This is a genomic window from Cupriavidus cauae (assembly GCF_026210475.1).
Lineage (GTDB): Bacteria > Pseudomonadota > Gammaproteobacteria > Burkholderiales > Burkholderiaceae > Cupriavidus > Cupriavidus cauae.
The window spans coordinates 2,326,126-2,441,468 of sequence record NZ_CP080293.1 but is presented as its reverse complement, the minus strand read 5'-3'; the positions used below and the strand labels follow the sequence as shown (position 1 = coordinate 2,441,468).

General features: G+C 66.8%; 83 protein-coding genes and 3 tRNA genes (2 of these 86 only partly in view). 36 read left to right on the top strand and 50 right to left on the bottom strand.

The window, feature by feature from the left end; translation table 11 throughout:
* The 4 genes from KZ686_RS10930 to KZ686_RS10915 form a co-directional block, all read right to left on the bottom strand.
* Window positions 1–93: the 5' portion of a branched-chain amino acid ABC transporter permease gene (locus KZ686_RS10930; protein WP_149318802.1), read on the bottom strand. The gene continues 1,221 nt to the left of window position 1, outside the view; only the first 93 of its 1,314 coding nucleotides appear in the window; the start codon lies at window positions 91–93; its stop codon lies off the left edge, out of view.
* 4 nt (window positions 94–97) lie between these two features.
* A complete protein-coding gene (locus KZ686_RS10925; protein WP_150082973.1) occupies window positions 98–1,045 on the bottom strand; it encodes a branched-chain amino acid ABC transporter permease in 948 nt (315 codons plus the stop codon).
* 169 nt (window positions 1,046–1,214) lie between these two features.
* The gene (locus tag KZ686_RS10920) at window positions 1,215–2,453 is read right to left on the bottom strand and encodes a branched-chain amino acid ABC transporter substrate-binding protein (RefSeq protein ID WP_149318803.1); all 1,239 of its coding nucleotides are present in this window, start codon (window positions 2,451–2,453) and stop codon (window positions 1,215–1,217) included.
* A gap of 158 nt (window positions 2,454–2,611) precedes the next feature.
* Window positions 2,612–4,237, bottom strand: a complete 1,626-nt coding sequence (locus KZ686_RS10915) for a 3-(methylthio)propionyl-CoA ligase (protein WP_150082975.1) — start codon at window positions 4,235–4,237, stop codon at window positions 2,612–2,614.
* A gap of 439 nt (window positions 4,238–4,676) precedes the next feature.
* Here KZ686_RS10915 and KZ686_RS10910 point away from each other — a divergent pair, with 439 nt between their 5' ends.
* The 5 genes from KZ686_RS10910 (at window position 4,677) to KZ686_RS10890 (ending at window position 8,769) form a co-directional block, all read left to right on the top strand.
* Window positions 4,677–6,344: a protein adenylyltransferase SelO gene (locus KZ686_RS10910; RefSeq protein WP_407648484.1), complete on the top strand. Its 1,668-nt coding sequence runs from the start codon at window positions 4,677–4,679 to the stop codon at window positions 6,342–6,344.
* A gap of 118 nt (window positions 6,345–6,462) precedes the next feature.
* Entirely contained in the window at window positions 6,463–6,903 is a 441-nt protein-coding gene (msrB, locus tag KZ686_RS10905) for a peptide-methionine (R)-S-oxide reductase MsrB (protein WP_149318806.1), read from the top strand.
* 86 nt (window positions 6,904–6,989) lie between these two features.
* A complete protein-coding gene (locus tag KZ686_RS10900) occupies window positions 6,990–7,553 on the top strand; it encodes a septation protein A (protein WP_265632378.1) in 564 nt (187 codons plus the stop codon).
* A 16-nt stretch (window positions 7,554–7,569) separates the two neighbouring features.
* Complete coding sequence (locus KZ686_RS10895) at window positions 7,570–7,899, top strand: BolA family protein (RefSeq protein ID WP_223819562.1); 330 nt, start codon at window positions 7,570–7,572, stop codon at window positions 7,897–7,899.
* A gap of 75 nt (window positions 7,900–7,974) precedes the next feature.
* The gene (locus KZ686_RS10890; protein WP_265632377.1) at window positions 7,975–8,769 is read left to right on the top strand and encodes a peptidylprolyl isomerase; all 795 of its coding nucleotides are present in this window, start codon (window positions 7,975–7,977) and stop codon (window positions 8,767–8,769) included.
* A 147-nt stretch (window positions 8,770–8,916) separates the two neighbouring features.
* Here the strand turns inward: KZ686_RS10890 and KZ686_RS10885 are convergent, their stop codons facing one another.
* Window positions 8,917–9,519, bottom strand: coding sequence for a DUF1439 domain-containing protein (locus KZ686_RS10885; protein WP_149318809.1), 603 nt, complete (start codon window positions 9,517–9,519; stop codon window positions 8,917–8,919).
* Between the two features lie 82 nt (window positions 9,520–9,601).
* Window positions 9,602–9,802 carry a SlyX family protein gene (locus KZ686_RS10880; protein ID WP_149318810.1) on the bottom strand — a complete coding sequence of 67 codons (201 nt, stop codon included), beginning with the start codon at window positions 9,800–9,802 and terminating at the stop codon, window positions 9,602–9,604.
* 693 nt (window positions 9,803–10,495) lie between these two features.
* Here KZ686_RS10880 and KZ686_RS10875 point away from each other — a divergent pair.
* Entirely contained in the window at window positions 10,496–11,521 is a 1,026-nt protein-coding gene (locus KZ686_RS10875; protein ID WP_265632376.1) for a DMT family transporter, read from the top strand.
* Between the two features lie 188 nt (window positions 11,522–11,709).
* On the opposite strand, the gene KZ686_RS10870 is transcribed toward KZ686_RS10875, so the two are convergent.
* From KZ686_RS10870 to KZ686_RS10860, 3 genes are all read right to left on the bottom strand, one after another.
* Complete coding sequence (locus tag KZ686_RS10870; protein ID WP_265632374.1) at window positions 11,710–12,093, bottom strand: hypothetical protein; 384 nt, start codon at window positions 12,091–12,093, stop codon at window positions 11,710–11,712.
* A 58-nt stretch (window positions 12,094–12,151) separates the two neighbouring features.
* Window positions 12,152–12,682, bottom strand: a complete 531-nt coding sequence (locus KZ686_RS10865; RefSeq protein WP_265632373.1) for a nucleoside deaminase — start codon at window positions 12,680–12,682, stop codon at window positions 12,152–12,154.
* A gap of 71 nt (window positions 12,683–12,753) precedes the next feature.
* Window positions 12,754–14,166: a nucleobase:cation symporter-2 family protein gene (locus tag KZ686_RS10860; protein ID WP_265632372.1), complete on the bottom strand. Its 1,413-nt coding sequence runs from the start codon at window positions 14,164–14,166 to the stop codon at window positions 12,754–12,756.
* A gap of 151 nt (window positions 14,167–14,317) precedes the next feature.
* Between KZ686_RS10860 and KZ686_RS10855 the strand changes: the two genes are divergently transcribed.
* On the top strand, window positions 14,318–15,232 hold the full coding sequence (locus KZ686_RS10855; RefSeq protein ID WP_265632371.1) for a LysR family transcriptional regulator: 915 nt from the start codon (window positions 14,318–14,320) through the stop codon (window positions 15,230–15,232).
* Window positions 15,233–15,393: 161 nt separating this feature from the next.
* Here the strand turns inward: KZ686_RS10855 and KZ686_RS10850 are convergent, their stop codons facing one another.
* The 13 genes from KZ686_RS10850 to KZ686_RS10790 all read right to left on the bottom strand — a co-directional run bounded on the left by KZ686_RS10850 (window position 15,394) and on the right by KZ686_RS10790 (window position 33,586).
* Window positions 15,394–16,326 (bottom strand): energy transducer TonB, encoded by a 933-nt coding sequence (locus tag KZ686_RS10850; protein ID WP_265632370.1) that lies wholly within the window; start codon window positions 16,324–16,326, stop codon window positions 15,394–15,396.
* Complete coding sequence (locus tag KZ686_RS10845; protein ID WP_265632369.1) at window positions 16,286–17,218, bottom strand: DUF6708 domain-containing protein; 933 nt, start codon at window positions 17,216–17,218, stop codon at window positions 16,286–16,288. Before KZ686_RS10845 ends, KZ686_RS10850 begins: the two co-directional genes overlap by 41 nt.
* 1 nt (window position 17,219) lies before the next feature.
* On the bottom strand, window positions 17,220–19,946 hold the full coding sequence (locus tag KZ686_RS10840) for a T6SS effector BTH_I2691 family protein (protein ID WP_265632368.1): 2,727 nt from the start codon (window positions 19,944–19,946) through the stop codon (window positions 17,220–17,222).
* Entirely contained in the window at window positions 19,943–20,818 is an 876-nt protein-coding gene (locus KZ686_RS10835; protein WP_226106470.1) for a DUF4123 domain-containing protein, read from the bottom strand. Before KZ686_RS10835 ends, KZ686_RS10840 begins: the two co-directional genes overlap by 4 nt.
* Entirely contained in the window at window positions 20,818–23,661 is a 2,844-nt protein-coding gene (locus tag KZ686_RS10830) for a type VI secretion system Vgr family protein (RefSeq protein ID WP_265632366.1), read from the bottom strand. The genes KZ686_RS10835 and KZ686_RS10830 overlap by 1 nt, the downstream gene beginning before the upstream one ends.
* Window positions 23,662–23,707: 46 nt before the next feature.
* Window positions 23,708–26,476, bottom strand: a complete 2,769-nt coding sequence (tssH, locus tag KZ686_RS10825) for a type VI secretion system ATPase TssH (protein ID WP_265632365.1) — start codon at window positions 26,474–26,476, stop codon at window positions 23,708–23,710.
* Window positions 26,477–26,496: 20 nt separating this feature from the next.
* Window positions 26,497–27,735, bottom strand: coding sequence for a type VI secretion system baseplate subunit TssG (gene tssG, locus KZ686_RS10820; protein ID WP_265632364.1), 1,239 nt, complete (start codon window positions 27,733–27,735; stop codon window positions 26,497–26,499).
* On the bottom strand, window positions 27,699–29,552 hold the full coding sequence (gene tssF, locus KZ686_RS10815; RefSeq protein ID WP_265632363.1) for a type VI secretion system baseplate subunit TssF: 1,854 nt from the start codon (window positions 29,550–29,552) through the stop codon (window positions 27,699–27,701). Before tssF ends, tssG begins: the two co-directional genes overlap by 37 nt.
* A 128-nt stretch (window positions 29,553–29,680) precedes the next feature.
* Entirely contained in the window at window positions 29,681–30,154 is a 474-nt protein-coding gene (gene tssE / locus KZ686_RS10810; protein ID WP_149318824.1) for a type VI secretion system baseplate subunit TssE, read from the bottom strand.
* Window positions 30,155–30,252: 98 nt separating this feature from the next.
* Window positions 30,253–30,756, bottom strand: coding sequence for an Hcp family type VI secretion system effector (locus tag KZ686_RS10805; RefSeq protein ID WP_006577978.1), 504 nt, complete (start codon window positions 30,754–30,756; stop codon window positions 30,253–30,255).
* 99 nt (window positions 30,757–30,855) lie between these two features.
* Window positions 30,856–32,343, bottom strand: coding sequence for a type VI secretion system contractile sheath large subunit (gene tssC / locus KZ686_RS10800; protein ID WP_149318825.1), 1,488 nt, complete (start codon window positions 32,341–32,343; stop codon window positions 30,856–30,858).
* Window positions 32,336–32,857, bottom strand: coding sequence for a type VI secretion system contractile sheath small subunit (gene tssB, locus KZ686_RS10795; protein ID WP_149318826.1), 522 nt, complete (start codon window positions 32,855–32,857; stop codon window positions 32,336–32,338). The genes tssC and tssB overlap by 8 nt, the downstream gene beginning before the upstream one ends.
* Window positions 32,858–32,944: 87 nt before the next feature.
* Window positions 32,945–33,586, bottom strand: a complete 642-nt coding sequence (locus tag KZ686_RS10790) for an outer membrane protein assembly factor BamD (RefSeq protein ID WP_265633456.1) — start codon at window positions 33,584–33,586, stop codon at window positions 32,945–32,947.
* A gap of 300 nt (window positions 33,587–33,886) precedes the next feature.
* On the opposite strand from KZ686_RS10790, the gene tssJ reads away from it, so the two are divergent.
* The 7 genes from tssJ (at window position 33,887) to KZ686_RS10755 (ending at window position 43,353) form a co-directional block, all read left to right on the top strand.
* The gene (gene tssJ / locus KZ686_RS10785) at window positions 33,887–34,516 is read left to right on the top strand and encodes a type VI secretion system lipoprotein TssJ (RefSeq protein ID WP_149318942.1); all 630 of its coding nucleotides are present in this window, start codon (window positions 33,887–33,889) and stop codon (window positions 34,514–34,516) included.
* Window positions 34,517–34,588: 72 nt separating this feature from the next.
* Complete coding sequence (gene tssK, locus KZ686_RS10780; RefSeq protein WP_265632362.1) at window positions 34,589–35,935, top strand: type VI secretion system baseplate subunit TssK; 1,347 nt, start codon at window positions 34,589–34,591, stop codon at window positions 35,933–35,935.
* On the top strand, window positions 35,932–36,723 hold the full coding sequence (gene icmH, locus KZ686_RS10775; protein ID WP_150083005.1) for a type IVB secretion system protein IcmH/DotU: 792 nt from the start codon (window positions 35,932–35,934) through the stop codon (window positions 36,721–36,723). Before tssK ends, icmH begins: the two co-directional genes overlap by 4 nt.
* 89 nt (window positions 36,724–36,812) lie before the next feature.
* Window positions 36,813–39,635: a type VI secretion system Vgr family protein gene (locus KZ686_RS10770; RefSeq protein WP_265632361.1), complete on the top strand. Its 2,823-nt coding sequence runs from the start codon at window positions 36,813–36,815 to the stop codon at window positions 39,633–39,635.
* Between the two features lie 9 nt (window positions 39,636–39,644).
* Window positions 39,645–41,186 (top strand): hypothetical protein, encoded by a 1,542-nt coding sequence (locus KZ686_RS10765; RefSeq protein WP_265632360.1) that lies wholly within the window; start codon window positions 39,645–39,647, stop codon window positions 41,184–41,186.
* Window positions 41,183–42,271, top strand: coding sequence for an Imm71 family immunity protein (locus KZ686_RS10760; protein WP_226106479.1), 1,089 nt, complete (start codon window positions 41,183–41,185; stop codon window positions 42,269–42,271). Before KZ686_RS10765 ends, KZ686_RS10760 begins: the two co-directional genes overlap by 4 nt.
* 266 nt (window positions 42,272–42,537) lie before the next feature.
* Window positions 42,538–43,353, top strand: coding sequence for a hypothetical protein (locus tag KZ686_RS10755; RefSeq protein ID WP_226106480.1), 816 nt, complete (start codon window positions 42,538–42,540; stop codon window positions 43,351–43,353).
* Between the two features lie 395 nt (window positions 43,354–43,748).
* On the opposite strand, the gene KZ686_RS10750 is transcribed toward KZ686_RS10755, so the two are convergent.
* The 7 genes from KZ686_RS10750 to KZ686_RS10720 all read right to left on the bottom strand — a co-directional run bounded on the left by KZ686_RS10750 (window position 43,749) and on the right by KZ686_RS10720 (window position 57,572).
* Window positions 43,749–44,339 carry a hypothetical protein gene (locus KZ686_RS10750; RefSeq protein ID WP_226106481.1) on the bottom strand — a complete coding sequence of 197 codons (591 nt, stop codon included), beginning with the start codon at window positions 44,337–44,339 and terminating at the stop codon, window positions 43,749–43,751.
* Window positions 44,336–46,516, bottom strand: coding sequence for a hydroxyethylthiazole kinase (locus KZ686_RS10745; RefSeq protein WP_265632359.1), 2,181 nt, complete (start codon window positions 46,514–46,516; stop codon window positions 44,336–44,338). Before KZ686_RS10745 ends, KZ686_RS10750 begins: the two co-directional genes overlap by 4 nt.
* Before the next feature lie 24 nt (window positions 46,517–46,540).
* Window positions 46,541–49,381 (bottom strand): type VI secretion system Vgr family protein, encoded by a 2,841-nt coding sequence (locus KZ686_RS10740; RefSeq protein ID WP_265632358.1) that lies wholly within the window; start codon window positions 49,379–49,381, stop codon window positions 46,541–46,543.
* A gap of 250 nt (window positions 49,382–49,631) precedes the next feature.
* Window positions 49,632–50,627 carry a T6SS immunity protein Tli4 family protein gene (locus KZ686_RS10735; RefSeq protein WP_265632357.1) on the bottom strand — a complete coding sequence of 332 codons (996 nt, stop codon included), beginning with the start codon at window positions 50,625–50,627 and terminating at the stop codon, window positions 49,632–49,634.
* Window positions 50,628–50,740: 113 nt separating this feature from the next.
* Complete coding sequence (locus KZ686_RS10730) at window positions 50,741–53,230, bottom strand: phospholipase D-like domain-containing protein (RefSeq protein WP_226109658.1); 2,490 nt, start codon at window positions 53,228–53,230, stop codon at window positions 50,741–50,743.
* A gap of 2 nt (window positions 53,231–53,232) precedes the next feature.
* Window positions 53,233–56,496 (bottom strand): type VI secretion system Vgr family protein, encoded by a 3,264-nt coding sequence (locus KZ686_RS10725; protein ID WP_265632354.1) that lies wholly within the window; start codon window positions 56,494–56,496, stop codon window positions 53,233–53,235.
* A gap of 140 nt (window positions 56,497–56,636) precedes the next feature.
* A complete protein-coding gene (locus KZ686_RS10720; RefSeq protein ID WP_265632353.1) occupies window positions 56,637–57,572 on the bottom strand; it encodes a hypothetical protein in 936 nt (311 codons plus the stop codon).
* Between the two features lie 328 nt (window positions 57,573–57,900).
* Between KZ686_RS10720 and KZ686_RS10715 the strand changes: the two genes are divergently transcribed.
* From KZ686_RS10715 to KZ686_RS10690, 6 genes are all read left to right on the top strand, one after another.
* Window positions 57,901–58,746, top strand: coding sequence for a M15 family metallopeptidase (locus KZ686_RS10715; protein ID WP_226106485.1), 846 nt, complete (start codon window positions 57,901–57,903; stop codon window positions 58,744–58,746).
* Between the two features lie 104 nt (window positions 58,747–58,850).
* Complete coding sequence (locus KZ686_RS10710; protein ID WP_149318842.1) at window positions 58,851–59,117, top strand: PAAR domain-containing protein; 267 nt, start codon at window positions 58,851–58,853, stop codon at window positions 59,115–59,117.
* Between the two features lie 58 nt (window positions 59,118–59,175).
* Window positions 59,176–60,678, top strand: a complete 1,503-nt coding sequence (locus KZ686_RS10705; protein WP_265632352.1) for a hypothetical protein — start codon at window positions 59,176–59,178, stop codon at window positions 60,676–60,678.
* A 159-nt stretch (window positions 60,679–60,837) separates the two neighbouring features.
* Window positions 60,838–64,854, top strand: a complete 4,017-nt coding sequence (gene tssM / locus KZ686_RS10700) for a type VI secretion system membrane subunit TssM (RefSeq protein ID WP_265632350.1) — start codon at window positions 60,838–60,840, stop codon at window positions 64,852–64,854.
* Entirely contained in the window at window positions 64,851–65,876 is a 1,026-nt protein-coding gene (gene tagF / locus KZ686_RS10695; RefSeq protein ID WP_149318845.1) for a type VI secretion system-associated protein TagF, read from the top strand. The genes tssM and tagF overlap by 4 nt, the downstream gene beginning before the upstream one ends.
* 2 nt (window positions 65,877–65,878) lie before the next feature.
* A complete protein-coding gene (locus tag KZ686_RS10690; RefSeq protein WP_265632348.1) occupies window positions 65,879–66,679 on the top strand; it encodes an OmpA family protein in 801 nt (266 codons plus the stop codon).
* A gap of 158 nt (window positions 66,680–66,837) precedes the next feature.
* Here KZ686_RS10690 and tssA read toward each other — a convergent pair whose 3' ends face one another.
* From tssA to KZ686_RS10660, 6 genes are all read right to left on the bottom strand, one after another.
* On the bottom strand, window positions 66,838–67,935 hold the full coding sequence (gene tssA, locus KZ686_RS10685; RefSeq protein WP_149318846.1) for a type VI secretion system protein TssA: 1,098 nt from the start codon (window positions 67,933–67,935) through the stop codon (window positions 66,838–66,840).
* Between the two features lie 102 nt (window positions 67,936–68,037).
* Entirely contained in the window at window positions 68,038–68,415 is a 378-nt protein-coding gene (locus tag KZ686_RS10680; protein ID WP_150083032.1) for a helix-turn-helix domain-containing protein, read from the bottom strand.
* Window positions 68,412–68,669, bottom strand: coding sequence for a type II toxin-antitoxin system RelE family toxin (locus KZ686_RS10675; RefSeq protein ID WP_149318848.1), 258 nt, complete (start codon window positions 68,667–68,669; stop codon window positions 68,412–68,414). Before KZ686_RS10675 ends, KZ686_RS10680 begins: the two co-directional genes overlap by 4 nt.
* Before the next feature lie 177 nt (window positions 68,670–68,846).
* The gene (purL, locus tag KZ686_RS10670) at window positions 68,847–72,893 is read right to left on the bottom strand and encodes a phosphoribosylformylglycinamidine synthase (protein ID WP_265632347.1); all 4,047 of its coding nucleotides are present in this window, start codon (window positions 72,891–72,893) and stop codon (window positions 68,847–68,849) included.
* A 334-nt stretch (window positions 72,894–73,227) separates the two neighbouring features.
* Complete coding sequence (locus KZ686_RS10665) at window positions 73,228–76,815, bottom strand: hydantoinase B/oxoprolinase family protein (protein ID WP_265633455.1); 3,588 nt, start codon at window positions 76,813–76,815, stop codon at window positions 73,228–73,230.
* A 223-nt stretch (window positions 76,816–77,038) separates the two neighbouring features.
* Window positions 77,039–77,647 carry a winged helix DNA-binding protein gene (locus KZ686_RS10660; RefSeq protein ID WP_407648483.1) on the bottom strand — a complete coding sequence of 203 codons (609 nt, stop codon included), beginning with the start codon at window positions 77,645–77,647 and terminating at the stop codon, window positions 77,039–77,041.
* Between the two features lie 468 nt (window positions 77,648–78,115).
* Here KZ686_RS10660 and KZ686_RS10655 point away from each other — a divergent pair, with 468 nt between their 5' ends.
* From KZ686_RS10655 to pgi, 8 genes are all read left to right on the top strand, one after another.
* Entirely contained in the window at window positions 78,116–79,477 is a 1,362-nt protein-coding gene (locus KZ686_RS10655; RefSeq protein WP_265632346.1) for an amidase, read from the top strand.
* Between the two features lie 209 nt (window positions 79,478–79,686).
* Complete coding sequence (locus tag KZ686_RS10650) at window positions 79,687–80,676, top strand: TRAP transporter substrate-binding protein (protein ID WP_149318946.1); 990 nt, start codon at window positions 79,687–79,689, stop codon at window positions 80,674–80,676.
* A gap of 167 nt (window positions 80,677–80,843) precedes the next feature.
* On the top strand, window positions 80,844–81,356 hold the full coding sequence (locus KZ686_RS10645; RefSeq protein ID WP_149318852.1) for a TRAP transporter small permease: 513 nt from the start codon (window positions 80,844–80,846) through the stop codon (window positions 81,354–81,356).
* A gap of 43 nt (window positions 81,357–81,399) precedes the next feature.
* Window positions 81,400–82,698, top strand: coding sequence for a TRAP transporter large permease (locus KZ686_RS10640; protein WP_149318853.1), 1,299 nt, complete (start codon window positions 81,400–81,402; stop codon window positions 82,696–82,698).
* A gap of 5 nt (window positions 82,699–82,703) precedes the next feature.
* The gene (locus KZ686_RS10635) at window positions 82,704–83,978 is read left to right on the top strand and encodes a D-amino acid dehydrogenase (protein ID WP_265632345.1); all 1,275 of its coding nucleotides are present in this window, start codon (window positions 82,704–82,706) and stop codon (window positions 83,976–83,978) included.
* Window positions 83,979–84,077: 99 nt separating this feature from the next.
* Window positions 84,078–85,691 carry an NAD(P)H-hydrate dehydratase gene (locus KZ686_RS10630; RefSeq protein ID WP_407648482.1) on the top strand — a complete coding sequence of 538 codons (1,614 nt, stop codon included), beginning with the start codon at window positions 84,078–84,080 and terminating at the stop codon, window positions 85,689–85,691.
* Window positions 85,688–86,632, top strand: coding sequence for a DMT family transporter (locus KZ686_RS10625; RefSeq protein ID WP_149318856.1), 945 nt, complete (start codon window positions 85,688–85,690; stop codon window positions 86,630–86,632). Before KZ686_RS10630 ends, KZ686_RS10625 begins: the two co-directional genes overlap by 4 nt.
* Before the next feature lie 160 nt (window positions 86,633–86,792).
* On the top strand, window positions 86,793–88,445 hold the full coding sequence (gene pgi, locus KZ686_RS10620; protein WP_265632343.1) for a glucose-6-phosphate isomerase: 1,653 nt from the start codon (window positions 86,793–86,795) through the stop codon (window positions 88,443–88,445).
* 21 nt (window positions 88,446–88,466) lie between these two features.
* Here the strand turns inward: pgi and KZ686_RS10615 are convergent, their stop codons facing one another.
* Window positions 88,467–89,165 (bottom strand): ABC transporter ATP-binding protein, encoded by a 699-nt coding sequence (locus KZ686_RS10615; protein ID WP_265632342.1) that lies wholly within the window; start codon window positions 89,163–89,165, stop codon window positions 88,467–88,469.
* Here KZ686_RS10615 and KZ686_RS10610 point away from each other — a divergent pair.
* On the top strand, window positions 89,164–89,871 hold the full coding sequence (locus KZ686_RS10610; protein WP_265632341.1) for an arylesterase: 708 nt from the start codon (window positions 89,164–89,166) through the stop codon (window positions 89,869–89,871). The two genes, KZ686_RS10615 and KZ686_RS10610, sit on opposite strands and share 2 nt — an antisense overlap.
* 184 nt (window positions 89,872–90,055) lie before the next feature.
* Here the strand turns inward: KZ686_RS10610 and KZ686_RS10605 are convergent, their stop codons facing one another.
* The 8 genes from KZ686_RS10605 to mnmC form a co-directional block, all read right to left on the bottom strand.
* Window positions 90,056–91,990 (bottom strand): SurA N-terminal domain-containing protein, encoded by a 1,935-nt coding sequence (locus KZ686_RS10605; protein WP_149318859.1) that lies wholly within the window; start codon window positions 91,988–91,990, stop codon window positions 90,056–90,058.
* Between the two features lie 196 nt (window positions 91,991–92,186).
* Window positions 92,187–92,263 (bottom strand) — tRNA-Asp (locus tag KZ686_RS10600).
* A gap of 68 nt (window positions 92,264–92,331) precedes the next feature.
* Window positions 92,332–92,407 (bottom strand) — tRNA-Val (locus KZ686_RS10595).
* A 228-nt stretch (window positions 92,408–92,635) separates the two neighbouring features.
* Window positions 92,636–95,050, bottom strand: a complete 2,415-nt coding sequence (lon, locus tag KZ686_RS10590; RefSeq protein WP_149318860.1) for an endopeptidase La — start codon at window positions 95,048–95,050, stop codon at window positions 92,636–92,638.
* A gap of 243 nt (window positions 95,051–95,293) precedes the next feature.
* Window positions 95,294–96,568: an ATP-dependent Clp protease ATP-binding subunit ClpX gene (gene clpX, locus KZ686_RS10585; protein ID WP_149318861.1), complete on the bottom strand. Its 1,275-nt coding sequence runs from the start codon at window positions 96,566–96,568 to the stop codon at window positions 95,294–95,296.
* Between the two features lie 215 nt (window positions 96,569–96,783).
* Entirely contained in the window at window positions 96,784–97,434 is a 651-nt protein-coding gene (gene clpP, locus KZ686_RS10580; RefSeq protein WP_006575957.1) for an ATP-dependent Clp endopeptidase proteolytic subunit ClpP, read from the bottom strand.
* A gap of 83 nt (window positions 97,435–97,517) precedes the next feature.
* A complete protein-coding gene (gene tig / locus KZ686_RS10575; protein WP_265632340.1) occupies window positions 97,518–98,876 on the bottom strand; it encodes a trigger factor in 1,359 nt (452 codons plus the stop codon).
* 229 nt (window positions 98,877–99,105) lie between these two features.
* Complete coding sequence (gene mnmC / locus KZ686_RS10570; RefSeq protein WP_265632339.1) at window positions 99,106–101,169, bottom strand: bifunctional tRNA (5-methylaminomethyl-2-thiouridine)(34)-methyltransferase MnmD/FAD-dependent 5-carboxymethylaminomethyl-2-thiouridine(34) oxidoreductase MnmC; 2,064 nt, start codon at window positions 101,167–101,169, stop codon at window positions 99,106–99,108.
* Window positions 101,170–101,375: 206 nt separating this feature from the next.
* Here mnmC and KZ686_RS10565 point away from each other — a divergent pair, with 206 nt between their 5' ends.
* Window positions 101,376–102,233, top strand: coding sequence for a 23S rRNA (adenine(2030)-N(6))-methyltransferase RlmJ (locus tag KZ686_RS10565; protein ID WP_265632338.1), 858 nt, complete (start codon window positions 101,376–101,378; stop codon window positions 102,231–102,233).
* Between the two features lie 86 nt (window positions 102,234–102,319).
* Here the strand turns inward: KZ686_RS10565 and KZ686_RS10560 are convergent, their stop codons facing one another.
* From KZ686_RS10560 to KZ686_RS10540, 5 genes are all read right to left on the bottom strand, one after another.
* Window positions 102,320–102,793, bottom strand: a complete 474-nt coding sequence (locus tag KZ686_RS10560; RefSeq protein WP_149318865.1) for an aminoacyl-tRNA deacylase — start codon at window positions 102,791–102,793, stop codon at window positions 102,320–102,322.
* Between the two features lie 251 nt (window positions 102,794–103,044).
* Window positions 103,045–103,386 carry a PXPV repeat protein gene (locus tag KZ686_RS10555; RefSeq protein WP_223819567.1) on the bottom strand — a complete coding sequence of 114 codons (342 nt, stop codon included), beginning with the start codon at window positions 103,384–103,386 and terminating at the stop codon, window positions 103,045–103,047.
* 166 nt (window positions 103,387–103,552) lie between these two features.
* A tRNA-Leu gene (locus KZ686_RS10550) sits at window positions 103,553–103,639 on the bottom strand.
* 230 nt (window positions 103,640–103,869) lie between these two features.
* The gene (locus tag KZ686_RS10545; protein ID WP_265632337.1) at window positions 103,870–106,977 is read right to left on the bottom strand and encodes an efflux RND transporter permease subunit; all 3,108 of its coding nucleotides are present in this window, start codon (window positions 106,975–106,977) and stop codon (window positions 103,870–103,872) included.
* Between the two features lie 10 nt (window positions 106,978–106,987).
* The gene (locus KZ686_RS10540; protein WP_226106503.1) at window positions 106,988–108,331 is read right to left on the bottom strand and encodes an efflux RND transporter periplasmic adaptor subunit; all 1,344 of its coding nucleotides are present in this window, start codon (window positions 108,329–108,331) and stop codon (window positions 106,988–106,990) included.
* 415 nt (window positions 108,332–108,746) lie between these two features.
* Here KZ686_RS10540 and hpnC point away from each other — a divergent pair, with 415 nt between their 5' ends.
* The 4 genes from hpnC (at window position 108,747) to KZ686_RS10520 (ending at window position 113,724) form a co-directional block, all read left to right on the top strand.
* On the top strand, window positions 108,747–109,640 hold the full coding sequence (gene hpnC, locus KZ686_RS10535) for a squalene synthase HpnC (RefSeq protein ID WP_226107036.1): 894 nt from the start codon (window positions 108,747–108,749) through the stop codon (window positions 109,638–109,640).
* Between the two features lie 99 nt (window positions 109,641–109,739).
* Entirely contained in the window at window positions 109,740–110,576 is an 837-nt protein-coding gene (gene hpnD, locus KZ686_RS10530; protein ID WP_149318868.1) for a presqualene diphosphate synthase HpnD, read from the top strand.
* A gap of 233 nt (window positions 110,577–110,809) precedes the next feature.
* Window positions 110,810–112,426 (top strand): hydroxysqualene dehydroxylase, encoded by a 1,617-nt coding sequence (locus tag KZ686_RS10525; protein WP_265632336.1) that lies wholly within the window; start codon window positions 110,810–110,812, stop codon window positions 112,424–112,426.
* A gap of 35 nt (window positions 112,427–112,461) precedes the next feature.
* Window positions 112,462–113,724 carry a Zn-dependent hydrolase gene (locus tag KZ686_RS10520; RefSeq protein ID WP_149318949.1) on the top strand — a complete coding sequence of 421 codons (1,263 nt, stop codon included), beginning with the start codon at window positions 112,462–112,464 and terminating at the stop codon, window positions 113,722–113,724.
* A 97-nt stretch (window positions 113,725–113,821) separates the two neighbouring features.
* Here the strand turns inward: KZ686_RS10520 and KZ686_RS10515 are convergent, their stop codons facing one another.
* Window positions 113,822–114,202 (bottom strand): hypothetical protein, encoded by a 381-nt coding sequence (locus tag KZ686_RS10515; RefSeq protein ID WP_150083054.1) that lies wholly within the window; start codon window positions 114,200–114,202, stop codon window positions 113,822–113,824.
* A gap of 206 nt (window positions 114,203–114,408) precedes the next feature.
* Here KZ686_RS10515 and ompR point away from each other — a divergent pair, with 206 nt between their 5' ends.
* Window positions 114,409–115,131 (top strand): osmolarity response regulator transcription factor OmpR, encoded by a 723-nt coding sequence (gene ompR / locus KZ686_RS10510; protein ID WP_006576352.1) that lies wholly within the window; start codon window positions 114,409–114,411, stop codon window positions 115,129–115,131.
* A 15-nt stretch (window positions 115,132–115,146) separates the two neighbouring features.
* Window positions 115,147–115,343: the 5' end (the start) of an ATP-binding protein gene (locus KZ686_RS10505; RefSeq protein ID WP_265632335.1), read on the top strand. It continues 1,153 nt past the right edge of the window; 197 of the gene's 1,350 nt are visible here — the first part of the coding sequence; the start codon lies at window positions 115,147–115,149; its stop codon lies beyond the right edge, outside the window.

The window sequence follows — 115,343 nt, the reverse complement described above, 5'->3', positions numbered from 1 at the left end:
CCACAGCACCCAGCGGCCCAGGTTCAGCGGCCGGTAGCGCATCGTGCCGCCGCTCAGCGCGGTGTCTTGCGTGCGTTGCATCGTCGATTCCATCGCCTCAGCTCTCCCGGGTTCCCATCAGGCCGCGCGGGCGGAAGATCAGCATCACGACCAGCAGCAGATACGGCAGCACCGGCGCGACCTGCGCCACCGTCAGCCGCCACAGCGAATAGAACGGCGTTTCGCTGGTCACGTTCAGCCCCAGCGAATTGAACATGCCGGCCAGCGACGCGTCGATGGTGACCGCGAACGTCTGCAGCAGCCCGATCAGGATCGACGCGATGAACGCCCCGACCAGCGAGCCCATGCCGCCGACCACCGCCACCACGAACACGATCGAGCCGACCGCCGCCGCCATCGACGGCTCGGTGACGAAGGCATTGCCGCCGATCACGCCGGCCAGCCCCGCCAGCGCGGCGCCGCCGCCGAACACCAGCATGAAGACGCGCGGCACGTTGTGGCCCAGCGCCTCGACCATCTCGGGATGCGTCAGCGCGGCCTGGATCACCAGCCCGATGCGCGTGCGCGTCAGCACCAGGTAGATCGCCACCAGCATCGCCAGCGACACCAGCATCATGAAGGCGCGGTACTTGGGGAAGGCCGAGGTGAAGACCGTGAACAGCGGGCCGTCGAGCTCGGCCGGGATCCGGTACGGCACCGCCGCCAAACCCCACACCAGCTTGACGCCCTCCTCGATCAGGTAGGCCAGGCCGAAGGTGAACAGCAGCTCGGCGACGTGGCCGTACTTGTGCACCGCCCGCAAGCCGAAGCGCTCGACCAGCGCGCCCGCCACCGCCACCAGCAGCGGCGCGACGATCAGCGCCGGCCAGAAGCCGATCGTGGTCGAGATCGAATAGGCGAAATAGGCGCCGAGCATGTAGAAGCTCGCATGCGCGAAGTTCAGCACGCCCATCATGCTGAAGATCAGCGTCAGGCCCGACGACAGCATGAACAGCAGCAGCCCGTAGCTGATGCCGTTCAACAGCGAGATGATGAAGAATTCCACAGCCAGTCCTTCCATCTGGCGCCGGGCTGGCGGCATGCGCCGCTGGCCGGCGAAGGCGAAGCGAGGGCGGGCGCGGCGGCCGTATCTGTGCCCCCAGGGGCCGGCAGCATACCACCGGCACTGGCGGGCATCGACTCCACGGGCGCGCCGCGCGTGGCGCGTCCGGAAATCAGCCTGGACGCTTCATCTGGCAGGAGGTGGGTTGGGCGGCGACATGCGCGTCCAGCACCGCGTTGGTCTTCCAGCCGTAGCCGGTGTTTTCCTGGTCGTACTTGACTTCCTTGCCGTCGACCTTGGTCCAGGTGGCGATGGTCAGCGGCTGCTGGGCCTGGTGGTCGGTCGCGCGCATCTCGACGGTGCCGTTCATGCTCTCGACCTTGATGCCCTCGAGCGCCTTGGCGACCTTGACCGGGTCGGTCGACTTGGCGGTCTGGAACGCCTTGCTGAGCATCGCGATGCCGGTGTACGAGGCCATCACGTAGAAGTCGTCGTTGTACTTCTTCTCGTAGCCTTCGATGACCTCCGAGCCGCGGAAGCCCTTGTTGTTCGGGTTGTAGTAGCCGACATAGCGCACGCGCTCGGCCCCGGCCGCGCCCATCGCGGTCGGCACGCCGGTGGTGGCCGCGTAGTAGGTGTAGAAGTTGGCGTTCAGCCCGGCGTCCTTGGCGGCCTTGATCAGCAGCGCGAGGTCGCTGCCCCAGTTGCCGGTGATCACGGTATCGGCGCCGGCCGCCTTGATCTTCGCCACGTAGGGCGAGAAGTCCTTGACCTGCGCCAGCGGGTGCAGGTCCTCGCCGACGACCTGGATGTCGGGACGCTTGCGCTTCAGATATTCCTTGGCGGCGCGCGCGACCTGGTGGCCGAACGAGTAGTTCTGGTTGATCAGGTAGACCTTCTTGACGTTCTGGTCCTGCGCCAGGTAGGTCGTCAGCGCCTCCATCTTCATGTCGGAGTTGGCGTCCAGACGGAAATGCCAGTAGTTGCATTTCGAGTTGGTCATGTCCGGATCGACTGCCGCATAGTTCAGGTAGATGATTTCCTTGCCGGGATTGCGCTCGTTATGCTTGGCCACCGCGTCCTGCAGCGCCAGGCCGACCGACGAGCCGTTGCCCTGCACCACGTAGCGGATCCCCTGGTCGACCGCCTGCTTCAGGATCGTCAGGCTCTCCTGCGGCGACAGCTTGTTGTCGAATCCCACGACCTCGAACTTGTGCCCGCCGGCCCAGTTCTTCTGATTGGCCAGCTCGGCGACGTACTGCCAGCTCTTGAGCTGGTTCTGGCCGACCGGCGCCATCAGGCCCGACAGCGGATCGATGAACGCGATCTTCACCGTATCCGCCGCGGCGGCCCCCGGGCCCAGCGCAGCGAGCAATGCCACACCGGCGACGAGCGGACGCAATCTGATCATGGTTTGTCTCCTTCTCTCTTTCTCTCGTTGGCTATCGTGATGAGCGGGCGACCGGGGCTGCCGCTTGTCGCGCGGCTTTTCCCATGGGCCCGTTTGCTTCTACGGTGGCGCCACCGAGGGCGCCGCCGCTGCTGCACGTGCTCTGCGACGGCCCTGCCTCAGGCCGTCGGCAGCCGATAGTCCTTGAACTGCTCGCGCAGCTTGAGCTTCTGCATCTTGCCGGTGGCCGTCAGCGGGATCTCGTCGACGAAGGCCACATCGTCCGGGATCCACCATTTGGCGACCTTGCCCTCGAAGAAGGCCAGCAGCTCCTCGCGCGTCAGCTCGGTGCCGGGCTTCTTCATCACCACCAGCAGCGGCCGCTCGTCCCACTTGGGATGGTGGACCGAGATGCAGGCGGCCATATGCACCGCCGGATGCGCCGCGGCCACGTTCTCCACGTCGATCGACGAAATCCATTCGCCGCCGGACTTGATCACGTCCTTGCTGCGATCGGTGATCTGCATGTAGCCGTCGGCATCGATGGTGGCGACGTCGCCGGTCGGGAACCAGCCGTCGACCAGCGGCGAGCTGTCGCTGCGGTAATAGCGGTCGATGATCCACGGACCGCGCACCATCAGGTCGCCGAAGGCCTTGCCGTCCCACGGCAGCTCGCGGCCCTCGCCGTCGACGATCTTCATGTCGACGCCGTAGATGACGCGTCCCTGCTTCTCCAGGATGGCCTGCTGCTGCTCGGGCGGCAGCGCCAGATGCTTGTTCAGCAGCTTGCACGTGGTGCCCAGCGGCGACATCTCGGTCATGCCCCAGGCATGGATCACCTCGACGTCGAGCGCGTTCAGCGCCTTGATCATCGCCGGCGGCGCGGCCGAGCCGCCGATCACCGTGCGCTTGAAGCTGGAGAAGCGCAGCTTGTTGGCCTGCACGTGCTGCAGCAGGCCGAGCCAGACCGTCGGCACGCCGGCCGAGAAGGTGACCTGCTCCTGCTCGAACAGCTCGTACAGCGAGGCGCCGTCGAGCTTGGCGCCGGGGAACACCAGCTTGGCGCCGACCAGCGGCACCGAGTACGGCAGGCCCCAGGCATTGACGTGGAACATCGGCACGACCGGCAGGATCACGTCCTTGGCCGAGCAGCCGAGCGCGTCTGGCAGCGCCGACGCATACGAATGCAGCACCGTGGAGCGATGCGAATAGAGCGCGCCCTTCGGATTGCCGGTGGTGCCGGAGGTGTAGCAAAGGCTGGACGCGGTGTTCTCGTCGAAGCTCGGCCAGCTGTAGTCGCCGTCCTGGCTCTCGAGCAGATCCTCGTAGCACAGCAGCGGCAGCTTCGATTCGGCCGGCAGATGCGCCCGGTCACTCATCAGCACCCAGCCCTTGACCTGCGGGCAATGCGGCGCGAGGCCTTCGACCAGCGGCAGGAAGGTCAGGTCGAAGAAGACGTAGCGGTCCTCGGCGTGATTGACGATATAGGCCAGCTGCTCGGGGAACAGCCGCGGGTTGATCGTGTGGCAGACCGAGCCCATCCCCGACACGGCGTAATAGATCTCGAGATGGCGGTAGCCGTTCCACGCCAGCGTGCCGACCCGCTCGCCGGGCTGCACGCCCAGCTTGCCCAGCGCTTGCGCCAGCTTGCGCGCGCGCAGCTCGCAATCGCGGTAGGTATAGCGGTGGAGATCCCCTTCGGTGCGCCGCGAAACGATTTCGGTGCTGCCGTAATGGCGGGCGGCGTGGGTGATGATGGAGGAAATGAGCAGCGGCGCGCCCATCATTTGTCCCATCAATGCCATGGGAATGGTCTCCTGTATCGGTTGCCATGTCCGCCGCGGCGAGGCCGAGAAGCGAACAATCGTTCTTTTTTTAGGCCGACAAAAACCTTCCAGCGGAAGGCGTCGACAATCACGCTCGCGCTGCCCGTTCATGCACTACCCCGGTGCACTGCGGGCGTGCCAGCGGGCGACATGACGGGAAGACTGCCGGTGATGGCCGCGCCGCGATGGGAACCAGCGGGAATAAGCGGGTACAAGCGGGAACACCGGCCGCGGCGCCGCGGTCAGACCAGGGAAAATGCGGCGTGCAAGTACAATACTGCCAGCCATGTTGCACCTCAACATGTCGTTTTCCCTAGCCTGCAAGCGCACTTCCAGGCAGGCCACCGATTGCAGGCTGTTGCACCGCGCCGGTCCCAGCCCCTGCCCGCCCGGCGCGTGATGCCAAGGCCCTGATCTCATGTCCTCTCGTCCGTCTTCCGCTTTGCCTCCGTCGGGATCCACTCCGACGTCCGACGATTCCCTCGTTTTCACCGGACTCGACGCTTCGGCCGGGACGAGCGCGAATCCCGCCCCGAGCGAACCTCCCTTCTCCGTGGCGCCCGGTTTTGCCGCGCTCGGCGAGCGTTTCTTCACGCGCCTGCAGCCGACCCCGCTGCCCTCGCCCTACCTGGTCGCCGTGGCCCCGGCCGCGGCGGAACTGCTCGGCTGGCAAGCGGGCGACGCGACCAGTCCCGACCAGGCGCCACCGCTGCAGGACTTCGCCGAGATCTTCATCGGCAACCGCGTGCCCGGCTGGGCCGATCCGCTGGCGACGGTCTACTCGGGCCATCAGTTCGGCGTCTGGGCGGGCCAGCTCGGCGACGGGCGCGCGATCCGGCTGGCCGAGGCGCAGACCGCGAACGGTCCGTGGGAGATCCAGCTGAAGGGCTCGGGAAAGACGCCGTATTCGCGCATGGGCGATGGCCGCGCGGTGCTGCGCTCGTCGATCCGCGAATACCTGTGCTCCGAGGCGATGGCCGCGCTGGGCACTCCGACCACGCGCGCACTGTGCATCGTCGGCTCCGACGCGCCGGTGCGCCGCGAGACCATCGAGACCGCCGCGGTGGTCACGCGCCTGGCGCCGACCTTCATCCGCTTCGGCCACTTCGAGCATTTCGCCGCGCACGACGACGTGGCCGCGCTGCGCCAGCTGGCCGACTTCGTCATCGACCGTTTCATGCCGGAATGCCGCGACCGCGTCGGCGGCGAGACCGTCAGCCCCTACCAGGCGCTGCTGCGCGAGGTGTCGCTGCGCACCGCCGACCTGATGGCCCAGTGGCAGGCCGTGGGCTTCTGTCACGGCGTGATGAACACCGACAATATGTCGATCCTCGGCCTGACCATCGACTACGGCCCGTTCGGCTTTCTCGACGCCTTCGACGCCAACCATATCTGCAACCACTCGGACAACCAGGGCCGCTATGCCTACAGCCAGCAGCCGCAGGTCGGCTTCTGGAACCTGCATTGCCTGGCGCAGGCGCTGCTGCCGCTGTGGCTCGAGCGCGAGGACGGGCAGGCGCCCACCGAGGCCGCCAAGGAGGCCGCGATCGAGGCCGCGCATGCCGGGCTTGATCCCTTCCGCGACCGCTATGCGCTGCGCTTCTTCCAGCTCTATCGCGCCAAGCTGGGCCTGGCCAGCACCGGCATCGACGACAGCGCGGACGAGGCGCTGCTGACCGACCTGTTCCGCCTGCTGCATACCCAGCGGGTCGACTACACCTTGTTCTGGCGCAACCTCGCCCGCATCTGCTCGGCGGACGGCAGCCGCGACGCGCCCGTGCGCGACCTGTTCATGGACCGCGCCGGCTGGGACGCCTGGGCCGAGCGCTACCGTGCCCGCCTGCGCGCCGAGAACTCGGACGACGCGGCCCGCGCGGTGTCGATGCTGGCCGTCAATCCGAAGTACGTGCTGCGCAACCATCTGGCCGAGGTGGCGATCCAGCGCGCCAAGGAGAAGGACTTCAGCGAGGTGCAGCGGCTGCTGGCGGTACTGTCGCGGCCGTTCGACGAGCAACCCGAGGCCGAGTCGTATGCCGCGCTGCCGCCCGACTGGGCGTCCGGTATCGAGGTAAGCTGTTCGTCCTGATCGACCTGATCGACCTGATCGCCCCGATCGTCCTGGCATCGCCCGATATTGGCCGATATAGACGGAAATCGCCCCCAAACACCGACCGTCCGATCGTCCCCCAACGAGGATCCGCATCATGCCCGTCAACAAGACCGAAGCCGAATGGCGCGCGCAACTGTCCGACATCGAATACCGGGTCACGCGCGAGGCCGCCACCGAACGCGCCTTCACCGGCCGCTACTGGGACCACTGGGAGCCCGGCATCTACCGCTGCGTGGGCTGCGGCACGCCGCTGTTCGAGTCCACCACCAAGTTCGACGCCGGCTGCGGCTGGCCCAGCTATTTCCGGCCCATCAACGGTGAGGTGATCGACGAGCAGGTCGACCGCAGCCACGGCATGGTCCGCATCGAGGTGCGCTGCAAGGAATGCGGCAGCCACCTGGGCCATGTCTTCGAGGATGGCCCCGCGCCGACCGGCCTGCGCTATTGCATCAATTCGGCTGCGCTAAAATTCGACGACCGCGAGCCCGAACCGGGCGACGCCGACGACGCCGGCAAATCCGGCAACCCTGGCTGACCCGCGGCGCCGACCCTGCGGCCAGGCCCCACGATAACGATTCCGCGATGCCGCCCGCCGACATCGCCTTCCCCTGACGGACCCGCATGAAATTTCTGTTCGACCTGTTCCCGGTCATCCTGTTTTTCGTCACCTTCAAGCTGGCGGGCATCTTCGCCGCCACGGCGGTCGCCATCGCGGCGACGATCGTGCAGATCGGCTGGGTCTGGCTGCGCCACCGCAAGGTCGAACCGATGCAGTGGATCAGCCTGCTGATCATCGTGGTGTTCGGCGGCGCCACCCTGCTGCTGCACAACGAGACCTTCATCAAGTGGAAGCCGACCGTGCTGTACTGGCTGTTCGCGGTCGCGCTGCTGGCGTCCGCCACGATCTGGCGCAAGAACCTGATCCGCGCCATGATGGAAAAGTCCGTCAAGCTGCCCGATCCGGTCTGGGGCCGCCTCAATACCGCCTGGGCCGGCTTCTTCGCCGTGATGGGCGTGCTGAACCTGTGGGTGGCCTACCAGTTCTCGACCGACATCTGGGTCAATTTCAAGCTGTTCGGCAGCATGGGCCTGATGCTGGTCTTCATCGTCGCGCAAAGCCTCTGGCTGTCGCGGCATATGCACGAAAACGCGCCGGAAAAAGCGCAGGAAAGCGCCCGCGATTGAGCGAGGCCATCGCACCATGAACGACGTCTCTTCTTCGTTGCCTGCCGAAGGTACCCCCCACAGCGCCGCCGGCGACACCGCCGCGCAGATCGATGCCCTGCTGCGCGCCGAACTCGCCCCCTCGCAACTGACGGTGCGCGACGACAGCGCGCTGCACGCCGGCCATCCGGGCGCCGCCTCGGGCGGCGGCCACTATCATGTCACCATCGTCAGCGAACGCTTCGCCGGCGCGAGCCGGGTTGCCCGGCATCGCATGGTGTATGATGCGCTGCGCAGTCTCTTCCCCATGCGGATCCATGCCCTGGCAGTGTCCGCATTCACCGAGCAAGAGTATTCCGCGCAATGACCATCATCCGCGCGGTGTCTGCACAAGCCTCTGCATAATCGTCCAGCCTTCCCCAGACTTCCCAACACTGATTCCATGAAGACCACTGTCCTCTCGTTCAGCCTGGCGGCTGTGCTTGCCGCTGGCAGCTTGCCCGCACTCGCCCAGAATGCCGCCGTCGTCAATGGCAAGGGCATTCCGTCGGCCAAGCTCGACAAGCTGATCGCCGGCACCGGCCAGCCGGATTCCCCGGAGCTGCGGGATCGCGCGCGCAACATGCTGATCGATCGCGAACTGCTGGTGCAGGAAGCGACCAAGCGTGGCGTGACGCAAAACCCGGACGTGCAGGAGCAGCTGGAACAGGCCCGCCTGAACGTGCTGGCCGGCGCGGTGTTCGAGGACTATGTTCGCACCCACGGCACCAGCGATGCCGAGCTGCGCAAGCAGTACGACAAGATCAAGGCTCAGTTCGGCAACGGCAAGGAATACCGCGCCCGCCATATCCTGGTCGAGAAGGAAGCGGAAGCGCAGGCCATCATCGCCAAGATCAAGGGCGGCGCCAAGTTCGCCGACGTGGCCAAGGCCTCGTCGAAGGACCCGGGCTCGGCCGCCAACGGTGGCGATCTGGACTGGGCCAGCAGCAACAGCTATGTGCCCGAGTTCTCGGCCGCGATGGCCGGTCTGAAGAAGGGCCAGATGACCGAGACCCCGGTCAAGACGCAATTCGGCTGGCACGTGATCCTGCTCGAGGACGAGCGCGAGACCAAGATCCCGACCTTCGAGGAAGCCAAGCCGCAGCTGCAGCAGATGCTGATGAGCGACCAGAACTGGCAGCGCGAGCAGTTCCAGTCGATGATGAAGTCGCTGCGGGACAAGGCCAAGATCCAGTAAGGCGGCTTGCCCTGGCGCCCCGGTCAAGGCCGGGCGTCGACGAGAAAACCGGCGCTTCATGCGCCGGTTTTTCTTTGGGGCCTTTGGCCTTTGGCCTTGGGCCCTTGCCGCCCAATGCGGGCATTCGCCCCGCGCGATCTCCGCCCCCTACTTCGTCTCGATCTTCACCGCGATACCGTCCTCCGTCACGGTGATCGCGCCGGGCTCGACCTGCTTGCCGTTGACCTGCAGTTCCTCGGGCTTGAAGGTGTGCAGCGGATAGTCCTTCAGCAGTTCCTGCGCCACCAGATTGCCCACCGCATTGAGCTGCGCGCTGTATTGGCCCGGCACGCCGTCGACCTGGACCTGCTCGACGGTCGGGTTGTCGAGCAGCACGGCACGCTTGACGGGGTCGTAGCGCAAGCCGCTGTTCAGGGCCAGCGTGCCATTGACCGGCGGCGCCGGCAGTAGGCTGTTGGTCAGTTGCGCGTCGACCTGCGTGGTGATCCGGTTGCCCACCGCATCGAGCGTCAGCCGCGGCCGGGTCAGCCGGACGTCGAGCACCTGGGCATAGCGCAGCGTCGCCGGAAAGCGGCCTTCGACGGCGCGCTGCAGCTCCTGCCTGGTGAAGGTGTATTCGCCGGTCCAGATGTTGTAGCCGGCAAGGGCCGCGCCGGACAGGACGCCAAGGCCCAGTGCCGCGGCGGCGGCCGTGGCCGCCAGGGGTCGCCGGATGCCCCGGCGGCGGCCATGCGAAGAGATCGAAGACATGCGCGATGCTGGAGTGGTCACCTCGGTCAGACCCGGGCGGCGTCCCGGCGTTCCACCATCGGCAAATCAGCCCCGTGGGCGCTCAGTAATGCGGCGGGATTTCCTGCACCGATCCGTCGGCGGCGGTGCCGGTGGCCGCGGGCAACTGCTGGTAGAGCGCCTGCATCTGCTCCTGCAGCAATTCGATCTGCCGCTGCTGCCTGGCGACGGTCAGGTTCAGCGTTTCCAGCAGGTCTTCCTGGAAGGCCAGCTTGACCTCCAGCTCGGTGATTCGCGATTCCATGAGGTCCTCCAATGCCAGATGTCAGACATGCGCGCAGGCATGTGCCCGCGGGGCGCGCATTGTACCGGACCGGCGCACCGGTCCGGGCGCAAGCGCGGGCGGGTTGTCAGCACATCATAGAGCGTGTACGCTAGCGCGAGTCGTGCCGCGGACGGCATTCGATGTTCATCGACGGTTCGTCGATTGATAGTCGATTGATAGTCGATGCTACCCGCCGCCGGCGCACCGGCCGTCCCATGACGGTCGTGTGACGGTTTTCCACCCCCTTCGGTTCCATTTGGGTTCCATGACGCCTGTACGCCGCGCTTCCTCGATTGCCGATCCGGTCTTTCTGGCCGGTGGCACGCGCGCGTCGGCACCTCCCCCTGTTTCTCCTGTCTGGTCGCCGCCGGCCGCTGTCGGGTCGCCGCCCGCTGCCGTCGTGGCTGGCGTAGCACCGCCGCGCGCTGTCGTGGCCGGTGTTGCACCGCCGCCGCGCGCCGTCGTCGCAGCGGCAGCGCCGCCGCCCGCGGCCGTCCTCGGCTGATCTCAGCCGACCCCCAGTCTTCCGTCTGACCGTGCGCGCCCGGCGCGCGCGAACGCCTTTGCTGCCTGCTCGATGCCGCGCATCTCGACGATGCCCGGCTCGCATTCGCCGCCGGCGTTCGCCCACGGTCGACCGAAGCCCGTCACACCCAATGACAGGTGAAACCGATGAATTTCCAAAGATTCGCGCACGCGGCGCGATCGACCTTGTCCCTGCTGTCCTTGTCGGCGCTGTCGTCGGCGCTCTCGTCCCGACTGAGCTCGTCCCGACCGAGCTCGTCGCGGCTGACCTCCTCCCGACCCTCCTCCTCCCGACCGTCGCTGCGCTCGCGCGTCAGGCTGCCGGATGCCTGGGCCGCCCACGGCTCCACCGCGCTATTCGTGCTGCTGTGGAGCAGCGGCGCGATCGTCGCCAAATGGGGCCTGGCCTATGCCTCGGCCTTTGCCTTCCTGACGCTGCGCTTCGTGCTGGCCTTCGGCGTGCTGCTGGCGATCGCCGCATGGCGGCGCCGCTGGCTGCCCGAGCCCGGGCAGCGCGCGCGGGTCGCGATGGTCGGGCTGCTGCTGACCGGCTGCTATTCGATCTGCTATCTGCTGGCGCTGGACCGCGGCGTCACGCCCGGCATGCTCGCCACGCTGCTCGGCGCCCAACCCATCCTGACGCTGCTGCTGACCGAGCGCCGCTTCTCGCCGCTGCGGCTGGTCGGGCTGATGCTGGCGCTGGCGGGGCTGGTGATGGTGGTCTACCAGGGCATCGGCATCGCCGGCACGCCCGTGGCCGGCATGCTCTATGCGCTGACCGCGCTGGCCACGATGACGGCCGGCACCATCGTGCAGAAAGGCATCCGGCAGGCGCCGATCGACGTGATGCCGTTGCAATACGGCATCGCGCTGCTGATGTGCCTGGCGCTGCTGCCGTTCGAGCCGATCCACGTCTCGCTGACGCCCGCGCTGCTGCTGCCGCTCGGCTGGATGGCGCTGGTGATCTCGATCGGCGCGACGCTGCTGCTGTACCGGATGATCCAGGGCGGCAATCTGGTCAATGTGACCAGCCTGTTCTACCTGGTGCCGGCCGGCACCGCGGTGCTCGACTATCTGATCCTGGGCAACCGGCTGGCGCCGCTGGCGCTGGGCGGCATGGTCACGATCCTGCTCGGGCTGGCGCTGGTGTTTCGCAACAGGCCGGGGGGCTGATTCGTGCCCTGCGCCGTCTCCGTCGCCGTCTGAACGACGCCTGCATGACCTCTGAACGATGTCTGAACGGCGCTTGAACGCCGTCCCAACTGGCACCCAAGACGCCGTCCCAGCGCCGTCCCAGCGCCGTCCCCAGCGCCGGCTCAGGGCGGTGGGCGGCACGGCTCAGCGCGGTGACCGGCGCCGGCTTACGGCGGCGGCCGGCGCCGGCGCGACAGCACGGCGCCGAGCACCACGCCGATGACGAGGGCGGTCACGATCCATAGCCATGACGCCGCTGTCGGCGGCACGATGGCCGGTGTCCCAGGCGCACCGGGGGCGCCCGGGGCGGCGGTGGGCGTCACGCCGGCCATCGTGGCGGTCAGCGCCTGCCAGTCGGCCTTCGTGATCTGCGTCATGCGGGCCGCATCGGGCAGCCCGAACACGCAGATCTCGCCGCCGGGCAGCTGGCAGAAGCGCTCGGCCGGACAGCTTTTCAGGATCTGTGGAGTCTCGCCCGTGCCGCAGCGCGCGCCGGCGCTGCGCAACACCTGCAAGGTGACGTCCGGATGCTTGGTCAGTTGTTCCGGCATGGTGCCTCCCGCCGACTACGGTGACAAACAGTCGCAAGCGCGAGGCCCCTGCCCCGCCTTACTTCCAGAACCCAGTATGGGAGCGCGCGGCCTCCTCTTCCAGCATCGGTCCGTGCACCTCGATATGGCGCTGCCCCCGCACGAACACCTCGCGGCATGGCAGCGAGAAGGTCGGATTCTCCGGATGGTCGCCGGTCAGCCCCAACAGCGTGTGCTCCGACAGCGCATAGACGACGCGGCCGATATTGCACCAGTAGATCGCGCCGGCGCACATGCAGCAGGGCTCGGCGCTGGTGTACAGCGTGCAGCGGGCCAGTTGTTCGGGGCTCAGGCGCCTGGCGGCCAGCGCCGCCGCGGCCAGCTCCGCATGCTGGGTCGGATCGCCCTGCGGCGGCATCGAGTTGTTGCCCGCCGAGGCGACGATATTGCCGTGCTCGTCCGCCACGATGGCCGCGAAGGGATGGCGGCCGTTCTGCTTCGATTCCTCGGCCAGCGCGATCGACTGGCGCAGCAGCCGAAGATCGAGCTCGGTCAGCTTGTCCGTGGTGATGTGGCCATGGGTGTGGGTCTGGGTGTCGATGGCTGGCATCGGACGATTCTCCTGCGAAGTGGGCGCCCTGGTGGCGCGATGCGATGGCGGCCGGCATGGCCGCGTTGGGATCAAGGCTGGGTGGTGGCGACGGCGTCGGCATGCTCGCTGTCGAGTGCCGCCGCTTGCGAAGTCCCGCGATTGAGCAGCAGGTTCAGCAGCACGGCCGTGATCGCCCCGAGGAAGATGCCACTGTCGAGCACCAACTTCAGCGGCCCTTCGACGCGCTCGAACAGCGCCGGCAGCGACATCGGCAGCACGCCCACGCTGACGGATACCGCGACGATGATCGCGTTGCGCGTGCCGTCGAACTTCACGCGCGACAGCTCCTGGATGCCGGCCACCGTCGTCATGCCGAACATCACGATCGCGCAGCCGCCCAGCACCGGCCGCGGTACCGAAGCAATCAGCGCGCCAAGCTTCGGGAACAGGCCCATCAGCACCATGATGGCGCCCGCCGATGCCACCACATAGCGGCTCTTGACGTTCGAAAGCGCGATCAGCCCCGTGTTCTGCGTGAACGCGTTATAGGGAAAGCTGTTGAAGACGCCGCCCAGCATGGTCGACAGCCCATCGGCGCGGAAGGCATCGCCCAGCGTGCACTGGGTCGAGGGACGGCCGACGATGGTGCCGATCGCCAGCACATTGCCGGTGGTCTCGGCCATGATCACGAGCATCGCCAGCAGCATCACCAGCGTCGGCATCGGGGCGAACGACGGGGCGCCGAACGCGAACGGCGGACTGATTTCGAACCAGGCGGCGCGCCCGACCGCGTCGAAGCTCGTCATGCCGCAGGCCATCGCGATCGCGGTGCCCGCCAGCAGGCCGATCAGCACCGACAGATTGCCGATAAAGCCGGAGAAGCGCGCGTAGACGAACAGCGTGATGGCGATCGTCGCCAGGCCCAGCAACAGATTCGGCGTCGCGCCGAAGTCCGGCGCATCGGGATTGCCGCCTCCCAGCCAGATCGCCGCGGCAGGCATCAGCGTGACACCGATGATCACGATCAGGCTGCCGATTACCACCGGCGGAAACCAGCGCAGCAGCCGGCTGAACAGCGGCGCAATCGCGATGGTCAGCGCGCCGGCGGCGATCACCGCGCCGAACACGTGGCTGAGCCCGTATTGCTGGCCGATCAGAATCATCGGCGCGATCGCGATAAAGGAACAACCCTGGATCAGCGGCAGGCGCGCGCCAAAGCGCCAGAAGCCCAGCGTCTGGATCAGCGTCGCAATGCCCGAGGTCAGCAGATTGGCGTTGATCAGCGTGACCATCTGCTGCTGGGTCAGGCCGAGCGCGCTGCCGAGGATCAAAGGCACCGCGACGGCGCCCGCGTACATCACCAGCACGTGCTGCAGGCCGAAGCTGGCCAGCTGGCGCAATGGCAATCGTTGATCGACCGGGTGGACGGCCGGCTCCTTGGCCGGGTGCGCGGCGGGGTTCTGCTGCATCGGGTCCGAGTGCGCCTGCTGCTGCGAATTCATCGTGGTCTCCTCCGTCTGGTCTGTGGTCCCGCGCTTTTTGCGCCGGCCGGATCGGTGCGCCATAATCCGGCGGGTTTGCGCGGCGGGCCAAATCGGCAGCCATCGATTTTTTTGATAGGCAGTTTTCTGACAGGCAGGAGTCCAGGCCGCGATGCGCTATTCGCTCGATCAGCTGGAAATGTTCACCCTGGTGGCCAGCACCGGCTCGTTCTCGGCCGCGGCCCGGCAGTTGCGCAAGACGCAGTCCGCGGTCAGCACCGCGATCGCCAATCTGGAGGCCGACCTCGGCCTGGTACTGTTCGAACGCGGCGGCAAGGCGTCGACGCTGACAGCGGCCGGAGAAAAGCTGCGCAACGAAGCCGAACTGGTGCTGGAGCGCTGCCTGCAGCTGGAGGCGCATGCCAACGAGCTGGGCGAACGCGTCGAACCGGCGCTGACGCTGGCGATCGAGGTCCCCTACTCGACCTTGATGCCGCCGCTACGGGACTTCGCCGAACGCTTTCCGCACGTCGACCTGCAGATTCGCCATCCGCTGCATGGCGACGTGGCCGAACTGCTCGCGCGCGGCGAAGCGGACCTGGGCATCGCGTTCTCGCAGCCCGCCTATCCGCGCGATCTGGGCTTCACGCAGATGGGCAAAGTGATCCTGTCGCACGTCGCGCACCGCGACCATCCTCTTTCGAAGCTGAAGCGTGTCGACTTCGCCGACCTGCGCGCGCACCGGCGCCTGGTGTTCAGCGGCCACAACCACAAGCTGCCCAGCAGCGAATACCTCGACGCGACGCGCTGCTGGCAGGCGGAAAGCTACGCGGCGCTGCTCGAACTCGCGCGCACGGGCCTGGGCTGGACCACGCTGCCGCGGCAACTGATCCTTTCGGAACTGGGATCAGGTGAATTGGTGGAGCTGCCGCTGACCGCCTATCCGTACACCGACTGGCTGGTCGGCGTGGATCTGATCTGGGCCAAGGCGCACGTACTGGGCAAGGCCGGGCTGTGGCTGAAGCGCCGGCTGGGCGAGCACAAGGTGTTCGAGGTGGACCGGGAGGGGAAGAGGACAACGTTGTAGTCGGCGCCGTCATTGGTAGTGCGACGCGCGCTTGCGCGCCGTATTGGCGCTACTCCTGATCCGCGCTGCCCACCGTATCCGCGCTACCCCTGACCCGCGCTGCCCGCCGTATTTGCGCTACCCCTGACCCGCGCTGCCTTCCATGCCCGGCCTACCCGCCGTTACCCGCCAGCGCGAACTACAAACGACTGCGTCGTCGTAAACGGCACCAAGGTCCCGCTACCCCGAGCCGAACAACGCATGCCGTTCATCGCCCGGCGCGCCGCGTTGTCGACCGGCCGAAAGCCCGACGGTTTTTCGAGCGCGGTGCGGGCGACCGAGCCATCCTCGCCGATCCAGACCCGCACGGTCACGGAGACCGGTTTGTCGGGCAGCTCGCTGACCAGGCTCAGGCGCGGCTGGGAACAGCCAACATTGGGGGGCAGCCCTTCCCGGTAGCTAACCGGCGCGGACGCCGCGGGACGCGGTGAGGTTTCTTCATTGCGGCAGATCGCCTGCTGTTCCTCGAACACCTTGCGCACCGCCTGCAGCGTCTTCGGTTGCGTGGCGGCGCCGGCGGACCACTTCGCCGCCAGCGGCGCCGGCAAGGCCTTGCCGACCGCCGCGGACTCCTCCGGCGTCAGCCGGAACACGAGATTGCCCGATGCCAGCCGCTCGGCACGCGCCTGCTGGATGCGCTTGCCTTCCGGGGTATCGAGGAAGCGCGTCAGGGCAAGGAATTCCTCCCTGGAGAAATCCTCCGCGAGCGGATAGCCGATCCGGTTGGCGACCGTGCGCGGCTCCATCGCCGAAAGGCAGGCGGCGCGTTGCGGCGCGACCTTGTCGCCTTGCTGCTTCAGCGTGCCCCTTGCGGCGGCGATCACTTCGCCGGTGGCGACGGCTTCGGAGACGCGCTTGGCGGCCAGTTCCAGCGCTGCGCTATCGGTACCCGCGGCACCCGCGGCGTCCGCCGCGCCCGCCACACGTGCAACGACCATCAGGGCCACCGCAGCCGTCAGCGAGGCCTTCCATCCGGCGCGCCGCGACGCCCCGAAATCGCCCGCGACCCGGCGATCAGCGCAGATGGCGCGGATTGATGCTTGCATCCTTGACATAGGGATCGTCCTTCGAGACCGGCGCGGCCTCTTCGATGTTCTTGGGCCAGACCGGCACTCGGCAAGTCGCCATCACCAGCGCGCGGCTGCACGCCAGCAGAAGATTGAACGGCCACATCAGCCAATAGATCGGCGCGGAACCGGCGTCGTTGGCGAAGACACGTTCCAGGCCGACGCGAAAGCGCTCGCGCCGCCCGTCGATCGGCACACAGTACCGGATCCGCTCGATCACGTCCTTCGGCCCCTCTTCCATATACCGCCGCAGGAATTCCCAGTGCGCCTTCAAGCGCTGCGGATCGACTTCCCACAACGAGAACGCGAACTGCTCGCGCACCGTGACGCCGTCGCGATCCAGCACCAGGCCGCGGATATCGCGCACGGGCTGAACCGAGCCGGAACAGCGCCCCAGCGTGAAGAACACATCGTCCCAGCGCACGCTCAGGATGCTGCCATCCAGCCGGAACACATGCAGCATCCGATTGCGCCGATCCAGCCGGATCGGATAGTGCGTGTAGCGCCCGAGTTCCCGGCGCGCCATCCATACCGACAGCGCCACGATCGGTGCCATCACGAAGGCCACGAACGCGAGGAAGGCGGCGACGGTACCCGGCGTGTACAGGCCCAGCGCCAGCGGCCGCTGCGCGGCCAGGCTCATCGCGACGAAACCGCCGACGCAGACGGCGATCACGACCAGCGCCATCAGCGTCAGCGCACCGCGGGAATCGTAGTAGCGGTCGACCGAATCCAGATAGCTCGAATTGATCTTGATCACGCAGAGCTGATCGTGCGGTTCGACCTGCAGACGCTGCTCCTGGCGCAGGCGGTGAGCGCGCTCGTCGTCGTCGACTGGCCGGTTGACGCGATACTTGCGCACCAGTCCCGTGAAATCCATATCAGTCCTTCGTGGCCAGCTTCAGCTCTTCCATCTCCTCTTCGACGTCCCCGTAGCGCTCGTCGCTGAGGCTGCCCCAGTAGCAGCGTTCCAGCCAGTCCTGGATCTTGTCGTCGGCAAGCCAGGCGATCAGCCCCGCGATCACGAACATCACAATGGCAATCACGATGCCCCAGCCGGTCATGCCGACATAAACGGCCCAGACCATCAGCAAGCCCACCGCCGCCGACAGTACGTAGAGACCGCCGACGACGACATTGCCCTCCGAGAATTCGAGCCGTGCCTGGTTCAGGTCGAGCACGGCGATGATGACGCCGCCGACCGCGGTCGCACGGCGCCCCAGGCTTTCCAGCATCTTGGCCAGCGACGCGTCCAGTGCGCGGCCGAACTGCAGGCCGAATGTGACGCGCGCCTTGGCGACCTTCGACACCAACTCGATGATGCCGCCCGCCACGCCGACGACCCCGCCGAGGATGCGCCCCCAGGTATCGGCGACCTTGTGGTTCATCGAATCGTCGCTGTCGCTCCACAGCTTGATCAGCAGGACGATATCGAGAACGGATGAGGCCGCGCCGACGCGCACATCGGTATTGATGACGCCCTTCCAGGCGCCGGGCAGGCGCATCAGCGCATACTGGTTCGGCAGCCGCAACGAGCGCGCCAGCCATGCCGTACGCTGCGCCTTGGTCAGACCGGAAGGCATGCTCTTCAGATGACCGGGATCGACCAGCACCAGGAACGATTTGCTTGTCGTGCCCTCCATCGGCAGCCCGTGCACCTCGAGGCGCCGCAGTTCCAGCTCGACCGGGTCGTACAAGGCCCGGCGCGACGGCACATCGTGCCCCGCCTCGGCGCTCAGGTTGCGGATCTTGCGGATCAGCTCGCGGCGGAACGTCCGGTAGTCGCCCTGGACCTGCAGCGGCACCATCGCCTTCCTGGACAGCATGCCGAACAGAACGGCGATGCCCTTGATGGGACCATCGGCGGTCGCCTTGCTCAGCGCCCACGCCAACGGGCCGTTGATGCCAAGGATGAAATTGGCGATCAGGCACGAAGCCGTGCCCGGGTTCGACACGCGCTGGAAGGCAAAGTCGTAGACCTTGATCAGCGAAGGCCAGGACAGGTTCCACGGATCCACGCCGCTCGACGACGCCTTGGCGGCCGCCGCGAGCACGTCCTGCTGATTGAAGCCAAGCGCGCGCAGCATCAGGTTCTTCTGGTCGTCGGGACTGCCCTCGAGCCATTTCTTGTACAGCTCGAAGCAGACCGGCTTGTCCTGCGTGTTCCCGATGCAAAGCATGACCGCGCCGGTATAGGCCTCGCCGCTACGCATATTCGTCTCGTCGTAGTTGCAGGCGAACACGTTGGCCATGGACTCGCTCTCCAGCCAGGCACGGTGCGCCCTAGCGAGCGGATCGATCGTCTTCTTGTTGAACCCGTCCAGTGCCCGGTCGAATGCCTTCTGGAAATCGTCGCGCGCCTTCTCGTCATAGCGCTTCGCGCCGGTCACCATGCGCGTCTCGTACTTGGTCCACGAGTTGCTGCGCGCCTGGTGCAGGCGTGCCTTGGGCACGTCGCGGTAGGCCTCAGCGATACTGCGATTGCGCGCCTTCTCGGGTTCCCCGAGCAGCCATTCGGCCAGCATCTTGCCGGCCGCCATGGTCTCCGGACCTGCACCGCCCGGAATCGGCATCGCGTGCGGATCCGCGGTTCCGTAGATCTCGACGTTCTGGGCGCTCTCCTCGGCTGTACGCATGACCTCGAGTTCGGCATGATTGCCGATCGACTCGCGTATCGACATGATCGCCTGCGACACGGCCAGCTTGCGCGCGCGGTCGGGGTCTTCGTACAGGAAGTCCTCGTAGCACTGGTGCATCAGCGGGTCGAGTTCGGAGGCGATGCCGACCGGGTCCCACAATGCCGCCAGGGCCGGCCGATAGGGCTTGGCAGCCGCCTCGGCCCATTTGAGCAGATCGGCTTCCTGCTCCTTGCAGGCGTTGAAGTCGTGCGGCGAGAAGCTGAAGGCAGGATAGGCCTTGACCACGATGGTCGGCAGCGTGATCGCGTCCGGGTGGCTTTCCGACATGGGGGCCGCGGGCGTTTCCTCGACCGTCGCGCCCTCCGCACGGAACTCGGCCACCAGCTTGCTGGCGTCCGTCAGCGGGGCCACGTGCGGCAAGGCCGCGCCGCCGCCGCGCCATTTGTCGATATCGATCCGGCGCATATGCTTTTCGCGCCAGGCCTGGCGCTTGTGCCGTTTCTTGACCTCGTCGGTCCACATCACGTCCGAGAAGCCCATCCAGACCGGTCCGGCGACATGGGCGTCCTTGACCGTGATGCAACGCGCGATCACCGCATCCTGCTTGTTGCTGCAGGTGAACTCGATGTCCTCGGGCAGCGGCGGCGCCGGGTCGTTGAAGTCGAATTCATACAGGTAGCCGGCCTCCGTCACCACGTAGGCGGACCACAGGCCGCGCTTCTCGTTGAAGACGTAGAGGTAGCCCGCGCGGAGCAGCCGCAGCGTGTAGCGCGCCACGTCCTCGGGCAACGGGATGGCCGTCACCTTGTCCCCGAACTGCGGATCCAGCACCGGCGGCACCGGCCCCAGCGGCCGGCCGCTCTTGCTCTTGCCGGTGCGGCCGATCGCGTACCGGACGGGCAGGATCGGCAGCCCTTCCTTGTCGCAGAACGGGCATTTGGACGCTTCCTCGATGGCGGCTGCGTTCATGTCGCTTTTTCCCATAGTCGATCGTTGTCGTGCGTCCCGGTCGCAGGCGGAACGCCCAGCGGGTCGTCGGTCAGTTCGGCACAGGCACCGACGTAGCTCAGTTCGCCGGCTTTTGCCCTCGACAGTGCTGCCCTCAGGGCGGGATGCGCCTCCGGGCGGCCTTGCATCGCCACGCACTGGACCGCGTAAAGCCGGCGGTCCGTTTCATCGCGCAAGCCGTGCCCTTGCGTGGCCTCGACCAGCGCGTCATCCAGCTGGCGGCCCAGCAAAACGGCGTCCGTGCACGGCCAACCGCTTCTGACCAGCGTTTGCAGGCAGCCGTTGACCAGGCCCACGCGGCGCAGCGGCCCGATCTGGCTGGCCCGGACCCGCAGCGGCAGATGGGGATCGTGGCTCGACAGGCGCTGGCGCCGCTGTCCCGTCGGATCGACCCAATGCCACTGCGCCACCGGCCCCATCAGGGCCTCGAGTTGCGCGTCGTCGAGGATGCCGAGCAATTGCGTCATCACGCGCGGATCGGTGAAGCGCAGCAGAAAGCGGCCGCCGTCCGGCACGCTCAGCAGCTGCGCCGTACCGAGGTGATGGGCAAGCCGTTCGGTCGAATGCTCGCTGACCAGGCAGGCGCTGAAATACGGGCGCCGGTAGTCCTCTTGCCAGCGCAACGCGGCATCGATCAGGCCGATTCTTGCCTGCCGATCCAGCTCCGCCAGCGCCAGCAGTGCCGGCATCAGGTGCGGCTGCACGTCGACGCCGCGAGGAAGCAGCGGCGTCACCGGATACGCCGCCACGGCCTGCCGTCCCAGCTGCAGCGGGCTCAGCACGACGTGCGTGAAATCGTCCAGAAAGCGATGATGCAGATCGAACATCGCCATCAGCCCAACGGCACCAGCGCATCGCCGGCGGCTTCCGCGCCGCGCGTCTTGAACTCGCACAGCCCCAGGTCGCCCTTGGCCAGCGAATTGCTCGCCTCGCCGCCGCCCGGTCCGACAAACCGATGCCCCGCCCCCTTGAACTCCACCTTGCCCGGCGCGTGCAGTTCGATCTTCCCGCCCAGCACGCGAATCTGCGCCCCGGCGGCGTTCAGCAGCACGTGCTGCTTGCCCTCGACCGTGACATTGGCCTGCGTCGAGGCGATCGTCACGGTGCGCTCGGCGGCGTAGCGGCTGGCGCCGGTCAGGCTGGCGACTTCGACCTTGCCGGTGGCGGCGTGCAGGGCCATGCCATTGGCGTCGCCGCCCTTCTGCGCGGCCTGCGTTCGCTGGCCACTCGATGCGGAGCCCGATCCGGAGCCCAATACCGAGCCCGATCCGGCGCCCGCCCCGGAACCAGATCCCGCCGATCCGCCCTGCCCGTCGGTAAACAGGCTCAAGCCATCGGCCACCGCGACGGCCAGGTTGCCTCCGGCCGCCAGATTGACATGCTCCCCCGCCACCAGCGTCGCATTGGTGCCAGCAACCAGTACCGCATCGGCCGGCGTCGACAGCGCCACGCCCTTCGGGCCCGACACAACCAGATGCGGCTCGCTGTAGGCGATCGCCGAACCGCCATCCTCTGCCTTCGCCTCGGTCCGCAACACTTCAGCGCTGTGCTTCAGCGATTCGAGCGCCGGCAGCGTATCGGTGGCCGGCTCGCCTGGCAGCGCGGCCTTCTGCTTGGCCGCCTGCTGTGCCAGCGTGCGGGCGAGCTCCAGGCTCTCTTCCACCTGCGTCGCGGCCTGCTCGCTCTGCAGCAGCGGTTGCGTGACGCTGCGGTCCTCGGCGGCGATCAGCAGGCCGGAACCGGCGCGGACGCTGCCGGAGGCGTCGGTGGCAAGCGCCGCGCCGTGGCCCAGATCGGCCTCGCGGGCGTTGTCGCGCTGGAACAGGTGGTGGCCGAGCGTCAGCGACGTCGCGGCCTGCGTGGTCGACAACAGCGTGCGGCTCTGGCCCTCGGTGTCGTCGAACACCAGCTGGTTGTAGCCGCCGTTGCCGGTCTGGCTGGCGGACAGCGCCTGTGTCTTGATACCGGACAGCACGGCGTTGTGCGCGTGCGCCTTGTCGTTCTTGCCCTCGCCGGCGAACCACGCCGGCGCGTTGCCGGTCGCGTTCGCGGCGCCGGCTTGTTGCTTGTTGATCTGCGCGTCGGTCTCGCCGGCGCCGTTGTAGGCCGCGCCGACGACCACCGGGCGGTCGATATCGCCATTGACGAACTCCACCACCACTTCCTGGCCGACGCGCGGCAGCGCGACACCGCCCCAGTTGTCGCCGGCCACCGGCGTGGCGACGCGCAGCCAGCAACCCAGCGCCGACTCGGCGCGGGCGTTGTCGTCGCCGGCCGGGTGGGATTGCCGGCTGGACGAACGCCCGCCGCGCTGCCAATGGAACTGGACCTTGATGCGGTGATCGCGGTCGGTATGGATCGGCCCGCCGTCGCCCACGACCAGCGCGGTCTGGCTGCCGCGCACGGTCGGCCGCGGATGCAGCAGGCGGCCGTCGTCGCCGCGCAGCGCGGGCCGGTAAGGCACGCTGGCGCGCACGGCGGTGAAGCGGTTGCGGTACAGCGGCAGCGTGTCGTTGTTCCCGGCGGGGGCGAGACCTGTCAGCGCCAGCAGGGCCTGGCCGAAACCCTCGTTGAAGTTGTTGCGCGCCTCGTGCGTGACCGACAGCACCACGAAGCGGCGGCCGTCTTCCTCGTCGCCATCGTGCTCGTAGTGGTCCAGCAGCGAGAACGTGGTGGCCGGCGCCAGCGTGCGGACGGTGCCGCCGCCATGGAAGGCCTTGTTGCGGACCTCGAGCGATTCCATCGCGATGCGCGAGATGCGCTGCGCCTGCTCGGCATCCTCGAAGGCGTACTGGCCGACGTAGTCGGTGTCGGTCAGCGGGCTGGCCTGTTCGCCATTGTCATGGTGCGTGCTCAGCGTCGCGCTGCGCAGCGAGGCGGTGCGATAGTCCCAGGTCGCCAGTTCGACCGCATTGGTCTGCCATTGCCGCTCACCCTGCCATTCGGTGATCACGTCCTCCGAGGCGGTGGCATCGGCGCGGCCGAAGCGGATGCTGGCCTGGGCGTTGTCCTTGAAGACGTCGTTGCGATCGGCGATCACCATCCGATGCACGCCGAGGGCATCGCCGTCGGCCGCCTCGTGCTCGAAGTAGTAGAACAGCCCTTCCTCGGCCAGCAGCCGCGTCACAAAGTCGAAATCCGACTCGTCGTACTGCGTCACCACGCTGCGCTTCGGATAGACCGCGGTGTCGGCCACCGCCCAGCGCCATTCCGGCACCAGCTTGCCCTGCCCGCGGTAGTCGCCGAGCACGCTGTCGACGATCTCGATCACCGACATGTCCTGGAACAGGAAGCTGTCGCGCCGATGCCGCAGGAAGGCCAGCCACGGTTCGATCACGAGCCGGTAGCGCGCCAGGCCGCCATTGGCGCCGACGCGCTCGAACACCGTTACATGCCCGTGCAACGCGCGCGGCTTGTCGCGGCTGAGCTGCGTCAGCAGATCGATGCGGACCGGCTGCCCCAGCAAGGCGGCCGGGTCCAGCCTGGCGTCGTCCGACAGCGCCGACAACTCGATGCGGAAGCCGCCGCCATCGAGCTGTTCGCGCGCGAGCAGACGCTCGGCAAGCAGCACGTCCTCGCCCAGCGGCGTGGCGAGCCGCAGCAGCCGGTCGTGCTGGCGGAAGGCGGCGCGCAGTTGCGCCGCCAATTCATGCGCCATATCGGTCAGTACGCCCATCGCTGCCTCGACTGTGAGTGACGGAGTCAATTGATTTCAATTGATTTCAATTGACCTTGTAGCGGAAGCCGCCGTTCTTGTTGACGCCCACCTTGATCTTCTGGATCGCCTCGCCCTGCGCCATCTTCGCCAGCACCGACTGCGCGATCTCCGGCAGCAGCGTGCCGTTCAGGATATGGTCGACCGCGCGCGCGCCGGTATCGACTTCGGTGCAGCGCTGCAGCACGGCCTCGGTCACGGCCGCATCCCATTCGAACGCCGCGCGGTGGTTCTGCTGCACGCGCTCGCCGATGCGCCGCAGCTTCAGCTCGATGATCTCGACCAGCGTGTCGTCGCTGATCGGGTAGTACGGCACCACCTTGGTCCGGCCGATAAAGGCGGGCTTGAAGGTCTTGTACAGCGTCGGGCGCAGCGCCTCGGTCAGCGCGTCGGCATCCGGCAGTTCCTCGGCGGACTTGTTCAGGCACGCCTGCATGATCGAGGCCGAGCCCGCGTTCGAGGTCAGGATGATGATGGTGTTGCGGAAGTCGATGGTCCGGCCCTCGGCGTCCTCCATCCAGCCCTTGTCGAAGACCTGGAAGAACATCTCGAGCACGTCCGGATGCGCCTTCTCGATTTCGTCGAGCAGCACCACGCTGTACGGGTTGCGGCGCACCGCCTCAGTCAGCACGCCGCCCTCGCCATAGCCGACATAGCCGGGCGGCGAGCCCTTGAGCCCCGACACGCTGTGGGCCTCCTGGTACTCGCTCATATTGATGGTGATCAGCTTGCGCTCGCCGCCGTACAGGATGTCGGCCAGCGCCAGCGCGGTCTCGGTCTTGCCCACGCCGGACGGGCCGACGAACAGGAACACCCCGCGCGGCTTGTGCGGGTCTTCCAGATTGGCCGCTGCGGTACGCACGCGCTGCGCCACCGCTTCGAGCGCGTGCGGCTGGCCGACCACGCGTTCCTCCAGCAGCGGCTTCAGGTTCATCACCGTATGCAGCTCGTCCTTGACCATGCGGCCCAGCGGAATGCCGGTCCAGGCCGAGACGATCTCGGACACGACCTGGCCGTCGACCTGGATCGGCACCAGCGGCTTTTCGCCCTGCAGTTGGCGCAGTTCGTCCTTCAGACGCGACAGTTCGTCGATGCGCGCGGCCGGGTTGGCGGCCGGCGTGGCGGCCTTGCGGCGGCGGCCGGCGGGCGCGATATCGCTGTTGGCGGCCACCGGTTCGGCTTCCTCGGCTGCGGTGTCGACGGTGTCGGCGCCGGTGTTGCCGACCGCGGCCGCATCGCCCGCACGCGCGTCGCGCGAACGCAGCAGTGCGACGATCCGCTCGACCAGCTCACGCTCGCGTGCGAGCCGTTCGTTGCCGGCGGCAATGCGCTCGCGCAGCGCCTGCTCCTGCTTCTGCAACTCGGCCAGCCGCGCCTGGTGCTGTCCGCCGGTCGACAGCTCGCGTTGCAGCGCGCCGATCTCGACGGTCAGGCGCTCCAGCGCCTTCTGGTCCTGCTCGATCTCGGCGGGCGTCGCGCTCTGCGCGAGCGCCACCTTGGCGCAGGCGGTGTCGAGCACGCTGACGGCCTTGTCCGGCAACTGCCGGCCGCTGATATAGCGGTGCGACAGCCGCACCGCCTCGGTGATCGCTTCGTCCAGCACACGCACGTCGAAGTGCCGCTCCATCAGGCCGACCATGCCGCGCAGCATGGCCGAGGCCAGCGCCTCGTCCGGTTCCTCGACCTTGACGACCTGGAAGCGCCGCGCCAGCGCGGCATCCTTCTCGAAGTACTTCTTGTATTCGGCCCAGGTCGTCGCCGCGATCGTGCGCAGTTCGCCGCGCGCCAGCGCCGGCTTCAGCAGATTGGCCGCGTCGTTCTGGCCGGCCTGCCCGCCCGCGCCGATGATCGTGTGGGCCTCGTCGATGAACAGGATGATCGGCTGCGGGCTGCGCTTGACCTCGTCGATCACGTTGCGCAGCCGGTTCTCGAACTCGCCCTTGACGCTGGCGCCGGCCTGCAGCAGGCCCATGTCCAGCGTGCGCAGCGCGACGCCGCGCAGCGGCGGCGGCACGTCGTCGGCGGCAATGCGCAATGCCAGCCCTTCGACCACCGCGGTCTTGCCGACCCCCGCCTCGCCGGTCAGGATCGGGTTGTTCTGGCGGCGGCGCATCAGGATGTCGATCATCTGGCGGATCTCGGCGTCGCGGCCGATCACCGGATCGATGCGGCCGTCGCGCGCCGCCGCGGTCAGGTCGACGGTGTACTGGTCGAGCGCCGGGGTCTTCGACAGCGCGCCCTGCCCGGAAGGCTCCTCGGCCGGCGCGGCGCCCGCGTCCGCGAAGGCCACCGCCTGCTCGGCCTCTTCCGAGCCCTTGGTCAATGCGGCCAGTTCATGCTTGAGGCGTTCGACCGGGAATTGGCCAAAGCGCCGGGAGCCGCGCTCGGCCAGCGGCGCCAGGCTCGGCTCGGTCAGCAGCGCCAGCAGCAGATGGCCCGAGCGGATGCGCGTGGTCTGCGAATCCAGCGAGGCGATCAGCCAGGCATGCTCGAACAGCTTGGGCAGCCAAGGCGAGAACGCCGGCGTGCGGCCATTGCCGGTCTGGAAGCGGCCGAGCTCCCTGTCGAGGTCGCTCTGCAACGCGGCAGGATCGATGCCGCTGGCCCGCGCCGCGACCGACACGTCGCTGCGCGGATTCTCCAGCAGCGCCAGGAACAGATGCTCCAGGTCGACCTCATAGTGGCCGCGCGCCATGCACAGCGAGGCGGCCCGTTCGGCGGCCTGCCGGCTGGTGGCATTGAGCTTGGCGATCAGCGTCTTCAAGGGGGTGGCCATGATGGCTCGGCTCCGGTCTATCAATGAATGGGCGACAGCGTGTAATGCGCGTCGCTGCGATCCTGCGTGGCGGGACGCGAAACGAGGCAGGTGTCCCAGCCGACGTGGCCGCTGCCCGCGGCGCCGAGCCGGGACCCGGTCACGTCCTGCCGGCGCAGGATCGGCTTGACTTCATATTCGAGCGTGGCGCCGCCCAGCACGGTCAGCATCTTGCGCAGCGCCAGCGCGCCCTCGGCGCCGGGCAGGAAGGCGCGGTACTGCTCGCGCGCCAGCGGACCGATCCACACGCGCACCCGCAGGTCGCGCTGCCAGACGCGCTGCCCGGCCAGCGCGGTGGCACCGAGCACGTTGTTGACGCCGCCCAGGCGCGACCACTGCGATGGCGGCACCCGATACCAGCCGCCGACGAACTGCTCGACGCGGACCGGCACGCGGAAATAATCGGACAGCACCTGCTGCAGATACGACGCCGACATCGGCCGATGGCGCACCGCGGTCGCATAGCCGGCGATCGCCTCGTCGTGGATGGTCCCCGGCGTCTCGCGCAGGCCGCGGCGGACGCCCCCATCAGCGACGCCGGCCAGCGACAGCAGCAGCGGCAGGTAGTGGCGCGTGCGGTCGACCTCGTGCTGGAACGGCAGCCGGTACTTCTTCCACGCCAGATAGAACAGGGCGGCGGCGCGGTTCGAGAAGATATCGAAGAAGGCGCGCGCGGCGCCGTCGCGGCGCAGGGTTTCGCGCTCGGCCACCACTTCGGTGTAATGCAGCGGCAGCGCGCCCTGCCCGCCCAGCATGCCGAAGAAGGCCGGCGTCACGGCGACATCGTCGAGCGGACGCTCGGCGATCGCCTCGGCGAAGGCCGCGTCGCTGTCGAGCGCCTGCTGCGCGATGCCGCCGGCCTCGATCTGCACGATCTCGCTGGCGGGAAACGACAGCGACAGCGCATTCGGAAAGCGCACGCGCGTGGCGAGCTGGTGTTCGGGGGTGTCGGCGACACGGGCGACGGCATTGCCGTTCGCGGCGCCGTACGCCGCGCCGTTTGCGCGATTCGCCACGCCGTTCGCCGAGCCGTTCGCCGAGCCGTTCGCTGTGCCGGTCGCCACGCCATGCATGCCGCCATTGGCACCGCCCTGCGCCCTGCCCTGACGCGCGAACTGGATCTGCAGCAGCCGCACTGCCTGGAAGAACTGGAAGCGATACGGCTGCCGCAGCAGCCGGCGTATCACACCAGGATCGATTCGCCGCTTCGGGGAGCGCATTGGATCAATTCCTTGCCGGTGCGGCGCGAGACGGCGACGAGCTGCACAAAGCTGTTCAGATGGACGTAAAGGCCGAAGAAATGGTCCATCACGCGGATGAAGCGGTGCATACCGGTGCCGACGAAAGCTTCCTCGTCCAGCGTCAGGCGGACCTGCAGGCCGCGCACGAACGTTGCAAACGGCTTGCCCGCCAGCCATTGCGTGCTGGGCTGATAGTCCAGGCCGACGATGCCCTCGATCTGGCGCGCCGAGATGCCGCTGCGGGCCAGGTCGTGCAGCCGCAGCATCTCCTTGAGCGCCGGCAGGCCGTCCTGCACCAGCGACAGGTGGTTCAGCGCCAGCAGCGAGATCAGGCGCCATTGCGCCGCGCGGCCGCCCGGCAGCCGCAGCGACGGCGTCGGCTTGCGCAGGAACGTGATCTGCCGCGCGATCGACGTGCCTTCCATGGTCAGGTCGCCGTCGGCATGGCCGAACGACAGGCTGGCCGGCAGATCGCGATTGGTGCAGGTGACGTCAATGCTCAGCGTATCGGTCTGCGGCTGCGCCGGATCGAAATCCAGGTCGACGATCGAGATCTCGGTCTCGTAGCCCGGGCTGCGGCGCGCCACCAGCTCGTCGCGGCGCGCCAGCCAGAAGTGGCCCGCGCGGTTCGGATCGTCGGCGTGATGCAGCGAATAGAACGGCCGGAACTCGATCACGTCGTTGCCGTTGGCGGTCTCGCGCACCAGATGGACGCGGTCGATCGAATAGATGTCGTAGCCGTGCGCACGGCGGCCGTCGGCCACCACCGGATAGGCGCTGGCCGTATGTTCGATGCGGATCGGATCGGCCTTCTGCGCGAACAGGTTGACCACCGGCGTGCAATGCAGCCGCAGATGCTCGGCCTGCAGGCTCTCCAGCAGGCGCGCGGTGTGCGAGTCGCTGCGGATGTCCGTCATCACCAGATGCAGCTGCAGGCGTCGGGTGTTGCCGCCCGCCGCCCCCAGCGCACGGCGCAGCGCCGCCAGGTCGATGTCGACGAAATTGAATTTCTCGGCGAAGGCGAAATGCTCGCTGAGCAAGCGATAGGCCGGATGCGAGCGCGCCGGCGTCTCGATCAGCGCCTCGTCGGCGGCAAAGCCTACCTCGCGCAGCGGCACGCCGGACAGCCGCTGCCAGACGCCGGGCCGCGGGCCCTCCAGATACGCCGCCGCGGTATGCAGGAACAGCGCGTCGCCGAGCGCGGCGACGAAGGACGGCTCGCCGTCCAGATAGACGCGCAGCGTATCGAGCGCCAGCGTGTCGAAGCCGCCCCGCTCGCCCTGGTATTCGAGCGAAATCGTCAGCGCCCCGGTCGCGCCCTTGGGCAACACGGTGGCAGCCGGGGCCACCGCCGCGCCCCGATAGCTGGCCTCGGCGATGCGGACCGGGGCGAACGTCACGTCGTAGGCAGTACGGAAGCGGCATTCGACCCGGTTGACCGGGCGGGTGCTCAGCATCGTGCCGCGCGGCACCGTCATCGGCGCGGACAACTGCGCGGCCGCGCCACGGACATCGAAATGCGCGATCGAGCAGGACGGAAACGGCCGCAGGTAATGCGGATACATGACCTCCAGCAGCGCTTCGGTCAGTTCCGGGTAATCGTCGTCGAGCTTCTTGCTGATGCGCGCCGTCAGGAAGGCGAAGGACTCGACCATCCGCTCGACGTGCGGATCGTCGCAACCGTCGGCCGACATGGCGAGCCGCCCGGCGATCTTGGGATATCGCTCGGCGAAGTCGCGCGAATACCGGCGCAGATACGCCAGTTCACGCTCGTAGTAAGGCAGTAGCTCTTCCATGGCTGCTCGGCGGTCGGTGCGTGGCGGTGGCGGATGGGATCGGCTCGGGCATGGAGGCTGGCATGAACGCGGGCATGAACTAGGGCGTCGAGCCCGTCAATGTCCCGGCCATGCGCGTGCCCGCCCTGTCAGGTTCGTCCGCGTGTCACCGAGTACTGCAGCGTCGACGGCTGCAGCAAGGCATCGAAACTGACCGGCTCCCGCGCCGGCCCGACCAGCAGCATGGCGGTAATGCCGAAGCACAACGCATTGGTGTTGCGCTCGCTGACATCCAGCGACACGGTGACATTGCGCAGCCGCGGTTCGTGGCGCTCGATTGCCTTGGTCAGCGACTGGCAGATGTAATTGCGGTCGTAGTAGCTGGCCAGACTGAGCCCGGCGAAATCGTTGAGCCCGTACGTCAGCAGCGAACGCTTGCACTCCGGCAGGCCGCCCAACTGCGCTTCGTCGATCACGATGCGCGTATTGAGCAGCGCCTCGATGTCGCGCGCGACCGTCGACTTCAGCTCCTCCAGCGTCAGCTGCCGCATCGCGGTGGGCAGCGGCGCGTGGGGCTCGTCGTCGAACAGCTTGTCGAGCAGACTCGGTTCGAAACCTTTCATGGCAAGCGCCGGCACCCCGGCAACGGGCGCGTTGTCGCGCCGAATCGCCAGGATGCCGGCATCCGCATCAACCGATCATCGGCTGACCAGGAACGGCATCAGACCGAGTAGGTCTTGTCGTTCTTGGTCAGGCTCCAGGCGCCCTGCGAGTTGCCGCCCTGATTGCCGCCGATCTTCTGCTGGGTGTACTTCCACTGCACCGCGGCGTACTTCAGCGAGAACTTGTCGGTCGGCAGCCCTTCGGCCGCGACCTTCGCATCCACCGCGCCCAGGATCGCGTTCTTCAGCTTGATTTCCAGATACTTGACGCGCTTGCCTTCGCCGTCGGCGCGCATGAAGTCGATCGTGACCTCGTCGAAGGTCGTGCCGCCAGACGCGTGCTGATACAGCAGCGGGCTCACCACGTCCATGTCCTTGGTAAAGATCATTTCGCCGTGCTCGCAGCGCTCGGCCGTGTGACCGCCCGCGGTCGAAGCGGTCGCCGAACGCGGCTGCTTGATGTTGTGCTCCCAGCTGAGGACTTCGATCCAGTCCTTGTGGTCCTTGTCCTGGGATTCACCCTTGATGGCGGGATTACCGAACTTGACGTAGATATCCTTCATGAGACCCTCGTTGAGATAGTGGCTTTGTTTTCGCCTGGTAAGTACTGCTGCCTCGACCGCCGGACGCCGGCACGAACGTCGGCGCCCGACGGCAACCGGTTACGAGTTGGCGGCCTGCGGCAGGTCGGCGACCAGGCGCAGCGAAATCGACAGCTCGTCGAGCTGGAAATGCGGGCGCAGGAAGGCTACCGAACGGTAAGCGCCGGGCTTGCCCGGAATTTCGGAAACCTGGATCGACGCTTCGCGCAGCGGGAACTGCGCCTTCTGTTCCTGGCTGGCGTTGTCGTCCAGCAGAACGTATTGCGAGATCCAGCGGTTCAGGAAACTTTCGACGTTCTGGGCCGAAGCGAAGCTGCCGATCTTGTCGCGCATCATCGCCTTCAGGTAATGGGCGACACGCGAGACCGAGAAGATGTACTGCAGCTGGGCCGACAGCACCGCGTTGGCATTGGCGCTGTCTGTGTTGTACTTCTTCGGCTTCTGCACCGATTGCGCGGCGAAGAAGGCCGCGTAGTCGGAATTCTTGCAATGGACCAGCGGGATGAAGCCCAGGTCGCTGAGCTCCTTCTCGCGGCGGTCGGTGATCGCGATCTCGGTCGGGCACTTGAGCGCGATCTCGCCGTCGTCGGTCTTGAAGGTGTGGGTCGGCAGGTCTTCCACCAGGCCGCCACCCTCGACGCCGCGGATCGCCGCGCACCAGCCGAAGTCCTCGAACGCGGCGGTCAGGCGCGCGCCGAAGGCCCAGGCGGCGTTGCACCACAGGTACTTGCTGTGGTCGGTGCCGTCGACGTCCTCGACGAAGTTGAAGCCCTCGACCGTGGTGCCGTCCTTCGGGTTGTACGGCAGGCGGCCCAGGAAGCGCGGCATCGTCAGGCCGACATAGCGCGAATCCTCGGATTCGCGGAACGACTTCCACTTGGCGTATTCGACCGTATCGAACACCTTGGCCAGGTCGCGCGGCTTGCCCAGGTCGGCGAACGACTCCAGGCCGAACAGCTCCGGCGACGCCGAGGCGATGAACGGCGCGTGCGCGGCCGAGGCGACGTGCGACATCTGCTCGATGAAGTAGATGTCTTCCGGCTGGCGCGTGATTTCATAGTCGCCGATCAGCGCGCCGAACGGTGCGCCGCCGAAGGTGCCGAACTCTTCCTCGTAGACTTTCTTGAACAGCGCGCTCTGGTCGAAATCGATCGCGGTCTTGAAGTCGCGCACCAGGTCGCGCTTGGTCGCGTTCAGCGCCTTGATCTTGATCATCGTGCCGGTCTGCGTTTCCTTGACCAGGTACGACAGGCCGCGCCAGGTGCTTTCCAGCTTCTGGAATTCCGGGGCGTGCATCACGGCGCTCAACTGCGCCGAGATCAGCCGGTCCAGCTCCGCCACGCGGGCATCGAGCGTGGCCGACAGGTTGTCCGACACCACCACGGTGCCGTCCAGCACTTCCTTGACCAGTTCGCCGATGATGTCCTTGGCGCGCGCGTGTTCGGCGTCGGACTTGGCGACACGGCTCTGCTCGACGATCTCGTCGAGCAGGCTGGCATTGGCAACGGGCGCCGCCTGCGCGGCGACTGCGGCTTGCGTCTCAGGCATCCTGACCACCCTTCGGTTCATTGCCGCCATGGCCGAGCTGCTGCAGCTTCTCGGTATTGGTCAGCACTTCGCTAAGCAGATCTTCGAGCTTGTCGTTGCCGGCAAGCTTGTTGCGCAGGTCGGCCAGCTTCGAACGGGCCTCGAGCAGCTTGCGCAGCGGCTCGATCTGGTCGACCACCGCTTCCGGGCTGAAGTCGTCGAGCGAGCGGAACTTCAGGTCGACGCCGAACTTGCCGCCGTCCTCGGACAGCTTGTTGGGCACCTGGAAGGCCGCGCGCGGCTCGACCGCCGACATCACGTCGTCGAAATTGTCCCGATCGATATTGACGAACTTGCGGTCGCGCAACTTCGGCAGCGCGACTTCGGACTGGCCGGACAGGTCCGCCACCACGCCGACGACGAAGGGCAATTCCTTCTGCTCGATGGCGTCGCCCTTCTCGACGTCATAGGTGAGCTGCACCCGGGGCGGACGCACCTTCTGCAGACGCTTTTGCACGCTTTCCTTCTTGGCCATGCGGATTCTCCGGTTGTTCCGGTCGTGTGTTTGTCGGGAAGTCGGGACGTTTGGGACGGGGTCGCCCGACTGTCGCTCAGCTGTCGCTCAGCGCAGCGCGCCGAACGGATCGGCGGAACCGCCGCCGGCATTGGCGGCGGCCGGCGCGGCAGCCGGCGCGGCCGGAGCAGCCTGCTCGGCCGGTGCTGCCTTGGCGCGCGGCGCCGGACGGGCGACCGGACGCTTGCGCACCGGCGGCTTCGCCTTTTCCTCGGGGAACAGCACCTGCTCGCCCAGCGTTTCGCGCAGCATCTTGGCCAGGACCTGCGCGTCGGTGCGAACGTCGCCGGCGAGCGCGCTGTCGTCGCGCAATTCCATCACCGAGCGGCGCGCCACGCGCAGGCCGCTGACGGCGAGAATGCTCTTGGCCTTGCGATCGTTGCCGTCGCGCTGCAGCGCCTCTTCGGCGGCCAGGATCGCCTGCGGATACTTCTCGTCGGCGTACTGGATCTGCGCGATCTGGGACCACGGCTCCTGACGCGCGGGATTCGTCTTCGCGATCTCTTCGTACAGGCTCACCGCCTGCTCACGCTGGCCGCCCTTCAATGCCGCCTCGGCCTGCGCCATGCTTTGCGCGAATGCCTCCTCCGATTGCGGACCCGTGGTGCTTCCCGTGGAGGCGCAACCGGAAAACAATGCGGCGGCACCAATGGCAATTGCAAAAAATCGTGAAAAGCGAAAAGGGATCATGGCTCTGACCGTCGCGTGGCTTTGTTGTTGACGTATTGTTCGATGCCGTCCGCAATGAATAAAACAAAGCGGAGTAATAGATTGGTAAGCGATATTGGCCCAATCGGCGCGCAATAGTACACTCTGCGCGTCGCCGCTGACAACCATACCGAGGGTAGGTTCCAAACCGTAAATTAAATGAAACTGAACTCTGGTTTTCATGCGGCAATGCACCGTTGTGCAAGCCATTTCATAACGCCGCAGCCAGGCATCAGGGTCGCGCGCCCCATAGCACAGGCCAATAAGAAGAATCCGATTTGTATGACTTTTTTACAATTCTTTATAAATCCACGGACAGTGCTGGCCGGGCTGGCGGTCGTCACGCTGGCGTCATGCTCCGTTGGTACCCAAGTGCTGGCCGGCGCGGCCGGTGGAGCGCTGGAGGCGCTGGGAATCAAGCCTACCAACGTACCGGATGCGCAAAAGCCGCCGCGGCAGGTACCATTGCGGCTTTATGCCGGCAATAACCTGAATGCGGCCAATGACAATCGTGCGGCGGCATTGGTAGTGCGGGTTTACACCTTAAAGGAATCGACCGCCTTTATGCAGGCGCCCTTCGACGCCTTTGTCGATCCGGCGCGGGAAAAACAGGTGCTCGGCTCCGAATTGGTCAATGTTCGCGAAATCACGCTCATTCCGGGACAGCGTTATGACGTGATGGAGAAAGTCTCGCGCGAAGCGGGTGCGATCGGGGTGGTCGCCTTGTTCCGCAGCCCGGCGCCGCAGCGCTGGAAATTCGCTTTCGATGCAGCAAAGGGAGAGAAGTCCGGTATCACGATCGGCCTGCATGCCTGCGCCATGACGCTGACGGCGGGCGAACCGCTGACGCCCACCGATGGCGTGCCGCGGTCCTCGTTGAACCTGCTGTCGCCGACCAGTTGCCGGGCGTGAGATTGCAGCGATGATGGCGACCCATTGCCGGCCGCCGGGCCGATCGGAAAAAGAAAGACAACAAGGCTTATTGTGAGTGATTCCGCCAAGATCCTCTGGGGCGAAGGGCTATTCCTTCGCCCGCAGCATTTCCAGCAGCAGGACGCCTATCACGAGGCGCGCCTGCACGCCACCGCGCAGGCGATCCAACCCTACGCCTGGGGGGTGCGCCATGCCCGCTTCGATACCGACGCGCTCGCCAGCGGCATGCTGCGCATCAGCGAACTGTCGCTGTTCTTTCCCGATGGCGAATGGTATTGCGCGCCGCAATCGGACGAATTGCCGGCCCCGCTAGCCCTGGCCAATCTGCCGGCCGGCGTTTCCGAATCGACCTTCCATCTCGCGCTCTATCCGTTGCGCGATTTCGGCGGCAATTACCGCGAGGCCAGCGAAGGCTCGCCCTCTTCCCGCTTCGTCGGCCAGCAGCGCGATACCGCCGACCTCTTTACCGAGGCCGAGCCGGCGTCCATTACCTATCTGAAAAAGGCGGTCAAGCTGATCGCCGATTCCGAGCCGCGCGACCAATATATTTCGCTGCCGATCGTCCGCGTGCGCCGCACCGCCACCGGCGGCTTCGAACTCGACGAGAACTTCGTGGCGCCGAGCCTGGCGATCAATGCCTCGGCGGTGCTGTACCAGCGGCTGCGCCGGCTGCTCGATGCCCTGCAGGCCAAGGTCAATGCGCTGTACGGCTTTCATCGCGAGCCGACCAAGAACATCATCGAATTCCGCTCCGGCGATATCGCGTCGTTCTGGCTGCTGCATACGGCCAATGCCTCGTTCGCCGCGCTGTCGCACCTGTATCACCATCCCGAGGTCCATCCCGAACGGCTGTTCCAGGAATTGCTGCGGCTCGCCGGCGCGTTGATGACCTTCTCCAAGTCGTACTCGCTGACCGACCTGCCGGTCTACGACCACGGCAATCCGGGCAAGGTCTTCGCGCAACTCGACACGATGGTGCGCGAGCTGCTCGATACCGTCATTTCCACGCGCTATTTCGCCATCGCTCTCGACGAATCGCGGCCATCCTTCCATCTGGGCCGACTGGACTCCGGCAAGATCGACGACAAGACCCGCTTCTACCTGTCCGTCTCGGCCGATATGCCGACCGTCGAACTGGTCGACGCGATTCCGGCGCGCTTCAAGGTCGGGGCCCCCGACGACGTCGACAAGCTGGTGCTGTCGTCGATGCCGGGCGTGCCGCTGACCTATACGCCGCAGGTGCCGCCGGCCATTCCGGTGCGTCCGGGGGCCTGCTACTTCGCCGTCGAGGCGCGCGGGCCGCTGTACGAACGCATGCTGCAGGCGGGCACGATCACCATCTATACGCCGGCCGGTATCCGGGAACTTCAACTTGAACTGATCGCGGTGACCTCATGAGCTCCACTTCGATGCCCTCGCTGTTTGGCGATGCCCCCGCCGGCGCGGCCAGCACCTTCGCCGATGCTGGCGACGCCTCGCGCCACGCGCGCACGCTGCTCGATCTGCTGTACGACGGCTTCTTCATGCTGTTCCTGCTGCGCAATGGCCAGCCGCCGGACAGCGCCGAGAATTTCCTCGCCAAGGTGCGCGGCTTTCTCGACGAATTCGACCGCGGTGCCAAACGCCTGCACGTGTCGGCCGACGATGTCTTCGACGCCAAGTACGCGTTCTGCGCGGCGATCGACGAGACCATCCTCGCATCGGACTTCGCAATCCGCGCCGATTGGGAACGCCGCCCGCTGCAACTGGTGCTGTTCGGCGAGCAGCTCGCCGGCGAGACCTTCTTCACCAAGCTCGAGGCCCTGCGCGCGCAGGGCGCACCGCGGCTGCAGGCGCTGGAAGTCTTCCATATGTGCCTGCTGCTGGGATTCCGCGGCAAGTACATCCTCGAAGGGCCGGAGAAGCTCTCCTACCTGACCGCGCGGCTCGGCGACGAGATCGCGGCGATCAAGGGCAAGCGCGCGCCGTTCGCCCCGCACTGGCCGCTGCCGGACAAGATCGCGCACACGCTCAAGCGCGAGACGCCGCTGTGGATCTTCGGCGCCGTGTTCGCGCTGATCGCGCTGCTCGGGTACCTCGGCCTGTCGTCGGTGCTGAACAAGCAGACCAATGATGCGATGCAGGAGTACTCGCAGGTGATCAAGCTCGGCCCGCGCTTCTCGCATCTGACGATTTCCCTGCCGTAAGGCCAACGTCCATCGATCGTCGGATGGCTCCGCGCTGACCAAGCCCGACTCCGGACGTTGGACGCCAACCACCACTCGCCAAGGTAGCCATGATGCCCACCACGTCGCTGCCGTCGGCCGTACTTGCCACGCTGCTCGGCCAGGGCACAAGGCAGATTGCGCTCGACACACCGCTTCGCGAAGCGAATCTGATCGTCGAGCGCTTTACCGCGATCGAAGCGGTTTCGCGGCCCTTCGCCATCGAGATCGACTGCCTGTCGCCGTCGGCGCATCTCGATACGGTCGAACTGGCGCGGCAGGAGATCACGCTGCGGCTGATGCTGGCCGACGGCCGCTACCGCGCCTGGCATGGCTTCGTCGTCGATTGCGCGGCAATGGGCGGAGACGGCGGGCTGGCGCGTTACCGACTGACCGTGGCGCCGTGGCTCGAACGCCTGCGCGGCCGCGTCGACTGCTACGTCTACCAGGACAAGACCGCGCAGGAGATCGTCGAGGAGGTCTTCCGCGACTACCCGGCCGCCAACTTCCAGTTCACCGTCTCGCAACCGCTGCGCCGCCGCTCGATCTGCGCCCAGTATCGCGAGAGCGATTTCGACTTCGTGCAGCGGCTGCTGGCCGAGGAAGGCCTGTCGTATCGCTTCGAACACCTGCAGGGCGAGGACGACAAGCCCGAGGGCAGCCAGGCGCGCCATCGGCTGGTGGTGTTCGACAACGATGCCGAACGGCCGCCCTGCCCTCAGGCCAACATCCGCTTCCATCGCGCCGACATGACCGAGGAGTCGGACACGATGACGGTCTGGTCGACGCGGCACAGTGTCGGATCCAACGCGGTCACCGTCTCGTCCTGGGACTACAAGACGCTGACCGCCGCCTCGGCGCAGGCCAATGCCGCTTCGGTGCCGGGCGAATGGCCGACCCTCGAATCGTTCGATGCCCAGGGCCCCTATCGCTATCCCGATGCGGCCACGGCCGACCGCGCGGCGCAACTGCGCATGCAGGCCGAGGAAAGCGGCTTTGTTCGCTTCGATGGCGCCGGCACCGTCCGTCAGCTGGGCGCCGGCCAGCGCTTTGCCCTGACCGAACACTTTGCCGGTGACGGCGACGAATTCGTCGCGCTGTCGGTGCGTCACGAAGCGGCCAACAATCTCGGCACCGATGTCGCCAGGCTGCTCGGCACCACCGAGGTCGAGGCCGGCGGCTACCGCAATACGCTCGAAGCGGTGCGGGCCGATGCCCCGATCGTGCCGCGCTTCCGCGCCAAGCCGACCGCGCCGGAAGGCCAGACCGTCATCGTGATCGCCGAGGGCGAGACGCCCCTGCACACCGATCGCGATCATCGCGTGCGCGTTCGCTTTCCGTGGCTGCGCGCGCCTGCACCGGCAGACCAGAGTGGCCACGGGGGCCAAGCCGCGGCCTTCACCGATCCCGGCTCCGACGATCTGACACAGGTCACCGCCTGGGTGCGCGTCGCCGGCGCCATGGCCGGTCCCAACTGGGGCACCCACCACCTGCCGCGCGTCGGCACCGAACTGCTGCTGACCTTCCTCGACGGCGACATCGACCGGCCGCTGGCCGCGATGCAGCTGCACAACGAGCAGGACACCCCGCCCTGGGCCAACGACGACAAGCCGCTCGCTTCCATGCTGTCCGGCTGGCATACCCGTGGCCTCGGCGGCGACGGCTACAACCAGTGGGTCGTCGACGACTTCAAGGGCCGGCTGCGCATGCGCCTGGCCAGCTCCGCGGCACAGACCCAACTGAACCTTGGCTATCTGGTCGCCCAAGGCCCGCAGGACGCGCAGCGCGGCCCATGGCGCGGCACGGGTGCCGAACTGCGCAGCGACGCGTGGGCGACGGTGCGCGCCGGCCAGGGCCTGCTGGTGTCGACCACCGCGCGGCCTCGCGCCACCGGCACCGTGATGAACATGGCCGAGGCGATCGCGCTGCTCAAGGGCGCGCAACGCACCGCAGACCGCTTGTCGACGGCGGCGCAGACGCAGACCGCCCTGCCCCTGGCCGCCAACGCGTTGTTCGAACCGCTGCTGACGATGGTCGAGCCCGAGCAGGACGGGCACTACGCGGACACGGTCAACGGCCAAGATGCAAAGCAGCCGGACGGCAAGCCGGTCGAGCGCTTTGCCGAGCCGCTGCTGGTGGCGGAGGCCCCCACTTCCATCGCGGTGTCGAGCCAAGAGACCACCGCCGTCTATTCAGGTCGGCATCTGCATGGGACCGTGCAATCGGACTGGCAGCTGACCGCCGGCAAGACCATCGCGATGGCGGCCGCCCAAGGCGTGTCGCTGTTCGTGCAGCGTAATGGCTTGAAGGCCGTTGCCGCCAACGGACCGCTGTCGGTGCAGGCGCATGACGGCGCGATGTCGATTTTGGCGGACAAGGACGTGGTGGTGACTTCGTCGAATGAGGCGGTCGAGATTCTGGCGAAGAACACCGTCGTGCTGCACGGGGCGGATTCGGCGATACGGCTGGAAGGGAATGCGATTACCTTCGAGACGCCGGGGGTGTTTGAGGTCAAGGGGGCTGGGCATCCGTTTAGTGGTGGGGCTGGGAAACCAGCGGTTTTGCCCGCTTTGCCAATTGACGCACTACCGCCTGGGACGCTGTTGCTCGATCACCGTTATCACGATGACGAAGGGCTTGCCGGAGCGGAATACATTGTTAAGTTCTCTGACGGCACGGAGCGTCGTGGCGTACTTGATAGCCAAGGCAAAGCCCTACTAGAGGACGTACCCTACGGAGCCGCGACAGTAAGCTTCGGCCCTATGCCCGGCACGTTCGAACGTAAAGACAAGGCGCCAAATCCGGACCACGACCCCAATCCGGCCGATACCAAGCTCTCAGAACTGGTGAGTAAGTACCTCAGCAGCCATGACCATACGATGAACCGCTCCTGATGTAGAGAAATGTCGAATACAGCAAATAAATCGGCGCCAGGTGGTCTAACCTGGGGGCGCTTTCAAGCGATCTGCGCGGACGTTGGGTCCTGGACCTGGGGAACCGTCAAAGGCGCCTTCAACGAAAAGGCCACGTTCTCTCAAATCATTGTTGATGCGGTAATCGGCATGATTCCGCTCCTCGGCGATGTTACTGCAGCCCGCGATATCATCGCTGTCACCATCGGCCTTGTCGACGACCCCAAGAAACGCGAGGATGTCTGGGAGTGGGTGCTTCTTGTCGTCCTCATCGTGGCACTGATCCCCGTAGTCGGGGGCGTAGTCAAAGGTGTCGGACGGCTCGTCGTCAAGTTGGCGAAAGAAGGTCGCGCGCTTGAGGGAGCCGCGCGATCGCGACACGTCGCAGAAGCCGCCGCTGACACCATCGCATTTTTGAATCGGATTGGCACGAAGAATGCTGAACAGTGGCTCGGCCAACTCAGTTTCAAGAAATATCAGGCGGAAATACTCGAACGATTTTCTGCCCTCATGAACCGCATGCACACCGTGCTTGGAGATATGAAGAAGCAAGCGGGTGCAATCGCTCCGGCATCCCTCCTGCAACGGGTAGAGGGGATTCGCCACGGTATCAAAGAGCTTGCGGACCTTGGCAATCAGATGATACCGAAGGCAATTAAGGAACTCGACCAACAGCTTCGTGAGATGCAGGCATTTGTCCGATCGGGCGGTGAAACGACGAGTCGCAAGAGCCTATATGAGGTCGCGGCAGGAGAACGCGGGGTTACGCGTGCTGACGAAACGCGACTCGTAGAAGGCGGGACATTGCCAGCGCGCTCTGCTCGAGGTTGGAAGCCCAACCCGGCAACCGCAAGCACTCCTAAGAAGTGGAAGAAATACTATCAACCTGAAGATGGCTACCCAAACTTGACCATGCGCCCGAACCGTGAGGGGATCCATACTGCTATTGCAGCATTTAGTGGGCGGATGGTAAACCGGCAGTTAAAAGAAGGCGAAGAGGTGTTCCGGTTGTTCGGCCCGGCAGGAGTAACTCATAAAGTGAACATTGCCGAATCGGCTCCTGGCGGCATCTGGTGGGGTATCGGGAAACCGCCAAATAACGCGAAAGAGTGGCGCGAGCTAGCTGCCGTCCTCGATGAATTTAATCGAGACGGCTATATGGTAGTTGGCCGTGTTACGAACACAGTCGGTCCAAAGTCCGTGGTCGGAACCGTGGCAGAACAAGCTGGCGAGCGACTGCCCGGGCAATACTTACCTGGCGGCGCTACGCAAGCGGTATTCTTCTTGGACAGTTCAACCGGAAACCGGCTGAAGGAGATGGGCCAGGAAGTCATTTCGTCCGGCAAACCTAGCAAACCATGGGAAGACCCCATCAGCGGCATCACCTTTGAAGTGCGACCTACTGGCTGGGTGGACACCAACGGCGTATGGGGCTACCTTACGCCCCCAAACGCAGGTACTGTTCAGACAGCCCGGTTGGGAGCGCGTGAGCAAGCGACTAAGGACAACCGCGAAGTCACCATTGCACCATGAACTCCGCTTACTTCAATCCAACCGAGATCTTGCTGCCTACTCCTCAGGAACGGAAGCAGATCTTCTTTTACCTAAAACGGATCAGCTCCTACACCGCTTGGCATCGCATCTCCATTTTCTATCAGGAATGGGTGGAGGCAACAAGGCGATGTGTCGCGATCGCGAGCGAACGAGGAATCGACGAATTGGCCGGCATCAAAGAAAGCCACTACGTCGGAGCGATACAAGGCTTCGCGCATTTTGAAGAAGGACTTCGGCGCCTCCGGAATGGCGATAAGCGAGTCTTCAAATTCGATGCTAATGGCGAATTTGCCATGGCGGATCGTCCGTTAGGACACTGGGATACTTACATATTGCGGATGTTCGAATGGCATGAGCATCCCCCCCTTGACGAAAACAATACTCCAGGGTGGACCGAATATTTCAGTGCATTTCAAGCTGTAGCCAGCGCTTGGGGCGAATGCTGTCTTATCCTTGAAGCCCGTCGACTCGATGAGCCAGCCCCATTGAGTTACGGCCAAGCGCTGCGTGAACGCCTGTCCCAAATACGCTTCCCCCGCGATCTCCCTGAGGTGCCGGACCCGCAGGACAACATCCTGGTGTCGAGCGGAAGAGCGATCCCATGCTCTGGAATTTGGGAGCCCATTGACGCTCGCAAGCCACCACTATTCAGTCTATTTAGGCAAGACTCACCGAAAGGCCCCTTCACCGTCGTAGGTTGCATGAATTACCTCCATGGCGGCTCAGCGGCGCCGAAGGCATACCAAGAAACAGAAGATGATGGCTTTGAGATGGATGTGGTATGGCGCCTGCTATGGCGCGATGAGCGCTATCAAGACGGCTCCATCCCCGAGGAAGAGCAGCAGTACGAATTCATGACACCAAAGGCAGAGAACAGCCCAGCTCAAAGCAGTCCTGCTGCGGAAAACGCGAAACTTATCTCGCTTGCAAGCGGGCAGCGCGCTACTTACGCGGGCCGTTGGTTAGTAGAGGGCGATCTGTTTTCGAGCTTGACAATCCAGGCTGGTGACATCCTTCCGCTACACAACGGAAAGAAGGTTCGCTGGGTCCTTGCAGAAGAGTAGTTATATCCTGTGCTGGCAAGAAAAAAACCCATACCCCTCCGCAGCAATCTGACTCCTCGGCAGCGGCCAATGCAGTGGAACCCCCGCCCGCCCGTGCCCACGTGCCGATACTAGGTCCACGAGTAACAGATGCGCAAGCCAATACGGCCCTGAAGTTCCCTCATAGGCAACGCCGGCTAGCTGGCGAACTCGGGCGGTCAGGGGACATTGGGGACGTGTCCCCGTAGGCGCAGCGTAGGCCATTGTGGGCACGACAGGCCCTAGACATGAAAACCCTTGCCGTTTCCGCTATTGCTTTTGCCCTGACTCTTTGCTCGAGCGGGATAGTGGCCGCCTCTTCATCCGGAACCTCCGCAGTGTCGCAAGGATCGACACAGGGAAACGCTGACTCCGGCTTGACACTCTTCTACAAACCGGGAGAGACGAAAGCGCCCATCGATGTCTCCGTGGACGGATCGTTCGTCACCCCGATCCAACCGGGCGAGACGATCGACCTGCTACCCTCCTCGCTCACTCTCACGGTAGAACTGACCGCACCACCGCCGCCCGGGAAGGCCGCCGCCCGCACGCTGACTTGGCAAACCGAAATCCGGGAAGGCAAGCGCAAGCACGTGGTCGTACAGTTGACCGACACAGACATCAGCCTGGTTCAACAACGACGCTATGCGCAAGCACGTCCGATCGATAAGGTCTTTGCCTTCGATGGAGAGGACAGCAGCTGGGTCGACGTGTCGCCGCCTCCGCCCAATGCGCTGCGTCGAAACGATAAAGCGTCCCAAGACGGAATTCAGTGGGTGTCGCCAAAATCATGGCCTGTGCGTGTGCTGTTCATCTCTGGCCACGGACTCTACGAATTCAACAAGCAAGGCAACGTCATTCGCATGGATGCGACAGCAACCGTCTACGCCCGTGTCGATAAAGCAGGAGCAGCAAGGCAACAAACCGACCTGGTCGAACGGCAATGTGTTTCACCTGGTCAGCGGCAACACAGTCGTCGACGACAAGGTCGACAGCGCACGGACATTCGTCCTGACAAAACGCGGAAGGATATGCCCAGCCCAACCTATCGCGGAAGCGTATAGGCTTCGCTGGGAGATCCCGTTGCCCATATACAGTGGAGAATGCGATCAGGCCGTTCAATGGAGGCGATCGGGCACGCCTCTGTGGGCCTACCCCGCGGACGTGAATAGCGGCGAGCCGCCGGAGTTGCTATGGGCCGTTCAGTATTTCCGCGATCCCGTGCGACCGCTCTCGGATTTCGAGGGCAAGTGCGTGTATGGGTGTGCCGGAAGAAACTAGCCCGGGCGATCATCTGCTGCCACCTGCGAGCGCCTACTCAAACCGGTGTTAATCCATGACTCCCTTGACTGAAGCGCGGAGCACGAGACATGGTCAACGGCGACACGCAGCCCTGATAGGTAAGCTGGTTGAGCACTTTGCCGAGCCGCTACGGTCGTCGGAAGTACAACGACGCCCCCTAACGGGCACTAGAAACGACGTCTCGTACCTTCCTCAATTGCTCGGACCAGCATTTTTCATACTGACGACAACCTGTATTTTTCCCTAGCAAGAAATTAAAGCTGACTACCTTGTCGACGAGCGGGAGAACAACGGCGTAGCATTGCCCCCCTCTTGGCGCGGACGCACCATTTTGTTCCCAGCCACAAAGCGGAAATGCCTCGAAGACATCCCGCTCACCAACTTTTGCTTTTTGTACGGGCTCTGTGGGATCCGCGATCCTCAATTGGCCTTGCCCGTCGCCCCAATACGGGACCGGCATACCGCCCTGCGCAGTGCACGTTGTCAAGTCTCCGAAGCAGATCGTTCCAGAGTCTGAATAGCTGCCGCCCATAGGACGACGCCTTTCCATCGCAAGATCGTAAACGATGCCGGACTTAGCTGCGTCCGATCCCTCCGCAGATACAGTTTCAGTTATTTTTTTATAATTTCGAACATCGTACTCGATCGATACCGACTGTCCCGCAAAGGACCGAAGGAATTTATCACCTCCTGCCAGACAGCCAGTCGATATCGATGACAGAAGCAGCATTAAAATGGCAGCTTTCATGGACGGACCTCGTCGCTCACAGCAGAATATATACGCACAGTGTGGTACTCGCGATTGTCTATCCCATTGTCACCGCCGTTGATGGCCCGCGTAACCGTTTGAACATTTGTTCGCGTCGGGGCTACACTCGGTATGGTCCTGTTTATCGTACTTAAGGCATGCGGCTCACCACGATGTGGCGATGCAGCCCAATACCATCCACCGGCGTCAATAATTGCGTATTCATCCGTACCGAGAATGTCGGGATTATTAATGAGCGGACGGCGCACATTTCCACGCTGAGTCCACCAGCTTCTCTCGAAAGAATCTCGGCTTACCCATCCGCGATATACCCAATATTCAGTGTAATTGTATTTCCCGGTGAGTTGCTTCATGCCTCGACCGCGGTAGCGGTATCCATCACCCGGCAGATCATTGCCCATGCGGCCACCGTACAGTTGATTACAACTCGCCTCACTCCTACGTTCGATCATCTGAGTCAGCGTCCTGGACTCCTCAGCACCTTGCCCGAAGAAGTGGGCCAAGCGATACCCGGAGGAATTTACATGATACTTGCGGGCGACTCTATTAATTGTGACCCTGTATCTCTCTCGAACCGCATCACTCAGGGCGTTCCTGGCGGTTTCAAGTGAATTCCTCGTTTTTCTCTGGTAATCGTTCTTATATACTTGCGCAAACTCGTTTCGATCAAGCCAGCCACACGCTCTAAAAAGAAGGACAAACTCACGAGGATGGAAATGCCAATGCGATCCAGGTAGAGGTGTTTGGCCGTTTTCCTGTCCTTGGTCATCGTAACGTGGGCTCTGCAACGCAGCCTGCCCCCAAAACGCCAACGCTTCAACATGCGCCCGAAACCGCCCAAACTGCTCTTCCGTCATCGGCGTCGGGTTGTTCGGGCTCCGCACCTTCAGCCATCCCCATCGCGCTTCCACTGTACTGGCATCCCACTCCGTCGGAAACTTGCAGATCAGCCGCTTCAAGAACGCCTGAATCTGCGGCGACCGTAGGCGCTCATGCGCTTCGTCTGCTGAGACACTGCCGTCGCGATTCATATCGACTGCGCGCAGGATGGTTGGTGCATTGCAAAGGCTGTTGCCGTCCTGAGTGTCTTCAATCAGAAACCAACCGCGCCAGTGCGGAAAATCTGCATCGCTGTACTTCGTTACGCCGGCGGCGTTGAGGTTCACCCAACCCGTACCAGCAGGCGTACGAATTTGGCGCCAGTGCGGTACGTCCTCAGGCGCCAAGGCGTCAGGTCCTATAACACGCCCGAAGCGAAGCAGCTCATATACCGCGCTCGGTGCCGGGCGAGCGTTGGCCGGATAGGCCTCGCTGATGGCATTGGCATCGCGATACAGATTGTATTCAGCGTCGCGTTCAGTGAGCGGGTCACCCAATGCCGTTCCGACCGGACGATAGGTTGTCACGTACGCATTGCCGCGCGCGTCTTGCGCGCCGTCTCCTTCGGCATAGCGTAGGCCAACAAAGACCTCTTCACCGAGTGGCGTGCCGCCTGCGGGCGCGGGTTGGTTCAGTGGCGGACGTTGTGCGTATACCGGTGTGTTGGCTGGCAGCCTGAAATAGAGCTCGCCGAACACCGCGTCGTCACGGCCATTCTGGGTTAGCGGGACATCGCCGCTCGTCCTGCCGATCAGTTGGCGCAGGTTGTCGTCGTCACAGATGATTTCGAAGTGAATCCGATTCGCCTGCCCGCGCACGTATCCTGCCTGTCCAAGTTCCGCCTTTCGATTGACTCGACTGCCGACCTGAACCGTGTTCCGGACCGTATGCAAGTGCATGTAGATCGAGAAGAACACTACACGGGTTGGTGCATTGCCCTGACGAGCGGCGCCAATCTCCGTCTCATGCCGAATAACGACCACGCCATCGCTAGTCCTACCACCGAAACTCAACGGGCTGTCAGCAGCAGGCGGAGGCGGCGGCTCGTGTGAACCGCGTCGATAAACCACAGTGCCGTCGGCAATGGCTCGCACCGGCTCGGTGCCATTGGTACCACGCGCAGGCGCGGTCAAGTGCAGGCCTCCGTGCCAACCGAGGTTGTAACTGACCGGATACGACCCGTCGCCCGGCTCACCGCCAGGCATTGCGGCGTCGATCCACTCGCTTTCGGTTTGGTTGGCGCCGCGCGGTGGGAGAAAGGGAGGACTGATCAGCATGGGACTTAGCCTGAGAACTCAGGTTCAGATAGAGAACGGGTAGTCGTTATCGAGGGAAATGCTGTTCTGCGGGAATAGCGGCAGATCACGATCCGTACGGACCGGCCCCTCAAACTTCCTCTGCGCACTCTTGTAAGTAATCGCCCCCGGACACTCCACCGTAATATTCCCACCCTCGATCGTGATCGACGCCCCACCAGCCGTCGCCACCCGAATCCGCTTGGCCGCAGCAAAGTCCACCTGCATATTCGCCGATACGACCTTGAGTTCATCCTTGGCCTGCAGCCTCATCGCATCGTGCTGCGCCTGCACGTCGATGTCTTCGCTGCCCGCGATCAGCTTCAGGCCGGTGTCGCCCTCGCCCGCTTTCTCCAGCGCCGCGGCCATGCCGATGGCCTGTCCACTGTGCAAGCGCCCCTGCTTGCCGATCGCCAGGTTGGTGTCCTGCCCCGACACCAGGCCCAGCGATTTGCCGTTGACCAGCTGCAGTTCCTGCCCGGCGACCATGGCAAGGCCCGCGCGGCCGGCCAGTTGGACGATCGCTTCGCTCGGATGCGGCACCTTGCCTTGCGTCTGCTGATTGCCGCTGGCCACGTCCTGCATCGCCGCGTCCAGGTCCTTGCCGTCGACCATGCCGGACGCGGCAGTTTCCAGCTTGGCCAGCGGGGACTCGTCGTCCTTGGCGGTCAGCAGCGCAGCGGTCTGGTGCTTGACCGCGCCCTCGCCCAGCGCTTGCGTCAGCGACTTCGCCTGGCGGATCAGCGCGATGCCGGCGGCGTTGTCGCCGGTCGGCACCGGCCGCTGGCTCTGCGCATCGCGATAGGTGCTGATCAGCACGCCGGCCTTGCCGCGAATCGCGCCGTAGCCGTCGGTGCGCAGTTCGAAGCCTTCGCCGCGGAAGCTGCCGCGGTAGTTGTCCTGCTGGTGGATCAGGTGACCGAGATTGAGCTGGGTGTGCTGGACCGTCGTAGCGAACTGCGTGCGCAGTTGACCGTCGCTGTCGTCGAACACCAGCTGGTTCGCTCCCTCGCCGCCATGTTCGCGGCTCTTGAAGCCGCTCAGGGCGGCGGCGTTGCGATGGCCTTCCTTATCGGCGCTCATGCCGTGCCAGGCGGGAGCATGGCCGCCGGCCACATTGGCCTGCGCGCTGGGCGCGGTGTCGCTGCCTTGCTGATAGACGGAGCCGTCGGCAGCAGCGGCCTGCTTGCCGCCCGGCGTCGGTGCAATACCGCCCTCGCCCTGCCCGTTGTACAGCGCGCCGATCACGATCGGCTGGTCGATATCGTCGTCGGCGAACTTGACCAGCACCTCCTGGCCGATCCGCGGCAGCCATTGCCAGCCCATGCCGGCACCAGCCTGGCGCTGCGCCACCCGGATCCAGCGCGTGCTGCGGTCGTCCTCGCGCTCGCCCTTCTGCCACGGGAAGCGGACCCGGATCTCGCCGCGCGGGCTGACATGGTGTTCGGCATCGCCGCTCGGCTGCGTCTCGCCTTGCGGGCCGACCACGGTGGCGGTCTGCACGCCGAGCGCGGTAGGAGCGGAGAACAACCGTGCACCATCGGCATCGACCACGCGCGGGCGCCACGGGCGCCGCGCGTCGCAGGCACGGAACAGGTTGGCGTAGCCGTATTGCTCGGCGGCCTGGCGCAGCGAGGCCGTCGGCACGCTGCGTTCCACCGTATGACCCTGCGCCAGGAAGCCCATCGTCATCGGCCCATTCTCCGGCGCGCTGGGCGGCGTATCGAAGCACAGTGCGGCATCGAGCGGCCCGAGCCGCTGACCCAGCGCCGCACGCGTCTCCGCTGCCAGATTGTTCAGGCCGCAATGCTCGACGATATCGAGCAGCAACGGATACGCAGCCTCGGCGTCTTCCTCCCTCGGCAGATGCGGGCAATCGGAAACGGCCACGCGCGTGCCGCTGGCGAAGGTGCGCACCGTACCCTGCCCGGCAAACAGCTGCGCGCGTGCCTCGATGCTCTCCATCAATTGCTCGGCCAGCCGCTGCGCGCCGGCCGCATCGCCGACCACCGACTGGCTGACCGACAGATAGGGCTCGGGACATTGCGCGCCGCCGCCGAGCTTGGCCGGAGCATGGCCGCGCAGCGTGCGCTTGCCATTGCCGTCCCACGCGACCACCGCGACACCGGGCACCGTCACGCGGCTATGGCAGGCCAGCTGCTGCACGGCGTCGGCTTCTTCCTGGCTGTGCGCGCGGTGATAGCGAACGCTTGAAACCTGACCTTCCAGCAATTGCGGACTGTCGGCGAAGATGGATAACGCATGGCCCGACGGCGCCTGCTCGTCCTCGACGAAGGCAAAACCCAACCCCGCCTCGGCCAGCAGCCGCGACAGGAAGGCGTAATCGGTCTCGCGATATTGGCTGACGTGTTCGCGCGGACCCAGCGCATCGATGCGCTGCTGCGCGCCCGCGGTGTAGCGCCACACCGCATGGGGTGCGTACGGCGACAGGATCTGTTCGGCGATATCGGCCAGCGTACGATTCTGAAATACCTGGCTGTGCCGCTGCTGCGTGGCCAACCACAGCCACGGCACCACGGTCAGCCGGTAGCGCGCCAGGCTGCCATCGGCGCCGAGCTTCTCGGCCTTGCGCACCAGGCAGCTGCGGCGAATGCGTCCGCCATCGGCCAGCGTGGTCCACAGCGTCACCTTCGCGCCGAGCAGCGACTTGAGCGGCAATCGCGCGTTGGCGCTGACCGCGACGATGCGCCATTCGCTCAGTTCAGACAGCGCCTCGCGGCCAAGCCAGGCCTCGACAGCCAGTTCGCCGATGGCCCCCTCGCCTTCGAGCTGGAACAGCCGCCGCGCCGGGGAAAACAGGGTCTGAATCAGGGTGGTGTGGTCCATGGCGGTTCGGTGTCATGACGCGGGACAGGGTCAGATAGCCAACACCTTCCATCCTGCCCCGTTGATCCCTGCCAGGCTATGAGACAGAGCCACTCGAATTAACCACGCATCTCCATCTCGGGATGTGCAGCCGACCTTGCCGGCCACATATCCGGCCCTCCTCCTTGAACAACATATGCTTTAGCCGAATTGGGCCGAGTCAAATCTTCGTTTCCTATTGTGACCGTCCGATGATCGCGTCGGTAATACGCTACCGCGCATTCCCCGTGGCTCTGGGGGTCACCTTCGCAGCGATGTCCCTCGCCAGCGCAAGGAACGATGCTTCATCGAGCGGCGGAACTCCTGCCTTGCGGGCAAAGTCGGAACGTTGAATGACGTGAAGCATCATGCTGAAACTGCCCTGTGCGTGGGGACTGCCGAGAGCTACAACCAAGTAGCCATGATCAATGGTTCCATCCTCGCGACGGAGGCGGACGAACGACTCCACGCCCTTCACCCCAGCGATCGTGGTGCTACGGTAGCGGTCCTTCCAGATGCTGGTCACGTCGCGACGGTCCTGGTACAGACCGGTCCAGAAGAAGTCCGACACACCTTCCGGATCCCGCATCCTGGCGTTCAGCTTCGCATTCGGCGGAGCGGCGGACTTGTCCTCCAGGCCGACGATCACGTCGGGCTGCCCCTTCAGGCGATAGCTGGCCGCTACATATCGAGGCGCGACACCGTCATCGGGCAAGAACACGTAGGGCATGCACAGGCCGGGCTTGGTGGGCACAGTGTTTAGAGCCCTCGGCATCGCGCCCGCCATCAGCGAGGCGAACTCCGCCTCGTCGGCTTTGGCGTCGCTGTCGTGGGTACTTAGCTTCCACCACAAGCCGGAATTGCCGACCGTGGTAAACGCTGAGAGTTGACTGCCTACACGCCACGCCTTGCCGCCAGATCCCGCCCAGTCCAAGTGGCCGAAAGTCGCGCGCGTGCCATACACGTCCTTGCCATCTCGTGCTTTCAACATGGCGCCATCCTTCGTCACCCGTATATCGACAGCGCCTCGTACCACGTTGCGTTGGCTATCGCTCATGGGGTGCGTAATCAGCAGAGGCCCCCGATCGCCAAGATTCACGTGAAATGCACGCTCGCCATCGGAATAGCGTGCAGGAGGATCGCGGCGCAGGTCGCCACGAATCCGTTTGGCGACCTCGACAGGATCCCAAGCCGCCTGCTCGGCCGGCCCAGGCAATTGCAATTCCAACCGTCCTACGCATTCGGGTAGCCATTGCCCACTCCCCACGGCGGCCTGACCATATGCCAGTGGGCAGCATGCCAATGCGGCAGCGGGAATCAAGCTACGGACAATACCTTGCCTCATACTGCGCTCCGTTCAGCCGGCTGCCGCGGATCTCTCGCATCTGCAACCGCGAGGCTTTCGCGATCCTCCGTGTTGGCAGCGTCGTCGTTTTCTGCGACCAGCATGGTCGGATAGCCAAATCGATTGAACTCGCCGTCGGTCCATTCGATTGGCAGCGCGGTAATGAAGCCTTTGATCTTCTCCAGCGACGCCGCACCTGCGGCAACATGTCGGGGAGCTGTCCAGAAATCGTCTTCCGAGGGTTGAGGAAAGGCAGGATAGCCAAGGGTCTCACCTTTGGCCGGACTACGTTTATTGGGATCCCAATTTGGCACGATGGACGCCGAATCATCAGGCGCGTAGGGCGACCTATTGCGCGGCACAAAATCAAACGCCTTCTCATAGGCTTCGGCATTCAAGCGTGCCTGTTGCTGTATCAGACGCCAGCTGTCCGGCTTGCCAGGCTCTTCAATGGCGCGAGCCAGATGGGATGCGGGACGGACCTTGCCGCTGATGCCGAACAGCTTGTTCCACACCGCTTTCCGAAGCGCATGGGCACTATCCCTTGTCGGACGCATGCTGCCGGTGCCATTGATATCGGCGCGTTTGGTATTGTCATCGACAACCAGGACCGCGATCTCCGAGTCGCGCTCGCCCAACAGACTCCGGTCATTGATATTGGCACTGCCCAATAGGGCGTAGAGATCGTCGACAACCATCAGCTTCGTATGAACGTAGATTTGCTCGGTCACGTACCGATCGCCGAGCTTGGCCCAATTGCGCAGGTTCAGTAGCGTCACATACTCGAAGCACTGTTCAATCGGAATGGACTCATACTCTCGATTGTGTTCGTCCTGGATGACGCGGAGATATTGCGGGTCTTTTTTCTCGTACAGTTCCCGTGCCTTCAGCGCACGGCGTACGCCATTGAGCAGACTACGGCTGCCGTAGACCAGCGTCTGCATCGTCCAGTAAACCTGCACCGCAATCGTAGCATTTGCCAACGCCCCCTCGGGATGCACCGGGAGGGTTATATAAACGTGATACTTCGGCTTGCCTTTGGTGAAGATCGCTTTGGTAATGCGCGTGATGAGCGCCTGGCACACACCATTCTTCGGCGGATCGAACATCCCCTTGTCGTCGACGTCCAGCTTGACGCTGAAGCCCTCGATCTTGGGACGGACTTTGCTGTCGTTATCGGACTTCACGACCACGTCTGCGCTACTGGAAGCATCCTTTCCGCCGAAGGAATTGATATATTGCGCGGCCGGGGATAGTTTCGTCCCGAAATCCGCTTCGCGTCCGAAGGCCGAAACAAAAAACTGGCTTTCTATATAAACGAACCGGTCGCTCTTCGCGATCAATTGGAGCATCGCGCGATGGATATCGTCCTCGGTGCCGGATGGCGTAGCGCCCTTCGCCGTCATGCCCCTATGCTCGGCCTGCCGCATGCCGACCGGGGCGCTGCGTAACACTTGAATTTGGACGGAACCGTTCTTTTCGTACTTCTCAGGCGGCTGAGGCGCCGGCAACTTCAGTTTGCTGCATGCATTCCATCGCACGACAAAATTGCGCGTCAGATCGGATACCGCGGGGCCTTGGATGCGGCTGTGCACATCCTGCCAGGGCATACGGGGTTGCGTCTTTTCGCTGAGCGTCAGAAGGGAAACGGGGTTACCTTCGAAGTTCTTGGGCACTCCCATCGCATTGCCCAACACCGTGAGCGTGGACGCCTCACCGTACGGGACTTGAAACGCTCCCTTTTCTATATTTTTGAGCACAACGTCGGCGTTGCTCTTGGTGAGAAAAGGCACCGTCGCAACATCGACCGCGCCTGACAACAAGTCGGGATCGACTAAGTTGTCGGACTTCTCCGACAGCTTACCTACCCATGCCACGCAGGGGTTATAGCGGTTCAGCGCATAGCGGCCATCCTTGTCGGCATGCAGATCAAAAGTGTCGTCGTCATAACGGCCATATGCGAGATCGATGCCTCCGACATAGCCAATCTTTCTATCGATGACGACCTGCTTCTGGTGATGGCTGAAGTAGGCGTTGTTTCGCGTAGCGTATGACTTAGGCAACTCGACGTGTACGCGCTTCTTGCCCACCAGCCGGTTGATGGCCTCGAGCGCCGCCTTGGCCTGGTCGTCGTACGTTTGGACCGGATTTCTATCGTTCCAAGGAAGCACGTATATCTGGACACCACGCGTGGCGGCGCGGTGCAGCACATCCCACAATCGGACATTCGGTGCAAGCATGGCGTCCCAGTTGACTTGCCATCCGATGATGTAAATCTCCTGGGTCGCCTTATCGCACTCGGCGATCAGATCGGCGAAGTATGCCTTTCCAGTGGTAAAGAACTGGAAGTGGTTGCCTGCCGTCGGCTGCGAGAATACGCTTTTGTGCCCGACCCAGACGTTGCTGGTCACCGTGGCTTCTGCCGCAGATCCATCTTCGCCGACAAGTTGCGGCACGACGCGATTCGGACTGGCTGTCCTCGTCATGGTCATTTGTTCCTTAACGAGTCTAGCAACGCCTTACCGGACCGTGTGTTCCCTTCGCGCATCGCCAGGTCGGCGTGAAACTCTGATACGTGAACTCCCTCCGCCGCATCAAGGCTATCTGCATACCCCATCGCATTCAAAGCGTGTGCCTTCTGCTGACGTTCAGACCAATCCTGCTTTTCTCGCATCATCGATATCTGGTAGGCGCGGCTCTCGCAAACGAGCCAGACACGGCCACTATCCTCGTTGCAGGCGTCCTGCAGCGTGCGCTGCTCCGCCTCCGATAGTGTCAATTTTCCTTCATCATCGCTCTGGCCCGTCAGCACGTCTTCCTCAGCCATTAGCGCCGACAGCTCATTGTCCGCACGAACCACACGCCACTGTGTGAGCGGCAGGGCTACACCTGTCGGACCCGGAATGTCCTTCAGCACAAAATTGAACTTGACCGGAACATCGGTAATGGGTGTATCGGGAAATGCTGGAAGGGCGAAAGGCTTGTCCACCGGCCCATCGAATTTCCGCTGCGCACTCTTGTAAGTAATCGCCCCCGGACACTCGACCGTAATATTCCCACCCTCGATCGTGATCGACGCCCCACCAGCCGTCGCCACCCGAATCCGCTTGGCCGCAGCAAAGTCCACCTGCATATTCGCCGACACGACCTTCAGCTCATCCTTGGCCTGCAGCCTCATCGCATCGTGCTGCGCCTGCACGTCGATGTCTTCGCTGCCCGCGATCAGCTTCAGGCCGGTGTCGCCCTCGCCCGCTTTCTCCAGCGCCGCGGCCATGCCGATGGCCTGTCCACTGTGCAAGCGCCCCTGCTTGCCGATCGCCAGGTTGGTGTCCTGCCCCGACACCAGGCCCAGCGATTTGCCGTTGACCAGCTGCAGTTCCTGCCCGGCGACCATGGCAAGGCCCGCGCGGCCGGCCAGTTGGACGATCGCTTCGCTCGGATGCGGCACCTTGCCTTGCGTCTGCTGATTGCCGCTGGCCACGTCCTGCATCGCCGCGTCCAGGTCCTTGCCGTCGACCATGCCGGACGCGGCAGTTTCCAGCTTGGCCAGCGGGGACTCGTCGTCCTTGGCGGTCAGCAGCGCAGCGGTCTGGTGCTTGACCGCGCCCTCGCCCAGCGCTTGCGTCAGCGACTTCGCCTGGCGGATCAGCGCGATGCCGGCGGCGTTGTCGCCGGTCGGCACCGGCCGCTGGCTCTGCGCATCGCGATAGGTGCTGATCAGCACGCCGGCCTTGCCGCGAATCGCGCCGTAGCCGTCGGTGCGCAGTTCGAAGCCTTCGCCGCGGAAGCTGCCGCGGTAGTTGTCCTGCTGGTGGATCAGGTGACCGAGATTGAGCTGGGTGTGCTGGACCGTCGTAGCGAACTGCGTGCGCAGTTGACCGTCGCTGTCGTCGAACACCAGCTGGTTCGCTCCCTCGCCGCCATGTTCGCGGCTCTTGAAGCCGCTCAGGGCGGCGGCGTTGCGATGGCCTTCCTTATCGGCGCTCATGCCGTGCCAGGCGGGAGCATGGCCGCCGGCCACATTGGCCTGCGCGCTGGGCGCGGTGTCGCTGCCTTGCTGATAGACGGAGCCGTCGGCAGCAGCGGCCTGCTTGCCGCCCGGCGTCGGTGCAATACCGCCCTCGCCCTGCCCGTTGTACAGCGCGCCGATCACGATCGGCTGGTCGATATCGTCGTCGGCGAACTTGACCAGCACCTCCTGGCCGATCCGCGGCAGCCATTGCCAGCCCATGCCGGCACCAGCCTGGCGCTGCGCCACCCGGATCCAGCGCGTGCTGCGGTCGTCCTCGCGCTCGCCCTTCTGCCACGGGAAGCGGACCCGGATCTCGCCGCGCGGGCTGACATGGTGTTCGGCATCGCCGCTCGGCTGCGTCTCGCCTTGCGGGCCGACCACGGTGGCGGTCTGCACGCCGAGCGCGGTAGGAGCGGAGAACAACCGTGCACCATCGGCATCGACCACGCGCGGGCGCCACGGGCGCCGCGCGTCGCAGGCACGGAACAGGTTGGCGTAGCCGTATTGCTCGGCGGCCTGGCGCAGCGAGGCCGTCGGCACGCTGCGTTCCACCGTATGACCCTGCGCCAGGAAGCCCATCGTCATCGGCCCATTCTCCGGCGCGCTGGGCGGCGTATCGAAGCACAGTGCGGCATCGAGCGGCCCGAGCCGCTGACCCAGCGCCGCACGCGTCTCCGCTGCCAGATTGTTCAGGCCGCAATGCTCGACGATATCGAGCAGCAACGGATACGCAGCCTCGGCGTCTTCCTCCCTCGGCAGATGCGGGCAATCGGAAACGGCCACGCGCGTGCCGCTGGCGAAGGTGCGCACCGTACCCTGCCCGGCAAACAGCTGCGCGCGTGCCTCGATGCTCTCCATCAATTGCTCGGCCAGCCGCTGCGCGCCGGCCGCATCGCCGACCACCGACTGGCTGACCGACAGATAGGGCTCGGGACATTGCGCGCCGCCGCCGAGCTTGGCCGGAGCATGGCCGCGCAGCGTGCGCTTGCCATTGCCGTCCCACGCGACCACCGCGACACCGGGCACCGTCACGCGGCTATGGCAGGCCAGCTGCTGCACGGCGTCGGCTTCTTCCTGGCTGTGCGCGCGGTGATAGCGAACGCTTGAAACCTGACCTTCCAGCAATTGCGGACTGTCGGCGAAGATGGATAACGCATGGCCCGACGGCGCCTGCTCGTCCTCGACGAAGGCAAAACCCAACCCCGCCTCGGCCAGCAGCCGCGACAGGAACGCGTAATCGGTCTCGCGGTATTGGCTGACGTGCTCGCGCGGCCCGAGCGCATCGATGCGCTGCTGCGCGCCCGCGGTGTAGCGCCACACCGCATGGGGTGCGTACGGCGTCAGGATCTGTTCGGCGATATCGGCCAGCGTACGATTCTGGAATACCTGGCTGTGCCGCTGCTGCGTGGCCAGCCACAGCCACGGCACCACGGTCAGCCGGTAGCGCGCCAGGCTGCCATCGGCGCCGAGCTTCTCGGCCTTGCGCACCAGGCCGCTGCGGCGAATGCGTCCGCCATCGGCCAGCGTGGTCCACAGCGTCACCTTCGCGCCGAGCAGCGACTTGAGCGGCAATCGCGCATTGGCGCTGACCGCGACGATGCGCCATTCGCTCAGCTCAGACAGCGCCTCGCGGCCGAGCCACGCCTCGACGGCCAGTTCGCCGATGGCCCCCTCGCCTTCGAGCTGGAACAGCCGCCGCGCCGGGGAAAACAGGGTCTGAATCAGGGTGGTGTGGTCCATGGCGGTTCGGTGTTACAGCGGGTGTCGCAGCAAGGTGTCACAGCGAAGGACAGATACGCCAATCAGCTGCCCGACAACGGCAATGGCCGCGTCGAAGCCGCGGCCATGTCCTCTGTCAGCACCCTTGCCCCTCGCCGTCGTTACTGCGAACGCTGGGCGGTGCCGCTCTTGCGCGTCCGCGAAGCGGTCGTGGTTTTCTCTTCGGGCGTGGGTGCCAGCAATGCCGCGAGCAATTCGGCGTCGCGATCATTGCCCATATTGGCGCCCGTCTTTTTTGAAACTCGGCGCGTATTGTTGGAGGCAATACGCGAGCGCTCGGTTTTCGTCTTCCCTACGGTCGTAGGGCCGGTATTCGAACGCGACGCGACCTTGGTGTCGGTATTGGAATGTTGCCGTTTTGCAGCGGCCTGATTCGACGCAGTGATCTTCGTCTTATTTACTTCTTGATTTCGGATTTTTTTATTCGGCTCGTTGGCAGCCAGTGTCGCGGTTTTGGCCCTGTTGGCCGCGGGTGTTTTTTCGGGACTCTGCGCCGCGTTGGCGGCCACCGCGGTGCCGCCCGCCAGTGCCGCGGCACCGAGCCCGGCCGCGGCAAGATCGCCCGCCGGCATCTTGCCGAGGCTGTCGAGCGCATCGTCGTCGGCATCGCGCGCGGGGCTGACATCGACAATGGTGGCCGAACCGGCCGGCGCTTCGATGGGAGCTTCGACGGGCGCTGCGCTGGCCGCGGCGGCCTGCATTTCAGGGGACTGGCTCACGCTGGAAGCGGCCGTGGTGGCGGCATCCGAGGCAGAATTGGCGCTCTCCGCCGGCACGATCGCGGCCACGGTCGGGGCCTCGCCATCGCTGCTCTTGCCCAGCCAGAAGGCCACGGCGCCCGCGCCGACCAGCAGCAGCGCCAGCGTGGCGAACACGCCGTGGCGCTTGATGTCGGGGGTCTTCTTGACGGGCGCGTGACTGGCGACCCGCCCTTCGAGGCTGGCCAGAATGCGCGTATCCGGTCCCTGGCTGTCGGCATTGCCCGAGCCGAACAGCGACGGCGGTCCATTTCCTTTCAAGTCGTCGCTGTGGCTCATCTTTTGGCTCTCGAATTGCAATAAAATGCGCGTCGGGCAGCGCAGGGATGGAATTGAGTCAAGCGATCGGCAACATAACTCGAAGACAGGGCCCGAGCAGAAATTCGACGAGGTGGCGCCAGCTGCCGATGCGGACGAAGCGCGCAGATTTTATAGCTGGCTGCAACAAAAATGCAAATATGTGAACGACGCCGTGACAACTCGCAGACGGCGATTTTTTGCAGCCGAATGACATCCCGGAATCGAGCCAAATAAATGTCACAAAATGTAACTATTGAAGCGGCTGTCATGCGCGGTTTGGGCGTCGCGTGGTACGCGGACTGAGCGGATGATCTTTATTACGCTGTTCTTCTATTTCGCGCTGATGGTCGCGCTTGCGGCCATTCTGCTGCTGCCGGACGTGCGCGAGCGCGTGCTGCTGGCCGCGCGTGCGCAATGGCAGCGGCTCAGTATCAATGCGAGCGCCGCGAGCCAGCGCTCGGCCGGAACCCTACGAACGTCGGCTTCCCATGCGGCCGATTCGATGGAAGCATTGCGCGCCTTCGTTGCGCGCCGAAAGGTCTTTCTGCTGTGCGCGGCGGGCGTCGTCGCGACCCCGCCGATCGTCGCCCTCGCCTTGCGACCGAAACTGCTGTTCGAGTACGATGACGCGCTGCGCGAACCGGACCAGAAGATTTCCGCCTTATTGAATGGCGAACGCCTGATTCCTCCGGCGCCATTGCCGCCCGAGGTATTCACCACGCAGGAAGTCGAACGGATTCGCCCGACCATTCGCGAAGCCAGCCGCAATTGGGATCTGCTCGACGCCGATTTTCGTCAGCGCCTGCTGCTGGTCTACAAGATCATGCGCGACGAGCATGGTTATGAAATGGCGCTGCTGGAGGGCTACCGCAGTCCCGAGCGCCAGGCCAGGCTTGCGGCGATGGGCACGCATGTCACAAAGGCGGGCGCCTATCACAGCTACCATCAGTTCGGCCTCGCCGCCGACAGCGCCTTCTATCGCGACGGCAAGCTGGTGATCAGCGAGAAGGATCCGTGGGCGATGCGCGGATACGAGTTGTACGGGCAGATCGCCGAGTCCGCGGGGCTGACCTGGGGCGGGCGCTGGAAGATGATGGATCTTGGGCACGTCGAGTTGCGCCGGCCCGGCGTGCTCGGCAAGAAGCCCGGCTAGCGTGCGATGTGCGGGGGCACGGCGCAGGCAACGGCGGCCGGCGAAAGCAGGCCGCGAATCGGTAGCTGGTGGCGGGATCGCCCTTCTCAGTCGAGAGAACAACAATGACACGGCCATTTATCGTATTGGGTGACAAGACCGACCACGGCGGCGTCGTGATCAGCGCGTCGGGCACCACGTCGACCAACGGCAAGGGCATCGCCTGCGTCGGCGATCGCGTGACCTGCCCGAAGTCCGGCCATGGCGAAACCACCATCGTCACCGGCGATCCGACCGTGATCATCGACGGCCGCGCCGCGGCCCGCCACGGCGACAAGACGGCATGCGGCGCGACGCTGCTGTCCAGCCAGGGAGTCACCGGCAGCGCGTAAGCGGGCGCCGTTCCGCTGCCGCGCTGTTGCGCCCCCTGTGCCGACCCTCCCCGACACCATGCTTGCACGCCTGTTCCGTTCCGGCCTGATCCTGTTTGCCATCTTCGCGCTGGTCTGGACCGCGACGATCCTGTGGTGGCAATCGATCCACCGGATGCCGACCACGACCGATATCGTCACGCATCTGTTCCTGCTGCCGGCCGGCATGATCGCGGGCTATCTGGTCATTCGCCGCGCGCTGGACGGTATCCGCCGCAATGTCGCCGCCGCGGTCAGCACGCCGGCCGCCGCGCAGGATGGCGTGGCTCCGTCGGACGGCGCCGTGCCCGACGACGACCCCAGCCGCCGCTGGCGCGCGCTGGTGTTGGGCGCCGCCCTGCATACCGCCAAGGGCGGCGACACGGCCGCCACCGCCGCGGCCACCGCCAAGCAGCAGCGGCCGGACGTAGTTGACGTGCTGCGCGATGGCATGCCGATCTTCGCCGCGCCCGCCGAGGACATCGATGTCGATGGCACGCGCGAGGCGCTGGAGCAGGCCTTCGCCGATCTGCCGTGGAATGACGAGGCCGTGCGGACCGTCGCGCTGGCCAGCGACGTGGCCGAGCGGCTGGTGTCCCAGGTCCTGGAGCAATATCCCGGCCTGTACTTCCCTGCCACCGACGAGACACCCACGGCGGCGCAGGCCGAGGAGCCGCCGCGGCTGGTGCTGACGCTGCTGCTGCCGGAGCGCTGGCTGGCGCCAATGGCGGCGGCCGCGGGCCAATACGTGCGCGGCCGCCTGACCGGGCTGTGGCCGATCGAGCGGATCTCGATGGAGACGTTGACCGCCAAGGGCGACGGCGATGCGATGGTGCAGGTCGATCGCGCGATCCTCGCGCTGCATCGCGAACCGACCCACGAATTGCGCGGCGTGATCGCCGCCGATTCGCATATCGGCGCCGAAGCGATCGACCGGCTGCGCGCGACCAACCGGCTGTTCAGCGCCCAATGCGAGCACGGCGTCGCGCCCTCCGAGGCGGCGGCGGGCATCCTGCTGTATCCGCCGCAGGGACCGCTGGCCGCGATGCTCGCGCAGGACGCGCCGCCGGCATCGATCGTCCGCGCCACGCTCACGCGGCTGGACGCGCCGACTCCCGACAAGGGCCAGCCGCGTACCGCGGCGCTGGATCAAGCGATCGCGCAGACGCTGGGCCTGCTGGCGGAACCTGCCGACGGCTCCAAGGCCCAGGCCAACGACAAGGACGACAAGCCCGAAGCGTCCGCCGCCGAGCCGGCGCCCGCGCCGCAGCCCGTCGTGGTCACCGCCGACATCAGCCCGCATCCGGTCCGCACCGTCGAACTGGCACGCGTGTTCTCCGAACGCTTCAGTGAGCTCGACGTCAGCGCGGACCTGCTGCCGGTCGGCACCGCTTGCGGACACACCGGCAATGCCGGCGCACTGCTGGCCATCGTGCTCGCCCATCAGCAATGCGCCGAGCGCCGGGGCCCGGCGCTGGCGCTGACCGCGGCCGATCCGCAGCAGCGCGGCGCGATCGCGGTGGTGCCGCCGGCCACCGCCTAGCGGACATCTTCGCCAAGCACGAACAAGCACGAACAAGCACGAAGCCAGAACAAGCGAGAACGAGCCAGAACAAGCCGAAGCCCAAGCCAGGCAAGCACAAGCACACGCACCAGCAAACGCACCAGAACCAGCACACGCATTCGCAAACCGCAGGCCAACATGCACCGATTCCTCAGTTTCCTGACCAACACGCGCACGCTGTCCGTGATAGGCGTCGTCGCGCTGACGCTCTTCCTGCTGCTGGCGGCCGATACCTTCGAGGTCGGGCTGACGTGGGTCGGCGTCGTGCTCGGCCTGCTGGTGGTGGCGTGGCTGATCGCCTTCGCATGGCGGCACTATCGCGCGCGGCAAGCCAGCGGCAAGCTCGGCGCGCTGCTGGAACAGCAGGCCAATGCGGCCGCCCAGGAAGCGCCGCAGGAAAAGCGCGGCGAGGTCGAAGCCCTGCGTACGCGGCTGGTCGATGCGGTCAAGACAATCAAGACCTCCAAGCTCGGCCAGTTGTCGGGCAACGAGGCGTTGTACGAACTGCCGTGGTACATCGTGATCGGCAACCCGGCGGCGGGCAAGAGCACCGCGGTGCTGAACTCGGGCCTGCAATTCCCGTTCGCCGACAAGAACAACGCGATCATCCACGGCATCGGTGGCACGCGTAACTGCGACTGGTTCTTCACCACCGAGGGCATCCTGCTCGATACCGCGGGCCGCTATTCGGTGCACGAGGAAGACCGCAAGGAATGGCTCGGCTTCCTGGACCTGCTCAAGCGCTACCGTCCGCGCGCGCCGATCAACGGCATCGTGGTCACCGTCAGCATTCCCGAGCTGACGCAGAACCGCCCCGAGTTCGCCATCCAGCTGGCCAAGAACCTGCGCCAGCGCGTGCAGGAGCTGACCGAGCGGCTGGAAGTGTTCGCGCCGGTCTACGTGATGTTCACCAAGGCGGACCTGATCACCGGCTTCACCGAGTTCTTCGGCGACAGCGACAAGCACGAGCGCGACCGCGTCTGGGGCGCCACCCTGCCCTTCGAGCCGGGCGAAAAGCGCGATGCCGCCGCGATGTTCGACGAGCGCTTCGACGAGCTCTACGACGGCCTGAAGGAAATCAGCGTGGCGCAGATCGCCCAGAACCGCAACGGCAAGCTGTCGCCAGGGCTGCTGAGCTTCCCGCTCGAATTCGCGTCGATCAAGCCGGCGCTGCGCGCCTTCCTGGTGACGCTGTTCGACGAAAATCCGTTCCAGTACAAGCCGGTGTTCCGCGGCTTCTATTTCACCAGCGCGGTGCAGGAGGCCAGCACCACCAGCGCCTCCGCCGAACGGATCGCGCGCCGCTTCGGCCTGAAGCTCGACAGCGCCGCGCATAGCCGCGAGGTGTTCTCGAAGAACGGCTTCTTCCTGCGCGACCTGTTCTCCAAGGTGGTGTTCGCCGACCGCAAGACCGTGCGGCAGTTCTCGAGCCCGGCCAAGACGCGGATGCGCTTCGTCACCTTCTTCGGCCTGGTGCTGGTGCTGGGCCTGCTGCTGGGCGGGTGGACCTGGTCCTTCATCGGCAACCGGCAGTTGACCGCCAATGTGCAGGCCGACCTCGACAAGATCGTCAAGCTGCAGCAGAACCGCATCGACCTGCAATCGCGGCTGGAAGCGCTCGACATCCTGCAGGACCGCATCGAGCAGCTGGAGCGCTTCCGCGCCGATCATCCGATCGCGCTGTCGCTGGGTCTCTACCAGGGCGATACGCTGCAGCACAAGCTGCTGGACGAGTACTACAACGGCCTGCGCCAGGTCATGCTGAAGCCCGTCGGCACCTCGATCGAACGCTTCCTGGCCGAGGTCAACGCGCATCCGGACCAGCTCGCGCAGAACGTGCGTGCCCCGGCCGCCAATGGCGCGGTGGTGCCGGCCTCGGCCCAGGCGGGCGCGGCGGGCGCGGCGGGCGCGGCAGGCGCGAGCGCGGCAGCGGCCGCACCGCCTACGGCTACGGCTACGGGCACGGCAGCCACGGTCGCCGCGACCGCCCCGTCCGCTGTCGACATGACAGCCGCGCTCAACACCGAATCGCCTAACGCCAAGCGCTATGCCGATGCCTCCCCGACCAACGTCGAGGACGCCTACAACGCGCTGAAGACCTATCTGATGCTGGCGGACAAGCGCCATGTCGAAGTCGCGCACCTGACCGACCAGGTCACGCGCTTCTGGCGCGGCTGGCTCGAGGAGAACCGCGGCAGCATGCCGCGCGAGCAGCTGATCCGCGCGGCCGAGCGCAACATCTCGTTCTACCTGGCGCGCGTCAACGACGACAACTGGCCGCTGCTGGAGAGCAACCTGTCGCTGATCGACCAGACCCGCGAGAACCTGCGCCGCGTGGTGCGCGGCATGCCGGCACGCGAGCGTGCCTACGCCGAGATCAAGGCGCGCGCGGCGACCCGCTTCGCACCGATGACGGTGGCCCGCATCGTCGGCGACGCCGGCGCGACGGTGGTCGCCGGCAGCTACGCGGTGCCCGGCACCTTCACCCGGGAAGCCTGGCTGCAATACGTGCAGCCGGCCATCCGCGAGGCGGCCAGCAAGGAGCTGCAGAGCAAGGACTGGGTGCTGAACGTCGCCGCCCGCGACGACCTGACGCTCGAGGGCAGCCCCGAGCAGATCCAGAAGACGCTGGTGTCAATGTACAAGAACGAATACGCCAAGGAGTGGCAGCGCTTCATGCAGGGCGTGGCCGTGCAGGAGTTCAAGAGCTTCGACCAGGCCGTGACCGCGATGAACCTGCTGGGCGATCCGGTCAACTCGCCGATCCGCAAGCTGTTCGACGCCGCCTACGAGCAGACCTCGTGGGACAACCCATCGATCGTCAACGCCGGCCTGAAGCAGGCGAAGACCGGCGTGATCGAATGGTTCAAGCGCTGGGTCTCGCGCGGCACGCCGTCCGGCGTCAGCGTCAATGTCGACAGCGCGAGCCTGGCCTCCGCGTCCGACGCCGGCAACATCCCCATGGGCCCCGTCGGCAAGGAGTTCTCGGGCCTGGCCAAGATCGCCGTGATGCGCGACAACAATTCGCTGCTGCGCGGCTATATGGAGGCGCTGTCGAAGGTCCGCACGCGCTTCAACACCATCAAGAACCAGGGCGACCCCGGCCCCGGCGCGCGCCAGCTGATGCAGCAGACGCTCGACGGCAACGGCTCCGAGCTGGCCGACGCGCTGAAGTACGTCGACGAGCAGATGCTGACCGGCATGACCGACAGCCAGCGCCAGACGCTGCGTCCGCTGCTGGTGCGTCCGCTGCTGCAGTCGTATGCGGTGACGATCCGCCCTGCCAGCGTCGAGATCAACAAGGTGTGGAACGCGCAGGTCTACCAGCCGTTCATGCAGACGCTGGCGACCAAGTACCCGTTTGCCTCGGATGCCAAGATCGAGGCCAGCGCGGCCGAGATCGGCCAGGTGTTCGGTCCGGACGGCGCCATCGCCAAGTTCGCCGGCACCACCATCGGGCCGCTGTCGGTTCGCCGTGGCGACATGATCGCCGCGCGCACCTGGGGCGATCTGGGCGTGACCTTCGCGCCGGAGTTCACCACCAACTTCACGCGCTGGATCGCGCCGCTGACCGGTGGCGCGGCGGCCGGTGCCGGCGGTGCCGCCGCTGCCGCCCCGCAGACCGTGTTCCAGATCCTGCCGTCGCCGGCGGCCGGCACCACCGAGTACACGATCGAGATCGACGGGCAGCAGCTGCGCTATCGCAATACGCCGCCGCAGTGGACCAACTTCGTCTGGCCCAATCCGCAGGGCACGCCAGGCGCGCGCATCACCGCGACGACCTTCGATGGCCGCACCGTCGAGGTGCTCAGCGAACCGGGCCGCTTCGGCCTGGAGCGGCTGATCGCCACGGCCTCGCGCAAGCGGCGTCCGGATGGCGCGTTCGAGCTGTCGTGGACGCAGGGCGGCACCACCGTCGCGGTGGCGCTGCGCATCGTCAGCAGCCCGCAGACCACCACAGCCGCGGCCGACTCGCCGCAGGGACAGGGCCTGCGCGGCCTGAAGCTGCCGCCCACGATCGCCGACGCGTCGGCGCCGGTCACCGCCACGGAGGCGGCGCAGCCCGCCCCCGCCGCCTCGGCGCCCGTCGCACAGTCAGGTGCACAGCCCGGTGCGCAGCCCGGCGCGCCCGTGCGTGCAGGAGGTGCGCAATGAGCCAGGCAGCGCAATTGCAGCTCGCGTACTTCGGCAAGCTTCCGTCGCGCGGGGATTTCGTCAAGAGTCCGAACCAGACCCAGCTGCTCGATACGCTCGACCGCTGGCTGTCGCAGGCGATGGAGATGCTGGCCGAGGACCCGGGCTGGAAGACGGTCTATGACGCGTGGCAGCCGGTCCAGTTCGCCTTCCTCGGTTCGCAGAGCCGGCTGGCGATCGCCGGCACGGTGATGGCCAGCAACGACCAGTCGTCGCGCCGCTTCCCCTTCCTCGCCGCCGCCGCGCTGGAAATCGACCAGCCGCTGCCGTTCATCGCGCGCAGCCCGCTGGCGCTGACGCGGCTGTGGACGCGCGCCAGCCATCAGATGCAGGAGCTGGTCTCCGCCGCCGATCCGGCCGAGGGCCTGCGCAATCTGGCGCAGACCCAGTTCGCGGTCGAGATCGGCGCGGGCGCGCAGGCCTACGACGCCAGCTTCAAGGACTTCATCGAATTCCAGACCGTGGCCGGCCTGGAGCAGATGCTGCGCGCCGACGGGCAGACGCTGTGCCTGCGCCGCACGCTGGTCGCGCTCGGCATCCTGCTCGAACCGGTGATGAGCGCCGGCACGTCGCGGCTGGACAAGGGCCTGACGCTGCCGTTGCCGTCCGACCCCGTCTATCGCAGCCTGGTGGCAAGCTTCTGGCTCGACCTGGTGTCGGGCTTCCTGAAGCGCGGCGACTTCGAGCTGTCGCTGTTCCTCGGCCGCGTGGGTAACGAGACCACGGGACAGGGACAAGGACAACGCGGCCGCAGCGAGCGGCTGGTGATCGGCTTCAACGGGGCCTCGTCGCGCACGCTGCACGGCATCATGTCGCCGCTGGCGTACGGCGAAGTCAATATCGACATCGACGACCCGCAGTGGGTGGACCAGCATGCCGGCTCGCGCTATGGCGTGGCCAAGCTGGCCAGCTATCTCGAGCAGCCGCAGCTGTCGTTGCGCGCGGCGCTCGACACCTTCCGCGAAGTCTTCATCGGAGAATGATCATGCGTTCGGTTTTCCCGGCCTGCCGCGCTGTTGCGCTGGCGACGGCCCTGACCTGGCTGCTGGCGGCGCCCGCCTCCGCCCAGACGCCTGCCGGCGCGGATGCAGCGGCAGGTCGCGTGGTGGCCGGCGGCGCGGTGCCGGACGAGGCCACCAAGGCCGAGGTGCTGGCGCGGCTGCGCGAGCTGTATGGCGCGGCCAACGTGGTCGATCAGATCGAGGTTGGCGGCGTGGTGTCGCCGCCGAACTGGACCGCCAACGTGCAGAAGGTGCTGTCGCCGCAGATCAAGCAGGTCAAGCGGGGCCAGCTGAGCATCGACGGCACGCAGATCGCGCTGTACGGCGATGTCGCCGACGAGGGCCAGCGGCAGCAGATCGCCACCACGATGTCGAGCGGGCTGGGCCAGAACTATACGGTCAAGAACGGCCTGCGCGTGCCGGCCTCGGGGCAGGATCTGCTGGACCGCACGCTGGCGAACCGGATCATCGAATTCGAGACCGGCAGCGCCACGCTGACGCCGAAGGGCCGCGTGATTCTCGACGAGATGGCGGCGGTGCTGCCGAAGCTGTCGGGACGCAAGATCGAGATCGTCGGGCACACCGACAATTCGGGCAGCCGCGCGCTCAATCTCGCGCTGTCGCAGTCGCGCGCGGAGACGGTCAAGAGCTATCTGGCCGGCAAGGGCATCGAACCGTCGGTGCTGTCGGCGGTCGGCGTGGGACCGGATCAGCCGATCGCGCCGAACGACAAGGAAGAGAACCGGGCGCGCAATCGGCGCATCGAGTTCAGGGCGAGTCAGTAAGGACGGCGGCACTGGCCGTGTCGTCCCAGCTTTCGCGGGAACGACGGTGTCCGGGGCGCCTGCCCACGACTTCCGGGGACGACGGTTTCGGCGGGGTGTTTGCCCCACCGTCTTTCTGGGATGACGGTGTCGGTGAGGCGTCGGCCCCACCGTCATCTTCAATGGCTCGAATCGCTCTCCGCGTCCGGCATCACGCCCAGCAATTCCTCGATCTGCGACAGCGTGGCGTCGTCCTTCACGACGGTGCGCAGCCAGGCGTGCAGCGGCATCTCGCCCCACTTGGCCGCGCGCGCGGCGAGGTACGCGACCGGGCTGTGGGGTTCGGTACGGCGGAAGAAATCGGCGACTTCGCGCAGCTGCGCCAGGGCCTGCTGGCGCGTGCGGATCGGGCCGCTGACCGCGGCCGCGCCCTGCCCGCTGACGGCGGGCGCTTCGGCACGACCGACTGCGGTAGGTATGGCCGCCTGCCCGGCCTCGTTCGCACCGGCAGCCGGCGCGGCGGGCTTGCCGACGAAGCGCTCGACCAGCGCCCGCACGGCCTCCAGCGCTTCACGCGCCTGCCGGAAGCTCGGCGCATGCTCGCCCGCCTTGGCGTCGAGCACATCGCTGAGCCTGGCCAGCGCCTGCTGGCACGACACCACGTCCTGCAGCAGCGCGACATGGAAGTCGGCCGGCGTCGCCTTGCGCGCGGCCTCGAACGCTTCCTGCGTGACCTTGCCTTCGGCCAGTTCGTCGGCGTGATCGGGATCGCGGCGGATCGCCTCGGTCAGCGCGGTCGCGACCTCCCAGTCGACATAGCCATAGCCGCCGGCGGCCTCGTCGACCAGCGGAATCTCGCGAATCAGCTGGCGCGAGCGCGTCGCCAGCCAGGCCACGCTGCCGGTGCGATATTCGAGGTCTTCCTCGTCGGCGCGCGGATGCAGGCCGCTCCAGAACGCCTCGCACAGCTGCGCGGCCAGCGTATAACCGTCGCGCAAGCCCGCAAATCCTCTCGTCTTGGCCAGCGCCTCGGTCAGCCACACCGCCAGCCGCAGATCCTTGGTCCGCTCGGACAGCAGCCGCGTCGACAGCTCGACCACCTGGCGCCAGTCCGCCTCCTTCAACTCGGTCACCCACTCGCCCTGGTCCAGCGAGGGATCGTCGAAACGGCGCGCCTCCTGAATGCGGTCGAATTCGGCCGAGAACAGCAGATCCTCGCCGCAAGGGTCGTCGCCCGGAACAGGTTGCAGCAAACGGTCGAAGGAGAGAGTCGCCATATCAGCCCGCAGGAAATGGAATGGCGGGTAGTGTAGCGCGTGGACATCATGACAACCAATGCCAAAGCCATCGCCGCGGAAACGGATGCCGCATTGGAAGACTCAGTCGCGTCGTTCGAGCAACAGTTCGATCGGTACGTTGAGCGCATCGGCAAGGCTCTGCAACACATCGATGCTGCCGCCCCGTTTGCGGCTCTCGATCTGGCTGAGATAGGGCTTGCTCAGGCCCGCGGCGTTGGCCAGTGCATCCTGTGTCAGCCGGCGATAGTCGCGCCACGCCTTTACGGGATGGTCTCCAGCCAGTTCGGCGTCCAGTACGGCCGCCGGAACACGAAAGCCGTCGTCCTGCGACTTCGCACGGTCGAACAGGGCTACATCGTCGAGGTCCTCCATCAAATGCTTGACCCGCTCCCATACCTCGATGGGTACGACGGCAAACTCCGGCTTGCCGTCGCGCTGGATGAATTGGATCTGGGTCATTGGTATGCACCTCCGCGTGGTCTTACAGCCAGCACCACGATAACCAGCCGGCCATCCTCGATCTGATACAAGACTCGCCAGTCGCCGACGCGCAAGCGGTAGCCGTCGCGGCCTACCAGTTTCTTGACGTTGCGATTCGGCGCAAAAGGATCGGCGGCAAGCGCTTCTATCTTTGCCCGAATATTGACGGCCATGTTCGTCGGCATTGCCCTCAGCGCCTGGGCGGCCTGTTTGGTGAATTCGACGGAGTACATGGCCGCATGTTAGCGGCCAGCTAATATTGTAGCTAATAAAGTTAGCTACGGAAAGGTGACGATTCGTGTCGCCCCGACAAAGCAAAAAAAGGCCCGCATCACGCGGGCCTTCTGCTTCAAACGAACCTCAACCGGAATCGAAACCGGAATCGAAACCGGAATCGGAACCGGAACGGCTTACCCCACCCACTTCCGCGCATTGCGGAACATGCGCATCCACGGGCTGGCGCCGTCGGGGATCTGTTTCCAGGCGTCGGGGGCCCAGCTCATCGTGGCGGTGCGGAACACGCGTTCCGGGTGGGGCATCAGCACGGTGAAGCGGCCGTCGACCGTGGTCACCGAGGTGATGCCGTCCGGCGAGCCGTTCGGGTTCAGCGGGTAGGTCTGCGTCACCGCGCCGCGGTTGTCGACGAAGCGCAGCGAGACGTCGACCTTGCTCTTGTCGCCCTGCTGCGAGAAGTCGGCGTAGCCTTCGCCGTGCGCGACGACGATCGGGATGCGGCTGCCTTCCATGCCGGCGAAGAAGATCGACGGCGATTGCTGGACCTCGACCGTGACGAAGCGCGCTTCGTACTGCTCGCTCTGGTTGCGCGTGAACTTCGGCCAGGCACCGGCGCCGGGGATGATCGGCGCGAGATTGCTCATCATCTGGCAGCCGTTGCAGACGCCCAGCGCGAAGGTGTCGGTGCGGTTGAAGAAGGCCGCGAACTGCTCGGCCATCGCGCCGTTGAACAGGATGGTCTTGGCCCAGCCTTCGCCCGCGCCCAGCACGTCGCCGTAGCTGAAGCCGCCGCAGGCGACGAAGCCGACGAAGTCGTCCAGCTTCGCGCGGCCCGCGATCAGGTCGCTCATATGGACGTCGTAGGTATCGAAGCCCGCGCGGTCCATGCTGTACGCCATCTCGATCTGCGAGTTGACGCCCTGCTCGCGCAGGATCGCCACGCGCGGCCTGGCGCCGCTGGCGATGAACGGCGCGGCGATGTCCTCGGCCGGATCGAAGGTCAGGCTCGGCGTGATGCCGGGGTCGGCGGCGTCGAGCAGCAGCTCGTATTCGCTGTCGGCGCACGCGGGGTTGTCGCGCAACCGGGCGATGCGCCAGCTGACCTCGCTCCAGACCCGTTGCAGCTCGGCACGCGGAGCACCGAACACCTTCTTGGCGTCGCGGTAGATCTCGATCTGGTCGCTGCCGTTGGGCTTGCCGACCACATGGCTGCAGGCCGACAGGCCGGCCTCGCGCAGCGCGGCGAACACGGCGTCGCGATCCTCGAGCCTGACCTGGATCACCGCGCCAAGCTCTTCGGAGAACAGCGCGCGCAGCGTCTGGTCGTTGCGGCGCTCGGCGATCTGCTGGGCCCAGTTCTTGGCGTCGCCGTAATCCTGCTCCTGCGTCGGATCGAGCGTCAGCATGTCGACGTTCAGCGACAGGCCGCAATGGCCGGCAAACGCCATCTCGGCCAGCGTCGCCATCAGGCCACCGTCCGAGCGGTCGTGATAGGCCAGCAGCTTGCCCTCGCGGTTCAGGCGCTGGATCGCATTGAAGAAGTTGCGCAGATCGGCCGCGTCGTCGACATCGGGAACGCTGTCGCCGACCTGTTGCGTGACCTGTGCCAGGATGCTGCCACCGAGGCGGTTCTTGCCGCGGCCCAGGTCGATCGCGATCAGCACGGAATCGCCCAGGTCGGTGCGCAGCTGCGGCGTCAGCGTGCGGTCGACATCGTCGACCGCGGCGAACGCCGAGATGATCAGCGACACCGGCGCGACCACTTCCTTGGCCACGCCCGCATCGTCCCACTTGGTGCGCATCGACAGCGAATCCTTGCCGACCGGAATACTGATGCCCAGCGCCGGGCACAGCTCCATGCCGACCGCGCGCACCGTGTCGTACAGCCTGGCGTCCTCGCCCTCGACGCCGCAGGCGGCCATCCAGTTGGCCGACAGCTTGACCTTGCCGAGGTCCTTGACCGGCGCGGCGGCCAGATTGGTCAGCGCCTCGCCGATCGCCATGCGGCCCGAGGCCGGGGCGTCGATCACGGCCAGCGGGGTGCGCTCGCCCATCGTCATCGCCTCGCCGGCCTTGCCCTGGTAGTCGAGCGTGGTGACCGCGACATCGGCCACCGGCACCTGCCACGGTCCGACCATCTGGTCGCGCGCGTTCATGCCGCCGACGCTGCGGTCGCCGATCGTGATCAGGAAGGACTTGCTGGCGACGGTCGGGTGGCGCAGCACGTCGCGCACCGCCTGATCCAGCGCGATGCCCGTGACATCGACCGCCGGCAGCGATTGCTCGACGCGCTTGACGTCGCGATGCATGCGCGGTGGCTTGCCAAGCAGCACGTCCATCGGCATGTCGACCGCGTAGTGCTCCTTCAGCGCCTGATCGACGCTGGCATCGACCAGCTGCAACTGCTTTTCCTCGGTGGCCACGCCGACCACGGCGAACGGCGAACGCTCGCGCTCGCACATCGCGGCAAAACGCGGGAAGCTGTCCGGCGCGATCGCCAGCACGTAGCGCTCCTGCGATTCGTTGCACCAGATCTCGGCCGGCGACAGGCCCGACTCTTCCAGATGGATCTGGCGCAGCTCGAACCGTGCGCCGCGGCCGGCGCCGTCGACCACTTCGGGGAAGGCATTGGACAGGCCGCCCGCGCCCACGTCGTGGATCGACAGGATCGGGTTCTCGTCGCCGAGCTGCCAGCAGGCGTTGATCACTTCCTGGGCGCGCCGCTCCATTTCCGGGTTGCCGCGCTGGACCGAGTCGAAATCGAGGTCCGCCGTATTGGCGCCGGTCGCCATCGAACTGGCCGCGCCGCCGCCCATGCCGATGCGCATGCCCGGGCCGCCCAGCTGGATCAGCAGCGAACCGGCCGGCAGCGGCTCCTTGTGCGTATGCGAGGCGTCGATATTGCCGATGCCGCCGGCAATCATGATGGGCTTGTGGTAGCCGCGCACGGTGCCGCCGACGTTCTGCTCGTAGACGCGGAAATAGCCGCCCAGGTTGGCGCGGCCGAATTCGTTGTTGAAGGCGGCGCCACCCAGCGGGCCTTCGATCATGATCTGCAGCGGCGAGGCGATGCGCTCGGGCTTGCCGGTCACCGCCGGCCGTTCGTCGGGATTGCGGAAGGCCAGCGGCTGGGCGGCGTCGCGCGCGTTCTCCCACGGCTCGACCGCGCCGGGCAGCATCAGGTTGGACACCGTGAAGCCGGTCAGGCCGGCCTTGGGCTTGGCGCCGCGGCCGGTCGCGCCCTCGTCGCGGATTTCGCCGCCGGCGCCGGTCGAGGCCCCGGGGAACGGCGAGATCGCGGTCGGGTGGTTATGCGTCTCGACCTTCATCAGCGTGTGGGTCAGCGCCTGATGGCGGCCATACTGGTGCGCGTCGCCCCGCGGGAACCAGCGTTCGGCGACATCGCCCTCCATCACCGCCGAGTTGTCCGAATACGCGACGATCGAACCCTGCGGGTTCAGCTGGTGCGTATTGCGGATCATCGCGAACAGCGACTTGTCCTGTTCCTCGCCGTCGATGGTCCAGGTCGCGTTGAAGATCTTGTGGCGGCAGTGTTCGCTGTTGGCCTGCGCGAACATCATCAGCTCGACGTCGGTCGGGTTGCGGCCGAGCTTGGCGTAGGCATCGACCAGATAATCGATCTCGTCCTCGGACAGCGCCAGGCCCATCGCGACGTTGGCCTCGGCCAGCGCGGCGCGTCCACCCGCCAGGTCGATGAAGCGCAGCGGCTTGGCCGGCAGTTCGTCGAACAGCCCGGCCGCGGCGTCGCGCGTGGCGACCACGGTCTCCGTCATGCGGTCGAACAGCAGCGCCGCCACGGCGTCGCGCGTCAGCGGGTCCAGCGTCTTGCGCCCGCGCAGCAGGCCCTTCTTGCAGATCACCGTGAATTCGATGCCGCGCTCGATCCGGTGCACATGCGACAGGCCGCAGTTGTGCGCGATATCGGTGGCCTTGCTGGCCCACGGGGAGATCGTGCCGAAACGCGGAATCACGACGAAGCGGTCGCCCTCGGGCTGCTCGGCGAACGGCGCGCCATAGGTCAGCAGCGCGCGGATGCGGTCGGTATCGCCCTTGTCCAGCGGCTGGTCGGTGTCGACGAAGTGCAGGAACTGGCCGTGCACCGACTCGATGTCGGTGTCGATCTGTTGCAGGGCGGTGAGCAGGCGTTGCTGGCGGAAGGCCGACAGGGCCAATGCGCCGGGGAAGCACGAGAAATGCGCCATGATCTGAGCGGTCGGAGGGCGATGGAGGTGGGACTGCGGCCGGGACCCGGCCGTGGCGTCCGGCCGGACGGGCCGCAAGCCAGCCGGGCGGCGCCGGCGAAAACCGCTATTGTACCCTGCCGAGGGGGATTTCTTGCAGTGCAGTATCGGGCGGATTGGGGGGATTGGGGGATCGGCGCACCGGGGCTGCCCTCTCCCCCGGCCCCTCTCCCGCCGTGCGGGACAGGGGGAGAAAACCAGCAGACCAATCTGTCATCGTCGCAAGCCGCCCGGGGCTCCCCTTTCCCGCCTGCGGGAGAGGGGCTGAGAGCGAGGGCAACGGCCCCCGCCCGGCCTACGCCGCCCCGTACCCCCCGCCTCCCGGCGTCTCGATCACGAACACATCGCCCACGCCCATCTCGGTGCGCGCCACGTGGGGCAGCGTCTCCTCGCTGCCATCGGCGCGGATCACGCGGTTGCGGCCCGTCGCGCCCGGCTCGCCGCCCGCCATGCCGAACGGGGCATGTACCCGGTTGTTCGACAGGATCGACGCCGTCATCGGCTCGAGGAAGCGCACCTTGCGCACGCCGCCGTTGCCGCCGTGCCAGCGCCCCGCCCCGCCCGATCCGTGCCGGATCTCGTAGCTGTCCAGCCGCACCGGGAAGCGCCACTCCAGCACCTCGGGATCGGTCAGCCGCGAGTTGGTCATATGCGTCTGCACCACGTCGCAGCCGTCGAAGCCGTTGCCGGCGCCGCTGCCGCCCGAAATCGTCTCGTAGTACTGGTAGCGCGCATTGCCGAAGGTGAAATTGTTCATCGTGCCCTGGCTGGCCGCGACCACGCCGAGCGCGCCGTACAGCGCGTTGGTGATGCACGAGGACGTTTCGACATTGCCCGACACCACCGAGGCCGGATAGCGCGGATTGAGCATCGACCCTTCCGGTATCACCACATGCAGCGGCTTCAGGCAGCCGGCGTTCAGCGGGATGTCCTGGTCGACCAGCGTGCGGAATACATACAGCACCGCGGCCATGCAGACCGCGCGCGGGGCATTGAAGTTGTTGGGCAGCTGGTCCGAGGTGCCGGTGAAATCGACCGTCGCCTCGCGGCGCTCGCGGTCCACCGTTACCCGCACGCGGATCTGCGCGCCATTGTCGAGCGGATAGGCATAGCTGCCGTCCGTGAGCGCCGTGATCACGCGCCGCACCGCTTCCTCGGCGTTGTCCTGCACATGGCCCATATAGGCGCGCACCACCGGCAGGCCGAAGTGCGCAACCATCTTGCGCAGCTCCTCGACGCCCTTCGCGTTCGCCGCGACCTGCGCCCGCAGATCGGCCATGTTCTGGTCCACGTTGCGGGCGGGGTAGCGCGCGCCGGCCAGCAGCGCGCGCATGCCGGCATCGTCGAGCACGCCGCCATCGACCAGCAGGAAGTTGTCGATCAGCACGCCCTCCTCCTCGACCACGGTCGAGTCCGGCGGCATCGAGCCCGGCGTGATGCCGCCGATATCGGCGTGATGGCCGCGCGAGCCGACGTAGAACAGCACCTCGCGGCCGTCGGCATCGAACACCGGCGTGATCACCGTCACGTCGGGCAGATGGGTGCCGCCGTTATACGGGTCGTTCAGCACATAGACGTCACCGTCCTTCATCCGTCCGGCATTGCGCGCGATCACGGTCTTGATGCTCTCGCCCATCGAGCCCAGATGCACCGGCATATGGGGCGCGTTGGCGATCAGATTGCCTTCGGCGTCGAAGATCGCGCAGGAGAAGTCGAGCCGCTCCTTGATGTTGACCGAGTACGCGGTGTTCTGCAGCCGCAGGCCCATCTGCTCGGCGATCGACATGAACAGATTGTTGAAGACCTCGAGCATCACCGGATCGGCCTCGGTGCCGATTGCGCGCCGCTGCGGGCGCGGCACCGCGCGCGTCAGCACCAGATGGTCGCGCTCGGTCAGCAGGGCCTGCCAGCCGGGCTCGACCACCGTGGTGGCGTTCTGCTCCGCGATGATCGCCGGACCGGCGAGGCGGTCCCCAGGACGCAGCGTATCGCGCCGGTAGAGGCCGGTGTCGTGCCAGGCGCCGCCGCTGAACATGCGCACCGTCTCGGCGGGCTGCGGCGGACCTTCCCGTGGCGCCGGCGCGGGCGGGCGCTCCTGCGGCGCCTGCGCGACGCCGACCGCCTCCACCGAGACCGCCTCGACGATCAGGCCCTTGTCGGGCATCAGGAAGGCATAGCGCTGGCGGTACGCGGCCTCGAAGCCGGCGCGCATCGCGGCGGCGTCGCCGAACGGCACCACCAGCGCCGAATCGGTACCTTCGTAGCGCAGATGGATGCGCCGCAGCACCTCCATGCGGCTGGCGTCCTCGCCCTGCTCCAGCAGCTCGTCGCGCGCCTGCTGCGCGAGCGCGTCGAGCCGCTGCGCCAGCATCGGCACCGCGGCCTCGTCCAGCTTCGCCTCGATCGACAGCTCGCGCATCGCCGTGCGGTCGGCCAGGCCCATGCCGTAGGCCGACAGCACGCCGGCCAGCGGATGGACGAACACGGTCTGCATGCCCAGCGCATCGGCCACCAGGCAGGCGTGCTGCCCGCCGGCGCCGCCGAAGGTGGTCAGCGTGTAGCCGGTCACGTCGTGGCCGCGCTGCACCGAGATCTGCTTGATCGCGTTGGCCATGTTGCCGACCGCGATCTCGATGAAGCCCTCGGCGACCTGCTCCGGCGTGCGGCGGTCGCCGGTCTGCTCGGCGATTTGCGCGGCCAGCTCCTCGAAGCGCGCGACCACGGCATCGCGATCGAGCGGCGCGTCGGCGCGCGGGCCGAACACCGCCGGGAAATGCGCGGGCTGGATCTTGCCGAGCATCACGTTGCAGTCGGTCACCGCCAGCGGGCCGCCGCGCCGGTAGCTGGCCGGCCCGGGATTCGCGCCGGCCGAATCGGGGCCGACGCGATAGCGGCTGCCGTCGAAATGCAGCACCGAGCCGCCGCCCGCCGCCACCGTATGGATGCTCATCATCGGCGCGCGCATGCGCACGCCGGCCACGCTGGTCTCGAACACCCGCTCGAAGTCGTTCGGGTGCCTGCCGCTGAAGTGCGACACATCGGTCGACGTGCCGCCCATATCGAAGCCGATGATGCGGTCGAAGCCGGCGCGCTGCGAGGCGCGCACCATGCCGACGATGCCGCCGGCGGGCCCGGACAGGATTGCATCCTTGCCCTGGAAACGATGCGCATCGGTCAGGCCGCCGCTGCTCTGCATGAACTGCAGGTTCACCCCCGGCATCTCGCGCTCGATCTGCTCGACATAGCGGCGCAGGATCGGCGACAGGTAGGCGTCGACCACCGTGGTGTCGCCGCGCGGCACCAGCTTCATCAGCGGCGATACCTCGTGCGACACCGAGACCTGGGCGAAACCGAGCTCGCGCGCGATCCGGGCGGCGCGGGCCTCGTGATCGGCATGGCGATAGCCGTGCATCAGCACGATCGCCACCGCGCGGATGCCGTCGGCCCGCACGCGCAGCATCTGTTCGCGCAGCGCCGCCTCGTCCAGCGGCTGTACTACCTCGCCATGCGCGCCGATGCGTTCGTCGACTTCCACCACCTCGCGATACAGCAGCTCCGGCAGCACGATGTTGAGGTCGAACAGCCGCGGCCGGTTCTGGTAGGCGATGCGCAGCGCGTCGCGATAGCCGCGCGTGATGAACAGCGCGGTGGGCTCGCCCTTGCGCTCGAGCAGCGCGTTGGTGGCCACCGTGGTGCCCATTTTCACCGCGGACACCAGGCGCGGCGTGATCGGCTCGCCCGGGGCCAGACCGAGCAGATGGCGGATGCCGGCCACCGCCGCGTCGGCGTATTGCTCGGGGTTCTCGGACAGCAGCTTGTGCGTGACCACGGTGCCGTCCGGGCGCAGGCCGACGATATCGGTGAAGGTGCCGCCGCGATCGATCCAGAATTGCCAGCGAGGGTCGGGCGTGGCGGCTTGCGTTTCGGCTTGCGTTTCGGCTTGCGTTTCGGCTTGCGTTTCGGCTTGCGAAGCGGACTGCGATGCGGCGGACTGCGATGTGGCTTGCGACTCGGAATGGGACACGCGGAAGTACCTCGGAAGGAAATGAGGATCGTCGTCGGGCGTGCAGCCGCACGCGAACTCGACGCGGTGAATTCGTGCGGCGCTACAGCGACGTCGCGGAACGCGCCGCCTGCTCGTACAGCCCGGTCAGCACGCGCAACAGCCGTGCCAGTTCGCCGATCTCGGCGTTCTCCGCGCTGCCCGGGGTCATATTGCTGGTCAGGCATTGCTCGCGGATTTCCCGATATCGCGCGCACGCCTCGGTGCCTGCCGTGGTGGTGCTGTAGGTCGCCTCCTTGCCGACGCGCACGCCGGCAACCAGGCCCATGCCCTGCAGCTTCTTCAGCGAGTAGGTCACCAGATGGGTGTCCTCGACGTTCAGCACGAAGCAGATGTCCGCGAGCCGCTTGGCGCGCCCGCGGTGGTTGACGTGGTGGAGCACCAGCACGTCGAGAAAGGTCAGGTCGCGTACGCCGGCCGCGCCCATGCAGCGCACCACCCAGCGGCTGTAGGCGTTGTAGGCGGTGTTCAGGCCGAACTCGAATTCGGACAGCTCGGGACTGCGCGACGACACCAGATGCGCGGACGACACGATGCCGGCGCCGGCCTGGCGCGCGACACCTTCGGCGGCCGCGGCATCGGTGGACGCGACCCCGGCGGAAGGCATGTCGGGGGAAGCAACGTCGTCGCGGCGGCTCGGCTTTCGGGCCATGGACAGGACTCCTGCAGTGGGACAGCGGAGAACGAACGGCTTGGCGCGTCGCGGATCGCGTGGTTTGCGGATCGCGGATTCCTGATCGCGAATCTTCGATCACGGGCGCCGTCTAGGGATTTCCCGGAGGCCGCGGCGGTAATTTCAGCTTGACAGTTTATCGACAAATTATGAGCATGAGTACCCGGTAACGATGGGGATTGCGCGGCACTGCAGCGACCGCTTCCGTGCGCAATTCGCGCACGAATCCTGGGCATCCGGCGCGCCGCGCACTGTCGCGGGGCAAGCGGCAACGACATTCAGGGCGCGCGCCTGCCTGCGTCTTCACGCTTTCCCTTGTCTGCATTGTTTGCCTTATCGTTGTCTGCTTGCAGCGAACGTACGGTCTCGATGCGCATTACCGTTTCCGACTCGTTTCCGACGTTGTTCACCGCCCGATCTCACCGCCCGAGCCTGCACCCGATGACGATGCCCGCCACACTGCTTCCCGATATCGACACGCTGAACCGACTGGCTTGCGATGGCCGGCTCTCGCGCACCGCGCTGTTGCAGCAGGCGCAGGCGCGTGCCAGGGAACCGGCGGCGCAGGCGGTATTGCTGCAGACCAGCTTCGATACCGCCGTCAGCGCGGCGCAGGCCGCCGATGCCGCGGCGCTCGCCGGCAAGCCGCTGCATCCGCTGGCCGGGCTGCCGGTATCGATCAAGGACCTGTTCGATATCGGCGGCGAAATCACGCGCGCCGCCTCGACGGCACGCGCCGATGCGGCGCCGGCAAGCGAAGACGCCCCGGTCGTCGCACGGCTGCGCGCGGTGGGTGCCGCGCTGGTCGGCCGCACCAACATGACCGAGTTCGCCTTCTCCGGCGTCGGCATCAACCCGCACTACGGCACGCCGGTCAATCCGCACGACAGCGCGGTGGCGCGCATCTGCGGCGGCTCGTCGTCGGGCGCCGCGGCCTCCGTGGCGCTCGGCCTCTCTGTCGCGGCGCTGGGCAGCGATACCGGCGGTTCGATCCGCATCCCGGCCGCGCTGTGCGGCCTGACCGGCTTCAAGCCTACCGCCCGGCGCGTGCCGCTGACCGGCGCCTTTCCGCTGTCCTTCTCGCTCGATACCGCCTGCGCGATGGCGCGCACCGTGGCCGACTGCGTGCTTGTCGACGGCGTGATCGCGGACCAGGCGCTGGTCCCCGTGCGCAAGGCCGCCGGCGCGCTGCGGCTGGCGGTCCCGCGCCAGCTGTTGCTCGACGATCTCGACGAGACCGTGTCGCGCGCCTTCGATCGCACGCTCGGGCGGCTGTCCGGCGCCGGCGTGCAGATCGAACATGTGGACCTGCCCGAGCTGCTGGAACTGTCGACGCTGAACGCGCAGGGCGGACTGACCGCGGCCGAAGCCTATGCGATCCACCGCGGCACGCTGGCGTCGCGGCGCGCGCTGTACGACCCGCGCGTGGCGGCCCGCATCGATCGCGGCGCCGCGATCGGCGCGGCCGACTATGTCGATCTGGTGCGCGCCCGCGCCGCCTGGAGCGCGCGCGTGATGGCGCGGCTCGACGGCTACGACGCGCTGGCCTGCCCCACCGTGCCGGTGGTGGCGCCGCCGATCGCGCCGCTGGTCGCCGATGACGCGCTGTTTACGCGCACCAATGCGCTGCTGCTGCGCAATCCCTCGACCATCAACTTCCTCGACGGCTGCGCGATCTCGCTGCCGTGCCACCAGCCCGACGAACTGCCGGTCGGACTGATGCTGGCGCACGGCCCGATGCGCGATGCGCCGCTGCTGGGCACGGCGCTTGCATTGGAAGCCGTGCTCGCGCCGGGGCCGCAGGCCTGAGCCGGGATCCCGGACGGGGTGACGGCACGCGACAACCCGCAGGACAACCTAGTGGACGACCCAGTGGACGAGCCACCGCTGGCGGCGCAAGATCCACGCACGCGCGCGCAACGATCGAGCGCAACGATAAAGCGCACCGATCAAGCGCACCGATCAGGCGCAACGACGACGCGCAACGACGCGGTAAAGACACAACCAGGAGAGAAATGATGCAGCGCAAGGGATTGCTGAAGTCGATGTCTGCGTGCGGGCTGCTCGCCTGCGCCTTCGCGATGGCGCCGCTGGCGCAGGCCCAGGTCAAATGGGATCTGCCGACCGGCTATCCGGCCAACAACCCGCACACGGTCAACCTGGACCAGTTCGCCAAGGAGGTCAGCGCCGCCACGCAGGGCAAGCTGGCCATCACGCTGCATCCGAACGGCTCGCTGTTCAAGGCCAACGAAATCAAGCGCGCGGTGCAGAGCAACCAGGCCCAGGCAGGCGAGGTGCTGATGTCGCTGCTGGAGAACGAGAACGCGCTGTTCGGCGTCGACGCGGTGCCCTTCCTCGCCACCGGCTTCGATGCCTCGTACAAGCTGTGGCAGGCGCAGCGCCCGGTGATCGACCGCCTGCTGGACCGCCAGGGCATCAAGCTGCTGTATGCGGTCGCGTGGCCGCCGCAGGGCATCTACGCCAAGAAGGAAATCCGCTCGGGCGCCGACATGAAGGGCCTGAAATGGCGCGCCTACAATCCGGCCACCACGCGCATCGCGCAGGCCGTCGGCGCGCAGCCGATGACGATCCAGGCGGCCGAGCTGTCGCAGGCGCTGGCCACCGGCGTGGTCGACAGCTTCATGTCCTCGGGCGCCACCGGCGTCGACAGCAAGGTCTGGGAGAGCCTGTCGCACTTCCATACGGTCGATGCCTGGCTGCCGAAGAACATGGTGATCGTCAACAAGCGCGAGTTCGACAAGCTCGACAAGCCGTCGCAGGAGGCGCTGCTGAAGGCCGCGCAGGCCGCCGAGACCCGCGGCTGGCAGCGGATGCGCGAATACACGCAGCAATCGCTCGACACGCTGGCCAAGAACAAGATGACCATCGTCAAGCCCACGCCGCAACTGCAGGCCGACATGAAGAAGATCGGCGACGAGCTGCTGGCCGAGTGGGAAAAGAAGGCCGGACCCGAGGGCAAGGAGATCATCGCGGCGTATCGCAAGTAAGGCGAACAAGGTGGTGCCGGCCAGCCCGTGACTCCCGTCGTCCCTGCGAAGGCAGGGACGACAGCGGCTCGCGACGAGACAGCTGGTCCTCGCCCTCGCGGGGACGGCAGCATGACACCGGCGCGGCATCGCCCTCCGCTTCCCTCCCCCAGCCTTCCGGACGCATCATGACTTCCCGCTTCCAGTGGTTCTACCAGGCGCTCGGCGCGCTGGCCGCCGTCTTCATCTGCCTGACGCTGCTGATCGAACTGGCCATCATCATCGGGCGCTTCGCCAATTTCCAGATCGACGGCGGCGACGCCTATGCCGGCTATTTCATGGCCGCGGGCTCCTTTCTTGCACTGGCCGCGACGCTGCGCCAGGGCGACCATATCCGCGTGACGCTGATCCTGCAGCGCCTGCACGGCAGGCCGCGTGTCTGGGTGGAGATCTTCTGCCTGGCGGTGGCCACGCTGCTGACCGCGTACTTCACCTACTACGCGGGCAAGCTCGCGTACGACTCGTACATCTATCACGACATCTCGCAGAACACCGACGCCACGCCGCTGTGGATTCCGCAGCTGTCGATGGCGGTGGGCCTGTTCGGGCTGTTCGTCGCCTTCGCCGAGGAGTTCGTCTACGTGGTGCGCACGCGCCGTCTGCCGCGCGAGGAAAGCGGCGAAATGGCGCGCACCGAGTAACGCCGACGTATCGACCGGTCAGCCCCCACAGGAACGCAACCACATGGATCTCTGGATCACCTTCTTCCTGATCGTCGCCATCTTCGCCGTGCTCGGCGCCGGCGTCTGGATCGGCATCGCGATTCTCGGCGTCGCCTGGATGGCGATGGAGCTGTTCACCAACAAGGTCGGCGGCGAATCGATGGCGCTGACCGTCTGGGGCTCGCTGTCGAGCTGGACGCTGACGGCGCTGCCCCTGTTCATCTGGATGGGCGAGATCCTGCTCAAGACCAGGCTGTCCGAGGGCATGTTCCGCGGGCTGTCGCCGTGGCTGCAGCGGCTGCCCGGCCGGCTGCTGCATGTCAACGTGATCGGCTGCACGATCTTTGCGGCGGTGTCGGGCTCGAGCGCCGCGACCTGCGCGACGATCGGCAAGATCTCGCTGCCCGAACTGGCCAAGCGCGGCTATCCCGAGTCGATGGCGATCGGCTCGCTGGCGGGCGCCGGCACGCTGGGCCTGCTCATTCCGCCGTCGATCATCATGATCGTCTATGGCGTCACCGCCGATGTGTCCATCGGCAAGCTGTTCATCGGCGGCGTGCTGCCGGGCCTGATGCTGGCGCTGCTGTTCATGGGCTACGTCGCGGTCTGGGGCTGGCGGCATCGCGATGCGATCCCGGTGCCCGAGCATCGGCTGGACCTGCATGCCAAGCTGGCCGAATCGCGCCACCTGATCCCGGTGGTGCTGCTGATCGGCGCGGTGCTGGGCTCGATCTACGCCGGCATCGCCACCGCCACCGAGGCGGCCGCGCTCGGCGTGGTCGGCGCGCTGGTGCTCGCGCTGGCGCAACGCACGCTGACGTGGGAAACGTTCCGCGATTCGCTGATGTCGGCGACGCGGCTGTACTGCATGATCGCGCTGATCCTGGCCGGCTCGTCGTTCCTGACGCTGGCAATGGGCTTCATCGGCCTGCCCCGCCATCTGGCCGAGTGGATCGTCGGCCTGAACCTGACGCCGTTCATGCTGATCATCGCGCTGATGGTGTTCTTCATCATCCTGGGCTGCTTCCTCGACGGCATCTCGATGGTGGTGCTGACGATGTCGGTGCTGCTGCCGACCATCCAGGCGGTCGGCATCGACCTGCTGTGGTTCGGCATCTTCGTCGTGCTGGTGGTCGAGATGGCGCAGATCACGCCGCCGGTCGGCTTCAACCTGTTCGTGCTGCAGGGGATGACCCGGCGCAATATCAGCTATATCGCCTGGGCCGCCTTCCCCTTCTTCGTGCTGATGGTGGTGGCGGTGCTGCTGATCTGGGCCTTCCCCGGCCTGGTGACCTACCTGCCCGCGCAGATGAAGATGTAGGCGCCATGCGTGCGATCGTGATCGGGGCCGGCGTGATCGGCGTGTGCTCGGCCTGGTATCTGCGCGAGGCCGGCTTCGAGGTCACCGTGCTGGACCGGCGCGCCTCTCCCGCGCAGGAGACCAGCTTCGGCAACGCCGGCGTGATGGCGCCCGGGTATGTGACACCGTGGGCCGCGCCCGGGATGCCGGCCAAGGTGCTGCGCACCCTCTTCGCCAGTACCTCGCCGGTGGTGTTCCGCCCCAGCGCCGACCCCGCGATGTGGCGCTGGATTGCGCGCTGGCTCGGCGAATGCCGGCTCGAACGCTACCGCATCAACAAGCTGCGCATGCAGCGGCTGGCCTTCTACAGCCGCGCCTGCCTGCACCAGCTGCGCGACCAGCTGCAGATCGACTACGAGCAGTCGCAGGGCTATCTGCAGCTGTTCAGGACCGAGCGCGATCTCGACATGGCCCGGCCCGCGCTGGCGCTGCTGCGCGAGAACGCGGTGCCCCACCGGCTGATCGATGCCGCCGAATGCCGCCGCCTCGAGCCCGGCCTCGCTCCGGACACCGCGCTGGCCGGCGGGCTGCATCTGCCCGAGGACGAATCGGGCAATTGCCCGATGTTCACGCGCCGGCTGCGGCAATTCGCCGAGGCGGCGGGCGTGCGGTTTCAGATGGACACCACCGTTCACAGCATCGGGGCGCCGCGCGACGGCGTGCTGTCCGTATCGACGCGGCACCAGGGCAACGAGTCGATCCTGCGCGCACCGCACGTCGTGGTGGCCGCCGGCGTCGCCAGTGCCGCGCTGCTGCGCCCGCTCGGCCTGCGCGTGCCGCTGTATCCGGTCAAGGGCTATTCGGCGACGGTGCCCGTGCGCGATGCCCTGCAGGCGCCGCTGGCCGCGCTGATGGACGAGTCGTACAAGGTCGCGATCACCCGCATGGGCAATCGCATCCGGCTGGCCGGCACCGCCGAGCTCGGCTCGCGCAAGCTGGATCTGCGCCAGGCCGCGGTGCGCACGCTGCTGAAGGTCGGACGCGACTGGTTCCCGGGCGCCGCCAACTACGGCGAAGCCTCGCTGTGGACCGGTGCCCGGCCGATGCTGCCGGACGGACCGCCCTTGATCGGCGCCACCGACGTGCCGGGGCTGTTCCTCAATCTCGGCCATGGATCGACGGGCTGGGCGATGGCCTGCGGCTCGGGCAAGCTGCTCGCGGCGCAGGTGGCCGGCGCGCCGGCCGAGATCGACCTGGAAGGGCTGACGCCGGACCGCTACGGCCTCGGTCCGCGGCGATGAGCCGCTTGCCGGCGGCGCTGCGATAATGCGCCGATGACGCCCTTCTCCTCTCCTGCCGCCGCGGGGACGGCCGCCGGCGGGACGGCCGCTGAGACCGCCGTGACCGCCGAAATCGCCGAAGCCACTGCGAATGCGGACTGGCTGCGCTTCGATCCGGCCAGCAGCACGCCGGTCCCCTTGTTCGACAGCGCCGCGATCCGCCGGCTCGAACAGGCCGCCTACGCCGGCCTGTCGCCATTCACGCTGATGGCCCGCGCCGGCGCCGCGACTGCCGCCTGGCTGAATGCCCACGCGCCGGCCGGACCGCTGCTGTTGCTGGCCGGGCCGGGCAATAACGGCGGCGACGCGCTGGTCGCGGCCACGCACCTGCATCGGGCCGGGCGCGAGATCCAGGCTTGGCTGCTGGCCGACCCCGCGCGCCTGCCCGCCGACGCCGCGCGCGCGTGGCAGCAGGCAAACGACGCCGGCGTGCCGCTGCAGGTGCTGGTGCCCGATGCCGCCTCGCCGCAGACGGCCCCTCCCTGGCCCGCGACAGCGCCGCGTTTTGCCGCCGTGGTCGACGGCCTGTTGGGCATCGGGCTGAACCGTCCCGCCAGCGGCGCGCTGGCCGAATGGATCGCGCGCCTTGGCATCCTGGCCGACCAGGGCGTGCCGGTATTCGCGCTGGACGTGCCGAGCGGCCTGTCGGCCGATACTGGCGCCGGTGCGCCCGCGGTGCGCGCGACGCGCACGCTGACCTTCATCGCCGCCAAGCCCGGGCTGCTGACGCTCGACGGCCGCGACTGCGCCGGCGAGCTCGATATCGCGCCGCTCGGCCTCGGCTATCCGCCGCAGGACACACCGGCGGCCTGGGCCAATACGCCGGCCCGCTTCGCCGCCGCGCTGCCCGGCCGGCGGCATGCCACCCACAAGGGCAGCTTCGGCACGCTGGCGGTGATCGGCGGCAGCATCGGCATGGTCGGCGCGCCGCTGCTCGGCGCCCGGGCGGCGCTGCATCTGGGCGCCGGGCGCGTGCACATCGGCTTTCTGGCCGACCCCGCGCCGCCGTTCGATCCGGTACATCCCGAACTGATGCTGCATCCGGTCGACCGGCTGCAGTTGGCCGAGATGTCGGCACTGGTCGCCGGGCCGGGCATGGGCACCGGCGAGTACGCGCGCCAATGGCTCGGGGTCGCGCTGCAGGCCGGTACGCCCACGGTGCTCGATGCCGATGCGCTGAACCTGCTGGCCACCGACGCGGCCCTGGCGGCGTTGGCCGGGGCCGGCACTGCGCCACGCGTGCTGACGCCTCATCCGCTCGAAGCGGCGCGGCTGATGGGCTGCACCGTGGCGGAGATCCAGCGCGATCGCCTCGCCGCGGCACGCGCGCTCGCCGCGCAATGGCAGGCGGTGGTCGTGCTCAAGGGCTCGGGCACCGTGATCGCCGGTCCCGGCAAGAACGCGGGCGAGCACGCGGTCACCATCAACCCGACCGGCAATGCGGGCCTGGCCACCGCCGGCACCGGCGACGTGCTGGCCGGCATGATCGGCGCGCTGCTGGCACAGGGCATGGCGGCCGAGTCCGCGGCGCTGGCCGCGGTCTGGCTGCATGGCCGTGCCGCCGATCGCCTGGTGGCGGGCGGCGAAGGCCCCGCCGGGCTGACCGCCGGCGAATTGCCCCGCGCCGCGCGGTACGAACTGAACGCGCTGGTCATGCCGGGTGCGCGGCAATGAGCGGCGCGATCCCGATACAGGGCGCGGCGCCTAGCCGCCGGCAACTGTTGACCGGCATCGCGCTGCTGGTGCTGGGCCAATGGATCCTGACGCTGCTCGATGCCACCGGCAAGACGCTGACCCAGCAGGGCCTGCCGATCATGGCGGTCGCGTGGGTGCGCTACGTCGGCCATGTGGTCGCCATCTTCCTGCTGCTCGGCCCGGCGCGCTTCCGGGCACAGGTCCGCACCGGCCAGCCACGGCTGCAATGGATGCGCGGCGGCCTGATGCTGGCCTCGACGCTGGTGTTCTTCTCGGTGCTGAAGCTGATGCCGCTGGCGACGGCCACCGCGCTGAACTTCTGCGCGCCACTGTTCGTCGTCGCGCTGTCGCCATGGCTGCTCGGCGAACGCCCGGGCCGCCACGCCCGCCTGATGCGCTGGAGCGGCGTGCTGATCGGCTTTGCCGGCATGCTGGTGGTGGTGCGCCCGGGCGGCGAGCTGACGCCCGGCGGCGTGGCGCTGGGCCTGACCTCGGCACTGCTGTTCGCGCTGCTGCAGATGCTGACGCGGCGCATGGCGGCCCACGATGCGCCGATGACCACGCTGATCTGGAGCGGCATCACCGGCGCCGCGCTGACCACGCTGCTGGTGCCCTTCTTCTGGTTCACCGCGATGCCGACGCCGCTGCAATGCGCGCTGCTGCTGTCGGCGGGCATCACCGGTTCGCTCGGCCACTACTTCGTGATCCGCGCCTTCCAGTACGCCGACGCATCGTTCCTGAGTCCCTTCCTCTATCTGCAGATCATCTCGGCCACCACGGTCGGCTTCCTCGCCTTCGGCCAGCTGCCGGACTGGACCACGGCGCTGGGCATCGCGGTGATCTGCGCCGGCGGCGTCTGGGTCGCGGGCGGCGAATCGGCATTGCGGCTGGTGGCCAGGAGCCTCGGCGGAACGCGCTGATTGCGGCGTTGTCTGACAGTTTTCGCGGAATGTGCACGCTATACTCGGCACGTTCCGCGTCGTCTGCGCTCGTTTTTTTGCGCTCGTTCGGCGCTCGTGATCCGCTTGCATCATCCGCTCGACTTTTTTGCGTTCGACCCTACTCCGCCCGTATTTCGCAATGCCTACTGATCTTCCCGCCTGGCAACGTCTGCAGCAGCACTACCAAGCGATCCGCGACCAGCGGATGCGCGACTGGTTTGCCGCGCCCGACGCCCGCGAGCGGGTCGACCGGTTCTCGCTGGAAGCGGCCGGCCTGTTCCTGGACTACTCGAAGAACCGCATCGTGCCGGAGACGATGGACCTGCTGGTCCAGCTCGCCGAAGAGGCCGGCGTGCCCGCGCGGCGCGATGCCATGTTCGCTGGCGCACATATCAATGCGACCGAGGATCGGGCCGCGCTGCATATGGCGCTGCGCGCCGCGCCCGATGCCCCGTTCCAGGTCGATGGCAAGCCGGTGATGCCGGCGGTGCACGATGTGCTCGCGCGCATGCGCGACTTCTCGCAGCGCGTGCGCAGCGGCGAATGGAAGGGGCATAGCGGCAAGACCATCACCGACGTGGTGAACCTGGGCATCGGTGGCTCGGACCTCGGACCGCGCATGGTGTGCCGCGCGCTGGCGCACCTTGCCGGCGATGGTAGCGAAGGTGGCAAGGTTTCCGGGCCGCGCGTGCATTTCGTCTCCAACGTCGACGGCACCGAGCTGGCCGAGACGCTGGCGCGGCTCGATCCCGAACGCACGCTGGTGATCGTCTGCTCGAAGACCTTCACCACGCTCGAGACGATGGCGAATGCCAACAGCACGCGCCAGTGGTTTGTCGCGCGCGGCGTGCCGGAGAGCGGACTGGCGCGCCATTTCGTCGCGGTCTCGACCAATCTCGAGGCGGTGCGCGCCTTCGGCATCGACCCGGCCAATATGTTCGAGTTCTGGGACTGGATCGGCGGCCGCTTTTCGCTGTGGTCGTCGGTCGGGCTGTCGATCACGCTGGCGCTGGGCTTCGAGGCCTTTGCCGAATTGCTGGCCGGCGGCCGCGAGATGGACGAGCACTTCCGCACCGCGCCGCTCGCGCGCAACATGCCGGTGATCCTCGGCCTGCTGGGGGTCTGGTACCGCAATGTGTTCGGCCTGCCGACCAGCTGCATGGCACCGTACTCGACCTCGCTGGAACTGTTCCCCGCCTTCCTGCAGCAACTGGAAATGGAGAGCAACGGCAAGTCGGTGCAGCGCGACGGCCAGCCGGTGCGCGTCGACACCTCGCCCGTGGTCTGGGGGACGGCCGGCACCAATGGCCAGCACGCCTATTTCCAGCTGATCCACCAGGGCTCGCAGATCGTGCCGGTCGACTTCGTCGCGCCGCTGTCCGCCCCGCGCACGCTGCCGGGCCATCATGCCAAGCTGCTGGCCAACTGCTTCGCGCAGGCCGAGGCGCTGATGCGCGGACGAACCGAGGACGAACTGCGCGCGGCCGGCATCGTCGAGCCCGAGCGCATCGCGCATATGCGTTTCGCGGGCAATCGGCCCAGCAATATGCTGCTGATCGAGGGCATCACGCCGCGCGCGCTGGGCGCGCTGATCGCGCTGTACGAGCACCGCACCTTCGTGATGGGCGCTATCTGGAATATCAACTCGTTCGACCAGTGGGGCGTCGAACTGGGCAAGCTGCTGGCGCGGCCGATCGAGGCCGAGCTGAACGGACGCGGCGAAGGCCCGCACGATCCGTCCACCAGCGCGCTGATCGCGCGCGCCAGAAGCGCGCTGGCCCGCGGAGGCTGAGCGCCGGCCCTGGCCGCGTGCTCAGACCTCGGCGCCCATCCACTCGTCGCTGGCGACCTTCCCTGCCTCGATGGTCAGGATGCGGCCGCAGCGCGCCGCGACCGAGCGGTCGTGCGTGACCAGCACCAGCGTCGAGCCGGCGTCGCGGTTCAGTTCGAACATCAGCGCGATCACCGCTTCGCCGGTCGCGGTATCGAGGCTGCCGGTCGGCTCGTCGGCGAACAGGATATCGGGCCGCGTGACGAAGGCACGGGCCAGCGCCACGCGCTGCTGCTCGCCGCCCGACAGCGTGCGCGGATAGTGCGACAGGCGCGCGCCCAAGCCCACCCGTTCCAGCATCCCCTTGGCGCGCTCGCGCACGCCGTCGGTCTCGCCGCGCAGCTCCAGCGGCAGCATCACGTTCTCCAGCGCGGTCAGATGGCCGACCAGCTGGAAGGACTGGAACACGAAGCCGACATGCCGGCCGCGCAGCGCGGCGCGCTGGTCCTCGTCGAGCGCGAACAGGTCGTGCCCGTGCAGCGACACGGTGCCGCGGCTCGGCAGATCCAGGCCCGCCATCAGCCCGAGCAACGTCGATTTGCCCGAACCCGAGGCGCCGACGATGGCCAGCGTTTCGCCGGGCGTGACGGAAAAGGACACGTCGTGCAGAATCGTCAGCGAACCGGTCGCGTCCGTCACGGTCTTTCCCAAGGATTCGACAGCAAGAATGGATGAGGACATGAGCAAGGGTTTCCGGAACGGTTTCTGGCGGGACATCGGTGGACGCTGGCGCGCCCTGGTGCTGGGCGGGCTGCTGGCGCTGGCGGCGATGCCGGCACTGGCGCAACGCGCGCCCACCATCCTGGTGCTTGGCGACAGCCTGTCGGCGGAATATGGCATCGCGCGCGGCGCAGGATGGGTCAAGTTATTGGAAGACCGCCTGCGCGCGGAGAGGTTCGATTATAGCGTCGTCAATGCAAGCATCAGCGGCGAGACCACGGTGGGCGGCAAGACCCGTCTGCCCGATCTGCTGACCCGCCACCGCCCCGCCGTCGTGGTGGTCGAGCTCGGCGCCAACGACGCGCTGCGCGGCCTGCCGCTGCAGAGCACCGAGTCCAATCTGCGCCAGATCGTCACCAGCGCGAAGGCGGCCAAGGCCAGCGTGCTGCTGATCGGCATGCGGATCCCGCCCAACTACGGGCCCGACTACACCGAGCGCTTCTTCGCGCTGTATCCGAAGCTGGCGAAGGAGTATCAGCTGCCGCTGGTGCCCTTCCTGCTCGACAAGGTGGTGACGCGGCCCGACTGGTTCCAGGACGATCGCATCCATCCGACCGCGCAGGCCCAGCCGGCGCTGCTCGACACCGTCTGGCCGCAGCTGGAGCCGCTGCTCAAGCGCCAGCGGCGCAGCGCGGAGGAAGGCAAGGCGCAGCAGCGCCGCGGGTAAGCCGCAGCACGGTGCCCTGCAGGATGGATGGGTGAACGGCCGCACGGCGGCCTTGACCACCGGCCTGAACGGCAGCCCGGTGGCCCTGACCACCGGCGCACGAGAAAGGGGCCCCGCGGGGCCCCTTTCCTCCATGCATTCTCCATGACTACCGGGCAGACCCTGCGGGGCCTGTCCATCGCCATCAGCCTGCCGGCTGGGATTCCGCCGGCGCCGCGGGCTTGAGCACCTCGACGTCCGACCGCGCCTTCAGGCTCTCGAAGAACGCTTCCAGCTCGCTCTGGCCGGCCAGCTGCGACAGCTGCTGGGCATCGGCCTGGCGCTGCGCGGGATTGGCCTGCGCCGGCTGCGAAACCTTGGCGATGCGATAGATCGCATAGCCCTGCGCGCCCAGATCGACGCCGACCATCGCCGGCAGCTTCGACGCATCGGCACGCATCACGGCCTCGACCGCCTTCGGCGCCAGACCGGCCGGCTGCTGGCGCGACACCGTCACGGCCGCGCCGAAGCCGTCGGCCGAACCGCTCTGCTTGAGCTTGGCGAGCTGCGCTTCGCCGTCCTTGCGCGCCAGTTCGGCGGCCTGCTCTGCCACGTACTGCGCGCGGACCTGGTCGCGCACCGCGTCGAACGGCCGCACCGACGCCGGGCGATACTCGACGACACGGCCGGCAACCAGCGTTTCGGGACCGACCTGGATCGCTTCGGTGTTGCGCTTGTTCTTGATCGCGTCATCGCTGAACAGCGCGGTCAGCACCTTCTCGTTGTTCAGCGGATTGTTGGCGCCCAGCGCGGGGTTCGGCGCGCGGGTCACGTTGTCGGCGGTCTGGATCGTCAGCTTGAACTTGTCGGCGGCCGGCTTCAGGCTATCCGCTTGCTCATAGACGGTATTGCCGAAGGCATCGGCCTGCTCGGTGAACTGCTTGGCCGCCAGCTGCTTGCGCAGTTCGGCTTCGAGCTCGGTCTTGACCGCCTCGAGCGGACGCGTCTGCGACGGCTTGATCTCGGTCACCTTGATGATGTGATAGCCGTAGTCGGTCTCGACCACATCGCTGAGCTGGTTCGGCTGCAGCGCGTACATCGCGTCCTCGAACGGCTTGACCAGCGCGCCCCGGCCCATGAAGCCGAGGTCGCCGCCCTTCTCCGCCGAGCCCGGATCCTGCGACTGCTTGCGCGCGACGTCGGCGAAGGTGTCCGGATGCTTGCGCAGCTCTTCCAGCAGCCTGGTCGCCTTGTCCTTGGCGGCCTGGCGTTCGGCGGCGGGCGCGTCCTTCGAGGCGGCGATCAGGATATGGCTGGCGCGGCGCTGCTCGTCGGTACGGAAGCGCGCGATATTGCTGTCGTAGTAGGACTTGAGCTGCTCGGGCGTGATGCTGATGCCGGCGGCCAGCGCATCGGCGGACAGCACGAGGTATTCGACCTTGGCCTGCTCTGGCACGCTGAAGGCCTGGCGATGCTTGTCGTAGTACGCCTTCAGCGCGGCGTCGTCGGCCGTGACCTTGGCGGCGTAGTCGGTCGCCTTCAGCAGCAGCGGCTGGACCTCGCGCTGCTGGTCGCGCGCGGCGATCAGGCGGTCGAGCAGCGACTTCGGCATGAAGGCCGTGGCACCGATCGACTGGCCGAGCTGCTGTGTCGCCAGGTCGAAGCGCATGCGTGCGTCGAACTGTTCGGGCGTCATGCCCTGCGAGGCCAGCAGTTCGATATAGGCCTTGTCCTCGACCGTGCCGTCCGCCTTCTTCGGCAGCTGTGCGATCGCGGGGATCGCGATGATCGCCTCGTACAGGCGCTCGTTCGACACGGTCAGATGCTCGCGATTGACCTCGTCGGCGACCACGCGCTGCAGGATCAGCTGATCGAGCACGGCCTTGCGCGCTTCCGGCCCTTCGAACTGGCGCGGATCGTAGGCGGCGCCCAGCACCTGACGCATCCGCTCCGACTGCTCGCGCAGCACGTTATCGACTTCCTGTTGGGTGATGGCGCGGCCACCGACCTTGGCGGCGTCGTGCGAGCTGTCCATGAAGCGCGAATAGCTTTCCACGCCGAAGAACACGAACGACGGAAACACCAGCACCAGCAGCAGCAAAAGCATCAGGCGCCGGTTGTTGCGAACGAAATCAAGCATGCTGACTCGGGATCAAGTTGGGACGGAGGTCAAACTCCGCGATTCTAGCAGGCTGCGCAGGGTCGCCCTGTGGATGTGGCGCCGGCGGCCGCTGCGGACTGGGCAAAAAGACGGGCTACAAGACGGGCTACAAATGAAAACAGCCGCATGGAGGCGGCTGATTCGGCCGGCCACCTGGCGGTGCCCGGATGCAATGTGGCGGAGTGGACGGGACTCGAACCCGCGACCCCCGGCGTGACAGGCCGGTATTCTAACCGACTGAACTACCACTCCGATGTCGGTCTCGCCACCGGCGACACGGCCTGATGACGCGGGGCATGGCGATCGGGCCATCGAGTGAGTGGTGGGTGCTGAGGGGATCGAACCCCCGACCTACGCCTTGTAAGGGCGCCGCTCTACCAGCTGAGCTAAGCACCCGCTCGATGTTGCCGCGATGTGGCCGCAATGCCGCCAATCAGGCTGTATCGCCGCGCACGTATCAGCCGTTGACTGCCGTTTGCGCTGCGAGGCCGCAAGTGTAATACAGCGCGTTTGGCTTTGCCAAGCCGAACACCGCGCGGCGCGAAAAAAAACCGCAGGGCGAACCCTGCGGTTTTGCGGTGCCGGCGGGCGCGGTCGGGATCGCCCCGCCCCGCCCTCACGCGATCAGTGGTGAATCATCTCGTGCGTGGCAGCCGCGCCCTTGTCCTTGACTTCGGCAGGGCTGGCGACTTCCTCCGGCAACGGCTCGGGCTTGCGCTCGAGCGCCATTTCCAACACCTTGTCGATCCAGCGCACCGGAACGATTTCGATATTGTTCTTGACGTTGTCCGGGATGTCGGCGAGGTCCTTGACGTTCTCCTCGGGAATCAGCGCCAGCTTGATGCCACCGCGGTGGGCGGCCAGCAGCTTCTCCTTCAGACCGCCGATCGGCAGCACTTCGCCCCGCAGCGTGATCTCGCCGGTCATCGCCACATCGGCGCGCACCGGGATGCCGCTGAGCACCGACACCAGCGCCGTCGTCATCGCGATACCGGCGGACGGACCGTCCTTCGGCGTCGCGCCCTCGGGCACGTGGATGTGGATGTCCCGCTTCTCGAACATCTCGTCCGTGATGCCCAGCCGGCGGGCGCGCGAACGCACCACCGAACGGGCTGCCTCGACCGATTCCTTCATCACGTCGCCCAGCGAGCCGGTGCGGGTGATATTGCCCTTGCCCGGCATCAGCGCCGCCTCGATCGTCAGCAGATCGCCGCCGACCTCGGTCCACGCCAGACCCGTGACCTGTCCCACCTGGTTTTCCTTGCCGGCCAGACCGAAGTCGTACTTGCGCACGCCGAGGAATTTGTCCAGGTTGTCCGAATCGACCTTGACCGTGCCGCTCTCCTTCTTCAGCAGCAGCATCTTGACCACCTTGCGGGCGATCTTCGACACCTCGCGTTCGAGCGAGCGCACGCCGGCTTCCCGGGTGTAGTAGCGGATGATGTCGCGGATCGCCGCTTCGGTGACTTCGATCTCGCCCGGCTTCAGGCCGTTGTTGCGGATCTGCTTCGGCAGCAGGTAACGCTGGGTGATATTGACCTTCTCTTCCTCCGTGTAGCCGGACAGCCGGATCACTTCCATCCGGTCGAGCAGCGGCGGGGGAATGTTCAGCGAGTTCGAGGTCGCCACGAACATCACGTCCGACAGGTCGAAGTCCACCTCGATGTAGTGGTCCTGGAACGTGTGGTTCTGTTCCGGGTCCAGCACCTCGAGCAGCGCCGACGACGGGTCGCCGCGGAAGTCCATGCCCATCTTGTCGATCTCGTCGAGCAGGAAGAGCGGATTGCGCACGCCGACCTTGGTCAGGCTCTGCAGGATCTTGCCGGGCATCGAACCGATGTAGGTCCGGCGGTGACCGCGGATCTCGGCCTCGTCGCGCACGCCGCCCAGCGCCATGCGCACGAACTTGCGGTTCGTCGCACGCGCCACCGACTGGCCCAGCGAGGTCTTGCCGACCCCGGGCGGCCCGACCAGGCACAGGATCGGCGCCTTGACCTTGTCGACGCGCTGCTGCACGGCGAGGTATTCCAGGATCCGTTCCTTGACCTTCTCGAGACCGTAGTGGTCTTCGTCCAGCACGCGCTCGGCGTTGGCCAGGTCGTTATTGACCTTGCTCTTCTTGCGCCACGGCAGGTTGACCAGCGTGTCGATGTAGTTGCGCACGACGGTCGCCTCGGCCGACATCGGCGACATCAGCTTGAGCTTCTTGAACTCGGCCTCGGCCTTCTTCTTGGCCTCCTTCGGCATGCGGGCGGCCTTGATGCGCTTGTCGAGCTCCTCGAGATCGGCGCCCTCTTCGCCTTCGCCCAGTTCCTTCTGGATGGCCTTGACCTGCTCGTTCAGGTAGTACTCGCGCTGGCTCTTCTCCATCTGCCGCTTGACGCGGCCACGGATGCGCTTCTCGACCTGCAGGATGTCGATCTCGCCCTCGAGCTGCGACAGCAGGCTCTCCAGGCGCTCGGTCACGTTGACCATCTCCAGGATCTTCTGCTTCTGCTCGAGCTTGATCGGCAGATGCGCGGCGATGGTATCGGCCAGGCGACCCGGCTCGTCGATGCCCGACAGCGAGGTCAGGATCTCCGGCGGGATCTTCTTGTTCAGCTTCACGTACTGGTCGAATTGCGACACGATCGCGCGGCGCAGGGCCTCGGTCTCGGCGCTTTCGCCCGGGCCCAGGGGCACCGGCACGGCCTCGCACATGAAATGCGAGTCGTCCTCGCTCACTTCGCGGATATTCGCGCGCTGCGTGCCTTCGACGAGCACCTTCACAGTGCCGTCGGGCAGCTTCAGCATCTGCAGGATATTGGCGATGCAGCCGACCTCGTACAGGTCTTCGGCGGTGGGCTCATCCTTCGCCGCCGTTTTCTGGGCCACGAGCATGATGCTCTTGCCCGACTCCATCGCAGTTTCCAGCGCCTTGATGGACTTCGGGCGACCCACGAACAGCGGGATCACCATGTGCGGAAACACCACCACGTCGCGCAGCGGCAACAGTGGGAGGCGAATCGGCTCAGCCGGGAGGAGTTGTGTTCCAGACATCAGTTTCCCCAGTCAGTCATTTAAGGCGTAAATTGGGTCGCACGAACCGATTACAAGACAGCAATCACCGGTTCGCAGCATCAGTCAAATGACGGCCCCGACACTTGCGAATCCCGCGCAAACAGCATACCCGCGTTTCCTCCCGTTCGTTTGGCGAAATGAAGAAAAAAAGCCGCTCGCTTTTCGCGAACGGCCTGTCGGTTGGCTGCCGGCGCGGGATCCGCCCATGCGCCGGCGTTCGCGTCAGTTGGAGCCAGCCACTTTGGGCTGGTCCTCGTACATCAGCAAGGGAGGTGCGTCGCCCGTGATGGTGCTTTCGTCGATCACGACTTTTTGCACGCCCTTGTAATTCGGCAGGTCGTACATGACATCCATCAGCGATTGTTCGAGGATCGAACGCAGCCCGCGCGCGCCCGTCTTGCGCTTGATGGCCTTGCGGGCGATCGCGGACAGCGCTGCCGGCCGGATTTCCAGTTCGACGCCTTCCATCGCCAGCAGTTTCTGATACTGCTTGACCAGCGCGTTCTTCGGCTCGACCAGGATCTGCATCAGCGCGGCCTCGTCGAGCTTGGACAGCGTCGCGACCACCGGCAAGCGGCCGATCAACTCGGGGATCAGGCCGAACTTGATCAGGTCTTCCGGTTCGGTCTGCGGCAGAACCTCGCTGACGTCGCGCTCTTCCTTGCTCTGGACCTGCGCGCCGAAGCCGATGCCGGTCTTGTCCGAACGCTGCATGATCACCTTCTCCAGTCCATCGAAGGCGCCGCCGCAGATGAACAGGATGTTGGTGGTATCGACCTGCAGGAAGTCCTGGTTCGGATGCTTGCGCCCGCCTTGGGGCGGCACCGAGGCCATGGTGCCTTCGATCAGCTTCAGCAGCGCCTGCTGCACGCCCTCGCCCGACACGTCGCGCGTGATGGACGGGTTGTCCGACTTGCGCGAGATCTTGTCGATCTCGTCGATGTAGACGATGCCGCGCTGGGCCTTCTCGACCTCGTAATTGCAGTTCTGCAGCAGCTTCTGGATGATGTTCTCGACGTCCTCGCCGACATAGCCGGCTTCGGTCAGCGTGGTCGCGTCCGCGATCACGAACGGGACGTTGAGCAGGCGTGCCAGCGTCTGCGCGAGCAGCGTCTTGCCGGAACCGGTCGGGCCGATCAGCAGGATATTGCTCTTGGAGAGCTCGACATCGTCCTTCTTGCCGAGATGCTTGAGCCGCTTGTAGTGGTTGTAGACAGCCACGGCCAGGATCTTCTTGGCCTGCTCCTGGCCAATCACATACTGGTCCAGGCTTTCGCGGATCTCGTGCGGCGTCGGCAGATCCGACTTCGCCGCGGCCGGGGCGTCCTTGTCGGCGCCGGCGGCTTCATCGCGAATGATCTCGTTGCACAGGTCGATGCATTCGTCGCAGATGAACACCGACGGGCCGGCGATCAGCTTCTTGACCTCGTGCTGGCTTTTGCCGCAGAAGGAGCAATACAGAAGCTTCTCGCTGGATGAACCTTTTTTGTCCGCCATAGGAATCGTCACATTAGCAGGGGCGCGCCAGGGCGCAGAAAGGACCTTGGCGATACGCGTCAAACGCATCATACGCCAAAACCTTTCGGGCAGCGGGCGGAACCCCCAAGGTGTGGGGGCAAACACCACAAACGAGGCGCAGGGCCTCGTTATGTGGTGTAGGCTTGGCCGTTTGAGGCCGGATCTGGGTTCGAAGCCGGCGCGCCGCGCCAGGCTCAACCGCGGCGGGCGATCACCTTGTCGATCAGGCCGTAGTCGACCGCCTGGTCGCCGCTCATGAAATTGTCCCGGTCGGTATCGCGGGCAATCTTCTCGACCGGCTGACCCGTGACCTCGGCCAGGATCGAATTCAGGCGCTCGCGCAGATAGAGGATCTCGCGCGCCTGGATCTCGATGTCCGAGGCCTGGCCGCGAGCGCCGCCCAGCGGCTGGTGGATCATGATCCGCGAGTTGGGCAGCGCCAGGCGCTTGCCCTTGGCGCCGGCGGCCAGCAGGAACGCGCCCATGCTGGCGGCCATGCCCATGCACAGCGTCGACACGTCCGGCTTGATGAACTGCATCGTGTCGTACACCGCCAGACCGGCCGATACCGAACCGCCCGGCGAGTTGATGTAGAGGAAGACATCCTTGTCGGGATTCTCGCTCTCCAGGAACAGCAGCTGCGCGATCACCAGATTGGCGGTCTGGTCGTTGACTTCGCCCACCATGAACACCAGGCGCTCCTTCAGCAGGCGCGAGTAGATGTCATAGGCGCGCTCGCCCCGACCGGACTGCTCGACCACCATCGGCACCAGCCCGAGGCCCATGGTCTCCAGCGCCGAGGCTTGCGTGGTGGCGAGACGATCGAGCAAATCATTGCGGGTCATGCAGGGTTCTCCAGAATTCGGTGGCAGGCCAGTGGCCTCGGCGAAAGGCAAACAAGCCGCCCGAAGGCGGCTTTTTCTTTCGATCAGGCTTGCTGGCCGCCGTTGCCTTCGGCCGTCAGCTCTTCGAAGGACACCGGCTTGTCGATGACCTTGGCCTTCTCGCACACGAAATTTACCACGTTGTTTTCGAGCACGTAGGCTTCCATCTCCGCGAGGCGCTGCTGGTCGCCGTAGTACCAGCGCATGACTTCCTTCGGATCTTCGTAGCTCTTGGCGAACTCCTCGATCTCGGCCTTGATCTGGTCGGCCTTGGCCTCCAGGCCGTTGGCCTTGACGATCTCGGCCAGGATCAGGCCCAGCTTGACGCGGCGCTCGGCCTGCTGCGCGAACATCTCCGGCGGAATCGGCATGTCCTTGGCGTTCGGCATGCCACGCTGCTCGAGGTCGCGGCGGGCCATCTGCACCAGGCGCTCCTGGTCCTGCTCGATCAGCGCCTTGGGCACGTCCAGCTCGCTGGCCTTGATCAGCGCTTCCATGACCTGGTCCTTCAGCATCGCGTGCGTGCGGCGCTTGACCTCGCGCTCCAGGTTCTCGCGAATATCGGCGCGCATCTTCTCGACGCTGCCGTCGGCGATGCCCAGCGACTTGGCGAAGTTGTCGTCGATCTCGGGCAGGTGAGCCCACTCGACCTGCTTCATCGTGATGGTGAATTCGGCGGTCTTGCCGGCGACTTCCTTGCCGTGATAGTCCTCGGGGAACGCCAGCGGGAACGTCTTGCTCTCGCCAACCTTCAGGCCCAGCGCGGCCTGCTCGAACTCGGGCAGCATGCGGCCTTCGCCCAGCACGAAGACGAAGTCCTCGGCCTTGCCGCCGGCGAACTCCACGCCGTCGATCTTGCCGACGAAGTCGACCGTCACGCGGTCGCCGTTCTTGGCCGCCACTTCACCGCCGCCGTCGCCGTGCTCGCCGGCTTCGCCGCGGGCGTGGTAGTGGACGCGCTGCTTGCGCAGGATCTCGATGGTCTTGTCGATCTCGGCGTCGGTGATCTCGGTCTTGGTGCGGACCACTTCGGCGGCCGACAGGTCACCGATCTTGACTTCCGGGTAGACCTCGAAGGTGGCGTCGAATGCCACTTCGTCGTCCGCCACGCCTTCGGTCTTGATCTCGAACTTGGGCTGGCCGGCGACCTTGACGTCCTGCTGCTGGGTAATGTCGAAGAACTTGCGGGCGGCCTTGTCGAAGCGCACTTCGAACTCGACCTGCTGGCCGTACTGCTTCTCGACCATCTTCATCGGCACCTTGCCCGGGCGGAAGCCGGCCATCTTGACCGTCTTCGACAGGCGAACCAGGCGCTCCTGCTTCTCCTTCTCGACCTCGGCCTTCGGAATGGCCAGGGTCACCTTGCGGTCGAGTTTGCCGAGGTTTTCAATCACATTCGACATGGTCGTCAATCCAATCCAGAAATGTTGTTGTGTTCGTCAGCGCGTTCCGCTTGCGTGCCTGCGTGCAGGGTTTTCTCCCTCAGGCCGTCGAACGGTTCGCACGCACCAGCCACGCATGAGGCACGCGGACAAGCCGCCTGAGCCCCGATCGCGAACTCGCGCAAACAAACACACCGCGCAAACGGAAAACGCGGATTATCGCACGGTTTCGATCCGGTTCCGGCAGTTTTTACCCTGACAGGGCCTGACCGGGCCGCCCGGCGCCCTGCCCGGCATCCGGTTCAGCATCCCGCCCGGTATCCCGTTCGGCATCCTGCCCGTCGCCGCCGTGCTGCCCATGCCGCAGCGCCCGCAGCAGCAGCCGCGCCGGATCCAGCGCGTCGGCGAGATCGCTTTCCACCGGCAGCGGCTCTCCCTCGATCCGGCTGGCCAGCAGTTCGCCGGCCAGCGCCGCCCAGGTCAGCCCGCGCGAGGCGAACGCGAGCGCCACATACAGCCCCGGCAGCCGTGGCAGATCGCGCAGATGCGCGCCGCGCAGCGAGGCGGCCCGGCGCTCGCACTCGGCCTCGTCGGCCACCTGGCCGACCCACGGCAAGCGATTGTGCGAGACGCTGCGCACGCCGACATAGCCGTGCAGCGCGGCGGGATCCAGCGCACTGACCGCCGCGCTCCGGTCCGGCAACAGCGCCGACAGCCGGCGCAGATTGTCGGCATGGGTCTCGACCCGTTCGACCAGCGGCCCTTCGTCCGGCTCGTAGCTGGACCCGATCCTGGCGCTGCCGTCGCCGTCGCGCGGCAGCAGGTAGCCGCTGCCCGTTACCACGCAGTCGGGCCAGCGGCCCAGCCGGGCGACATCGCCGGGCTCGAGCGTGGTCAGTTGCCCCCGTACGCGCCGGATCGGCAGATGGCGCAGCGGCAGCAGGCCGCTGGCGTGGTGCGCATTGGCGAGCACCAGCACCGGCGCCTCGGCCACCGGCCGCCCTGCCTCGTCGAATACTTGCCACCCGTCATCGGTCCGGCGCAGGGAGGCGATACGGCAGCCGAACCGTGTCTCCACGGCCGCCCCCGCCATCGCCAACTGAGCGCGGCAGACGTCGGGCGGCGCGACCCATCCCCCCTGGGGGAACCACAAGCCGCCGCGCGCCACCGTGGCGCCATGCTCGTCGGCAGCCTGCTGCGCCGACATCCAGCGTACATACTCCGCGGGGAACCCGAGTTCAGCCAGCGCGCGCTGCTGCAGCGCCGTGTCCTCGTCGTCCTGACCGACCTGCAGCACGCCGCAACCCTGCCAGCCGACCGGATGCCCGGCCTCGGCCAGCGCCTGCCAGGCCCGCAATGCATGGAGATTGCCGGCGCGCGACAGCCGCGACAGCACGCTGTCGTCCGGCGACAGATGCGGGTGCATGGCCGCCGCGCGATGCGCCGAGGTCTCGCGCGCCGGGCCGTCGTGCGCGTCGATCAGCGTCACGCGCCAGCCGCGCGCCGCCAGCCGCTCGGTCACCGCACAGCCGGCCAATCCGGCGCCGATCACGATCGCGTGGCGCCGCGTCCAGGCACCGGGCGAAGGCGGCGCATGGCGGCGCCGGCGCTCGGCCGGCACGCGCGCGACCGTCATGTCGCGCTTGCTGCCGAAGCCCGGCGCCTTGCTGACCTCGAACCCGGCCGCCTGCAGGCCGCGCCGCACGAAGCCGGCGGCCGTATAGGTCGCCAGCGTGGCGCCGGGACGCGCCAGCCGGGCCAGCCCCTTCATCACCACGGGATCCCACATGTCGGCATTGCGCGCCGGGGCGAAGCCGTCCAGATAGAAGGCATCGGCACCGACTGCCAGCCGCGGCAAGAGTGCCTGCACGTCCCCCAGCGCGAGCGTCAGCACCACCGCGCCGCCGTCGAAGGCGAGCCGATGCAGCCCCGGCAGCGCCAGGGGCCACGCGGCCTGCAACTGCTGCGCGAGCGGTGCCAGCTCTTCGAGGTCGGCATGCAGCGCCGCCAGGCCTTCACGGGTAAATGGATGCTTCTCGATCGAGACGAAATGCAGGCGCGCGCAGCGGCGCGGGTCGTCGCGCCAGGCCTGCCACGTCGCCAGGAAATTGAGCCCCTGGCCGAAGCCCGTTTCGACGATGACGAATTGTTCCCGCCCCTGCCACGCCTGCGGCAGGCCATTGCCGCCGAGAAAGACATGCCGCGCCTGCGCCAGCCCGCCCTCGACGCTGTGATAGACGTCGTCATAGCGGGGCGAGTACGGCGTACCCTGGTCGGACAGGATCGGCTCGGCGGGATCGAGGGCGCGGGGCATCGGAAGAACGGAAAAACAGGACGGAGGACGGCGCGGCAAGACGCTTCGCGGCACGCCAGGACCGGCGCACGATCGCCGCAAAAAAACGGCGCAAAAAACGGCGCAAAGCCGGCCCAAAACGAGCGCAAAACGCTGTATGACGGCCACGGGCGCCGCGGAAGGTCGGCCGGATGGTAGCATGGCGCCCTGCTCCGCCCGCCCCTGCCATGCTCAGCTATCGCCACGCCTTCCACGCCGGCAATCACGCCGACGTTCTCAAGCACGCCATCGTCACCCATCTGCTCGATTACCTGACGCAGAAGGACAAGCCGTTCTGGTACATCGACACGCACGCCGGCGCCGGCCTTTATGCGCTGGACGAGGGCTATGCGACCAAGAAATCGGAGTTCGAGACCGGTATCGCTCCGCTGTGGCGGGCCGCCGCGGACGGCCGCGCGCTGCCGCCGCTGCTGCAGGAATACCTGGACCAGGTGCGCACGCTGAACCCGGACGGCCGCCTCCGGCACTATCCCGGCTCGCCGTGGCTCGCCTGGCAGATGCTGCGCGACGCGGACCGGCTGCGGCTGTTCGAACTGCACAGCACCGAGATCCAGGTGCTGCGCGAGAACTTCCGCGGCGCGGGACGCCGCGTGATGCTGTACGACGGCGACGGCTTCGGCGGCATCAAGGCCATCCTGCCGCCCCCGCCGCGCCGCGCGCTGGTGCTGATCGATCCGTCATACGAGGACAAGCAGGACTACGCGCGCACCGTGCAGTGCCTGCGCGATGGGCTGCAGCGCTTCGCCACCGGAACCTATGCGGTCTGGTATCCGCAGGTGCAGCGGCGCGAGTCCGGGCAATTGCCGGTCCAGATGAAGGCGCTGCCGTTCAAGGGCTGGCTGCATGCCACGCTGACGGTCAAGCACCCGGTGCCCGGCGGGCTCGGCCTGCATGGCAGCGGCATGTTCGTGGCCAATCCGCCGTGGACGCTGCGGGCGGCGCTGGAGGCGGCGCTGCCGGCGCTGGTCGAACTGCTCGGCCAGGACGCCGGCGCGACCTTCACGCTCGAAGGCGAGCAGCCCTGAGCGACGGCGCGGCGGCGTTTCGCATCACCGGCGCCGTGCAGCGCGCCGACAGCTACCGTTCGCACACGGCGGCCTGCCCGTTTCCGCTACATCATGCGGCGGGTGAACTGCCCTCGCTCGGCGCCTGCCATCAGGTCGAGGAAGGCCTCCGTGGTCATGTGGATCAGCTCCTCGTGATCCCCCGCCTCGAAATAGACCTCGGGCTGGCCAAGCAGGCTCTCGTCGATATAGGTGCGCATGCCATAGGCCATGCCGACCGGCGGGATCGCGCCCAGCACGCAGTCCTTGAACACTTCGCGCACCTCGTCCTCGCTGGCCATCGTCAGCCGGCGGCCGGTGCGTTCGCATAGCTCGGACAGATCGAGCAGGCGGGTCGACGGCATCACCGCCACCACATAGCCCGCCTCGTCCTCCAGCAATACGGTCTTGACCAGGCGATCGCCCGGCACATGGGCCGCCTGCGCGGTCGCCATGCTGCCCAGCGCATAGGGGTGGCGGATGATATCGAAATGGCTGTTCTTGCTGCTCAGGCAAGTCGCCAGGGTGGTTGCCAGTGCCATGATGGTTCCCCTCTTCGAGATACAGGGATGGCGCGCACTGGCGTGAGGCGCGTGGCGCGCCGTCCGCGAATGGGGGCGCCGGTGCAACGCTGGCCTGCGGGTATCTACTATAGGACGCGGGGGACGGGACGCGGGGACGCCCGGAACGCGGGCGGCGGCGATGGCGCCGCCACGCTGGAACGGGAAAGCCGCGGCGAACCAGCGGCGAACCAGCGGCGAATCAGCGAGGAGTCAGCGGGAACCGCGGCGGATCAGCGCGGGAACGTCACGGTGCCGTGGACGGTGACGCCCGGCGGCACATGGACCGGGGCCGGCTCGACATAGACCGGGGCCGGCTGGACATAGACCGGCGCCGGGCCGTAGTACCCGTAGCGCGGCCCCTTGCACTTGCGTTCTTCCTTGTAGTCGCCGTTGCCCTTGAACTTGCGTTCGACCTTGCAGTTGCCGTCCCAGTACTCTTCCTTGTAGTCGCCGCCATGGTGATGACCGCGCCATTTGCCATGGCCACTTTCGTCCTTCCACGGATCGGCGTGGACGGCCAGCGGCAGCGCGAGCAAGGCGGCGAGACAGAGGGTTTTTGCTGTGAGGGTCATGATGTTGTCCCGATTCGACGCGGGCGCGACGGCGTTCTTCTTGTCGAGCAGCTTAGCGCCGGCGCGGATCCCCGGCGAGCCATCCGGTGAAACGTCGGTAAGCAAATGTTTCACCAATCGCGGCGGCCGGGCGCTGCCGTACGGGAAACGAGACGATCAGGAAGTGTGGTGCGAGGGAGGGGACTCGAACCCCTACACCATTGCTGGCGTCAGGACCTAAACCTGGTGCGTCTACCAATTTCGCCACCCTCGCGGTCCAAGCGGCGCCGCTCTGACGGGAGGCTCCGCGGTCTGTCGGGCATCAAGGCCGAAAAAACAAAGGAGGCGACCGGAACTGCATGCGCCCCCCTGCTTCTCCGACCGGCCTGCGGCGTTGCACCGCTGCCCGGCAAAGACCGCGGATTGTAGCGCATGGTTCGGCGCGAATCCAGTCCCCCGGGCAGCCCATGACCAGGCTGCGATCAGGCCGCGATCACGCCCCGATCAAGCCATCACGCCGCTGGCCTCCTCCGGCCGGCGCACGCGGAACCAGGCGGCGTACAGCGCCGGCAGGAACAGCAGCGTCAGCACCGTGGCGACCAGCAGGCCACCCATGATCGCGACCGCCATCGGCCCCCAGAACACCGAGCGCGACAGCGGGATCATCGCCAGCACGGCGGCCGCCGCGGTCAGCATGATCGGCCGGAAGCGGCGTACCGCGGCCTCGACGATCGCGGTCCAGGCCGGCACGCCGGCGCGGATGTCCTGCTCGATCTGGTCGACCAGGATCACCGAGTTGCGGATGATCATGCCGACCAGCGCGGTGATCCCCAGCTGGGCAACGAAGCCCATCGGCGCCTGCAGCAGCAACAGCGTCGCCGCAGCGCCGATCAGCCCGAGCGGGCCGGTCAGGAACACCATCACCGCGCGCGAGAAGCTGTGCAGCTGCAGCATCAGCAGCGTGAAGATCAGGAACACGCACAGCGGCAGCTGCGCGGCGATCGACGCGCCCGCCTTGCCGCTCTCCTCCTCGGCGCCGGCCACGGTGATCAGGTAGCCGGCCGGCAGCTCGGCGCGCAGCTTGTCGAGCTGCGGGTTGATCTGCGCGGTCACGGTCGGTCCCTGGATGCCGTCGACCACGTCGGCCTGCACGGTCACGCCGAAATCGCGATTCTCGCGCCAGACGATGCCCGGCTCGGAACGGATGCCGATGCGCGCCACCTGCGTCAGCGGCACCGCGCGCCCGCTGGCGGTCGGCACCTGCACGTTGTGCAGATCGGCCAGCGCCTCGCGTTCGTCCCGGGCCGAGCGCATCACGATGTCGATCAGCTTGTCGCCGTCGCGATACTGGCCGACCGGCGCGCCGGTCAGCACGGTCTGCGTGACGCGGGCGATCGCATTGGTGGTCACGCCGAGCGCGCGCGCCTTTTCCTGGTCGATGTCCAGGCGCAGCACCTTGACGTTCTCGTTCCAGTTGTCATTGACGCCGACCGTATTCGGATTGGCGCTCATGATCGCCTTGACCTGATCCGCGATCCGCCGCACCCCCGCCGCCTCGGGCCCGATCACGCGAAACTGCACCGGATAGGCAACCGGCGGCCCGTTCGGCAGCAGCTTGACGCGGCCGCGCAGCTGCGGGAAGTCGCTTGCGAGCAGCGCGATGATGCGCTGGCGCAGCCGCTCGCGCACCTCGACGTCGACCGGCAGCACGATCAGCTGCACCACATTGCTCTGCGGGAAGATCTGGTCCAGCGGCAGATAGAAGCGCGGCGCGCCGGTGCCGACGAAGGTGGTGATGCTGCCGACATCGGCATCGCCGCGCAGCGCGGCCTCGAAGCGCCTGGCCTCGGCCTCGCTCTGCGCGAAGCTGGCGCCCTCGGGCAGCCACATCTCGACCATCAGCTCGGGCCGGCTGGAATCGGGGAAGAACTGCTTCTCGACGAACTGGAAGGCGAAGATGCCGAGCGCGAAGGTCCCCAGCGTGATCGCGATCACGGTCTTGCGCCATTCCACGCACCAGTCCACCGCGCGGCGGAAGCGCGCATAGAACGGCGTGTCGAACACCTCGTGATGGCCGCCCTCGCTCGGCTTGACCTTCAGCAGCAGGTAGCCCAGATACGGCGTGAAATAGACCGCCGCCAGCCACGACAGCACCAGCGCGAGCGCCGTCACCGCGAAGATGGCGAAGGTGTATTCGCCGACCGTCGAACGCGCGAGACCCACCGGCAGGAAGCCCGCGGCGGTGATCAGCGTGCCGGTCAGCATCGGCATCGCGGTCGAGGTGTAGGCGAAGGTCGCGGCCTCCATCTTGGAGAAGCCCTCCTCCAGCTTGCGCACCATCATCTCGACCGCGATGATGGCGTCGTCGACCAGCAGTCCGAGCGCGATGATCAGCGCGCCCAGCGAGACCTTGTGCAGGCCGATGTCGAACACGTTCATGAACAGGAACGTGACCGCGAGCACCAGCGGGATCGTCAGCGCCACCACCAGGCCGGGGCGCGCGTCTAGCCGCAGCGGCTTGGTGTGCAGGCCCAGCGAGATGAAGCTGACCGCCAGCACGATCACCACCGCCTCGATCAGCACGCGCACGAACTCCCCGACCGAACGCTTGACCGCCTCCGGCTGGTCCTGCACCTGCTCCATCTCGATGCCGACCGGCAGCTGCTTGCGCAGCGTGTCGGCCTCGGCGCGCAGCGCCTCGCCCAGCGCGATGATGTCGCCGCCCTTCTCCATCGAGATGCCCAGGCCGATCACGTCCTTGCCGTTGAAGCGCATGCGCGGCGCCGGCGGATCGACATAGCCCCGATAGACGCGTGCGATATCGCCGAGCCGGATGTTCGCCGCGCCGTTGGGGCCGCGCAGCACCATATTGCGCAGGTCGCCGACATCGGCGAACTGGCCCGACACGCGCACCTGCACGTTGTCGCTGGGCGTCACCAGCACGCCGCTGGCGGTCAGGTTGTTCTGCTCGGCGATCTGGTCGGCGATCGCGTTCAGGTCGAGCCCAAGCTGCGCGAAGCGGGTCTGGTTGAACTCGATATAGATCTTCTCGTCCTGCAGGCCGATCAGCGACACCTTGGCGACCGACGGCACGCGCAGCAGCTGCTGGCGCACCAGGTCGGCATATTCGCGCAGTTCCTTGTAGGTGAAGCCGTCGGCGGACAGCGCGTAGATGGTGCCGTAGACATCGCCGAACTCGTCGTTGAAGAACGGACCGCGTACGCCGGCCGGCAGCGTGCCGGCGATATCGCCGATCTTCTTGCGCACCGTGTACCAGATCTGCGCGGTCTCCTTCGCCGGCGCGTCGTCGCGCAGCTGGAAGATCACGGTGGTCTCGCCCGGCTTGGAGAAGCTGCGGATCTTGTCCGCGTAGGGGACTTCCTGCAGCTGGCGTTCGAGCTTGTCGGTGACCTGCACCGCAATCTGCTCGGCGGTGGCGCCGGGCCAGAAGGCCTGCACCACCATCACGCGGAAGGTGAACGGCGGGTCCTCGTCCTGCCCCAGCTGGAAATACGACATCAGCCCGGCCAGCAGCAACACCACCAGCAGATAGCGCGTCAGCGCCTGGTGCTCGAGCGCCCAGCGCGACAGATTGAATCGGGAATGCTCCATCGCGGCGCCCTTAGCTGCGAGCGGTCGGCGCGCTGGCCGGGGCGCTGGTGGGCGCAGGGGCCGGCGCACTGGCCGGGGCACTTGCCGGCGCGCTGGTCGGTGCGCTGGCCGGAGCAGTGGCGGGCGCAGCGGACGGAACCGCGGTACCCGTCGATCCCGGCGCCGACGCCGAAGCCGTCGCCGTCCCTGCTGCCGTGCCTGCGGCCGCGCCAGGCGCCGACGCGGACGCGACCGACTGCAGCGGCCGCACCTTCTGGCCCGGCTTGAGCAGATGCACGCCCGCGGTGACGATGGTCTGGCCCGGACGAAGTCCGCTCCTGACCTCGATCTCGTTGCCGATCGGCTGCCCCAGCGTGACCGTCACCGGCTGCACCCTGCCGGCCGCGCCGTCGTAGACCCAGACCTGGTTCGTGCCCTGCTGCTGCAGCAGCGCGGTCAGCGGCACGCGCACCGCGGGCGACGCGCCGGTCCGCACGAAGGTGACCATCGCGGTCATGCCGAACTTGAGGTCGGCGGGCGGATTGGGCACCGTGATGCGCGCCGCGTAGGTGCGCGTGACCGGGTCCGCGGCCGCGGCGATCTCGCGCACGCGGCCCGGCAGGATGCGGTCGGGCTCGGCCCAGGTCCGCACGCTGACGTCGCGGATGTCGCGCAGCCAATCGACCTGATCCTCGGGCAGGCCGATCGCGACCTCCTTCTCGGCGGTCTGCGCAACCCGCACCACCGACTGCCCGGCGCTGACCACCTGCCCCACTTCGGCATCGATCGCGGTGACCACGCCGTCGGCGTCCGCGGCCAGCACGGTATAGCCGGTCTGGTTGCTCTGCTCGCGCAGCGCGGCCTCCGCCTGGCGCAGCCGCGCGGCCGCGGCCTCGTAGCTGGCCTGGCGCCGGTTCTGCTCGGCCGCGCTGATAAAGCCCTTGGCGAACAGGTCGTTGTAGCGCTTCAGGTCGGCGGCCGCCAGGTCGCGGTCGGTGCGCGCCGCCTCGTACTGCGCGCGCGAGCCCTGCTCGGCCAGGTTCAGATCGGTCGGATCGAGCCGGGCCAGCGGCTGCCCGCGCCGCACCGTGGCGCCCACGTCGACCAGGCGCGCGGCGATCTTGCCGCCGACGCGGAAACCGAGACGGGATTCGATGCGCGGCCGCACGTCGCCGGAGAACTCGTAGGAGGACTGGCCGGTGGCGGACTGCAGCTGCAGCAGACGCACCGGCCGGACCTCCGGCGCGCGCTCGGGCTCGCGCGAGCAGCCGCCCAGCACCAGTACGGCACCGAGCAACACCGCGCCGACGATCGACGGCGAGGTCCTGAAAGCGTTGACGGCCGCGACTTCCGGCCCGGGACAAGGCACTGGCATGGGATGGCGATAAGACGGGTGCAACGGCATGACGAGAGGCGACGTGCGCCGGCACGGCCGGACTGGCGGCGAGCAGCAGCGCTGCCGCGCGACACGACGATGGCGCCGCCCCTGGGACGGCGGGCCCGGCAGTAAATAACCGGCCGGTCAGCAATATATCCAGCCGTTCGGGGTGCGTCAAACGCGACGCGACGAATGGACTGATTTGAGGACCGAAACCGGGGATTTACCCGCTATTTGGCGTCCGATGCGTGCCCGCATGCCCCCTATCGGTAGGGTGGAAAGCGGCACATGCGCGGCGTTTGCGTGGCTTCCAGGTGCCCGTGGGCGCGCCCGTGATTACAATGCTGCGGCCATGTCCAACCCCGGCGAGCCCGCCGCCGCCGACACGATCCCAATCCAGACCCCGATGCCGATGCCAACGCCGCCCTCCGCAGCCGCCCCCGACGGCCTGGCCATCGGCCACTACGAGAACTTCCCGGTCGCCAGCGTGCTGCTGCCCAGGCGGCTGCGCCGGCCGGTGGCGGTGATCTACCGCTTCGCCCGCACCGCCGACGATCTCGCCGACGAGGGCGATGCCACGCCGCAGGAGCGCCTGGCCGCGCTCGGCGCGCTGTCGGATGCGCTCGACCGCATCGACGCCGGCACCGATCCGGGCACGCCGATGATGCGCGCGCTGGCCGAGGTCATCGCCGAATACCGCTTGCCGCTGCCGCTGTTCCACGACCTGCTCGACGCCTTCCGGCAGGACGTGACCGTGCACCGCCATGCCGACTGGGACAGCCTGCTCGACTACTCGCGCCGCTCCGCCAATCCGGTCGGCCGGCTGATGCTGCATCTGTACGGCGCGGCCACGCCGGACCGCTTCGCGCGCGCCGATGCGATCTGCACCGGCCTGCAACTGGTCAACTTCTGGCAGGACGTCGCGATCGACTTCGCGCGCGGCCGCGTCTACCTGCCCGCCGACGCGATGGCGCGCCACGGCGTCGACGACGACGCGCTGGCCGAGGGCCGCTGCGACGCGCGCTGGCTGGCGCTGATGGAAGAGCTGAAGATGCGCACGGAGGCGATGCTACAATCCGGCGCTTCGCTCGCGCTGGACCTGCCGCGGACGGCGGACTGGCGCATCGGCTGGGAGTTGCGGCTGGTGGTGCAAGGCGGCCTGCGCGTGCTGGAACGCATCGAGGCCGTCGGCTACGATGTCTTCCGGCGCCGTCCGACGCTCGGGCCCGCCGACTGGCTGCTGTTGGCATGGCGGGCGGCAGCGCGCTACCGGACCGGCACCGCGCCGAGCAAGCCCGCTCATTGAGATCAGGCGTTGAACGCCGCCTGAGCCCGAACAGAGCTGGATCAAGCCGGATTGAGCCCAGATAAAGCCCCGAGTGTGTCCCTAGCGAGCCCGAGACCGGTGACGCCCGATCAGTACTGCCAAGACAAGGCCGCCCAGAGCGGCTCCAGCTTCTACTACAGCTTCCTGTTCCTGCCCCCGGAACGGCGGCGTGCCATCACCGCGCTCTATGCCTGGTGCCGCGAAGTCGACGACGTCGTCGACGAAACCCAGGACCTGACCGTCGCCCAGCAACAGCTGGCCTGGTGGCACGGCGAGCTGAACCGCCTGTTTGCCGGCGCCCCCACCCATCCGACCACGCTGGCGCTGCAGCCGCATCTGGCCTCCTGCGGCCTGACGCAGCCGATGCTCGCCGAGGTGCTGGAAGGCATGGAGATGGACCTGATGCAGACGCGCTATCTGGACGAGGCCGGCCTCGACCGCTACTGCCATTGCGTGGCCGGCGTGGTCGGCACCATGAGCGCGCGCATCTTCGGCTACCGCGACCCGCGCACGCTCGAATTCGCCGAGAAGCTCGGGCGTTCGCTGCAGCTGGTCAATATCATCCGCGACGTCGGCGAGGACGCGCGGCGCGGCCGCCTCTATCTGCCGGTCAATGTGCTGCAGCGCTTCGAGGTGCCGGCCGCCGACATCATGCAGGGCCGGCATTCGCCGCGCTTCGTCGCGCTGATGGCCTATCACGCCGAGCGCGCGCGCACCTTCTACCGCGAGGCGCTGGCGCTGCTGCCCGATACCGACCGCCGCGCGCAGCGTGCGGGGCTGCTGATGGGCGCGATCTACCACGCCCTGCTCGACGAGATCGAGGCCAGCGGCTTCCAGGTATTGAACCAGCGCATCTCGCTGACACCCATGCGCAAGCTGTGGATCGCATGGAAGACGTGGATACGCAACCGCTGAGCACCGCGATGGCAGAACGCCCCGCCACGCCCGACGCAGTGTCGCCGCAAGCCGGCGGCGCGGTCGACGCTGTGGGCGCTGTGGGTGCGGTGGGTGCGGTGGGTGCGGTGGGTGCGGTGGGTGCGGTGGGTGCGGTGGGTGCTGTGGGTGCTGCGGGCGCTGTGGGCGCTGTGGGTGCTGCGGGTGCTGCGGGTGCTGCGGGTGCTGCAGGCGCTGCGGATGCGGTGAGCTGGGTGGGCGCAGACGGCTCGGTGGGCATCATCGGCGGCGGCTGGGCCGGCATGGCCGCCGCGCTCGAACTGGCGCAGGCCGGCCGCGTGGTCCATGTGTTCGAAGCCGCGCCGGTGCTCGGCGGCCGCGCGCGCCGTGTCGCCCGCCGCCATCCGCAGGTCGCGGGCGAACTCGACAACGGCCAGCATCTTCTGCTCGGCGCCTATCGCCATACCCTTGCCCTGATGCGCCGCGCCGGCGTCGATCCCGATGCCGCGCTGCTGCGGCTGCCGCTGCAGATGGCCTACGCCGACGGCTGGCGGCTGCAGGCGCCGCGCCTGCCCGCGCCCTGGCATCTGGTCGGCATGGGCCTGACCGCGCGCGGGCTCGGCTGGCATGAGCGCGCGGCGTTGGCGAAGGTGCTGTCGCTGCTGCGCGCGGACAACGAAGCCGAGCACGCCGACGGCGCCGCCTCTGCCGCCTCTGCCGCCTCTGCCGCCTCGGCCGCCTCGACCGCCTCTGCCGCGCCCGCCGCGCCCGCCGCGCCCGCCACGTCCACCACGTCCACCACGTCCTCGAACTCCGTCCCCTCTGCCGACTCCACCGACTCTGCCGGCGAGACCGTTGCCGCATGGTTGGCGCACGCGCCGCCCGCGCTGCAGCAGCGGCTGTGGTTCCCGCTGTGCGTGGCCGCGCTGAACACGCCGGCCGAGCAGGCCGATGCCCGCGTGTTCCGCCGCGTGCTGCGCGACAGCCTGCTGGCGGCGCGCGACGACAGCGACATGCTGGTACCGCGCTGGGACCTGAGCCGGCTGTTCCCCGAAGCCGCCGCGCAGGCGATCGTGGCCGCGGGCGGCACGGTCCGGACCGGCGCCGCGGTGCAGACGATCGCGCGGAGCGCGCGCGGCTGGGTGCTGCGGACCGCCTCCGGCCAGCAGGAGGTCGCGCAGTTGATCATCGCCACCGCGCCGCGGCAGGCGGCACGGCTGCTGGCGCAGATATCGCTGGGCCCGGACCCGGCCGCGCACCCGGTCGCGCACCACGCCGCCGCACTGAAGGCCGCCGCCGCGACGCTGCACGCCTTCGACCATGTGCCGATCGTCACGCTGTATCTGAACGTCGGCGCGCTGCGTCTGCCGCGTCCTTTCCTGGCGCTCGACGCCAGCGCCGCCGCGCCGGGGCAATTCGTCTTCGATCGCGCCGCGCTGTCCAGCGAGTACCACGGCGCCTTGCAGGACCCAGCCCGCGACAACGTCTGGTCGGTCGTCATCAGCGCCGCCGACGATGCCGCCGCGCTGCCGCAGGGCGAGCTGGCGCGGCGCGTGCGCGCGCAACTTGCCGCGCAACTGGCGCCCGTCATACCCGATGCCGCGCGCCTTGCCGAAGCGCGCGGCGAGTTCGTGATCGCCGAACGCCTGGCCACGTTCCGCTGCGTGCCCGGCCTGGCGCGTCCCGGCAACGATATCGGCGTGCCGGGTCTGGCGCTGGCGGGCGACTATACCGACGGGCGGGCCGAACCGGGCGGAGCTTGTGGCGCCTATGGCCCCTACCCGGCCACCATCGAAGCGGCGACGCGCAGCGGCTCGGCGGCCGCGGCGCTGCTGCAACGCGAACGCGTGCCGTCCGCCCCGACGGCATGACTCCCCTTTTCACCGACGTACCGAAGAGCCAGCACATGCATTCCCCCTCTCCTTCCCTGGGCCAGTCCATTCTCGATGCCGCCGACGCGCTCGCGCGCTTCTCCGATATGGAAGGCGGCCTGACCTGCGCCTATCTGACGCCGGCTCACCGCGCCGCGGCGGCCATGCTCGCCGAGCGCATGCGCGCGGCCGGCATGCAGGTGCGCGTCGATGCGATCGGCAACGTGATCGGCCGCTACGAGGCCGATCCGTCGGCCGGTCCCGACGCGAAGGTGCTGATGACCGGCTCGCATTTCGACACGGTGCGCAACGGCGGCCGCTATGACGGGCGCCTGGGCATCCTGTTGCCGATCGCGGTGGTCGGCGCGCTGAACGAGGCCGGCATCCGGCTGCCCTATCACTTCGACGTGGTGGGCTTCGCCGAGGAGGAAGGGCTGCGTTTCAAGACCAGCTTCCTGGCGAGCAGCGTGCTCGCCGGCCGCTTCGATCCGGCGCTGCTGGCGCGCGCCGACGCCGACGGCATCACGCTGGCGCAGGCGCTGGCCGAATCCGACCTGCCGGGCCGCGGCGATCCCGATGCGCTGCGCGCGGCGGCGGTCGATCCGGCGACGCTGCTCGGCTTCGTCGAAGTACATATCGAACAGGGACCGGTACTGCTGCACCATGACCTGCCGCTGGGCATCGTCACGCAGATCGCCGGCAGCAGCCGCTTCCAGGTGCGCGTCGAAGGGCTGGCCAGCCATGCCGGCACCACGCCGATGACGATGCGCAAGGATGCCGCCGCGGCGGCCGCCGAAATGGTGCTGCTGGTCGAGTCGCGCTGCGGCCAGGCGCCGACGCTGGTCGGCACGGTCGGCCAGCTGCAGGTGCCGAACGGCTCCAGCAACGTGATTCCGGCCGCGTGCCACTTCTCGATGGATATCCGCGCCGGCGAGGACGCGGTGCGCGAGGCCGCGATCGCCGATATCGTCGCCGGCATCGAGGCGATCGCGGCGCGGCGCGGCGTGCGTGCGGAGGTGGAACGGGTGCCGCCGGTCAACAACGCGCCGTGCGCGCCGTGGCTGCGCGCGCAGTTCGCGGCGGTGCTGAACAAGCGCGGGCTGCAGGCCTTCGAGCTGCCGTCGGGCGCCGGGCACGATGCGATGATGATGCAGCGGATCACCGATGTGGCGATGCTGTTCGTCCGCTGCGGCAACGGCGGCATCAGCCACAACCCGCTGGAGACGATCACCGCCGAGGATGCGCAGCTGGCGGCGGAGGTGTTTGTCGATTTCCTGCGGCATTTCAAGCCGCGGTGAACGGCGCCGCGCGGATGGAGCCATCGCTCGCTTTGCGCTTGCGCGGGAGGGAAAAGACCGCGGGCATGGGCGAAGGCAGGGCGGATGCCATTGCCGCTCAGTTGCCCTGGTACATCTCCCTGCTGATGTCGTAGAGGCTCTGCCGCAGCTTGCGCCGTTCGTCGGCCGACAGCTTGCCGCCGCGGCCCGGCCGCTCGCCGGCCTCGCGCTCGGCGCGCTGGCGGTTGGCGCGGCCCCGGGTCTCGCGCGGCGGGGGGCGCTCGCGGTCCTTGCGCGCATGCCCCGGATAGCCCTCCGCGCCCCGGCCCGGATGGCGCCCGTGACCCTGCAGCAGCGCGCCGAGTCCCGGCGACTGCGCGGACGCGCTGGCGGCATGCAGCAGCATCGACGGCAGCAGCAGCGCAAGCAGGGCTCCGGCGACACGGCGTCGGGCGCCGGAGGCGCGGCGCGGTTCGGACCGGGTGGATTTCGCTTTCATTGATAATGGCGGTCTGGGGCTTGCCCGGTTCGGGCTTCCGCTGGACGACGCCAGAGGCTCCCGGATCGAGGCTGACCGATTTGCCCTTTGCGGGCAGCGCGCAGTGTAAACGCTGCCCGCTGTGCACTTGGCGAGCCGCAAGGTAAAGTATGTAACCTTTTGTTAAGCCATTTTGACCCCTAGCGAGACTCGCTAAGATTAGCGCCATGGAAAATACCAGCCACAAGATTCTCGTCGTGGACGACGACCCCCGTCTCCGCGATCTGCTGCGCCGCTATCTCGGCGAGCAAGGCTTTACCGTGCTGGTCGCGGAAAACGCCACCGCCATGAACAAGCTCTGGCTGCGCGAGCGTTTCGACCTGCTCGTGCTCGACCTGATGATGCCGGGCGAAGATGGTCTGTCGATCTGCCGCCGTCTGCGCGGCGCCAACGACCAGACCCCGATCATCATGCTGACGGCCAAGGGCGAGGACGTGGACCGCATCGTCGGCCTCGAGATGGGCGCCGACGACTATCTGCCCAAGCCGTTCAACCCGCGCGAACTGATCGCGCGCATCCACGCGGTGCTGCGCCGCAAGGGCCCGGCCGAAGTGCCCGGCGCCCCGTCGGAAACGCCGGAGACCTTCGCCTTCGGCGATTTCGTGCTGAACCTGGCCACGCGCACGCTGACCAAGAACGACGAGGAAATCACGCTGACCACCGGCGAGTTCTCGGTGCTCAAGGTGTTCGCCCGCCATCCGCGCCAGCCGCTGTCGCGCGAGAAGCTGATGGAAATGGCGCGCGGCCGCGAATACGAAGTGTTCGACCGCAGCCTGGACGTACAGATCTCGCGCCTGCGCAAGCTGATCGAACCCGATCCGGGCAATCCGCGTTTCATCCAGACCGTCTGGGGGCTGGGCTACGTCTTCATTCCCGATGGCGTGAAGTAAGTCCCGGCCGTTATCGTGGCGACCGTGATACGCCGCACGGCCACGCGTTTCTTCGGTTCGCTGTTCTGGCGGACCTTCATGCTGATCGCGCTGCTGCTGGCCATTTCGCTGGGCATCTGGTTTCAGAGCTACCGGCTGTTCGAACGCGCCCCTCGGGCGCAGCAGATCGCGATGCAGGTGGTCAGCGTGGTCAAGCTCACGCGTGCGGCCCT

Coding starts and splice junctions, on each gene's coding strand:
- KZ686_RS10845 (WP_265632369.1), bottom strand. CDS start 17,218: ATGGATTTCACGGGACTGGTGCGCAAGTATCGCGTCAACCGGCCAGTC.
- tssJ (WP_149318942.1), top strand. CDS start 33,887: ATGACTTTTTTACAATTCTTTATAAATCCACGGACAGTGCTGGCCGGG.
- tssF (WP_265632363.1), bottom strand. CDS start 29,552: ATGGAAGAGCTACTGCCTTACTACGAGCGTGAACTGGCGTATCTGCGC.
- KZ686_RS10880 (WP_149318810.1), bottom strand. CDS start 9,802: ATGGAATCGCGAATCACCGAGCTGGAGGTCAAGCTGGCCTTCCAGGAA.
- KZ686_RS10835 (WP_226106470.1), bottom strand. CDS start 20,818: ATGGCGATGTTCGATCTGCATCATCGCTTTCTGGACGATTTCACGCAC.
- KZ686_RS10725 (WP_265632354.1), bottom strand. CDS start 56,496: ATGGACCACACCACCCTGATTCAGACCCTGTTTTCCCCGGCGCGGCGG.
- KZ686_RS10770 (WP_265632361.1), top strand. CDS start 36,813: ATGATGCCCACCACGTCGCTGCCGTCGGCCGTACTTGCCACGCTGCTC.
- KZ686_RS10520 (WP_149318949.1), top strand. CDS start 112,462: ATGCATTCCCCCTCTCCTTCCCTGGGCCAGTCCATTCTCGATGCCGCC.
- KZ686_RS10705 (WP_265632352.1), top strand. CDS start 59,176: ATGCTTGCACGCCTGTTCCGTTCCGGCCTGATCCTGTTTGCCATCTTC.
- KZ686_RS10830 (WP_265632366.1), bottom strand. CDS start 23,661: ATGGGCGTACTGACCGATATGGCGCATGAATTGGCGGCGCAACTGCGC.
- pgi (WP_265632343.1), top strand. CDS start 86,793: ATGCCTACTGATCTTCCCGCCTGGCAACGTCTGCAGCAGCACTACCAA.
- purL (WP_265632347.1), bottom strand. CDS start 72,893: ATGGCGCATTTCTCGTGCTTCCCCGGCGCATTGGCCCTGTCGGCCTTC.
- KZ686_RS10875 (WP_265632376.1), top strand. CDS start 10,496: ATGAATTTCCAAAGATTCGCGCACGCGGCGCGATCGACCTTGTCCCTG.
- tssA (WP_149318846.1), bottom strand. CDS start 67,935: ATGGCGACTCTCTCCTTCGACCGTTTGCTGCAACCTGTTCCGGGCGAC.
- KZ686_RS10610 (WP_265632341.1), top strand. CDS start 89,164: ATGAGCAAGGGTTTCCGGAACGGTTTCTGGCGGGACATCGGTGGACGC.
- KZ686_RS10760 (WP_226106479.1), top strand. CDS start 41,183: ATGAACTCCGCTTACTTCAATCCAACCGAGATCTTGCTGCCTACTCCT.
- KZ686_RS10750 (WP_226106481.1), bottom strand. CDS start 44,339: ATGAAAGCTGCCATTTTAATGCTGCTTCTGTCATCGATATCGACTGGC.
- KZ686_RS10645 (WP_149318852.1), top strand. CDS start 80,844: ATGACTTCCCGCTTCCAGTGGTTCTACCAGGCGCTCGGCGCGCTGGCC.
- KZ686_RS10560 (WP_149318865.1), bottom strand. CDS start 102,793: ATGGCACTGGCAACCACCCTGGCGACTTGCCTGAGCAGCAAGAACAGC.
- KZ686_RS10920 (WP_149318803.1), bottom strand. CDS start 2,453: ATGATCAGATTGCGTCCGCTCGTCGCCGGTGTGGCATTGCTCGCTGCG.
- KZ686_RS10555 (WP_223819567.1), bottom strand. CDS start 103,386: ATGACCCTCACAGCAAAAACCCTCTGTCTCGCCGCCTTGCTCGCGCTG.
- KZ686_RS10870 (WP_265632374.1), bottom strand. CDS start 12,093: ATGCCGGAACAACTGACCAAGCATCCGGACGTCACCTTGCAGGTGTTG.
- KZ686_RS10680 (WP_150083032.1), bottom strand. CDS start 68,415: ATGACCCAGATCCAATTCATCCAGCGCGACGGCAAGCCGGAGTTTGCC.
- KZ686_RS10615 (WP_265632342.1), bottom strand. CDS start 89,165: ATGTCCTCATCCATTCTTGCTGTCGAATCCTTGGGAAAGACCGTGACG.
- KZ686_RS10855 (WP_265632371.1), top strand. CDS start 14,318: ATGCGCTATTCGCTCGATCAGCTGGAAATGTTCACCCTGGTGGCCAGC.
- KZ686_RS10915 (WP_150082975.1), bottom strand. CDS start 4,237: ATGGCATTGATGGGACAAATGATGGGCGCGCCGCTGCTCATTTCCTCC.
- KZ686_RS10745 (WP_265632359.1), bottom strand. CDS start 46,516: ATGCTGATCAGTCCTCCCTTTCTCCCACCGCGCGGCGCCAACCAAACC.
- tssG (WP_265632364.1), bottom strand. CDS start 27,735: ATGCGCTCCCCGAAGCGGCGAATCGATCCTGGTGTGATACGCCGGCTG.
- clpP (WP_006575957.1), bottom strand. CDS start 97,434: ATGACCCGCAATGATTTGCTCGATCGTCTCGCCACCACGCAAGCCTCG.
- KZ686_RS10765 (WP_265632360.1), top strand. CDS start 39,645: ATGTCGAATACAGCAAATAAATCGGCGCCAGGTGGTCTAACCTGGGGG.
- icmH (WP_150083005.1), top strand. CDS start 35,932: ATGAGCTCCACTTCGATGCCCTCGCTGTTTGGCGATGCCCCCGCCGGC.
- KZ686_RS10755 (WP_226106480.1), top strand. CDS start 42,538: ATGAAAACCCTTGCCGTTTCCGCTATTGCTTTTGCCCTGACTCTTTGC.
- KZ686_RS10840 (WP_265632368.1), bottom strand. CDS start 19,946: ATGAACGCAGCCGCCATCGAGGAAGCGTCCAAATGCCCGTTCTGCGAC.
- KZ686_RS10720 (WP_265632353.1), bottom strand. CDS start 57,572: ATGAGCCACAGCGACGACTTGAAAGGAAATGGACCGCCGTCGCTGTTC.
- tssC (WP_149318825.1), bottom strand. CDS start 32,343: ATGCCTGAGACGCAAGCCGCAGTCGCCGCGCAGGCGGCGCCCGTTGCC.
- KZ686_RS10860 (WP_265632372.1), bottom strand. CDS start 14,166: ATGAATTCGCAGCAGCAGGCGCACTCGGACCCGATGCAGCAGAACCCC.
- KZ686_RS10605 (WP_149318859.1), bottom strand. CDS start 91,990: ATGCTTGATTTCGTTCGCAACAACCGGCGCCTGATGCTTTTGCTGCTG.
- tssM (WP_265632350.1), top strand. CDS start 60,838: ATGCACCGATTCCTCAGTTTCCTGACCAACACGCGCACGCTGTCCGTG.
- KZ686_RS10690 (WP_265632348.1), top strand. CDS start 65,879: ATGCGTTCGGTTTTCCCGGCCTGCCGCGCTGTTGCGCTGGCGACGGCC.
- KZ686_RS10710 (WP_149318842.1), top strand. CDS start 58,851: ATGACACGGCCATTTATCGTATTGGGTGACAAGACCGACCACGGCGGC.
- KZ686_RS10790 (WP_265633456.1), bottom strand. CDS start 33,586: ATGATCCCTTTTCGCTTTTCACGATTTTTTGCAATTGCCATTGGTGCC.
- KZ686_RS10655 (WP_265632346.1), top strand. CDS start 78,116: ATGCCCGCCACACTGCTTCCCGATATCGACACGCTGAACCGACTGGCT.
- KZ686_RS10715 (WP_226106485.1), top strand. CDS start 57,901: ATGATCTTTATTACGCTGTTCTTCTATTTCGCGCTGATGGTCGCGCTT.
- KZ686_RS10885 (WP_149318809.1), bottom strand. CDS start 9,519: ATGTCTTCGATCTCTTCGCATGGCCGCCGCCGGGGCATCCGGCGACCC.
- KZ686_RS10515 (WP_150083054.1), bottom strand. CDS start 114,202: ATGAAAGCGAAATCCACCCGGTCCGAACCGCGCCGCGCCTCCGGCGCC.
- KZ686_RS10890 (WP_265632377.1), top strand. CDS start 7,975: ATGAAGACCACTGTCCTCTCGTTCAGCCTGGCGGCTGTGCTTGCCGCT.
- KZ686_RS10910 (WP_407648484.1), top strand. CDS start 4,677: ATGTCCTCTCGTCCGTCTTCCGCTTTGCCTCCGTCGGGATCCACTCCG.
- tssB (WP_149318826.1), bottom strand. CDS start 32,857: ATGGCCAAGAAGGAAAGCGTGCAAAAGCGTCTGCAGAAGGTGCGTCCG.
- hpnC (WP_226107036.1), top strand. CDS start 108,747: ATGCCAACGCCGCCCTCCGCAGCCGCCCCCGACGGCCTGGCCATCGGC.
- KZ686_RS10545 (WP_265632337.1), bottom strand. CDS start 106,977: ATGGAGCATTCCCGATTCAATCTGTCGCGCTGGGCGCTCGAGCACCAG.
- ompR (WP_006576352.1), top strand. CDS start 114,409: ATGGAAAATACCAGCCACAAGATTCTCGTCGTGGACGACGACCCCCGT.
- msrB (WP_149318806.1), top strand. CDS start 6,463: ATGCCCGTCAACAAGACCGAAGCCGAATGGCGCGCGCAACTGTCCGAC.
- KZ686_RS10730 (WP_226109658.1), bottom strand. CDS start 53,230: ATGACGAGGACAGCCAGTCCGAATCGCGTCGTGCCGCAACTTGTCGGC.
- KZ686_RS10540 (WP_226106503.1), bottom strand. CDS start 108,331: ATGCCAGTGCCTTGTCCCGGGCCGGAAGTCGCGGCCGTCAACGCTTTC.
- KZ686_RS10640 (WP_149318853.1), top strand. CDS start 81,400: ATGGATCTCTGGATCACCTTCTTCCTGATCGTCGCCATCTTCGCCGTG.
- KZ686_RS10850 (WP_265632370.1), bottom strand. CDS start 16,326: ATGTCAAGGATGCAAGCATCAATCCGCGCCATCTGCGCTGATCGCCGG.
- KZ686_RS10675 (WP_149318848.1), bottom strand. CDS start 68,669: ATGTACTCCGTCGAATTCACCAAACAGGCCGCCCAGGCGCTGAGGGCA.
- mnmC (WP_265632339.1), bottom strand. CDS start 101,169: ATGCCCCGCGCCCTCGATCCCGCCGAGCCGATCCTGTCCGACCAGGGT.
- tagF (WP_149318845.1), top strand. CDS start 64,851: ATGAGCCAGGCAGCGCAATTGCAGCTCGCGTACTTCGGCAAGCTTCCG.
- tssE (WP_149318824.1), bottom strand. CDS start 30,154: ATGAAAGGTTTCGAACCGAGTCTGCTCGACAAGCTGTTCGACGACGAG.
- lon (WP_149318860.1), bottom strand. CDS start 95,050: ATGTCTGGAACACAACTCCTCCCGGCTGAGCCGATTCGCCTCCCACTG.
- tig (WP_265632340.1), bottom strand. CDS start 98,876: ATGTCGAATGTGATTGAAAACCTCGGCAAACTCGACCGCAAGGTGACC.
- KZ686_RS10740 (WP_265632358.1), bottom strand. CDS start 49,381: ATGGACCACACCACCCTGATTCAGACCCTGTTTTCCCCGGCGCGGCGG.
- KZ686_RS10660 (WP_407648483.1), bottom strand. CDS start 77,647: ATGGCCCGAAAGCCGAGCCGCCGCGACGACGTTGCTTCCCCCGACATG.
- KZ686_RS10650 (WP_149318946.1), top strand. CDS start 79,687: ATGCAGCGCAAGGGATTGCTGAAGTCGATGTCTGCGTGCGGGCTGCTC.
- KZ686_RS10865 (WP_265632373.1), bottom strand. CDS start 12,682: ATGCCAGCCATCGACACCCAGACCCACACCCATGGCCACATCACCACG.
- KZ686_RS10625 (WP_149318856.1), top strand. CDS start 85,688: ATGAGCGGCGCGATCCCGATACAGGGCGCGGCGCCTAGCCGCCGGCAA.
- KZ686_RS10635 (WP_265632345.1), top strand. CDS start 82,704: ATGCGTGCGATCGTGATCGGGGCCGGCGTGATCGGCGTGTGCTCGGCC.
- KZ686_RS10895 (WP_223819562.1), top strand. CDS start 7,570: ATGAACGACGTCTCTTCTTCGTTGCCTGCCGAAGGTACCCCCCACAGC.
- clpX (WP_149318861.1), bottom strand. CDS start 96,568: ATGGCGGACAAAAAAGGTTCATCCAGCGAGAAGCTTCTGTATTGCTCC.
- tssH (WP_265632365.1), bottom strand. CDS start 26,476: ATGGCCACCCCCTTGAAGACGCTGATCGCCAAGCTCAATGCCACCAGC.
- KZ686_RS10565 (WP_265632338.1), top strand. CDS start 101,376: ATGCTCAGCTATCGCCACGCCTTCCACGCCGGCAATCACGCCGACGTT.
- KZ686_RS10805 (WP_006577978.1), bottom strand. CDS start 30,756: ATGAAGGATATCTACGTCAAGTTCGGTAATCCCGCCATCAAGGGTGAA.
- KZ686_RS10900 (WP_265632378.1), top strand. CDS start 6,990: ATGAAATTTCTGTTCGACCTGTTCCCGGTCATCCTGTTTTTCGTCACC.